Source organism: Psychrobacter sp. AOP22-C1-C5, from assembly GCF_052378885.1.
In the GTDB taxonomy this organism is placed as follows: Bacteria; Pseudomonadota; Gammaproteobacteria; order Pseudomonadales; family Moraxellaceae; genus Psychrobacter.
This window is the reverse complement of record NZ_JBQSYC010000009.1, coordinates 1-100,207: the sequence shown is the minus strand read 5'-3', so window position 1 is coordinate 100,207 and position 100,207 is coordinate 1. Positions and strand designations below refer to the sequence as shown.

Annotated in this window: 81 protein-coding genes and 3 tRNA genes; 43 read left to right on the top strand and 41 right to left on the bottom strand. The window is 43.2% G+C overall.

Going from position 1 to position 100,207, the window contains the following annotated elements:
- The first annotated feature begins 311 nt into the window (after positions 1–311).
- The 3 genes from ACT3TH_RS11570 (at position 312) to ACT3TH_RS11560 (ending at position 3,259) form a co-directional block, all read left to right on the top strand.
- Entirely contained in the window at positions 312–1,841 is a 1,530-nt protein-coding gene (locus tag ACT3TH_RS11570) for a M20/M25/M40 family metallo-hydrolase (RefSeq protein ID WP_444755984.1), read from the top strand.
- A 551-nt stretch (positions 1,842–2,392) separates the two neighbouring features.
- Positions 2,393–2,469: transfer RNA gene (locus tag ACT3TH_RS11565), tRNA-OTHER, on the top strand.
- A 61-nt stretch (positions 2,470–2,530) separates the two neighbouring features.
- Positions 2,531–3,259, top strand: a complete 729-nt coding sequence (locus tag ACT3TH_RS11560; RefSeq protein WP_444755983.1) for a hypothetical protein — start codon at positions 2,531–2,533, stop codon at positions 3,257–3,259.
- 212 nt (positions 3,260–3,471) lie between these two features.
- On the opposite strand, the gene ACT3TH_RS11555 is transcribed toward ACT3TH_RS11560, so the two are convergent.
- Positions 3,472–3,732, bottom strand: coding sequence for a DUF1289 domain-containing protein (locus tag ACT3TH_RS11555; RefSeq protein ID WP_444755982.1), 261 nt, complete (start codon positions 3,730–3,732; stop codon positions 3,472–3,474).
- Between the two features lie 177 nt (positions 3,733–3,909).
- Here ACT3TH_RS11555 and ACT3TH_RS11550 point away from each other — a divergent pair, with 177 nt between their 5' ends.
- The 3 genes from ACT3TH_RS11550 (at position 3,910) to ACT3TH_RS11540 (ending at position 7,324) form a co-directional block, all read left to right on the top strand.
- Positions 3,910–4,572: a YqiA/YcfP family alpha/beta fold hydrolase gene (locus ACT3TH_RS11550; protein ID WP_444755981.1), complete on the top strand. Its 663-nt coding sequence runs from the start codon at positions 3,910–3,912 to the stop codon at positions 4,570–4,572.
- 125 nt (positions 4,573–4,697) lie between these two features.
- Positions 4,698–6,584, top strand: coding sequence for a DNA topoisomerase IV subunit B (gene parE / locus ACT3TH_RS11545; RefSeq protein ID WP_444755980.1), 1,887 nt, complete (start codon positions 4,698–4,700; stop codon positions 6,582–6,584).
- Between the two features lie 74 nt (positions 6,585–6,658).
- Positions 6,659–7,324, top strand: coding sequence for a lysophospholipid acyltransferase family protein (locus ACT3TH_RS11540; protein WP_444755979.1), 666 nt, complete (start codon positions 6,659–6,661; stop codon positions 7,322–7,324).
- 123 nt (positions 7,325–7,447) lie between these two features.
- Here the strand turns inward: ACT3TH_RS11540 and ACT3TH_RS11535 are convergent, their stop codons facing one another.
- Entirely contained in the window at positions 7,448–8,230 is a 783-nt protein-coding gene (locus ACT3TH_RS11535; protein ID WP_444755978.1) for an SDR family NAD(P)-dependent oxidoreductase, read from the bottom strand.
- 368 nt (positions 8,231–8,598) lie between these two features.
- Between ACT3TH_RS11535 and ACT3TH_RS11530 the strand changes: the two genes are divergently transcribed.
- A complete protein-coding gene (locus tag ACT3TH_RS11530; RefSeq protein WP_444755977.1) occupies positions 8,599–9,936 on the top strand; it encodes a hypothetical protein in 1,338 nt (445 codons plus the stop codon).
- 83 nt (positions 9,937–10,019) lie between these two features.
- Here the strand turns inward: ACT3TH_RS11530 and ACT3TH_RS11525 are convergent, their stop codons facing one another.
- Positions 10,020–11,768, bottom strand: coding sequence for a mechanosensitive ion channel (locus ACT3TH_RS11525; RefSeq protein WP_444755976.1), 1,749 nt, complete (start codon positions 11,766–11,768; stop codon positions 10,020–10,022).
- Positions 11,769–12,229: 461 nt separating this feature from the next.
- On the opposite strand from ACT3TH_RS11525, the gene ACT3TH_RS11520 reads away from it, so the two are divergent.
- Positions 12,230–12,961, top strand: a complete 732-nt coding sequence (locus ACT3TH_RS11520; RefSeq protein WP_444755986.1) for an FKBP-type peptidyl-prolyl cis-trans isomerase — start codon at positions 12,230–12,232, stop codon at positions 12,959–12,961.
- Positions 12,962–13,192: 231 nt separating this feature from the next.
- Here the strand turns inward: ACT3TH_RS11520 and argA are convergent, their stop codons facing one another.
- Positions 13,193–14,515: an amino-acid N-acetyltransferase gene (gene argA, locus ACT3TH_RS11515; RefSeq protein ID WP_444755975.1), complete on the bottom strand. Its 1,323-nt coding sequence runs from the start codon at positions 14,513–14,515 to the stop codon at positions 13,193–13,195.
- Between the two features lie 341 nt (positions 14,516–14,856).
- On the opposite strand from argA, the gene ACT3TH_RS11510 reads away from it, so the two are divergent.
- Positions 14,857–15,444 carry a hypothetical protein gene (locus ACT3TH_RS11510; protein ID WP_444755974.1) on the top strand — a complete coding sequence of 196 codons (588 nt, stop codon included), beginning with the start codon at positions 14,857–14,859 and terminating at the stop codon, positions 15,442–15,444.
- 175 nt (positions 15,445–15,619) lie between these two features.
- On the opposite strand, the gene ACT3TH_RS11505 is transcribed toward ACT3TH_RS11510, so the two are convergent.
- Positions 15,620–16,615 carry a patatin-like phospholipase family protein gene (locus ACT3TH_RS11505; protein ID WP_444755973.1) on the bottom strand — a complete coding sequence of 332 codons (996 nt, stop codon included), beginning with the start codon at positions 16,613–16,615 and terminating at the stop codon, positions 15,620–15,622.
- A gap of 353 nt (positions 16,616–16,968) precedes the next feature.
- On the opposite strand from ACT3TH_RS11505, the gene recG reads away from it, so the two are divergent.
- The 4 genes from recG to ACT3TH_RS11485 all read left to right on the top strand — a co-directional run bounded on the left by recG (position 16,969) and on the right by ACT3TH_RS11485 (position 25,155).
- A complete protein-coding gene (recG, locus tag ACT3TH_RS11500) occupies positions 16,969–19,317 on the top strand; it encodes an ATP-dependent DNA helicase RecG (protein ID WP_444755972.1) in 2,349 nt (782 codons plus the stop codon).
- 471 nt (positions 19,318–19,788) lie between these two features.
- A complete protein-coding gene (locus ACT3TH_RS11495) occupies positions 19,789–21,132 on the top strand; it encodes an efflux RND transporter periplasmic adaptor subunit (protein WP_444755971.1) in 1,344 nt (447 codons plus the stop codon).
- A complete protein-coding gene (locus ACT3TH_RS11490; protein WP_444755970.1) occupies positions 21,129–24,227 on the top strand; it encodes an efflux RND transporter permease subunit in 3,099 nt (1,032 codons plus the stop codon). Before ACT3TH_RS11495 ends, ACT3TH_RS11490 begins: the two co-directional genes overlap by 4 nt.
- Before the next feature lie 313 nt (positions 24,228–24,540).
- Positions 24,541–25,155, top strand: a complete 615-nt coding sequence (locus ACT3TH_RS11485; protein WP_444755969.1) for a YceI family protein — start codon at positions 24,541–24,543, stop codon at positions 25,153–25,155.
- 135 nt (positions 25,156–25,290) lie between these two features.
- Here ACT3TH_RS11485 and ACT3TH_RS11480 read toward each other — a convergent pair whose 3' ends face one another.
- From ACT3TH_RS11480 to ACT3TH_RS11445, 8 genes are all read right to left on the bottom strand, one after another.
- Entirely contained in the window at positions 25,291–26,295 is a 1,005-nt protein-coding gene (locus ACT3TH_RS11480; RefSeq protein WP_444755968.1) for a Csu type fimbrial protein, read from the bottom strand.
- A complete protein-coding gene (locus tag ACT3TH_RS11475; protein ID WP_444755967.1) occupies positions 26,292–28,766 on the bottom strand; it encodes a fimbria/pilus outer membrane usher protein in 2,475 nt (824 codons plus the stop codon). Before ACT3TH_RS11475 ends, ACT3TH_RS11480 begins: the two co-directional genes overlap by 4 nt.
- A complete protein-coding gene (locus ACT3TH_RS11470; protein WP_444755966.1) occupies positions 28,717–29,391 on the bottom strand; it encodes a fimbrial biogenesis chaperone in 675 nt (224 codons plus the stop codon). The genes ACT3TH_RS11475 and ACT3TH_RS11470 overlap by 50 nt, the downstream gene beginning before the upstream one ends.
- A 92-nt stretch (positions 29,392–29,483) precedes the next feature.
- Positions 29,484–29,987, bottom strand: a complete 504-nt coding sequence (locus ACT3TH_RS11465) for a spore coat protein U domain-containing protein (protein WP_444755965.1) — start codon at positions 29,985–29,987, stop codon at positions 29,484–29,486.
- Positions 29,988–30,837: 850 nt separating this feature from the next.
- The gene (locus tag ACT3TH_RS11460; protein WP_444755964.1) at positions 30,838–32,343 is read right to left on the bottom strand and encodes a tripartite tricarboxylate transporter permease; all 1,506 of its coding nucleotides are present in this window, start codon (positions 32,341–32,343) and stop codon (positions 30,838–30,840) included.
- A gap of 5 nt (positions 32,344–32,348) precedes the next feature.
- On the bottom strand, positions 32,349–32,804 hold the full coding sequence (locus ACT3TH_RS11455) for a tripartite tricarboxylate transporter TctB family protein (protein ID WP_444755963.1): 456 nt from the start codon (positions 32,802–32,804) through the stop codon (positions 32,349–32,351).
- 116 nt (positions 32,805–32,920) lie between these two features.
- On the bottom strand, positions 32,921–33,940 hold the full coding sequence (locus ACT3TH_RS11450) for a Bug family tripartite tricarboxylate transporter substrate binding protein (RefSeq protein WP_444755962.1): 1,020 nt from the start codon (positions 33,938–33,940) through the stop codon (positions 32,921–32,923).
- 297 nt (positions 33,941–34,237) lie between these two features.
- Positions 34,238–35,527 carry an SLC13 family permease gene (locus ACT3TH_RS11445; RefSeq protein ID WP_444755961.1) on the bottom strand — a complete coding sequence of 430 codons (1,290 nt, stop codon included), beginning with the start codon at positions 35,525–35,527 and terminating at the stop codon, positions 34,238–34,240.
- Positions 35,528–35,862: 335 nt separating this feature from the next.
- On the opposite strand from ACT3TH_RS11445, the gene ACT3TH_RS11440 reads away from it, so the two are divergent.
- Positions 35,863–36,588 (top strand): GntR family transcriptional regulator, encoded by a 726-nt coding sequence (locus tag ACT3TH_RS11440; RefSeq protein WP_444755960.1) that lies wholly within the window; start codon positions 35,863–35,865, stop codon positions 36,586–36,588.
- Positions 36,589–36,867: 279 nt separating this feature from the next.
- Here the strand turns inward: ACT3TH_RS11440 and ACT3TH_RS11435 are convergent, their stop codons facing one another.
- The gene (locus ACT3TH_RS11435; RefSeq protein WP_444755959.1) at positions 36,868–38,199 is read right to left on the bottom strand and encodes a serpin family protein; all 1,332 of its coding nucleotides are present in this window, start codon (positions 38,197–38,199) and stop codon (positions 36,868–36,870) included.
- Between the two features lie 143 nt (positions 38,200–38,342).
- Here ACT3TH_RS11435 and ACT3TH_RS11430 point away from each other — a divergent pair, with 143 nt between their 5' ends.
- The 6 genes from ACT3TH_RS11430 (at position 38,343) to ACT3TH_RS11405 (ending at position 43,836) form a co-directional block, all read left to right on the top strand.
- Entirely contained in the window at positions 38,343–38,675 is a 333-nt protein-coding gene (locus tag ACT3TH_RS11430) for a hypothetical protein (protein WP_444755958.1), read from the top strand.
- A gap of 228 nt (positions 38,676–38,903) precedes the next feature.
- Positions 38,904–39,896: a DUF1852 domain-containing protein gene (locus tag ACT3TH_RS11425; RefSeq protein ID WP_444755957.1), complete on the top strand. Its 993-nt coding sequence runs from the start codon at positions 38,904–38,906 to the stop codon at positions 39,894–39,896.
- Between the two features lie 43 nt (positions 39,897–39,939).
- Positions 39,940–40,968 carry a methionine synthase gene (locus tag ACT3TH_RS11420; protein ID WP_444755956.1) on the top strand — a complete coding sequence of 343 codons (1,029 nt, stop codon included), beginning with the start codon at positions 39,940–39,942 and terminating at the stop codon, positions 40,966–40,968.
- Between the two features lie 34 nt (positions 40,969–41,002).
- On the top strand, positions 41,003–41,506 hold the full coding sequence (locus ACT3TH_RS11415; RefSeq protein WP_444755955.1) for a flavin reductase: 504 nt from the start codon (positions 41,003–41,005) through the stop codon (positions 41,504–41,506).
- Positions 41,507–41,697: 191 nt separating this feature from the next.
- A complete protein-coding gene (locus ACT3TH_RS11410) occupies positions 41,698–42,504 on the top strand; it encodes a sulfite exporter TauE/SafE family protein (protein ID WP_444755954.1) in 807 nt (268 codons plus the stop codon).
- Positions 42,505–42,825: 321 nt separating this feature from the next.
- A complete protein-coding gene (locus ACT3TH_RS11405; RefSeq protein WP_444755953.1) occupies positions 42,826–43,836 on the top strand; it encodes an AbrB family transcriptional regulator in 1,011 nt (336 codons plus the stop codon).
- A gap of 16 nt (positions 43,837–43,852) precedes the next feature.
- Here the strand turns inward: ACT3TH_RS11405 and ACT3TH_RS11400 are convergent, their stop codons facing one another.
- The 4 genes from ACT3TH_RS11400 to ACT3TH_RS11385 form a co-directional block, all read right to left on the bottom strand.
- Positions 43,853–44,749, bottom strand: coding sequence for an AraC family transcriptional regulator (locus ACT3TH_RS11400; RefSeq protein ID WP_444755952.1), 897 nt, complete (start codon positions 44,747–44,749; stop codon positions 43,853–43,855).
- A gap of 96 nt (positions 44,750–44,845) precedes the next feature.
- Positions 44,846–45,691, bottom strand: a complete 846-nt coding sequence (locus ACT3TH_RS11395) for an SDR family NAD(P)-dependent oxidoreductase (RefSeq protein ID WP_444755951.1) — start codon at positions 45,689–45,691, stop codon at positions 44,846–44,848.
- A gap of 138 nt (positions 45,692–45,829) precedes the next feature.
- Positions 45,830–46,423 (bottom strand): glutathione S-transferase family protein, encoded by a 594-nt coding sequence (locus ACT3TH_RS11390; RefSeq protein WP_444755950.1) that lies wholly within the window; start codon positions 46,421–46,423, stop codon positions 45,830–45,832.
- Complete coding sequence (locus ACT3TH_RS11385; protein ID WP_444755949.1) at positions 46,410–46,856, bottom strand: VOC family protein; 447 nt, start codon at positions 46,854–46,856, stop codon at positions 46,410–46,412. The genes ACT3TH_RS11390 and ACT3TH_RS11385 overlap by 14 nt, the downstream gene beginning before the upstream one ends.
- 104 nt (positions 46,857–46,960) lie before the next feature.
- On the opposite strand from ACT3TH_RS11385, the gene ACT3TH_RS11380 reads away from it, so the two are divergent.
- Positions 46,961–47,872 carry a LysR family transcriptional regulator gene (locus ACT3TH_RS11380; RefSeq protein ID WP_444755948.1) on the top strand — a complete coding sequence of 304 codons (912 nt, stop codon included), beginning with the start codon at positions 46,961–46,963 and terminating at the stop codon, positions 47,870–47,872.
- A gap of 215 nt (positions 47,873–48,087) precedes the next feature.
- Here the strand turns inward: ACT3TH_RS11380 and glmS are convergent, their stop codons facing one another.
- From glmS to hisF, 7 genes are all read right to left on the bottom strand, one after another.
- Positions 48,088–49,932: a glutamine--fructose-6-phosphate transaminase (isomerizing) gene (gene glmS / locus ACT3TH_RS11375; RefSeq protein WP_444755947.1), complete on the bottom strand. Its 1,845-nt coding sequence runs from the start codon at positions 49,930–49,932 to the stop codon at positions 48,088–48,090.
- 191 nt (positions 49,933–50,123) lie between these two features.
- Positions 50,124–51,500, bottom strand: coding sequence for a bifunctional UDP-N-acetylglucosamine diphosphorylase/glucosamine-1-phosphate N-acetyltransferase GlmU (glmU, locus tag ACT3TH_RS11370; RefSeq protein WP_444755946.1), 1,377 nt, complete (start codon positions 51,498–51,500; stop codon positions 50,124–50,126).
- 104 nt (positions 51,501–51,604) lie between these two features.
- The gene (locus ACT3TH_RS11365) at positions 51,605–52,234 is read right to left on the bottom strand and encodes a phosphatidylglycerophosphatase A family protein (protein ID WP_444755945.1); all 630 of its coding nucleotides are present in this window, start codon (positions 52,232–52,234) and stop codon (positions 51,605–51,607) included.
- Positions 52,235–52,237: 3 nt separating this feature from the next.
- Positions 52,238–53,269 (bottom strand): thiamine-phosphate kinase, encoded by a 1,032-nt coding sequence (gene thiL, locus ACT3TH_RS11360; protein WP_444755944.1) that lies wholly within the window; start codon positions 53,267–53,269, stop codon positions 52,238–52,240.
- Between the two features lie 2 nt (positions 53,270–53,271).
- A complete protein-coding gene (gene nusB, locus ACT3TH_RS11355; RefSeq protein WP_444755943.1) occupies positions 53,272–54,123 on the bottom strand; it encodes a transcription antitermination factor NusB in 852 nt (283 codons plus the stop codon).
- A 422-nt stretch (positions 54,124–54,545) separates the two neighbouring features.
- Positions 54,546–55,067 carry a 6,7-dimethyl-8-ribityllumazine synthase gene (gene ribH, locus ACT3TH_RS11350; protein WP_346718118.1) on the bottom strand — a complete coding sequence of 174 codons (522 nt, stop codon included), beginning with the start codon at positions 55,065–55,067 and terminating at the stop codon, positions 54,546–54,548.
- A 341-nt stretch (positions 55,068–55,408) separates the two neighbouring features.
- Entirely contained in the window at positions 55,409–56,191 is a 783-nt protein-coding gene (hisF, locus tag ACT3TH_RS11345; protein ID WP_444755942.1) for an imidazole glycerol phosphate synthase subunit HisF, read from the bottom strand.
- A gap of 97 nt (positions 56,192–56,288) precedes the next feature.
- Between hisF and ACT3TH_RS11340 the strand changes: the two genes are divergently transcribed.
- From ACT3TH_RS11340 to ACT3TH_RS11320, 5 genes are all read left to right on the top strand, one after another.
- Positions 56,289–57,152, top strand: coding sequence for a class II glutamine amidotransferase (locus ACT3TH_RS11340; protein WP_444755941.1), 864 nt, complete (start codon positions 56,289–56,291; stop codon positions 57,150–57,152).
- A gap of 224 nt (positions 57,153–57,376) precedes the next feature.
- Positions 57,377–58,633: a homoserine kinase gene (locus tag ACT3TH_RS11335; protein WP_444755940.1), complete on the top strand. Its 1,257-nt coding sequence runs from the start codon at positions 57,377–57,379 to the stop codon at positions 58,631–58,633.
- Positions 58,634–58,680: 47 nt separating this feature from the next.
- On the top strand, positions 58,681–58,995 hold the full coding sequence (locus ACT3TH_RS11330; protein ID WP_444755939.1) for a hypothetical protein: 315 nt from the start codon (positions 58,681–58,683) through the stop codon (positions 58,993–58,995).
- The gene (locus ACT3TH_RS11325; protein WP_444755938.1) at positions 58,996–59,901 is read left to right on the top strand and encodes a class II glutamine amidotransferase; all 906 of its coding nucleotides are present in this window, start codon (positions 58,996–58,998) and stop codon (positions 59,899–59,901) included.
- Between the two features lie 49 nt (positions 59,902–59,950).
- On the top strand, positions 59,951–61,249 hold the full coding sequence (locus ACT3TH_RS11320; protein ID WP_444755937.1) for a PDDEXK-like family protein: 1,299 nt from the start codon (positions 59,951–59,953) through the stop codon (positions 61,247–61,249).
- Here ACT3TH_RS11320 and ACT3TH_RS11315 read toward each other — a convergent pair.
- Both ACT3TH_RS11315 and ACT3TH_RS11310 read right to left on the bottom strand, forming a co-directional pair.
- Positions 61,221–61,784 (bottom strand): YchJ family protein, encoded by a 564-nt coding sequence (locus ACT3TH_RS11315; protein WP_444755936.1) that lies wholly within the window; start codon positions 61,782–61,784, stop codon positions 61,221–61,223. The two genes, ACT3TH_RS11320 and ACT3TH_RS11315, sit on opposite strands and share 29 nt — an antisense overlap.
- 224 nt (positions 61,785–62,008) lie before the next feature.
- On the bottom strand, positions 62,009–62,737 hold the full coding sequence (locus ACT3TH_RS11310; protein WP_444755935.1) for a metal-dependent hydrolase: 729 nt from the start codon (positions 62,735–62,737) through the stop codon (positions 62,009–62,011).
- A gap of 113 nt (positions 62,738–62,850) precedes the next feature.
- Between ACT3TH_RS11310 and ACT3TH_RS11305 the strand changes: the two genes are divergently transcribed.
- Both ACT3TH_RS11305 and acnA read left to right on the top strand, forming a co-directional pair.
- The gene (locus tag ACT3TH_RS11305) at positions 62,851–63,864 is read left to right on the top strand and encodes a DUF3025 domain-containing protein (protein ID WP_444755934.1); all 1,014 of its coding nucleotides are present in this window, start codon (positions 62,851–62,853) and stop codon (positions 63,862–63,864) included.
- Positions 63,865–64,366: 502 nt separating this feature from the next.
- On the top strand, positions 64,367–67,201 hold the full coding sequence (gene acnA, locus ACT3TH_RS11300) for an aconitate hydratase AcnA (RefSeq protein ID WP_444755933.1): 2,835 nt from the start codon (positions 64,367–64,369) through the stop codon (positions 67,199–67,201).
- A 38-nt stretch (positions 67,202–67,239) separates the two neighbouring features.
- Here acnA and ACT3TH_RS11295 read toward each other — a convergent pair whose 3' ends face one another.
- A complete protein-coding gene (locus tag ACT3TH_RS11295; protein WP_444755932.1) occupies positions 67,240–67,893 on the bottom strand; it encodes a LysE family translocator in 654 nt (217 codons plus the stop codon).
- 307 nt (positions 67,894–68,200) lie between these two features.
- On the bottom strand, positions 68,201–68,944 hold the full coding sequence (locus ACT3TH_RS11290) for an SDR family NAD(P)-dependent oxidoreductase (protein ID WP_444755931.1): 744 nt from the start codon (positions 68,942–68,944) through the stop codon (positions 68,201–68,203).
- An 84-nt stretch (positions 68,945–69,028) separates the two neighbouring features.
- Here ACT3TH_RS11290 and ACT3TH_RS11285 point away from each other — a divergent pair, with 84 nt between their 5' ends.
- The gene (locus ACT3TH_RS11285; protein ID WP_444755930.1) at positions 69,029–69,592 is read left to right on the top strand and encodes a TetR/AcrR family transcriptional regulator; all 564 of its coding nucleotides are present in this window, start codon (positions 69,029–69,031) and stop codon (positions 69,590–69,592) included.
- A gap of 337 nt (positions 69,593–69,929) precedes the next feature.
- Here ACT3TH_RS11285 and ACT3TH_RS11280 read toward each other — a convergent pair whose 3' ends face one another.
- The 5 genes from ACT3TH_RS11280 to gltX form a co-directional block, all read right to left on the bottom strand.
- On the bottom strand, positions 69,930–70,958 hold the full coding sequence (locus ACT3TH_RS11280; RefSeq protein WP_444755929.1) for a hypothetical protein: 1,029 nt from the start codon (positions 70,956–70,958) through the stop codon (positions 69,930–69,932).
- 663 nt (positions 70,959–71,621) lie between these two features.
- A tRNA-Glu gene (locus tag ACT3TH_RS11275) sits at positions 71,622–71,697 on the bottom strand.
- A 157-nt stretch (positions 71,698–71,854) separates the two neighbouring features.
- Positions 71,855–71,930 (bottom strand) — tRNA-Ala (locus ACT3TH_RS11270).
- Between the two features lie 122 nt (positions 71,931–72,052).
- Positions 72,053–72,418: a hypothetical protein gene (locus ACT3TH_RS11265; protein WP_444755928.1), complete on the bottom strand. Its 366-nt coding sequence runs from the start codon at positions 72,416–72,418 to the stop codon at positions 72,053–72,055.
- A gap of 119 nt (positions 72,419–72,537) precedes the next feature.
- On the bottom strand, positions 72,538–74,088 hold the full coding sequence (gene gltX, locus ACT3TH_RS11260; RefSeq protein ID WP_444755985.1) for a glutamate--tRNA ligase: 1,551 nt from the start codon (positions 74,086–74,088) through the stop codon (positions 72,538–72,540).
- Positions 74,089–74,374: 286 nt separating this feature from the next.
- Here gltX and rsmH point away from each other — a divergent pair, with 286 nt between their 5' ends.
- The 9 genes from rsmH to ACT3TH_RS11215 all read left to right on the top strand — a co-directional run bounded on the left by rsmH (position 74,375) and on the right by ACT3TH_RS11215 (position 86,944).
- Entirely contained in the window at positions 74,375–75,523 is a 1,149-nt protein-coding gene (gene rsmH, locus ACT3TH_RS11255) for a 16S rRNA (cytosine(1402)-N(4))-methyltransferase RsmH (RefSeq protein WP_444755927.1), read from the top strand.
- A gap of 236 nt (positions 75,524–75,759) precedes the next feature.
- Positions 75,760–76,284 carry a cell division protein FtsL gene (gene ftsL, locus ACT3TH_RS11250; RefSeq protein WP_444755926.1) on the top strand — a complete coding sequence of 175 codons (525 nt, stop codon included), beginning with the start codon at positions 75,760–75,762 and terminating at the stop codon, positions 76,282–76,284.
- On the top strand, positions 76,281–78,389 hold the full coding sequence (locus ACT3TH_RS11245) for a peptidoglycan D,D-transpeptidase FtsI family protein (protein WP_444755925.1): 2,109 nt from the start codon (positions 76,281–76,283) through the stop codon (positions 78,387–78,389). The genes ftsL and ACT3TH_RS11245 overlap by 4 nt, the downstream gene beginning before the upstream one ends.
- 106 nt (positions 78,390–78,495) lie before the next feature.
- Positions 78,496–80,232: a UDP-N-acetylmuramoyl-L-alanyl-D-glutamate--2,6-diaminopimelate ligase gene (locus ACT3TH_RS11240; RefSeq protein WP_444755924.1), complete on the top strand. Its 1,737-nt coding sequence runs from the start codon at positions 78,496–78,498 to the stop codon at positions 80,230–80,232.
- Between the two features lie 84 nt (positions 80,233–80,316).
- The gene (locus tag ACT3TH_RS11235; protein WP_444755923.1) at positions 80,317–81,771 is read left to right on the top strand and encodes a UDP-N-acetylmuramoyl-tripeptide--D-alanyl-D-alanine ligase; all 1,455 of its coding nucleotides are present in this window, start codon (positions 80,317–80,319) and stop codon (positions 81,769–81,771) included.
- A 3-nt stretch (positions 81,772–81,774) separates the two neighbouring features.
- Positions 81,775–82,893, top strand: a complete 1,119-nt coding sequence (gene mraY, locus ACT3TH_RS11230) for a phospho-N-acetylmuramoyl-pentapeptide-transferase (RefSeq protein ID WP_444755922.1) — start codon at positions 81,775–81,777, stop codon at positions 82,891–82,893.
- Between the two features lie 155 nt (positions 82,894–83,048).
- Entirely contained in the window at positions 83,049–83,999 is a 951-nt protein-coding gene (locus ACT3TH_RS11225; RefSeq protein ID WP_444755921.1) for a putative RNA methyltransferase, read from the top strand.
- Positions 84,000–84,268: 269 nt separating this feature from the next.
- The gene (locus ACT3TH_RS11220) at positions 84,269–84,847 is read left to right on the top strand and encodes a PepSY domain-containing protein (RefSeq protein ID WP_444755920.1); all 579 of its coding nucleotides are present in this window, start codon (positions 84,269–84,271) and stop codon (positions 84,845–84,847) included.
- 597 nt (positions 84,848–85,444) lie between these two features.
- On the top strand, positions 85,445–86,944 hold the full coding sequence (locus tag ACT3TH_RS11215; protein ID WP_444755919.1) for a SulP family inorganic anion transporter: 1,500 nt from the start codon (positions 85,445–85,447) through the stop codon (positions 86,942–86,944).
- An 84-nt stretch (positions 86,945–87,028) separates the two neighbouring features.
- Here the strand turns inward: ACT3TH_RS11215 and ACT3TH_RS11210 are convergent, their stop codons facing one another.
- From ACT3TH_RS11210 to ACT3TH_RS11185, 6 genes are all read right to left on the bottom strand, one after another.
- Positions 87,029–87,229: a hypothetical protein gene (locus ACT3TH_RS11210; protein WP_444755918.1), complete on the bottom strand. Its 201-nt coding sequence runs from the start codon at positions 87,227–87,229 to the stop codon at positions 87,029–87,031.
- A 430-nt stretch (positions 87,230–87,659) separates the two neighbouring features.
- Complete coding sequence (locus ACT3TH_RS11205) at positions 87,660–88,358, bottom strand: hypothetical protein (protein WP_444755917.1); 699 nt, start codon at positions 88,356–88,358, stop codon at positions 87,660–87,662.
- Between the two features lie 782 nt (positions 88,359–89,140).
- Positions 89,141–89,632, bottom strand: coding sequence for a hypothetical protein (locus ACT3TH_RS11200; RefSeq protein ID WP_444755916.1), 492 nt, complete (start codon positions 89,630–89,632; stop codon positions 89,141–89,143).
- A 464-nt stretch (positions 89,633–90,096) separates the two neighbouring features.
- Positions 90,097–91,671 carry an aldehyde dehydrogenase (NADP(+)) gene (locus tag ACT3TH_RS11195; RefSeq protein WP_444755915.1) on the bottom strand — a complete coding sequence of 525 codons (1,575 nt, stop codon included), beginning with the start codon at positions 91,669–91,671 and terminating at the stop codon, positions 90,097–90,099.
- A 10-nt stretch (positions 91,672–91,681) separates the two neighbouring features.
- Positions 91,682–92,680, bottom strand: coding sequence for an AraD1 family protein (gene araD1, locus ACT3TH_RS11190; protein ID WP_444755914.1), 999 nt, complete (start codon positions 92,678–92,680; stop codon positions 91,682–91,684).
- A gap of 11 nt (positions 92,681–92,691) precedes the next feature.
- A complete protein-coding gene (locus ACT3TH_RS11185; protein ID WP_444755913.1) occupies positions 92,692–93,999 on the bottom strand; it encodes an MFS transporter in 1,308 nt (435 codons plus the stop codon).
- A 215-nt stretch (positions 94,000–94,214) separates the two neighbouring features.
- Here ACT3TH_RS11185 and ACT3TH_RS11180 point away from each other — a divergent pair, with 215 nt between their 5' ends.
- Both ACT3TH_RS11180 and ACT3TH_RS11175 read left to right on the top strand, forming a co-directional pair.
- Positions 94,215–95,948, top strand: coding sequence for an IlvD/Edd family dehydratase (locus ACT3TH_RS11180; RefSeq protein ID WP_444755912.1), 1,734 nt, complete (start codon positions 94,215–94,217; stop codon positions 95,946–95,948).
- A 273-nt stretch (positions 95,949–96,221) separates the two neighbouring features.
- The gene (locus ACT3TH_RS11175) at positions 96,222–96,938 is read left to right on the top strand and encodes a FadR/GntR family transcriptional regulator (protein ID WP_444755911.1); all 717 of its coding nucleotides are present in this window, start codon (positions 96,222–96,224) and stop codon (positions 96,936–96,938) included.
- Positions 96,939–97,651: 713 nt separating this feature from the next.
- Here ACT3TH_RS11175 and ACT3TH_RS11170 read toward each other — a convergent pair.
- Positions 97,652–98,422, bottom strand: coding sequence for a hypothetical protein (locus tag ACT3TH_RS11170; protein ID WP_444755910.1), 771 nt, complete (start codon positions 98,420–98,422; stop codon positions 97,652–97,654).
- Positions 98,423–98,872: 450 nt separating this feature from the next.
- On the opposite strand from ACT3TH_RS11170, the gene ACT3TH_RS11165 reads away from it, so the two are divergent.
- The 3 genes from ACT3TH_RS11165 (at position 98,873) to ACT3TH_RS11155 (ending at position 99,958) form a co-directional block, all read left to right on the top strand.
- Positions 98,873–99,085 (top strand): hypothetical protein, encoded by a 213-nt coding sequence (locus ACT3TH_RS11165; protein ID WP_444755909.1) that lies wholly within the window; start codon positions 98,873–98,875, stop codon positions 99,083–99,085.
- Between the two features lie 50 nt (positions 99,086–99,135).
- Positions 99,136–99,630 carry a hypothetical protein gene (locus ACT3TH_RS11160; RefSeq protein WP_444755908.1) on the top strand — a complete coding sequence of 165 codons (495 nt, stop codon included), beginning with the start codon at positions 99,136–99,138 and terminating at the stop codon, positions 99,628–99,630.
- 130 nt (positions 99,631–99,760) lie between these two features.
- The gene (locus ACT3TH_RS11155) at positions 99,761–99,958 is read left to right on the top strand and encodes a hypothetical protein (protein ID WP_444755907.1); all 198 of its coding nucleotides are present in this window, start codon (positions 99,761–99,763) and stop codon (positions 99,956–99,958) included.
- The last annotated feature ends 249 nt before the right edge of the window (positions 99,959–100,207 follow it).

Below are 100,207 nucleotides of genomic sequence, written 5' to 3'. Positions count from 1 at the left end.
GATACTCCTGCCTCCCCAGAAAAAGACACCGCCAAATACAGCCTTGTTCTCACCCCCTCTTGACCCATTCTTACTCTCTATGCCTATAAGCGTTGGATGGTGGGGGCGATTTGGTTTGCTAACTAATTACAATAGACTGTATTCCTATATTTATATTGTTGGGCTGTGATATTAGTGCTAAATTCTTAGAACTTAAAGCAGTCAACTTGCTAAAACAATTTAGAATAAATAATTGAGTTACTATATAACGATAGTGCCTTAGTAAAATTACAATGGATTGCATTGGTCAACTTCATGGAGATTGGGAAGTTATGAACAAATTACGTGCGTTTTTCTTGATGGGTGCTGCATTAGCAGTGTGTAATAGCGCAAACGCCGCTGAGCTGTCAGCCGCTTCTGCTGTAAAGTATGCACAAGGTACTTACCCTGAGTATTTTGATCTTTTAGCACTACCAAACGATGCGATTGTGCCAGCGGACGTACGTAAAAACGTTGAGTTCCTTGAGGTGGCTTTCCGTAAGCGTGGATTTGTCACAAAGCAATTGCAAAACGATGGTAAGCCAATGTTGTTTGCAGAGCTGCCAGATGCTGACCCTAAGCGTAAGACCGTACTCTTCTATATGCATCTTGATGGTCAGCCAGTGGTAGCTGAACAATGGGATCAGAAGGACCCTTGGACGCCAGTACTTAATAAACGTACAGCAGCAGGTAAGTGGGAAGAGATGGATTCTGCGAAGTTGTTCAATGGTTCGGTTGACCGCGAGTGGCGAGTTTTTGGGCGTTCAGCTGCGGATGCTAAGGCACCAATAATGATGTTCCTCGCTGCTATCGATGCTCTAAAATCCAGCGGTGCTGCTCAGGGTATCAATGTGAAAGTGATACTCGATAGTGAGGAAGAAAAGGGATCGCCTTCGATTAAAAAGGTAATGTCAGCCAATAAGGATCTACTGCGCTCAGACGTGATTGTTATTAATGATGGACCTATGCATGCGACTAACCAGCCTACATTGATTTTTGGTAATAGGGGTGCAGCTCAGGCGCGCATTACGGTTTATGGTCCCAAAACACCATTACATAGTGGCCACTATGGCAACTACTCACCTAACCCTGCTCAGCGCTTAGCGACGCTTCTTGCCTCTATGAAGGATGATGATGGGCGTGTCACTGTACCGGGCTATTATGATCGCGTGAAACTCAATGCCGCTGATCGCAAGATCATGGCAGCAGTCCCAGATGATGAAGCTGCTATTCAGAAACGCCTTGGTATTGCAAAGCCTGACAAGGTGGGGAATAACTATCAAGAGGCGATGCAGTATCCATCGCTCAATGTCCGCGGTATGGCATCGGCCGCCGTAGGGGACAAGGTTGCTACCATTGTGCCTGATATGGCCGTTGCCGAATTGGATCTACGTACAACCCCAGAGTCGGATGCTAAGTACCTGACAAAGCTCGTTGAGACGCATATTCAAAAACAAGGCTATCACTTGGTCACAGGTACACCTACTGATGACGACAGAGCGCGCTTTGATAAGTTAGCAAGCTTTTCTTATCAGACCGAAGGTGGGAACGCTGCGGCTACGCCTGTCGATTCACCCGTAGGTAAGTGGGCGCTTAAATCGATGGTAGATACTTTTGGCACGACGCCTCCGCCAGTCCGTATTCGCATGATGGGCGGCACTGTGCCAACGGCACAGATTGTGGAAACCTTACAAGTACCGTTCGTTATTGTGCCCTTGGTGAACGCCGATAATAATCAGCACGCTGCTAATGAAAACATGCGCGTGGGTAACTATATTGATGGCGTACGTACTCTTTATAGTCTAGTGACCAGTCCTTTATAAACAGAGATGGAGTAGGGCAGTAAAGCTTATGCTTGATTGCTAGTGGTATTAATGTGATGGCATAATCTGATAACTTTCCTAAACTTATAAGAGAAATATCGTTGCGCCAATGGTAGTGTGGTTCGCCCATGTGAGAGTAGGTCATCGTCAGCTTCTCATACTTAAAAAGAGTCATCCTCAACGAGATGGCTCTTTTTTTATCTTTCATTCCTAATGGCCTGCGCACCAAATTCTGTTAAAAGAATTTGCTCTTACGCTTTCTTGAGGACGAATAAGCGAAACATTGTTTCGCCCAACGTAAGAAAAGAGCTATGCTCGCAGTTAACAATGCTTTGCCTTAACGGCGCTCTTTTCGTTCGTCAGCTCTTTATTCTAAAGCTAAATTCCCTTTTCTCGATGCTAAAAAAGACTTTTATTTGCGATAGCTTATTGATGTAAGCCATCCAATAGCACGTATTAAATTGATGGTGTCTTAAAGAATAAACCTTGAACCTATAAGATAATGAACTTTTGCTTACATTAGTTTGAAAGAAGTGATAGAATATTTTCGGGCCTATAGCTCAGAAGGGTGAGAGCACAAATCGGCTGTTTTGCGATTTGAGGACGCTGGTTCGAGTCCAGCTAGGCAAAATGCATTTACTACTATTATAAAGTGTATTTTGCCCAGCTTATTCGGAGAATTTAAGTTAATGCCCCATTCAAACATCAATCACTCAGCAAACCTTCAGAGTATTTTCTTAATTCAAACTGAGAATGTTAGGGAACTTGAAAAATCTTGGAAGCAAGGTAATCGCCTTGTAAATGAGTCTCTTAGAAATCGTGACCAAGCCGCTACGGCTATTCAAACTAAGCTAATGGCTCTATTATTTTCTGCTTATACAGAGGCAATTTTCTCTAAACTTATACATACACCCCAAGCTCTAACAAAAGAAGAGATTAATAAACTGAAATCAGAGTTTAAAATAAACTCATATAAGGGCTGGATTATTTGTCTTAATCTTATTGTAGGAAAGATAACCACTAAAAATCAGGCTTATAAAGACCAAGTTATTATTGATGTTGAAAGCCTCCTTGAAAATTATATAAAGCAGCCGAGTGAAGTAAGAAATCGTATGGCTCATGGACAATGGGTTATTGCTCTGAATTCTAAAAATACTCGAGAAAGCAGCTTAATAACTTCTAAAATTAGAAATCTCGATATAATAACTCTTACCAAATATAAAAAATCCTTTTCTTTGATCTCACTTATAATTGAAGATTTAATTGAATCTCCAGATAAAGCGCATGTTAATACCTATCGAGAAAAAATTAATGAATTCAATAAAGAGCAACAACGAATGGCATCTTGGACTTTACAAGGTCGTATTCAAAAACTTAGACAGAAACCGACATTTTGCGAGAACTGTATAGCAAAATAAAGTATCTGATATGATTTTGTTATCTGAAAGTAATGAATTAAAGTTACTAGGTGTTATATATTCTATTACTGAAAAAACATTTTTTAAATTATTCTTAACTAAGCATGAAAAAGGACTAATGTATAGTCAGTAAAAATTTGGTTCTACATATGCAATCTAATATTGTAACTAGATAGTCTAAAGCATATGTGTCCTAAGAGTATTCTTACCTTTCAAAACAACTCACCCACCTCAACATCTTCCTCAAAATCAAATCCTAACTGCTCGTTTTTACGCTGTCTCATCTGCTCGATACGCTGTTTACGTCCTACGATAAGCCGTAATACCTCTCGACGCTGCTCTGTCGTCATCTCATGCCAAAACTGACGCTCAGGACGACTGCGCAGGCAACCAAAGCAATAGCCTTTTTTATTGCTTTGACAGACACCAATACAAGGGTTGTCTATGTCAAACAGCTCAAACTGTGGATTCATGGCGGCTCCATCGCTACTACGGTCATTCCTTTGGTTGGCGCAAAACTGGGATAATAGCCTATTATGTCGCAAATACTGAATAATAGTGTGCCGTTTTATTGTTACTATGTTTACTGAGCGGGTGTTATGCTGGGCGTCACAGTTTTTATAAAACAATCATAATAAGCGAGATAATACATGAACCTTATTTATATTCATGGATTGGACAGCGATACCAATTCTACCAAAGGGGTGTTGTTAGAAAAATATTGTCAGCAATACCATCCACATATTACCGTACTGCGCCCCGATTTGAATCAATCGCCTGAGCACGTTTTTAACCACATCGTCTCATTGATAGAAAACGCCAATAATGATAAAAACAAAAATACGGAAAATGCTCAGTCGCACTCATCGGACACAATATTGGTAGGCAGCTCGTTAGGCGGGTATTTTTCTACCTTAGTCAGCAATCATACCGGTTGCCCCGCGCTATTATTAAACCCTAGTACGCAGCCACACATCACGCTACAGCGATTTGCCGATAAGTCTGTGTCAAATGATAGTGGTAAAGCGGCATTGTCAAAAGATTACATTTTGCATTCGACAGCAGGTGGCTGGAATATTACTAACGCTGATTTACAGTGGTTTGCCAGTCATCAGCTATCAGTCGTGAATCATCCAAATAGAGTCGCGGTACTGATCAAAGAAGGCGATGAGTTATTAAGTCCTAAGCTGGCCAAAACCTTTTACCAAGAGCAAGGGGCAATTGTCACAGTGCAAGCTGGGGGCGACCATAGATTTAGTGATTTTGAGGTGCAATTACCAATGGTGATCAAGCTATTACAGCAACTGGTATAAAGTTATATCAAATAAATAGACGACATTATATGACGCAAGCGACTGACTATTACCATTAATGTCGCTATTTTTCGTTATAATGGTTCAATAGAATTAATCGCACATGAACAGTTAAGGATGCATTTGTGAGTCAGTATAATGCGCAATCGTTAGAAGTTTTAGAAGGGTTAGAGCCAGTCCGTCGTCGCCCCGGTATGTATACCGATACCACGCGTCCCAACCATTTGGCGCAAGAGGTCATTGATAACTCAGTAGATGAAGCACTGGCAGGTTATGCCAAAACCATTAAAGTTCAATTGCATAGTGATGGCTCGTTGTCAGTCGAAGATGATGGACGCGGTATGCCGACCGATATTCATCCTGAATTTGGTCAATCGGGGATTGAGCTGATTTTGACCCGCTTGCATGCGGGCGGTAAGTTTTCGACCTCCAATTATGAAGTGTCAGGTGGTTTGCATGGCGTAGGTATTTCTGTCGTCAATGCACTATCTACCCGCGTTGAAGTCACCGTATGGCGCGACAGTACCCAGTTTGATATGGCGTTTGAGAACGGCGCACCTGTGACATCTTTGACCGAAGCGGTCAGCTCAAACAAGCGTAAACGCGGTACGAGAGTACAGTTTTGGGCGGATGGCAGTTTTTTCGATACGCCCAAGTTCAATGTAAAACAGCTCAAGCACAACTTAAAAGCCAAAGCAGTCTTGTCAGCAGGACTGACGATTGAGTTTGTCGATGACATCAATAATGAAAAGGTGGTTTGGCAATTTACCGATGGGGTTGTTGAATATCTAAACGAGCAATTAGACGGTCTTGAGACGTTGCCGCAAGCCCCATTTTATTATAATCATGAAGCAAAAGATGGCGCGCGCGCAGGTATCACTTTTGCCTTATCTTGGTTGCCTGAGGGCGGTACACCAATCCAAGAAAGCTATGTGAATTTGATTCCGACGGCTCAAGGTGGTACGCACGTCAATGGTCTGCGTACTGGTATTTTAGAAGCATTGCGCGAGTTTTGTGATATTCATAATTTGCTACCACGCAGTGTGAAATTGACAGCAGAAGATGTATGGGATGGGGTCAACTATATCCTGTCGCTTAAATTCTCTGAGCCGCAGTTTTCTGGTCAAACCAAAGAGCGCCTATCGAGCCGTGAAGCGGCTGGCGCAGTACAGACACTGGCAAAAGATGCGTTTAGCTTATGGTTAAATCAGCATGCTGATATGGGCACGCAAATTGCCGAGCTAGCCATTAATAAAGCGGGCCGCCGTCTTAAATCTGCCAAAAAAGTCGCTCGTAAAAAAATCACCCAAGGGCCAGCTTTGCCCGGTAAACTGGCGGATTGTCGCGGTGACCTGCGGGACGGTGCTGAGCTGTTCTTAGTAGAGGGTGACTCTGCTGGTGGTAGTGCCAAACAAGCACGCGATCGTCATTATCAAGCCATACTACCACTGCGCGGTAAGATTCTGAATACGTGGGAAGTGTCGTCGGATACCGTCCTATCCAGCCAAGAGATTCACGATATTGCAATTGCAATCGGTGTTGATCCTGCCTCCGACGACTTATCTGAACTACGCTATGACAAAGTCTGTATCTTAGCGGATGCCGACTCGGATGGGTTGCATATTGCCACACTGATTTGCGCGTTATTCGTTAAGCATTTCCCCGCTCTGGTTGATGCCGGTCACTTGTTTGTCGCTATGCCGCCATTGTACCGAGTAGATGTGGGCAAAGAAGTGCACTATGCGTTGGATGAGCCAGAGCTGGCGCACATCTTAGAGAATGTACCCGGCAATAAAAAAGCGCAAATCACGCGCTTTAAAGGTTTGGGTGAGATGAGTGCTGAGCAGCTACGGGAGACGACCATGAACCGTGATACTCGGCGCTTGGTGCAGTTAGATATGGATGACATGGTGCTCACCAATAGTGTTATGGACATGCTACTGGCAAAAAAACGCGCGTCTGATCGCAAATCATGGCTTGAGAATAAAGGCAACTTAGCAGATATTCCGTAAAATTGTATAAAATTCAACTCAGTAGCATAAGCTTGATGGTATTATATAGATATCTTTTATCATATGGTGCCGTCATGACATCGAAGGTTTTAAAACGTTCTAAAATATTGCCCAAGCTTAGCAAAGAACAGCTGGGTCATTTGGTTCCAAGACGGGGTAGCAAAATTGCACCAGTGATCGCATCTTCGCTATTGAAGGTTGCGGGTTGGCGCAATGTTGGCGAGATTCCAAATATTTCGCAAGCAGTGGTGCTAGCGCTTCCACATACTTCTAATGTTGATGGAATTTATGCTATTCCAAGCTTGTTTGCGCTGGATCTGAAAGTCAGTATTATGGCTAAGCATACTTTATTTAAAGTGCCTGTGTTTGCCCAGCTATTAAGTTGGGTAGGGGTCATTCCCATTAATCGAGAAAATAAAGGCTCCGTGCTGCAAGCAAGTATTGATAAATTCAAAACAGGTGAGCCATTGTTTTTAGGGTTGGCGCCAGAGGGTACTCGCCAATATACGGAAAGCTGGAAAACAGGCTTTTACTATTTAGCAGTGGGTGCTGGCGTGCCAATCTTACCAGTGGCCATGGACTACAATACTAAAGAAGTCCGTTTTTTGTCGCTGGTCTATCCAAGTGGTGATATCGAAGCTGACTTGCCAAAGATTTATTCGCAGTATAAAGGGGTGATTCCAAGACATCCTGAGCGTATGTCGCAGCCACTACAGGACATTAATAACTCACCCGATTAAATTGCTTATGAAGTTTTTTTTATTGAATTCTTATAGTAAAAAAGCCCCTGATACTTTGAGATCAGGGGCTTCCTTTTTATTGGAAAAATTTCAAATTTAACAGCTGTACTCTATGTAAGTTTTTTAAAATTGCGGTTGACCGTTAGATGCGTTGACACCGCCGTCAACGGGCAGGTTCACGCCCGTAATCATCGCAGCGTCATCACTCGCTAGGAATGTAATAGCCGCGGCAATATCTTCAGGTGTTGCAAGACGACCGAGGGCAGAACGGGCAAGGAATTTATCTGTCTTAGCCGTATTATCTTGAATCGCAGTCGTCATATTGGTCTTGGTCACACTTGGGTTAACAGCATTGACCCGAACGCCGTCAGGTCCATGATCTAACGCCAAAGTACGCGTTAGATTGGTCACACCCGCTTTAGCCGCATTATATGCTGCCATATTCCAGTCACCGCCCATGCCTGAAAGTGAGGACACATTGACGATATTGCCTTTGGTGGCGATTAGATACGGCATCACAGCTTTTGAGACATAAAAGTTGCCATTCAAATTGGTATTGATGGCGGTATTCCAATCCTCAGTAGACAAATCGGTGATTTTGCCTTGTATGGCTTTACCTGCGTTGTTGACTAAAACATCAACTTTGCCAAACGTGTCTATCGCCGTCTGGACCATCTCTTCTACTTGGCTTTGTACACCAATATCACAAATCACGGTCAAATAATTGTCAGTATGAATCCAAGTATTGTCTTGTGGAAACTCTTTTGCGGTCTCATTAAGTGTATCAGCGGTGCGTCCTACCAAAACAACGTTAGCCCCTTCTTGAGCAAAGCGGATGGCGGTTGCACGCCCAATACCTGATCCTGCTCCTGTTACGATAACTGTTTTTTCTTTAAAGCGCTTCATAGTAGTCAATCCTTGTTATTATATAATGATTTTTAAATAAACATGATAAATGTACCTGACAAAAGAGATAGTAAGCAATTTATGATCTGTAAGTCTGCGTACTGGCTCTATTGCTTCAATATCATCATATCAACTCATTGTTATAAAAGCGACTTAGTCTCATAGGTCTTATGTAGCTTGGTTTTCTAGAGTCTATGATATGAAAAGCACATAGCACATAGAAGGGATGACTATCAGCATAACGCTATTGCAAAAGTGTCACTTTTATCTTGAAGCAACTATAGTAGTAATACAACAATCATAAGTTTACGCTTATAAATATCGCTATACCGTAGAGTGTAACCATTCGCCAATAAAGGGTTGAAATCGTGTCTCATTCGACTACTACCACTACCACTACCACGTCCGAGCAGAGTGATCTTGCTAATGAATTAGCCTGCTATTTGCAGTCAGGTGCTGGCGAGATTGATTTCGCTACTATGTCTGCCATTGAATGCAAATACGATGCTCACTACAATGCTCGACAATACCTGTACCAATTACCATCAGGCCAGCTATCGCTGCTCGAAATGGTGCTGTACTTACCCTCCGATACTAGTTCAGCAGATATTGAAACCATACGTTTGACCACCTTAAAGACTGCTATGACATGGCACAAAACGTATGCGTCTCAAAAAAAAGCCAATGACATTGCTAGCCATGATGTTTTAGTGGTTGATATCCACTTTACTGAAGAGGCTCAAACGAGCACCAAACACATTAAGGGCAATAAAAACATAAGCGCTCAACGCGTCAAACATGGTTTTGGCGCTCGCTATTTTATGGAGCGTTTGGTCGTAGACATAGAGGATAGCGTACAGCAGTTACAAGTATTCAGCTGGCACGATTGGCATACTATACTGGATGAAGTACAGACACCCGGTGAGCTATGGCGGTTTTTGTGTCACCACCTAGTGCAGCTGGACAATTCTGCCAACAGTCAGGTACCAAGCTTTGATACAGAAGAAGCACTGGTTTCTCAGTTCTTGCGCAGCCCCTCTCTACTTACACCTGCAATTGCGGTAGACAATGCACTCGTCAAATACAGTATCCAAGATGAGCCTAATCCAGCATTGGTCGCCATGACGCTTGCTTACAGGAATAAAAGTACGACAGCGCAAATGTATCGTCAGCATCTGCAGCAAGCCGCAGCTTTATGGTCGCAGCTTAGTGTGCAAATGATAGAGACGTTCGGTGAAAAGCAGCTAGGCAATGATGACAAAGTCTCATTGGGTATGGAGCCTGTTTATTGGCAACGACAGTTATTAGATGAATCCTTGTTTTCGCGCCATGAGTTGATTCGTACCTTGTATAGACACCCTAAACAGGGACAAAAATTACAACAATCGGGTTATGTGGTGCATCAGCATTCTTACGAGAGCTTGGGTCGACACTATGTACTGATTTTTTATGGACAAGACCCAGAAGGGCAACATAGTAAAAGAGCAATTCAGCCGAATTTGGCAAAAATTGCACAGGATGTTGCTGTGCGTCTACCGATAGCTGAGCTTCATCATGTTATCGTCATGGGTATCGATTTTATCACTGAAGTTGATGAGACCTTTATTGATATTGATCTGTGGATTCAACCAGTCGAGGCAATGACCCAACGCGAGCGTCAGTTAACCAAACAATTACAGCAACTTAAACGACAAGCTCAAAAATAACAAAAACCTAAATAATAAAATCCTATAAAAAAAGACAGCCTAGGCTGTCTTTTTTTAAATGTTAGATAAAAAGTTATTACTGCTTATTTATTATTAAGGTCGTCGTTAAAACCGTTACCAGGCAATAAATGGTCATCACTAACAATGTTGTTATTACCGATGTTAGCGTTATCAAGGCTGCTATTACCAAAGCCATTAGTACCAATATTATCGTTAGCAATATCATCGGTATTAACACGTGTGGTCGTGGTGTCAACAACATCAGTACGCAAGTCAGTTACAGGCGTGCTTGGCTTTGATAGTGTGTTTTCACGAATAGAGTCAGCAAATTTTTCTTGAGTTGAGGTGCTTGGCTGAAGCGTTGATTTTGCTTTTGCCTCATCCGTTTCTCTATCCATTTTGTCTTGCATTTTACGTAAGAAGCGTGCAGCGGCTTCTTGACCACCAAGACCGAATGATAGAGCAAAAGCGACTGCGACAGCACCTAAAGTTAGACCAAACGCTAGGTTCACGATAGAGTCAGCGATACCCATAGCTTTTAGACCCATAGCAAGTACTAAGCCCATGATCAAAACACGTACGATGTTTGCTAAGAACTGTGAGCCTTGCTCAGAGCGCTCAACAACACCTGCGATGACGTTAGCAAGCCAAAAGCCAATAAACAGAACGATCGCGCCTAAGATGATATTGGCACCGAAAGCGATGAACATAGTTATGATGCCAGAGATAGCGACAAAGCCTAATAGGTCAGCCGCGGCAATGGCAGCAAACAACATAGCAAAGAAGATAATCGCATAACCAACGAGGTCAGAGATTTTCTGATCGCCCATGGTTTGTTGTAGACCAACTTTCGCAGGTAGTTGATTGATTTGTGTATTTTCAATCAAGCCTTTGATGATGTTGGCAACCATACGTATAACGTAGAAGGTAACGACTAAGATAGCCACTGCCATAAAGATGTTTGGCAATGCTTCCATGATTTTGTTTAGCATGTTTGTGGCAGGACGAGCAATCACTTCAACTTTTAGTGCATTTAAAGCTGCAATAATAGTTGGGATGATGATGACTAAAAATGCCAATGTACCAGCGATATTAGGAAGACTGTTTTGTTCATTCAAACCAGCTCTGGTAGCCAATGCTTGTACGTCAAAAGTAGAAACAAGGTTGGTCACGATACCGCGTACGATCTTGGCGATGATATAACCAACGACGAAGACCACACCCGCGAGAAGAATATTAGGAATAAAGTTGAAGATTTTATCAATCATGTTGGTAAGGGGAGCAAAGAGACCGTTTAACTCTAGTTTCCCAAGTACCATGGTCAAAACAACCAATAAGATGAACCAGTAAACCATGTCAGCAATCGTGCTGCTCATTGGTTTTACGCCAGCTTTTTCGCTCAAACGCTCGTCCATTGAGGTTTTGGCCAATGCAGCATTGATTGCTGTGCGGGCAACAGTCGCCACGACCCAACCAATAACACCAACTGCAATAGCGACGATAAGATTAGGGATAAACGCCAATACTTGGTTAACCATGTTTGCAAATGGTGCCGAGATAGAGTTTAGATTCAACTGGCTAAGTGCGCCTGAAATAGCAATGATAAAGATGAACCAAAAAACGATCTTAGAGATAATTCCCTCAAGATCGTAAGTTTTACCAGTTGAAGAATTCATACGTTGGTTTAAATTAACCTTGGATAATACACCACGTACAAGTGCTGCAACGCCAAGTGCTACTAGCCAACCAATAATAAAAATTAAAATAGCGCCAATAATAGAACCGATAGGCCCGCCAAGATAACCATTGAACGATGTATACATTGGATTCATCTTATCCTCCTTTAATCATCATATAAAAGCTGCTAAATAATATGGCATTTACCTTTATTACTAAGCGAATCTATTAAGTAGATGGTTATGATAAATAGTAATTTTTGAGTTAAATTATGCGATGATATTATAATTTTTGAGGACGTAGCCCTATCGAAAAATATCGGTTCGCATGGCATTAACTGCTTTACCACCAATATTTCAATAAACAGGATAAAAGCTTACACTCGGTTACTTATCACTTTAACTAATTCAGCTTATCTGATGTATTAGTGGATTTAAAGATAGAAAGCTTAACGTGTTGCTGTATTTGTGTGATAACTTGTTATCGTAGTGGGAAATATTAACATAGACTGTACATTAGCCCGAGAATTTCATTTGAAATATGGCTCATAAAACCCAGATTTGTTATGATGACACACGAATCAATCGATACCATTTTTATCACTCGAGAAAATCCTATGAAGAAAATCACTACCTTAAGCATTAGTGCACTTGCCAGTGCGATGTTGTTGATTACTGGTTGCAGTACCAATAACGGCAATCAAGAAACTGCCGCAAAAAGCGTTTCAATCACTGAACAAAGCCCAGCCAACGAAAAAGTTGGTTATAGCTTGGGCTATATGATGGCAGAGGGCAATAAAGAAGCGGTGCAAGATTTGGATCTTGATACGTTTGAGAAGGGCTTTCGTGATGGCTACGAGGGTAAAGACTCAGCGTTGACTCAAGAGCAAATGCAAGAAGTATTGATGGCGTATCAAAAAGAGCAAGAAGAGAAGCTTGTCAAAGATATGGAAACAAAAGCTGCTGAAAACAAAACCAAAGGCGCTGCGTTCTTAGCAGAGAATGCTAAAAAAGAAGGCGTGAAAACCACTGCTTCAGGCTTGCAATACAAAGTCATCACTCCAGGTACTGGTAAATCACCAAAAGCGACCGATGTGGTTGAAGTAAACTACGAAGGTAAATTGATCGACGGTACGGTATTTGATAGCTCTTATGAGCGCGGTGAGCCAATTGAGTTCCCATTAAATCAAGTAATCGCTGGCTGGACCGAAGGTCTACAGTTGATGAAAGAGGGCGGCAAATACGAATTTTATATCCCAGCAGACATCGCATATGGCGAAGCCGGCAATGCAGGCATTGAGCCTAACAGCACGCTTATATTCACTGTAGAGCTGTTAAAAGTAAAATAAGACGTCAAGCAGTATGTAGTAAACACGAAAAAGCCTTCATAACGATGAAGGCTTTTTTGTGGCTATAGTCAGTTCAAAATAAAATCGATACTTAATAGCAACGTGCGACTGGGTGAATTTTTCTTGCTTGCTGTTCGCGGGCGTGACAGAGGCTGCAAAAAATTTACCTTAGCAGCACTGCATCGGTTTTAGAGTAACTCGGCTATAAAATGTTTTATACACTGGCCTCAATTATAGGTTCTTTTGAAACACTTTGGAGTTGCGGCCATTGTGATACTTCTCTAAACGTGCAGCTGGTAGAGCGCTGGCTTCAACTTCAGCAAAGCCTTGCTCAACGAACCAGTGTGCTGTACGAGTCGTCAATACAAACAATTTATGCAGACCGTGACTGCGTGCTTGTTGCTCCAAAAATGCCAATAAATCAGCACCGCGACTGCCGCTTCGATAATCAGGATGTACTGCAACGCATGCCACTTCTGCTGAAGACGCATCTAGCGGATGCAGGGCTGCACACCCTAAAATCATACCGTCGCGTTCGATGACACTATATTGATCAATTTCTTGCTCTAAGCGCTCGCGTGAGCGACTGACCAAGATACCTTGCTCTTCTAGTGGCGATAGTAGTTCAATAAGTCCTACCACATCGTCGATATCGGCGCGGCGAATCTCTTCATAAGGATCGTGACTAATCAAAGTGCCAGAACCATCACGAGTGAATAATTCTTCTAATAATGCACCATCTTTGGCATAAGAGATAATGTGCGTGCGATGAACACCTTGACGACAAGCCAGACTTGCACAGTTCAAGAAGTAATTAATTTCGCAGTTCAAATCGCGGTCACGTAAAAAGCGATCGACTTCGTTTGGAATCATCTCGCGTAGCAGACGATCATTATCGTTGATACCCGTCTCTTCACCTAAGAAGATAAGCTTATCTGCACCCAGTGCTACAGCAGCGCTAAGCGCAACGTCTTCAGCCAGTAAGTTAAAGACTTCACCAGTCGCCGAGTAGCCCATCGAACCTAAAATCACGATATGGTCGTGTAATAGGTTGTTTTTAATCGCTTCAACGTCGATAGAGCGCACTTCACCCGTCATTTGGTAATCGACACCATCACGGATACCATAAGGACGGGCAGTGACAAAATTACCCGAGATAGCATCGATACGCGAGCCATACATAGGTGAGTTGGCCAGTCCCATCGATAGCTGTGCTTCAATCTGCAAACGAATCGCGCCAACTGCTTGTAAGATAGCAGGCATTGCTACCCTTGGCGTAATGCGAATATCTTGATGCAACGGAGAAGCGATACCAGTGCCATTTAGGTTGTTTTCAATCTGCGGGCGAGCACCATGTACCAATACCAGCTTGATACCCAAACTATGCAATAAAGCAAAGTCATGAATGAGGGTACTAAAATTGGGATGATTGACCGCTTCCCCACCAAACATAATCACGAACGTTTTGCCGCGATGTGTATTGATGTATGGGGCAGAGTTACGGAACCAATGAACGTATTCAGGGTTAATTTGTGGCATAGCACTAGTAGTCATAATAGAGGCAGTAATGGTTAGAATAAAAAAGGGGCGCCGCAAAAAAAATGCCGATCGCTAAAGATTTACCATAGCAAAAAACGCCGTTATGAGCTATCTTTTATTTCAGTCGTATTCATCAATTTTGCTCGCTGATGGACTATATACACAACCGCTACACGGGGTTAGTGTACGCACAAACGCTTTTTGTTATGCTAAACGCTATTGCTTAACGAGCAGTGACCAAACTACCGTGCTTCGCGTCAAGCGTGAGGTCTCGACAGGATTCAAAGTATATTAAAAGCGAGTTAGGTTATACCAGCTGCGTTTTACCGATATATTAACTAGGGATAATGAAAACCATGAAAAAAAGTAACCAATTTGCCAGTCCATTTAGTGCTTGGAGCGGGCATCGCTTGTTTCACGTTGTGGCTGGTACGCTCATCGGTGCAATGGTCGTGACACAAGCGTCGGCTATATTGCCAACACCAGAACAAGCTGTTGATGGTTCTGTTGCGCTTCAAGCAAATGCCAACAATAACACTCGTTCAAGCGCACAAGCCGTCAATAGTAAAATTACCGCTTCATTGATTAGCGCTGATGCGAATGGTCAAGAGGTTTTGGTTCCAGTTAATGCCAGCACACGTTTGCAGTCAGGTAATGTCTTAGAGTATCAAGGGTATTTTACCAATACCAATGCAGACCGTGTCCGTAAAATGACGGTTACCATGAGTATCCCTGAGCAAGTAGAGTTACTGAAAACGGTTTCACCTGACTTTCCTTATGGCAGTGCAGATGGCAATACATTCGCTCGTATGCCTTTGCGCGGAAAAGTAGACAACCAGTTGCAAGAAATTCCATTAAAGTACTACAAAGCTGTGCGTTGGGATCTTGAAGGTGTTGGTCTTAATGACACAGTAGTCGTTAAATACCGTGCGCGTGTTAAGTAAGTTAGGCCTTTGATATGCATGGCGCTATACATAGTCGATTCAAGATAAAAGAGTGACGCATTTTTTATATTAAATAGACTATAAAAAAGCACCACAGTTTATGGCTGTGGTGCTTTTTTTGTTAAACAATATACCGTTTATAGTGTCATTCTTTGATGTGCTATTCATTAATACACTAAAGCATGGCGTATTTGCTCTCAGATTTTTGTTTGATCAGCTGTTTGATGGCAGCAATCTGTGGCGTCGTGGCTTGCGCTCCAGCAGTAATGAATGCGCGGCGCTGGCGAGTATCGATTGAGCTTATGTGTCCGACATCAGGAGTAATAACGATATCGGCGCGATCACGCTCATAACGTATGGATGCGGTGCGATTGGTACTTGGCTGAGCAGCAATGCTATTTTCCAAAAATCCCCAAAAGCTGCTCAATGAGTTTAAGGTTGGTATTTTATTGGCAGCAGGCGTGCTACCTTTGATATTGGTAGCGGTCACATCGACAGCAATGACAATATCAGCGCCCAAATCACGTGCGCTATCAACTGGTACCAAGCTGACCACACCGCCATCGATGTATTTTTTACCGACTTTTTCAGGGATACGAGGGGCGATAAAAATATTGGGAATGCTACAAGATGCTTGTACGGCAAGACCCGCATCGCCTGTAGTAATGACGGCTTTGGTTAAGGTATGCTTTTCGGCCGCGACCGCCGCAAAGCGGATTGGAAAATCTTCTATTGCTCGCCCGCCCACTTTATTATTGATGAAATTTTTGAGCTTGATGCCTTCAATAAAGCCTTGATTGGATAAGACAAAGTCGGTCAATTCGACGTCAGTCGTGGTCAATGCCAACTGCTCAAGCTGCGTTGGTGTATAGCCACTAGCATATAAACTGCCTACCAAACTGCCAACGCTGGTGCCTACGATTAATGTAGGCGTGATGCCTTGTTCCTCCAATGCTTTAATGACGCCCACATGAGCAAAGCCTTTGGCACCGCCACCGCCCAATACTAAAGCAACAGTCGGCCGCTCGATCTCAGGTGCTAAGGACGCTGTGCTGGTCGTTGAAGTCAATGTACTACAAGCACTAATAGGCAAGCCCAATGCAGCCAGCATACTCACACGCATAAATACGGAATGATGGCGGTATTGGTGATGGTTAGCCTGAGCAGACATAAAAAAGACCTTATATAATTGCCATAATGTAGAAAAGACGCTGTCAGTTGTTGGTATGATATAACTGACGGATGTATCTTTAAATCTTTATTAAGCAGTATCACTAAATAGCGAAATATAAGCAACTGTAGTCGATTCATCTTAAAGAGAGTACGGTTCTACTGGTGTGAATTTTGCGAAGCCTTTGTCACGCTTGTGAACAGCCAGCGAGGAAGATCTATACCAGTAGAACATGATGACCGTATGTACCACTTTTATTTAGACCTGACTATATACCAAACCCAAAAATATGGCTGGTGGCGTCAAACCCGCTTGGTCCACTAAATTTAATCATCACATCGTTGGAATTTTTGATGTCATTATCCGCTAGCCACTCGTCCATTCATTCATCAGATCATGTCAGATCTGATCGGCCAGTCTCGGCGCTCGATATGCCGGTGACGGCGCTGGCAGGCGTTGGATTGAAAGTCGCAGAGCAGTTGGCACAATTGAACATCAAGCGGATATTTGATTTGCTGCTGCATTTGCCGCGTGATTATGAGGATCGGAGTCGATCGTTGTCCATCGCGGAGGTGGGTCATGGGCAATCTGCGCTCATCACGGGGCGTGTGGTACATGTTGATAATAAACGCAGCGGTATGACGGTCGTGATAGATGATGATACAGCTACGGTGTCTTTGCGGTTTTTTAAGGTCTATCCTGGTCTTGCCCAAACGATGAGCTTGGGTACGCGGTTGCAATTGTTTGGCGAAGTCAAAGTGAGTCGTTACGGCAAGCAGATGAGTCATCCCGAATACCAAATCATAACGGATAATGCGCCCATCACTAATACGGGTTTACAGCCCATTTATCCCAGTGTCAAAGGCTTGCACCAAAATAAGCTGCGCACCTTGATTAAACTGGCTTTGCAGACGGTTCGTAGCCAAGGTCTGCCTATGACGCTATTGACGACGGCTGATTTTGACGTAGTGGCTGATTTGCCTTTGGCGCCTTTTGAGCCAACGAAAGTAGTTGCGGTAGAGACGTATCCAGAAGATATATTTTCTACGTTGGCGCGTAGTGTGCCGGATAATAGTGTCCATAAAACCAATCCCAATGCTAATGTCACCAGCCATGATGTCAATGGTAGTGGCAGTCCCGAAGCTGCTAAAACAGCCAACAGTAATGTCTACAACTTGACGATATTTGAAGCGTTGGTATTGCTTCATACGCCGCCCACTTATACGGACGCCCGTCAGCAGTATAAACTGTTAACTCAGCTGAGCGCCCGTACTCATGCCGCCTGCCAGCGTTTGATTATTGAAGAGTTGGCTGCTCATCAGCTCAGCTTATTATATCGTCGCCAGCAGTTGCATCAGCATAAAGCGCCCAAGTGCGCTACCAAAAGTCCGCTGGCCGATGCGTTGTTTGGCGCACTGCCTTTTGATTTAACAGGCGCACAAAAACGAGTCATGAAAGACATCACTGCGGATATGGCACTTTCAATTCCGATGCTTCGATTGGTACAAGGTGATGTAGGCGCTGGCAAGACGCTGGTCGCAGCAGGGGCAGCAGGCTATGCACTCGATAGTGGTTGGCAAGTGGCGGTCATGGCACCGACAGAAATCTTGGCCGAGCAGCATTTACTCAATTTTAAAAACTGGTTTGAGCCATTGGGCATCGGTGTTGGTTGGCTGGCGGGTAAGCAAACCGCGAAGCAGCGCCGCGAAGCGTTGGAAGCAGTGAGCGAGAATACCGTACAAGTCGTCGTCGGAACGCATGCCCTGTTTCAAGAGCAGGTACAATTTGCCAAATTGGGGTTGGTCATTATCGACGAGCAGCATCGGTTTGGCGTCGAGCAACGTATGGCACTGACCAATAAAGGCGTGGCTAATAGTACGCCGCATCAGCTGATTATGACGGCAACCCCGATTCCGCGTACGCTTGCGATGAGTGTTTATGGTGATATGGATACGTCAATCATCGATGAGCTACCGCCTGGACGTACACCTATTACGACTGTCACCATTGACCGCAACCGCCGCGATGAGGTGATAGAGCGCATTGCGATTAATTGCGCAGCAGGTAGGCAAGCATATTGGGTTTGCTCACTGGTAGAAGAATCTAGTGTACTGGATGCGCAAGCGGCTGAAGCGACGTATGAAGACTTGAATGAGCGCTTGGATATCCGTATTGGACTCGTACACGGCAAAATGAAGTCCGTTGAAAAACAAGCCATCATGCAAGCATTTAAATCGGGCAATCTGGATTTATTGATTGCCACAACGGTCATCGAAGTGGGGGTTGATGTCCCCAATGCGTCACTGATGGTTATTGAAAATGCGGAGCGCTTAGGTCTGTCACAATTACATCAGCTGCGCGGGCGAGTGGGGCGCGGCTCGACCAAGAGCTTTTGTGTCCTGCTTTATCAAAAGCCTTTGTCTGAAACAGGCACTGAGCGTTTAAATGTCCTGCGTGACAGCACAGATGGCTTTGTCATCGCGCAAAAAGACTTAGAGCTACGCGGACCGGGTGAGCTTTTGGGCAAACGTCAAACGGGTAATGTGGGTTATTACTTGGCCGATCTCATTCGTGATGAGCAATTATTTGCAATTGCCCAGCGCTTGGCCAAGCATTTAATTGCCGACCCTACGCGCAAAGCAGATGTCAGCCAGCTTATTCATCGCTGGATGCCAGAGGCCAGTCGTTATACCAATGCGTGATATAAGTAGTAGGTTTGAAGGGTCTATTAAAAAAGTAAAACATTCTTCAAATACAACGTTCTTCAAATATTTTGACCCCTACAATTACTTGACCGAGTGTATTGATGTCCTATTTTTATAAACCATCAGTTGTTTTAAGAAGTTTTTCGTATTAGCGTCTTTTGAGTAACTGCCAAGTTTAGAAACATAAAACACTAAATATCAAATGAGGTCTAAGTATGTGCTATTCTCAATAGCTTTACAGACTATTGTAATAATAAACAGCAAGTTAGCACGCTATATACCTTTACGATAAATGTGCTTCATTATAAAGCCACTTAAAATTTTGTTAATTAGCATCACGTCAACATTGCCTGATTTTTGAGCGTTCCCTGAGTTCTGATGGTCATTGTGACTTATCAATCTCAATTTTTCAGATTTAAACTCCGAACATTTCAGTTTTATTATTGCCTGTACTTATAGAGAGTGATCATGAGCGATCTTAAAGAAACCAATCCCAAGCCGTCCGCTGATCCTGAGCTACCACCGTATCGTCAGTCTAATTCGGTGGCAAACAAATCACCTTCAAAGCTGCCATTGTGGTTGTTACCCGTATTGGTAGCGGTATTGATCATTGGAGTGCTGCTTGGAAAGTATTGGGGCGGTGATGATAAAACCGTGACAGAGGAGTCGCCAACTTCTAGCGAGGCGCTAAGTGATCGCAAAAACGTTGGTGATGCGAGTACTGAGCCCGCTGTTCTCTCCGTCGAAACGATCATGCCAAACCAAGATGATATTGGTGCCACTTTAAGTGCTGATGGGACAATCAATGCCAAAGATACAGCGAATGTGAGTGCCAGAGTGAGTGGTGTCGCTATTGAGCAGATATTGGTTGAAGAGGGCGATCGCGTCAAAGCCGGTCAAGTATTGGCAGTGTTTGATACCGATGCCATGCAGCAGCAAGTTTTGCAAGCAGAAGCCGATGTGGCGGAAGCAGAAGCGACGCTCGCCAATGCCAGTGCGGATGCCGCGCGAGTCCTACCATTGATAGATATTGATGCTATCAGTAAGCAAGAAGCTGATCGTTATCGTACCTCCGAGGTTAGAGCTAGAGCGGCCTTACAAGCATCAAGGGCGCGCCTAAGCAATCAGCGTTTGACGCTAAAAAATGCCAGTGTCATTGCACCAGTCAGTGGCGTTATTAGCGAAAAAATGGTAGAAGTTGGTATGGTTGCTGGTGGTGATCCTTTATTTACGATTATCAAAGGCGGCGTTTTGGAATGGCGGGCTGAGATTGATCCTAAGCTAGTTAGCGACATCACGGTTGGTACACCCGTACGCGTCAGCTTGCCAGATGGCGATTCGGTCACAGGGCAGGTGAGCCGTATTGCACCAACTGCGGATAACAACCGTCAGATTACTATTTATGCCAGCCTAGCTGCCAATCCAAAAGTACGTGCAGGTATGTTTCAAACGGGTGAATTCTTATTGGGCAGTGCCAGTATGCAAACGGTTCCTAATAGCGCAATCGTGAGCAACGATGGTTACGATTACGTGATGTTGGTCACCAACATCACGACTCAAAATGGTACGAGCGTCGGCCGTATTAAGCAGCAGCGGGTGACGCTTGGTGAGCGACTGGGTGACAACGTAGCGATCACCGAGCCACTACCTAGCGACAGTCAAATTGTAAAGCAGGGCGGTAGCTTTTTAAATGATGGCGATTTGGTGCGGATTGTGAATCGTACGAACCCAGCTGGCAATCAAGCGACCGTTGAATCAGAGGTTAATAACGGTAGATCAACCACTGGCACAGCCACGCAGGCGCGCGCATGAGTGTAAATGTCTCAGCTTATTCGATTAGAAACCCGCTGGTTGCTATCTTGTTGTTTGTACTGCTGACGCTCGGCGGTATCTACGGCTTTATGCAGATGAAGGTACAGCAATTTCCAGACATTGACTTGCCAGCAGTTGTGGTCACCGTGACATTGCCAGGTGCCGCTCCTGCACAGCTCGAAAATGATATTGCAAAAAAGGTAGAAAATAAGCTTACCAGTATTGAAGGCGTCAAGCACATTAGGACGACGTTACAAACTGGGGCGGCTACGATGGTCACTGAATTTGTCTTAGAAAAAGACATTCAAGAAGCTGTCGACGATGTACGCTCGGCTGTTGGTGAGGTACGTGGTGATCTGCCTGCCGCTGCCAATGACCCAATCATCACCAAAGTTTCAACAGCAGGGTTTCCGGTCGTAACTTATTCTGTTTCTGCTGAAAACATGAGTGTAGAGGACCTATCATGGTTTGTGGATGACACTGTCACCAAACGTCTCTCTGATATACCGGGTGTCAGTACGGTCGGCCGTATTGGCGGGCTTCAGCGTGAGATTACTGTCGCCGCTGACCCTATTGCACTGAGCGGTCTAAAATTTTCTATAGCGCAGTTGTCAGATCAAATAGCGGGTATTCAGCAAGACAGCTCAGGTGGTGAAGCAGAAGTAGGTAAAGCCACGCAGACTATTCGTGTACTTGGGGCTGTTGAGCGCGCCAGTGAGTTAAATGATTTACAAATTGCTGTCCCTACAGGTGGTACGCAAGCCCTCGGGCGCATGGCACAAATCACAGATGGCCCAGCTGATCCAAGCTCCATCGCCAAGCTCGATGGTCAAACAGTTGTGGCATTTAACATCACTCGATCGCGGGGAGCCAGTGAAGTTGATGTGATGGCACTGGTCGATGCAGAGCTGGCAGAGTTGACCGCAGATACGGGCAATATCAGTATCGAAAAAGTCTATGATCGAGCAACGCCCATCGCTGAGGATTATCAAGCGTCATTACGCATGTTGATTGAAGGTGGTCTATTAGCAGTCGTGGTGGTCTTCTTATTCTTACGCAATATTCGCGCGACCATCGTGGCGGCCGTTGCATTACCCCTGTCCGTCATTCCGACCTTTTTGGGTATGTACTTATTTGGCTTTAGTCTCAATATCATCTCCTTGCTCGCCTTGTCATTGGTGATTGGTGTATTAGTCGATGATGCTATCGTCGAAGTCGAAAATATCATCCGGCACTTGCGTATGGGTAAGACGCCTTATGAGGCCGCGATGGAAGCGGCAGATGAGATTGGTTTGGCTGTGGTTGCAACGACCTTTACCTTGATTGCAGTATTTTTGCCCACCGCTTTTATGGGCGGTATTGTTGGGCAGTTTTTCCGTCAGTTTGGTTGGACAGCCGCTTTATCGATATTTGCGTCATTGATGGTCGCGCGTCTTATCACTCCAATGATGGCGGCATATATATTACGACCAGAAAAAAAGCATGTCGAAAAACAAAGCGCGACGATGGATTGGTATCTCAAGATAGTCGCGTGGACCCTGCGACATCGCTGGCTGACGATGGGCGCAACCTTGGTACTGTTCATGGCGTCATTGACACTCGTGAAGTTACTGCCAACGTCTTTTATTCCGGACAATGATATTGATCAAACTCGTGTGGAGATTGAGCTGACGCCTGACGTGGCATTAGAAGACACGGAGCGAGTTGCGGCGCTGGCAAGCGAGCGGATTTTAGCCATGCCTGAAGTGACAAATATCTTTACGTCAGTAGGCGAAGCTCAGGCAACGATGGACTCAAACTCTAGTGGCAGCGGCAAGGCAGAGAATATTGCTGGTTTAGATGTTGTGCTTGCACCAAGAGCTGAGCGTGGTTCTAAACAAGAGATTGAACAGAAAATAAGCAGAGTATTGGCAGAAGTGCCGGGTGCACGCTTTACGGTCGGTCTATCGAGTGGCGGTGAAAGCGGTTATAACTTCTCGATGACCAGTACCAATCCACAACTGCTTGAGCAGACTGCTCAACAAATCATGTCAGAGATTCGGGGTTTGCCGAGTGCAGGTTCAGTGACCAGCGACCGCAGCCTACCGCGTCAAGAACTGACAGTCACACCAAACAGACTGGCAATGGCGGACAAAGGCGTCACCACGCAAGATATTGCGACGACGCTACGTGTGGCGACTGTAGGCGATTATGAACAGCGTTTATCCAAACTCAATCTAGACACGCGGCAGATTCCTATTGTGATTCGTCTACCAGATGTAGCCAAGCAAAATGTCAGTCAGCTAGAAGGCCTATATGTACCAAGTTCACAACCATCGGATCAAGGCGTGCGTGTGGGTGAGGTCGCTGCTCTAGATTTTGGTACAGGGCCTGCACAAATTAGCCGGCTTGATCGAGAGCGTGCCATCAGTATTACAATCCAACCAGCAGGTGGCGAGCTTGGGGATTTGGTACAAGCAGTCAAAGCTGTCCCTACTATGCAAAACTTACCACCTTCGATTACGATTATTGATCAAGGTCAAGCGGAGAATATGGCCGAGCTATTTAGTGGCTTTGTGATCGCGATGTCGGTCGGGGTAGTCTGTATTTTAGGTGTGCTTATTTTATTGTTTGGCCGTATATTACAACCGTTCACCATCTTGATGGCTTTACCACTCTCTATTGGTGGGGCTTTTGTGGGCTTGGTTATTACCAATAGTAGTCTCTCCATGCCATCCATGATCGGTTTTATTATGCTCATGGGCATTGCGACCAAAAACTCTATCTTGCTGGTCGATTATGCTTTGATTGCGCAGCGTCGCGGCCTCGAGCGTTTTGAAGCGATTATTGATGCGTGTCGTAAGCGGGCGCGTCCCATTATTATGACTACCATTGCCATGGGTGCCGGTATGTTGCCATTGGTGTTTGGTTGGGGAGATGCTGACCCTACATTTAGGCGTCCGATGGCAGCGGCGGTACTAGGTGGTCTGGTGACGTCTACGTTATTGAGCTTAGTGGTTATTCCGGTTGTTTATACATTGATGGACGATTTGTCAGGTTGGTTTGCTAAATGGCTTAAACCAAGTAATGAAAAAAGCACCGCTATTGAGAAATAACTTTGGTTTATGATTTTAATATAATCAATCCTAGATAAAGTGGATACACGACATCCTGACGCAGGACTGGTACAAATTTTTCTTGCTTGCTGTGCCTTCGCAGCTCGATGCTGCAAAAAATTCATTCTAGTCCTGCTGTATCCTTTTTATATTGACCTGACTATAGGCTATGGCAATGAGTTTGATGATGATTCAGATGATATTGATCAATCAGTATGATCTTATCGATTATATATAAAATGAATATAAGAACAGTGGTCAATCACAGAGGATGCGATTGACCAAACATCAACTGCCACAAAGGAATGTCATTATGCGTCGATTATTATTTTCAAAGAACGCCCAATTTTATTGTAAACCGCTAGCAGGTATAGTTCTGAGTGCATTGATGGTTGCTAGCAGTCATGCTGCTACCTATCATATAGATCCTACCCATACCAATGTACGCTTCGCTATTGATCACTTTAAGACGTCGACCAATACTGGCGGCTTTTACAATTTAACGGGTCAGCTTGAGTATGATCCAGCGGCCAAGATAGGTAATATCTTACTTACCATTCCGTTAAATAGCTTAATGACAGGTGATAAAGCTTTTGATATAGCGCTTAAAAGCCCAGATTTTTTTGATATTGAAAAGTTTCCATTGGCGCATTTTGAATCTACCAAATGGTATTTTCAGACAGATAAAAATCGCTCAGCAGTCACCAAAGTAGACGGTACGCTCACGTTGCATGGCAAGACCAATCCAGTCACTTTAACGGCCACAAAATTCAACTGCTATTTGAGTTATGTATTGAAAAAATCAGTGTGTGGTGGTGACTTTACGACGACCATTGACCGAACGAAGTGGGGCATTAGTAAGTATACTTTGTTGGGTATCACAGAAAAGGTTGATCTAACCATTCAGATTGAAGCGGCAAAGCAGTAATGGTAAAAATTATTTATATTTATTAATGTATAAGGCATCTAAAAAGGCCGAGACTTAATCCTATGTCTCGGCCTTTTTGTGTGAGCAATAGCGCTTCATCTTACTAGCGAGTTTCCAACTAAAACAGTAAATCTACTAATAATTTACGTTAATGGTTACTGTGTCAGAATAGCTGGCAGGCTTAACATCGGAGTTCGGAACGTTAACGTAGACGGTGTGTGTTTGTGCGCCACCATTGCCTTGGCCAGTAACGCCATTGGTTAAAGTCGCGTAGGTGTTACCGTTATTGCCCCATATCGTACCCGTTGGGTTTGAAAGTAGTTGGTAAGGTAGCTTATAAGTTTTACTTACTGTATCGGTCATAACACCTTGACCATTAATATCACCATTTGATGGCGCTAATCCAATGTTGTACAGAGCACCATTGGTGCAAGTCATATTGATAGCCTCATTGTTGCTACCTGTAAAATTAGTCGTACTTGCTGGATGACTGCCAAGGAGGACATTAGAGGTGGTGTTTATTTTACAGGTATTGACGACGGTGGCTTGTACTTTAAACGGGAACTGATTTTGCTCATAGACTCCTGTTTCGCACCCAAACGGTGTTGGCTCAACATTGGATTGATACGTGAGTATCTTGTGATTAACACTAAAATCACTGCTGTAGATTCCTTGGGTAGCCAAAGTATTGCCAAAGCCTGGCAGTAAAGAGAATTTAATCACTACACTGTCAGTAACCGTTGTATTGGAAGGAATGAGGAATGAGGGCGTTTGGTATACAGAGTCGCGACTATCTCCCCAAGGCTGGCCATTCGGTAATGTCATGGTAAATGCCAATCTAGAGGAATTAGGTCCAGTCATATAACGCGGATTTAACGAATTACTGTTGTCGCTATCGCTAACGCCAAGGCAGACCGATGCATATCTATCTGATGGCTCACTATTGGTGCAACGATAAGTCAATGTGCCCGTAATGCTTTCATCGTTGGCGTTAGCAGGTGTAATAGTATTGCTAATGTTTACCGTATTGGTATTCATACTTGTTGTACAAGTCACGTCCGCTTGCGCACTATCAATAGACAACCACAACGTGACTGGCAACACTAATAAGCCGTAACGCCATTGCAGTAATTTCATCATGGTTGTTCCTTTTGGCAAATGAAAGGACCAATGAGTGGAATCTCATCACCCTGCTTAGTATACTCAAAATGCACCGTGCAAACGCCATCCTCAGGGGTCGTCACCTCAAGTATATTATGCTCATCGAGTGTGTCCAAATATACCTCTCCATCAAAACCAACGACGGTCGAAGGCACTTCTGTGTTCGTGACTAATCGTACTTGACTGCCAAGAGGAAGCGGCTGATTATCTCTATCGACTAAGATAACAGAGGCAGAGCGCACGGGCGTGATGCCAAAAGCGACAAGGACGCCCGCACGATCAGTAGGTGTCGCTTCAATACTCACCTTATCGATACGCAAATCTGCAGGCAACTGTAATGAATCAATACCGATCTTGTTGTCTTGATAAGCGTTTAACGGTGACACTAACAACAGACCGCGGCTATTGGTCGTACCAATAGGACTGTTTTGTAATAATACGGGCACATTAGCGATGCCGCCTGTGGAGACTACGGCAAAACCATTATTGATTTGACGCGCAGCAAAGAGTCCGCCGCCCATACGTACCAAGGCACCTGAAGCACTAACGTAGCTGGCGTAATTTTCGCCGTTGCTACTGATACCTGCTTGCGCTTGACCGTAGCGTCCAAGGTAATTTAACTCAGCGAGACCATTCGTACTGCCGCCTCTATCCGTGTTGTTATCTTCTAAGTTGTGCCGCGCTTGTGTTCGCCAGCCGATACCACCTGCACTTGGCGCTGAGCGCGATGCTTCAGCTGCAAAAAAGGTATTATTATTGTTGTGTTGTAAGCTATTGCTTAACGATATATTGCGATCTAATGATAAGGAGGCGCTAACAAAGGCGCTGTTATTATCGGTGTTATTGATATCGTGATTATAGTTGGCATTCAAGCTTAACCTGCGTCCAAAAGACTTAGACCAATAAGCACTGGCAAATTGGGTGGTTCCGAGCTGGGCCTGTGCTACCTGATTATAACTCACACCAAAACGGCCAAAAGACTGGGTACTATAACCAGTTGAGATCTGCTCACTTCGGCGCACAGGGGCAGAGCCATATTGCGTGCCTACATCGCGGTAGTCACCATTAGTACCCGTGGCACCTAAACCAATATTGAAGCGATTGTTATTCCATGAGTAGTTGGCACTATACTGCGTGCCACTTCGATTTTGACTCTTGCTGCCCGCTAAAGAGACAAACAATATACCGCCTGTGCTACCAAGCAGCCACGTGCCACCAACACCTGCATTACTGAGACCGCTGGTGACCTCAGCATGAGTCTCTGCGGTAAAGTGGTCGTTCACCCCGTAACGCCATGTTGCACTGGCGGCAATATCGCTACCGTAATCGAAAGAATCAAAACCGTAATTTTCACGCACAACGCCAAGCTCTATTGACCAATCAGCAAGTCCAGGTTGTAATAAACGATGCACATCATATAAAGAAAAGTTAAGTGTGGAGCTTTGCCCTAGTGCATCAGTGACAACCAGCTGAGCCGTACCCGCACCACTGAAGCTAGGTGCTGTATTGAGCTCAAACGGTCCAGCAGGTACTTCACCACTATACTGTTTGAGACCGTTTACATAGAGCTCTACTGCTGAAGGCAGTGTGGCTTCACCAAAAAATGAAGGCAATGGTGTGGTCGACCGATATGGTTGGAGATCAAAATTAGTACCAATTTGTAGACCACCCAAACGCGTGGATCGTGTCCATGACAGAGAGCCTGTGAGGATATCGCCTGCACGAAATGTCAGGAGTTTGTCTGGAAATGATTCACTCCAACTGGTATCCAAGCGCACTGTACGGCTGTCCCAGTCTTTGCGGTTATCGTTACTATTAGCCGAGTGATTGGCAGTGGTTAAAGCAGTGGAACTAAGCACACCAAGCTCGTTAAACGCGCGCAGCTCTGTGTAAGCGCTAAGGCTTTTGGCGCTATTTTGAGTTTGCGTGCCATAAATATTATAGTTAATCAACATACCGGGCGATGCTTTGGGCTGCGGACGCTTATCGGTACGTGTGCTACGAACAGTAGTGTCCAAATTGAGCATGGCTAAAGGTGCAATAAGGTTAAGCGTTTGCTGGCGAGCATCATAATTAATTTTGAGGTCAGGCAAGCTATTTAACGATACGATGTCGGTAGTATTGGAAGGAATTACAAAGCCAAGCTTTTGTAAAATTTGGGTACTTGCCCAAAGCTCGTTTTCACGGAAGTAAAAATGCGTCAAGCCTGCACTGGCGCCATTTAGCGTGACATCTAGATATAGATCTAGCCCAGCCTCATTATCAGGGCTGTAATTGTCTAAATTGAGTTGGGAGAGTTTGGTGTCGTCAATGTCTGTAGGAGTAACATTTTTGGAAGCAATGCCATTCAGTTCTACAGCGTGGCTGACAGATACCACCACGCACTGTAGAAAAACTGCTTTAACGAATGGACGGGTCCATCGTGACGTCTGGTGTCGTCTGAGTGCCATTCATCATAACCTTGAATTTACCGCCTGCCGTCAGTGCAGAGGGCGGCATTTTCAGCGTCCAGTTCATAGTCGCACCGGGTAACACATACCCTAGCAGCCCTGGATTGATCACTGTACTATTGCCTGCCGTATCCACAAAGCTAAGCCCTGATAATTTAGCATAGCCATTGCCACTGTTACTGACGCGGAGTTTTACCGCTTTGCCATCCGGTTGCAGATGGGTACTCCACTGCAACTTAGGGCTGGTCTTAGTCACCCCAACCGGCTGTACAAAGACGGGCAAAGAGTAGCTCAGCGCAAATTGTAAGCCTGTCGTTTGATTGGCAGACTTAATCGGTATTTCATTGACCAAAATACGATAAGCGTCCTCTACTGCGCCCGTGCCTTGCGGCGGTGCCTTGGCGCGGATGATGCGGATGAGTTGTTTTTCACCCGGTTTTAGCTCAATCATGGGTGGACTGGCCAACAGTCCTCGCGAAGGGGTGAGCTGATCGCCCTGTTCATCCTGCAACCACTGATACACACGCACTTGCGCATGTACCATATCTTTACCAGAATTACTGAGCGTCAGACCACTGGCTGTCTCCCGAGCTTGTAAGCTTAAGGAGATCGGAGAGACCTGCAAGCCGCTTGCCATTGTCAAACTAGATGACAGGAGCAAGCTTGATATAAATAAAGGTTTCGCGATATAGCGTGACCAAAGATTTCGCATAAAGATTAATAAGTTACAGTAACGGCAACAGTATCTGTATAGCTGCCAGCTGTAAGGTTATTTGTGCTACCAGGGGCTAAAGACGCAAATACTTTATGTAGTTTGGCTTCGTTAGCTGCCATACCTGTACCTGTACCTCCAACTTCTGTACCAGTGTTGCCCCAAACAGCGCCACCTGCAGATTTTAGAAGAGTGTATTCAACACTATCACCCGATACGATGTCAGTCAGAACACCCGTACCAAGTAGGCCAATATTATAAGCAGTGGTGTTAGAGCAGTTTACTGAGATATCAGTGGTAGAAGATGCCTCTGCAACATTTACGCCCGCGGCGTGACTACCTAAATTAATATCTTGAGTACCTGATGCAGAAGTTACTTCACAAATTTCTGTGACATCAAGGTTGACATCGAAGCTACCATTATCAGTAGCAGCATTTGCACTAGAGATAGCGGCGAATCCACCAGCGGTAAGTAGGGTAGCGGCAAGTAGTTTTTTGGTAAATGTCATGGTAATTCTCCAGTGAGTATAGATAAATATCATAGTGTTTGTTTGATATGTAGGACAACATTAAAGTGATAACGTGTCTATATCTTGTTAAATAGTGGAAATTGCATATTTTGGTAGTCCACTAATATCAAGGTGCTTACCTAAGATCACCCAACCTTTAGCATTACAAACTATAAACCGTTTATCTCTGATACAGACCGTTTATCTTTTTTGTTTATTTATTGTATTATATATTTTAGAGAACTGCACGCTAAATGTTTGATTATTAAAATATATTTGTAATTTTTGTTGTGAATGAGAAACAATATCAGTTACAATATATATACTTACTTTTAAAGGTAATATAGTATATATATTATTGAATAAGATCTTCGATATATGAGACACTTGAAGACAATTGTGCAATCAATAAGAGCATTACTATTTTCGGTATGCGCCATACTTTCTCATCAGAAGGCATTCGCCAGTCATACTAATACATGCTTAATAGCGTTAGCGTCTCAATTCTTTCAAGTATATTTTAAGATGACTTCTATTGGTTCATTATCCTAGAGCATTTAAAATAGAGAGTTGAATACATTTTAAATATTAAAAAAGCCAATATTGCTAGCGTTAAAAATGCTAGCAATATTGGCTTTTTTATTTAGTGTTTGCAGACTAGGGGTATACAGATGGTAGCTGCTTAGTTATCTAATAACTCCCTCTACCTTTTAATAAAACTTTTAACTATCAAATCTGGTTAGTGTTAATTAAAGGATCGCACAGTTGCTTGCCATAGAATAATAAACGGTGGTCATACACAGAATATAACCACCGTCAAAAAAGATGTTGAGAACAAAGTATCTAGACGTTAAACAACAGTCTTCTTAAAGCGTTTACGATATTGTTTACGAATGATTGGCATGAATACCATCAATAACACAAGTACCCATAACGACATAGTAATTGGGCTGCCCCACAAGATAGACATTTCACCTTGAGAAATAGACAGCGCACGGCGTAGGTTAGACTCCATCAACTCTCCTAGTACATAACCTAGAATAAGCGCTGATAATGGGAAATTCAACTTACGTAAAAAATAACCAAATATTCCAAGTCCTACCATTAATACCATATCAAAAGTCGTACTGTTGATAGAGTAAACACCAACGAAACTAACAGCAGCGATTGAAGGTATTAAGATGTAATTTGGTACATCAAGTAGTTTGGCAAACAGACCAACTAAAGGAATGTTCATTACTAGCAAAATCACGTTACAGATGAACAAAGAGGCGATAAGACCCCAAACGATGTCAGGCTGTTCAGTAAATAGCTGTGGACCTGGTGTAATGTTATACAAGGTCAGCGCGCCCATCATGACAGCCGTTGTACCAGAACCAGGTACACCCAAGGTCAACATTGGTACAAATGAGCCACATGCTGAAGCATTATTTGCTGCTTCTGGTGATGCCAAACCACGAAGATCGCCTTCACCAAATTTGCCACTATCTCCAGCAATTTTACGTTCGCTAGTGTATGTCATCGCACTAGCAATCGTTGCACCTGCACCTGGAAGAATACCAACGACAAAACCCATTAGACCACTACGTATCATGGCTCCGAAAGTAAAGGTCAGCTCTTTGAGGTTAAATAAGCTACGTTTACCTTGCTCGATTACTTTATGACCAGTACTGGTTCTTTCAAGTAGTATTAAGATTTCACTAACACTAAAGAAACCAATAACGATAGTAGTGAACTGGATACCATCGGATAGGTTGACTGAATCAAACGTAAAGCGATAAATACCAGTAACCGCATCGACACCGACGGTCGCAAGACCTAAGCCTATCATAGCTGCAACTGCTGTCTTGATAGGCTGATCACCGACCAAACCGCTTAGACAGGTAATGGCAAATACCATCAATACAAAGTATTCAGCAGGTCCAAAAGACACCGCCCATTTAGCCAATAGTGGTGCAAACAGTACCACACCAAGGGTAGCAATAGTAGAACCAACGAATGAGGCCACCGCAGATATGGACAAAGCGATACCTGCTTTGCCTTGCAGCGCTAGAGGATTACCATCCAGTGAGGTCATAACCGCAGCAGCAGATCCTGGCACGTTGATTAAGATGGCAGAAATACGTCCACCATATTCACAACCAAGATACACAGCCGCCAGTAAGATGAGCGCACTCTCTGGTGGCAGACCGAGAGCAAAGGCAAAAGGTAATAGTATCGCCACACCATTGATAGGACCAAGGCCCGGTAACATACCCACGACAGTACCAATAAAGGCACCAATGAGGGCGATCAGTAAGTTTTTGGGCAAAGTGGCTACGGAAAAACCGTGCATTAAAAAGTCAAAAGTTTCCATAATAGCTATCCCATTATTCCTGATAATATTCCAAGTGGCAGAATGACATCCAAGGCCATGTCAAACAAAGCATACAAGGCGATACTAATCACAACTGAAAAGATAAGGCTTTTAATAGGATTGCCAGCGAACAATAAACCAAGAGCAAAACACATCAGTATGGTAGCAACAACAAAACCTAAAGGCTCAAAAATCAAACTATAGATCAACAGTGCACTGACACATAACACAAGATTTCTAATAACTACCTTGTTGTAGCCTAAATCAATAACTTTGGTAAATCGCGCGGGACGAAAAGCAATAACTAAGGTCAAAAGCGCCATAATTGAAAAAATCAGAATAGGATAGGGTCGAGGGCCGATAGGGTCATAGGCAATAGGGGCGACGTAACCAATGGCTAAGTATATTAGAAATAAACTAAATAGCCCCATCAGCCCCGAGAACAGACGTTCCATTGTCATAGCAGTAATCCTTAAATTTTAAAATAAAAAGGTTGATAGATGTTTCATCTGTCAACCTTTGACAAATACTATAAAATTTAGTATTTAATCATTAAGGGAGGATGGTCTTGATAAGGCTATTTGGCTTCAGCACCAAGAAGGTTATATTCAGCTGATAGCTCACGTAGCTCGCCAGTACGCTTGTAAACATAGGCTTCAAGCTCTTCACCCGTCATAGAGAAAGGTAGTAGCTCTTGCTGTTCGCGCAATTCAGCAAACTTTGGATCAGCAAGCATCTTATCAAACGACGCTTTCCACCAAGCGTAAGCAGCAGGACTGACATCTGGACCCATGTAATAACCACGCATGACTGGCCACGTGACATCATAGCCTTGCTCTTTTGCAGTAGGAATATCAGCCATACTGCCGTCCAGTCTTTCATCCGCAAATACGGCCAATACTTTTAGCTTGCCAGCAGTGGCTTGTGGCATGATTTCAGCCAAACCTGCGCTTACAACAGTGACGTGGTTGCCCATGACCGCTGTAATCGCCTCTCCGCCGCCTTCCATCGCTACATAAGTCATGTCGCTAGGGTCAACGCCAACCGCTTTGGCCAAAATAGCTGTTTGCATCCAATCCTGACCACCGACACTACCACCAGCCGCAAAACTAACTGCTTTTGGATTTGACTTTAGTTCTGCAACAAGATCTGCGAGGGTTTCGATTTCTGAATCGGCATTCACAGCGATAGCGCCATAATCAGTACCGACGCCTGCTAACCATTTCACATCTTTTTCAGTGAATTTACCAAATTTACCTTGCGACAAGTTCAAAATAGAGCCGGTAGAGAAGGCAATAATTGCATCATTGTTTGCACGGTCATTGGCAACGACTTTGTTGTAAGCGACCGCACCGACGCCGCCTGGCATATAAGTGACTCGCATAGGATCTGTTAAGATGCCAGTATCTCTTAAACCAGCTTGTGCAAGCTTACAAGTCAAGTCAAAGCCACCACCTGGTTTTGCAGGGGCGATACATTCTGGACGTGAAGGACCTGAAAACTCATCTGAGCCTGCGCTAGCAGTTTCGTTAGCGTTATTACATGCGGTGAGGGTTAGTGCAGAAAGGCCAAGAGCCAGATAGGATAGTTTGTTCACACGACGCTCCTTGTGTGTTTTGTTTTACTAAAAAGCCAATAAAATTTTAACTAAAATCATAGAGCTATTACATGAAATGCTCATGTTCAATTAACTCAGATGAGTAAACTCTATAACGATAGAATGCTAAATGTTGTACAAAAGTAACAGAATATTTTAAAAATGACAAGAAACATATGTATGTATGTATGAATTTTATTTTTATAAAACAAAACTTTATATTCATAGTTTGAATATTTATTTACTTAAAAAACGGTATGTTAGCTTAAGCATTTGAGGCGCAACTTACCATAGTTTTCAAAATATGAGCTGGATAACCAAGATTGCAAATATCCCAATAATGATATCTAGGGGCAGTGCCTTAAACAGCAAAATATTTAAAAGCCGACCTTTATCGATATGCACTTGAGCGGCGCCTAACGTTAGACTGCCTCCTGATGAGAAAGGGGAAATGGATGAGCTTTGAGCACCAACCACAATACAGACAAACAATAGTAAAGGGTTTAAACCAGAGGCAACGGCTAACGCTGGTACCATAGGAAATAAAGTAGGCGCTACTACCCCAAGTGTACTCGCAAATATCGACATAATTGCACTAATAACAAACACTAAAGTCGGTATCATCCAGATAGGTACATTCGTACTTAGCCATTCTGTCAGCTCGTAAATAACCCCTATTTCTACCCCAAGGCTGATCAACATGCTGACGCCACAAATCATAATGAGCGTATTCCAAGGTATCAAAGCAATCACAGTTCTTTCATCACCCAGCTTCAAAAACAAGCTGACCAAAACAAAAAAAATGGCGATAAAACCAATATCAATCCGAGCATTCAAAAACTGAATCGCTTGTACTTGTGGCATCAGCAAATTCAGAATGGGTACAATAAGTACAATGGCCATCATAATAAAAATCAGCATAATAGACTGCTTTTGCTTACGGTCTAAAGGCTCTGGCAATATGCTTTGGATCACTATTTTACTATTTTTGGCATTAATAAAGCTGTAAGCGCTCAATACAATGACCGGCATTAAAAAGGTAACGGCAAAGATTCCTAAAGCATATGTAAAGGTATTATCATTGGCCACACCAGCGGATCGCATGAGCTCTCTAAAGATAACGCCACTTTGTGAAGTGATAAAATTGGCACCGGCTAGTGCGCCGTAGTTCACTGACAAAATAGCCATAACGACATTTAAGTTGGTTCTTTTGGACAACAATAAAATCATAGGAGCCATAGTGGCTAATACCGTGTAATAACCGGCTCCTAAGCCTGCGACAATTGTGGCTGTAAAAAAAATAGCAAGGGGCAAGAATGCTGGAAAGTGCCGACACTTGTAAATCAAATGACTGCATAACTTTTCTAAAGCACCATTAGCCAGAGGAAAATTGTAGAAGAGAGTAACCGCAAAAATAACAAAGAAAATTTTGAGAGGCCATAGTTTAATAACCTCAGAAGCACTAAGACCCATACCAAAACATCCAATAAGGTATGAAAATACAATCGCAAACAGGCCGATATTGATTTTAGTGGTGTAGCCAAGCAGAATGGACAGCACAATGGCGGCTAGAATATAAAGAGTCATGGCTGCTCCTTGACCTCACTTGTATGATTCTATAAAAACCTGTATCAATTCTTATAGATTAAAGAGAATTAGGATAATATCGATCAGTGATCTGCTGGCTTAAAAAACCGTACAAACTTTAAAAGCATGCTTAAGAATGAAATAATAGCAAAAAAGAAAATATTAAATGGATAAGATTGGCAATAAAAATTAAGATAAGCTTCAACATTAAATTAATACATATAAAACTTGCTTAACGCTTAAGATAAGGATTGTCGGATGTATTGTACTTTCTAGAGCTGTAACAGCGCTTAATAAGACTATAAATACAGGCTCTTCCATGGTGGTGAGAAAAAATGATAAAGAATTTTAAAAAATTTAAAATGCCGCGTTATGAGCAAGTACGCTGGCACATTCAGACGTTACTAACAGAAAGTAATTGGAATGAAAGCACACCTTTGCCGACGGAACAGGAATTTGCAGACAAGTATAATGTATCTGTAGGAACGGTCCGTAAAGCTGTCGAAAAATTGGTAGAAGATGGCGTTTTAGTAAAGCAGCAAGGCAGAGGAACTTTTTTAAAAAAACCAAATTTTGAGAGTTCATTATTAAGATTTTTTAAGTTCCGTGACAAAGATGCTTCCTATGTCATACCGACTGGCGTGATCAAAAAGATCATGCTAATAGAGGCGGTTGATACGATCAATAAAAAATTAGATATGAATGAAAACGAAGCGTTACTTTATATAGAACGTGTGCGTATCGTCGAAGATAAGGTGCTTTTGAGTGAAAAGATTTGGTTGCCTAAAAGCCGTTATCAAGCTTTTGTAGGTCTAGAGCCAGAAGATTTTGAGAATCTTCTTTATCCTTTCTATTATAAAAAATGCGGACAATTTGTTTCATCTGCTGTAGAGACACTGTTTTTTATAACCGATCACGTAGATCCTTATTTAGACAATACGCAACACGAAAACTTGGTTAAGGTATGCCGCATTGCTAAGAATTTAGAAGGTGATCCTGTTGAGTATAGAGAATCATACGGACAGGCCGAGAAGTTCAGTTATGAGATTAATATTAATTAATAATGGTATCGTCTGCATCTTTATGAGGGATTTTAGAAAAACTGTTCCTTTCCCTACCTGTATTTACGCTACTGTTCAAAATCAGCCATTCGTCAAAAAAGGGACAGCGTCAGGACAGTCTGGGATATGTGGGTTGGACGATAGATAGATAGAGTGTAGCACTTGGTATGAAGCCGTCACCTAATTCAATATGATCGCCACCTTTATATTGTTTGCCTATATGGTTTAAGATGTTGTTCGCTTCATTCCAGACTATGTTATACGATGGGAAAATAGGTTTTACGATGGCTTATTCACTTGCCCCAAGAATAATATCGCATCGGTTTTATTATCTTTAATCATAAATATAAATGGATGATCGGCTGTAAACTCAATAGGATAAGACATCCCTACGTACATCCCTACAATAGCCGTCGCTGCTGCTGCTTCCGTTCCTTTTTCATCGACAGTGACTACCGCTTGATGATAAACCTCATCAATATTTATCGGCAGGGTTTCATTGAACAAATCAAATTCAGCCGCTTTATGGAATGCTTTTGGCATTCCCATATCAGCTAGCAATGTTTCCATTTGGTAGCGTTCTTCAAGCTTAAACTTCGGTAGATATAAAGAAACCTCTTTATTTTCTAATTGCTCAGTCCATTCACTAACTTGGGAGGAATTTAATTCCTCAACGAGTTGCTGCATAGCTGTTTTGTCTTTTGATTTGGGTAATACCAATAGCATAGACAAGTCGTCTCCCTTATAAGGCAATTGCACGACCTGCACCTGTTGATCTTCTGTATAGCCAAAATAAGACTGTTGATACATCATTCTAACGTTAGAAGCGCTACCCATATGGTGGTGAAAAGGTTGAGCGCTGGTCTTTTGTGCTGTAAAAGGCAGTTTCCAATCCCCCTTAAAATAGATCGCATTGGTTAATACCACAGCAGTATCAGATTGAATACTATTTGCTGGTAATAATTCAGAGATCATCTGCTGAGTTTTCTTAGCAATTTTTTTATTAATGATTTGACGTGAGGGTTCAGAGCTATTTTTAAAATCAAGATTGGTAACTTGACCGCCATAGTAACGTTGTACCGTGTTGACATATGCTTTAGTTGGCGTTAACCCATCCTGCATCCATAAGTCATTAACAGTGCTTAACTCATACTTTGAGTTGGGTTTATTAAATTGATTGTATAGGGCCGCGCTATTGGGATTAAGGATAGCGGATGGAGGATAATGAAAGGTCTTTTGAATTTGTGATTTGGTTTCTCCCTCCGCTGCGTTATAGAGCATAGCCGTGGCCGTAGACAAGCTGTAGGGTGAAAAAAAGACGTTGTCGTCTGACTGATTTGGATTCTTACTTAGTTGCTGATACAACTCAATGGCAAACTGGTTGTTGGCATCAACCACTTGAGAGATACCTTCTGCTGTTGAGCTAGAATCGTCAGCCGCAGTAAAATTGTCCTTATCGTCTATTTTAGATCTGACGCTGACGTCGTTCTTACTCTCATCTATCAGACTATGACAACCTGTAAGCGCCAAAAATAGACTGCTAACGACTATGGTATTTATAAAATAATGATAGCGTTTATTCTTGGACGAAAGATATCGGTTATTTTTCATATTGTTTTCACTACCATTTCACAATGAGTATCCTGTCATTCTAATATCCTATCTATACAATTGTTTAGCTTATTTGAGTAAGCATATAGTAGAGAATCAAAGCTTGTCATTCGCAACCGCCATTTAGTAAGGACGAAAGGAATATGACATCTAATAAAAAAGCTTTGGTAGGTGTGATGAGCATCTTTCTAGCGTCTTGCTCATTTTTTGACAGAGATAGAGGCAAGATTATCGTAAACAACATAAGCCCTCATACTGTCTCTGACGTAAGCTTCAAATATACAAGCTCTAAAAGGGTCGATGTTATAGGTGATTTGCCCGCCAATTCCTCCTACCGATACACCCTCAATTACGCCGATCATGAAGATTCCGTTTATATCAGTTACATTGATAAAAATAAAAAGAAACACACTGAGAACGTAGTGCCATACGGCGGGAAATACGATAAGAAAAAATATGTATTTACTATCAAGTAAAGCTGAAATAAATATAGGATTCAGACATAGAAACAGTCGATGTAACAGCCCTTCAAAATATCCGCTATTTAACCCTCTTTTCTGTCATAAATCTGTAAAAATGAATTATATTCATCTTTAGTTCAATTTAAGTCGTTTTTATTCATGTATTGATTCAGGCATAATTCTCTCATACAAAAAATTTGAGTTATCTCAGAGCATGAGATTAGATTAAGGTAGCGAATCGATATGAGTAAACAATTTACGTGTTCAATTAAAAGCATCCGTTTTGATGAAAACTATCTTCCTGCAGACAGTACGCGTCTGACGACTAACTTTGCTAATTTGGCTCGCGGCGAGCAGCGTCAAGACAACTTACGCAAAACGCTCAGAATGATCAACAATCGCTTTAACGCCCTAGCGCATTGGGATAACCCAACCGCAGACCGTTATTCCGTTGAAGTTGATATCGTGTCAGCAGACATGGACATTGAAGACAACGGTGATGCCTTTCCAGTGATTGAGATGTTAAAAACAACCATCGTTGATCATAAAGACGGTAAACGTATCGATGGCATGATTGGTAATAGCTTCTCATCTTATGTGCGCGATTACGATTTTAGCGTCGTTTTGTTGGACCATTTCAATAAAAATCCAGCCACTGCGCCACCAGAAGATTTTGGGGATTTACACGGCAAGCTGTTTCAGCACTTATTGAATTCTGAGGCATACAAAGCCAATTTCGATAAAAAACCTGTGATTTGCCTGAGTGTTTCGACCAGCAAAACCTATCATCGCACTACCAATCAGCATCCTGTATTGGGGGTTGAATACAAACAAGATGAGTATTCATTAACCGATGAGTATTTTCATAAAATGGGCTTAACTGTACGCTATTTTATGCCAGCTAATAGTGCCGCGCCGTTAGCGTTTTATTTTGCAGGCGATTTGCTGAGAGATTACACCGATCTTGAGCTAATCAGCGCGATCAGCACCATGGAAACTTTCCAAAAGATTTATCGACCTGAAATTTACAATGCCAATTCTACGGCCGGTCAAGTGTATCAACCAAGCTTGAAGTATCAAGATTACTCGCTCACTCAAATCGTGTATGACCGCGAAGAACGTAGCCAGTTAGCAGTCAAGCAAGGCAAATTTACAGAAGAGCAGTTTATTAAACCTTATCAAGACATTCTTGAGGAATGGGCGGCAAGCCATGATACTGAAACAAATGCTGCTTAATTGATTTGACTATAAAAAACCAAAATATAAAAGACGAGATAACATGAATACATTATTACCGACATCAACTGCTGGCAGTTTACCAAAACCTTCTTGGCTAGCAGAACCTGAAAAAATCTGGTCACCTTGGGCATTAGAAGGGGAGCAACTGATTGAAGCCAAACAAGATGCGCTAAGTCTGTCCCTACACGAACAAGTGCACGCAGGAATTGATATTGTCAGTGATGGCGAGCAGACCCGTCAGCATTTTGTGACTACTTTTATTGAGCACCTTGATGGCGTTGATTTTGAGAAGCGAGAGACCGTGCGCATTCGCAATCGTTACGATGCAAGTGTACCGTCAGTGGTGGGTGATGTGAGCCGTCAAAAACCTGTGTTTGTTGAAGATGCCAAGTTCTTACGTCAACAAACCAATCAACCAATCAAATGGGCGCTACCAGGGCCGATGACGATGATTGATACGCTTTACGATGGTCACTATAAAAGCCGTGAAAAATTGGCGTGGGAATTTGCTAAAATCTTAAATCAAGAAGCAAGAGAGTTAGAGGCCGCTGGCGTTGATATTATCCAATTCGATGAACCGGCATTCAATGTATTCTTTGATGAAGTGAACGACTGGGGCGTGGCGACTTTGGAGCGTGCCCTTGAAGGTCTAAAATGTGAAACAGCAGTACATATTTGCTACGGCTATGGTATCAAAGCCAATACGGATTGGAAAAAAACGCTTGGTTCAGAATGGCGTCAATATGAAAAAGCATTTCCTAAGCTGCAACAGTCTAAAATTGATATCATCTCATTAGAATGCCAGAACTCACACGTGCCCATGGATTTGATTGAATTGATTCGCGGCAAAAAAGTGATGGTCGGTGCCATTGATGTGGCAACCAATACGATTGAGACGCCTGAGGAAGTGGCCAACACGCTGCGCAAAGCCCTACAGTTTGTCGATGCCGACAAGCTCTATCCTTCGACCAACTGCGGTATGGCACCCTTGTCTCGCCAAGTGGCACAGGGTAAACTGAGCGCGTTGAGTGCAGGCGCGGCCATCGTTCGTCGAGAGCTGACGACCTAATCTAAAGACAAGCACAGTAACTAGGATTGAAGCGATGAGTGAAGCAACTGACTTTAGAAATGCCATGTCTCTTTTGACAACCGCGGTCAATGTGGTCACCACAGAGGGTACCGCTGGTATGCATGGATTTACGGCCTCTGCGGTGTGTAGCGTCACGGATACGCCGCCAACCTTGTTGGTCTGCATGAATCAGACGTCTCGCTCGCATGCTCATTTCGTTGAAAATAAAGTGCTGAGTGTCAATGTATTGAGCGCACAGCATGAACAGATATCCAATGCCTTCGCTTCTAGGTTGTGTTCAGAAGAGCGTTTTAAACAAGGCGCTTGGACTCAGTTAACAACAGGCGCGCCTATATTAGAAGAAGCGCTCGTCAGTTTTGACTGTGAGATTGAGCAAATTCAGACCGTCGGCACGCACAGTGTCTTTATGTGCCGAGTCGTCGCCATCAAACATTCTGAACAAGAAGGCGGGCAAGAGGAGAGTTTGGTGTACTTTAACCGAGCATATCATCAAGTAGGGCAAGTAGAAATTGTTTAAGTCAATGCTTAAATCAGTTGTCTTATACTTTAACCAATTTCAAAAATATGAGTAGTAAGAAAATAGTAAAAAGACGACATGCCGTTAGCGCGCGCAAGTTTGACATTGCTATTTATCGCTGTTCATATTTTTTCGACTGGTTTCATTATCATCAAATTATGAAGTAACTATCTTGTGGAACTAAATATCTTGTGGAATTAATTACTTTTTTAATAATAGGGGCGGTAGCAGGGTTTGCTGCGGGGCTTTTTGGCGTGGGCGGTGGCACGATCATGGTGCCATTGTTATATATCGTCTTTACCCAAATGGGTTATAGCGCGGACACGACAATGCATTTGGCTTTGGGCACTTCACTTGCGACCATTATTATAACGTCGATAAGCTCGCTTATGGCGCATAATAAAAATGGCGCGGTTATGTGGCCTGTATTTAAAAATCTAGCACCAGGCATGGCGCTTGGCTGCTTCTTTGGCGCAGGGATTGCAGGATGGCTGTCTGGTACGCATCTTCAGATCATTGTTGGCCTGTTTTTGCTATGGGTCGCATTTACTATGCTGACTGGTGGGCAAAAGCGAGTAGAGGCAAATGCCAGCCGGTCACTTCCTTCAACGCCTAAGCAGCTAGGGGCGGGCGCAGCGATAGGGGTGGCTTCTGCCATTTTTGGTATTGGCGGGGGCAGCTTAACGGTGCCTTATCTCAACCGCTATGGTGTGATCATGCAAAAGGCAGTTGGTACATCAGCGGCATGTGGTTTACCGATTGCCATTGCAGGTGCGTTAGGCTTCATGCTTTTTGGGATGAATGACCAAGTAGATGTGCCCAATGCGATTGGCTATGTCCATATTTATGCGTTTTTAGGAATTGGTATTATGAGTTTTTTCACCGCCAAACTGGGTGCAAAAGCAGCTCATACCTTATCACCGCAACTATTAAAAAAATGCTTTGCATGGTTGTTGGTCGTTGTGAGCGTTTTCTTTCTATTTAAAGCGCTGGTTTAAGTTTACTGAAGTAGCTGCAACTGAACCGAACGACACTCGTTTGGTTCACTCTTATTTATATCTCGCTCTTATTTATATCTCGATTCATTTATGCCGTGGCTCATGTATGCCATGGTATAGTCTATCGTCCCAAGTTGACGTCCCATTTAATGATACCACCCTACAAAGATTCTCCTTATTTAAACCTTTGTCATACTTATGCTACTATCCAACAAAGGTAAGGATAAAGTATGCTGAAGCAAAGGTTTTTAGCGTTCAATGACAGGGTAGACCGAGAGTTTGATTGGTCATAGTGCTTTTCGAGCTGTAGGGATTGTGTGAATGTATCCATTTATAAGTATAGTGGCAACGACTCTACTGGGGTTTTTCTTCAATGTCATAGGCGTAAAATACGGTTTTTTGTTAGCTGGGATTTTGGTGTCACTTTTTTTTGTGATTTATATTAAAAAAGAGGTAACACATCGCTTTTATCTGCCGTCTGTTCAAATCGTTCTTGGTATATCAACTGGGTTATATTTCAAAGACTGGTCGATAGACGTACTGTATGTAACTGCTACAAGCATTATCGTCATGATACTGTGCCTTATGCTGCAATCCTTTCTATCTTTTATGTGGCTTCACAAAAAAGCAAATTGGTCCAAAGTGGATTCAATTCTCGCCGTGTATCCAGGGTCTCTTGCGGTTGTTATTGATATGTTCAATATCACTAAAGTGAGTCCAAAGGTTATGATTACCCACATAGTGCGATTGTTTTTATTGACGATCATTTTGACGCTCTTTGGACCCGCGCAGTATATAGGCGTAGAGGCAGTAAACCATATCTTTACTATGGAATCGCTAATAATATTAGTGACGTTGTTAATTTTGTATACGCTCTTAGGCAGGTTATTAGTCAGTTATCGTATACCGGCTCCCTACTTATTGGTGTCGATGTTGACAACCATCGCCTTAGTTAAGTTTGGGTTACTCGCCAGTTTTGCGGTGCCGTCTTTAATGATTGATAGTGCGACCATTGTATTGGGTATCTTGATAGGCTCTTTGTTCGCGGGCGTCTCATTGCAAGGGTTTAAAAGTAGCCTCAAAGACAGCGTCGTTGTTTTTGGTCTGGGTATGATTTGCACAGTAATTTTTGCTATGACCTTTTCAAAAATTCTAGGCATAACATTCTCGCAACTTTTCCTTTCATACGCTCCAGGCGGCATCGAGACAGTCACTGTCATCTCAGTTGCTTCAGGGCTCAATGTTATGTTTATTCTTTCCCATCATTTGATAAGAATACTCATTTTGCAGTTGTTACCAGTACTGTTTGTCTCAAAATTCCAAAAGCTATAAGTTGAGGTTAGGTTCTCTAATCCATTTTTATTACTTTTTTCAGCACCGACACATCTGATTTAGGTGGTGCGCCATAAGTTCTTCTGTACTCTCGATTAAACTGTGAAGGACTTTCATAACCTACCATATTACTTACTGTCGCTGCATCAAGTCCTTCAAATGCCATCAAGCGCCGCGCTTCTTGCAACCGTAGATGCTTTTGGAACTGAAGAGGACTCATTAAGGTTATAAGTTTAAAATGTTTATAGAGTGCAGACGAACTTAAATGTGCTTCTCTTGCAACGACCTCAGCACTAAATGGTTTATTAGCGTTTTCTTTTATCCAAGCAATGGCTTTTGCTATTTGTTTACTTTTACCAACTCCCAAAGTCTGAGCGATTAAATGATGACCAACAGGCCCTGAAAGTAGTCGATAGAAAATTTCTCGTTTAATTAACGGTGCTAAAACTTCAATGTCTTCAGGCTGATTCAATAATGAAGTCAATCTCATTATAGGGTCGAGAATCTCATGCGTTGCTTGCTCTATCTGGAGTCCTGGCAAAAGGGTATTTCCAACCTCTTTACCGTCAGTAGTAGTCATCACTAACTCTGCTAATGCAGACGAGTCTATATTAAGCTTTATACAAAGATAAGGCTTTTGTTTTGAAGCTTCTATTACCTGTCCAGTCAGAGGTAATTCAAAAGAGACTGACAAATATTTTGACTGGTCATAATCAAATATTTGCTGTCCCAATATCACACGTTTTTTCCCTTGTAAGACGATGCAAACTGCAGGCTTATGGAGCGTCCATAACTCTTGGGTGAGACAGTCGCTTCTAATAATCTCTAGGTCAGGGATTTGAGTGGTAAAGACCCCATTATTTATCACATAGGGAGTGATATTTTCAATAATTTTAGTGATAATACTATGCATGATTTTTCCTTATCATTCACTTTGAGATGTACTATCTGTCCGTAACTAGTCTCTTGCAAATTCGTCCCTCCATATGTAAGCGTCTAAAGCTGCGATTCATTCATTGATATCAGTTCGATGGGAGTAGCTAGCCCACTTTTCTAAATCATTTTGACGCTTTTTGATTGCAGTAGTTAAATATTCAACCGCATCAGACCCAGCTGCTAATCGAATTGGTCGTTCAGGTTTCTGTGCTATTTCAACGAGCATTTGTCCTAATTTTTTGGGGTCGCCAGGTTGCTTTTGATTTTTGGAGTGATATACATCATTTAGTGCTTTTCCATATTGCGCGTAATCATCAATTTCTATTGTGCCAAATTGAACTGAGGACTGGTCAAGAAAATCTGTTCGGAAGAAACCTGGTTGAACGATAGTTATATCTATTCCAAACTGCTTTACTTCCATAGCCAAGCTCTCTGAAAAACCTTCAACCGCAAATTTGGCCGCACAGTAAATTGACGCATTTTCAAAACCTAGACTACCGCCTATTGAAGATATATTGTAAATTAAGCCTGACTTTTGCTCTCGCATGACAGGTAAGACAGTTCGACACATAGACATTAAGCCAAAAACATTGGTTTCAAATTGTACTTTTACGTTTGTCTGCTCAACCTCTTCGAATAAGCCAAGTTGGCCAAAACCTGCATTATTGACCAAGACATCAATACTACCAAATTTTTGAAAAGCTGCCTCTGCGGTAACTTTAGCTTGTGCTTCGTTGCATACGTCTAATTCTAGCAGTAACATGTTTTTGGTATCACCAAACGCCTGCTCTAATTTCTGCAAATTTCTGCCAGTGGCTACTACATTGGCTCCTGCTTGTTGGGCTGCCATCGCTACCTGAAAACCCAAACCTCTAGTAGCTCCAGTGATTAACCAAGTTTGCTTGTTTAAATTATTCATTGCTTACTCCTTATGATTTATGAGTACATTGTGCAAGAATAATTCGATAAGGTGATAGACAGATACTGCGCAATGGTTGCCTAATCCTACTTTTGACTCTTGGGCAATCGAAGTTAGTTTTTAGGCATAGATATGAAGTTAGTTCCCAGGCATAGATATATAACCTGGCAGTTCCTCCAAACGATTCATCCATGCCTTAATATTACTATACTTGTCTATGACAACATCTCCTTCATACGCAATTGAAATGTAAGGATAAACTGCACAGTCTGCAATAGTGGGACGGTTAGCCGCCAACCAATTGTGAGTGCTAAGATGACTGTCTATTAATGCTAATATTTTGTATGAGCGCTCTAAAGATTGAGCTCGATCGCCTTCCGAGCCGAACTTTTTAATCAAACGTGCTGCGCCTGGGCCATGTTTTATCTCATTAGCAGCGACAGACAACCATTGCATTACATCAGCTTGCAGATGTGCTTCGCTAGGCCACCATGCTTCACCACCATACTTATTGGCTAAATATACTAATATAGCTTGTGAGTCTCTTAGGACAATATTCCCATCCTCTAAAATAGGTATTTCTCCCCAAGGGTTTAACTGAAGCAAAGTTTCTTTTTTATGTTCGCCGTGCATAAAATCAACAGGCACAATATTTAAAGGAATATCGATAAACGATGCAAATAGCCTGACTTTATAACAGTTCCCTGACACATCTAAATCATATAGTTTCATGGTTTGTTTCCTCAGATAGTAGTTGATTGAATTCGAGTACATTGCCGTCTGGATCACGAATGAATAGAGCAATTCTTCTTGGACCTAGTTTTTTAGGCCCTTCTGTGACTTTAATCCCCGCTTTAAGAAGCCAATTTTGAAATTCATTTATGTCATGAATAATAAACGCAGGATGGGTGATACCGGGTCTTTTAATCGTTTCATCGAGCAGCAGGTTCTTTCGATCTTTTACCTTTGCAGCATTGAAAATCAGATTAATGCGCACGCCAGCCGAGGTGATCATTTCATTAGCCTCACCCTCAGGTATGCGGTAAGTTTCTGTGAATCCAAGACGCTCATAAAACGTCATCGCTTCTTGTCTATTACTTACTCTAATGCCAACGTGATCGTAGGCAAGCGCAATCTGCGTATTTACATCAGATGAAGGGTTCATAAGGTATTTCCCATATTGATTTTGACATAATCAGTATGGCACTTTGTTATTTAAAAGATAATACTGTAAATTTGATAATGATATTTTCAATAAATGAGATAATTATGGATCGATTACAAGCAATGTCTATGTTAATCAAAGTCGTTGAGGCTGGCAGTTTTTCTGCGGCAAGCAAAATTTTGAACGTACCATTACCAACCTTAAGTAGAAAGATATCTGAGCTTGAAAACCAACTTGGCGTGCGTCTATTGCATAGAACCACTAGAAAGTTGTCTCTGACAGATTCTGGATATGACTACATAGAAGCTTGTAAGAGAATACTAGAACAGGTTGAAGAGGCTGAAAGTAAGGCAAAAGGTGAGTATTTAGAGCCAAGAGGAGATTTGGTGATTACAGCGCCTGTTATGTTTGGCAGGTTATACGTGCTGCCAATTATTATTGAATTTTTGTCTTTGTATTCAAATATAAACGTTCAGCTCTTATTATCGGATAAAAATATCAATCTTTTCGAAGATGACGTAGATATGGCGATTAGAATAGGAAGGTTACCGGATAGTACAATGATAGCAACTCAAGTAGGCAATATGCGCATCGTGACTTGCGCAAGCCAACCGTTTTTATCTGACCATCCTAAAATTGAATCACCTTATGACTTAACTCAACTCTCTTGCATATCATTAGATACGGCAATGACGACTCCATACTGGAGCTACCATCTTCCTGACTCTGGATTAACAGCTCATATAGACATTTTGCCAAGACTAACGGTTGATGATAGTGATTCTGCAGTTAAGGCTGCAATAAATGGTGTGGGTATAACCCAGCAACTACATTACCAGGTTAAAGATGCTATAGATAAAGGGGATCTACAAATCATATTAAACAAGTTTGAGCCTAATAAAATCCCAGTACATCTGCTTCATAAGACTCGAAAATACTTACCACAAAAAATGAAAAGTTTTCTAGAATTCACATCACCAAAACTGAAAAGTAGAATTTATGATCTATCTCTTTAACTGATTATTATCTGTTAGTGATTTTAGGAGGAGGGTTATGTTTATAGTTGGACAGCTAACCTTTATCTTTTTTTCTTTAAGCCATTTTTCTTACTTTTTAAGGGTCATAAAAAACCCTTGCTATTGCTGTATTAAACAGTAGCAAGGGCCAACAGTTGAGCGAACAGGATGATACTTTATTACTCGCTCATACCTTTAAATATTAAACGATAAAATTATTCGACTGTGACCGATTTTGCCAAATTGCGTGGCTGATCGACGTCTGTACCGCGCATAACGGCAACATGGTAAGACAATAGTTGTACTGGTATGCTATAGACGATAGGTGCTAAAACCTCACAGACATCGGGTACATTCACCACGTGCATACGATCTTCAGCCACCATTTGACTGGCTTCACTGGCAAAGACAAACAACTCGCCGTGACGTGCATGTACTTCTTGCATGTTGGCTTTGAGCTTATCAAACATACTGTCTTTGGGTGCAAGGACGACGATAGGCATATCTCTATCAACCAACGCCAATGGCCCGTGTTTTAGCTCACCTGCCGCATAGCCTTCTGCGTGGATATAAGAGATTTCTTTAAGCTTTAATGCACCTTCTAGAGCAATCGGAAATTGTAAGCCACGACCTAAAAACAAGCAGCTTCTCTTATCTTCAAAGCTCTCACTCATTGCTTTAATAGGCGCATCAAGATGTAAGCTTGCATATAGCTGACCAGGCAGGCGTTGTAGTTCACCGACTAGGGTAGTTAATTGCTCACCATTCATACGCTCTTGAATAGCGCCTACTTTCAATACCAATAGCATCAAAGCGACAAGTTGAGTGGTAAAGGCTTTGGTAGAGGCGACCCCAATCTCAGGGCCTGCAAGCGTTGGTAAGAAAATATCTGTCTCACGTACGAGTGACGAGGTAGGAACGTTACATAACGCTAAGCTAACTAAGCCAGCTGGTGCCTGCTTTTGAGTGTCGCGTAATGCGGATAAAGTATCGGCCGTCTCACCAGATTGAGAAATACAAATCACTAGCGAATTATCGACCACGACTGGATTGCGATAACGGAACTCACTTGCCACTTCAACTGAACAGGGCACACGGATAAGACTCTCAAACCAATATTTTGCGACCAAACCAGCATGATAGCTGGTACCGCAAGCAATAATTTGTACGTTACGAATGCCAGACAGCTGCGCTTCATGACGCTGCAAAAAATCATTGCGCAGTTTGGTCTTTTCGCCATTGTCTATGGCCATCTCAATCGTACGAGCGACTGCATCTGGCTGCTCGTAGATTTCTTTGAGCATATAATGCTTAAATTCGCCTTTATCGGCGTTGTGCTGTGTGGCATCGATTTCATGTATTTGACGTTTTACTTCTACGCCATCTGCGTAGATTTTAATGCTATTGCGCGTCAGTTTGGCAATATCACCTTCTTCTAGATATATAAAGCGGTTCGTCACAGGCAATAGTGCCAATTGATCTGAAGCAATAAAATTCTCGCCAATGCCTACGCCAATCACTAATGGCGAACCCAAACGCACAGTGATGAGCTCATCTGGGCAGTCGACATGCACGATACCCAAGGCAAAAGCGCCATGTAGTAGCGGAATAATAGTGCGAACCGCTTCTAGCAAGTCAGGAGTTTGCTTATAGATGTCATGAATCAGATGCGCAACAACTTCGGTATCTGTCTGTGACGTGAACTCATAGCCTTTGGCCACTAAGTCTTTTTTGAGCTCAGCATAGTTTTCCACAATGCCGTTATGAACGACAGCAATCTTGCCTGAAACGTGCGGATGAGCGTTACGCTGAGCAGGTTCTCCATGAGTTGCCCAGCGCGTGTGAGCGATGCCAGTATGACCATCAAACAATTCGGGATTGATGGCAACGGCATCGACCAATGCCTGAACTTTACCCACTTGACGTTCGCGATGTAGCTCGCCATCTCGAATAACGGTCAAGCCCGCAGAATCGTAGCCTCTGTACTCAAGACGTTTGAGACCTTCAAGTAAAATACTGGCGATATTACGTTCAGCAACTGCCCCTACAATTCCGCACATGGCTATTCCTTAAATTTAGTTTTATATATATGGTGATGGTTTAGTCAACAAGTCGTATGAGTAACTATTAGACATTGGATATGACCAGAATCATAGACTTATAAAAACGATGAAGCAGCACCACAAAGATTGTCGCACTGCTTAACGCTGCTCACGTATAGCTGTTACTGTTTCAGCTACTACGGATGCCATTATTTTTTAATAGGTCTTTGATAATCGTCTTTTTGGGTTTGCCGAGCACGGCCAAATGCCAAGGCTTTATCATCGACATTTTTGGTAATCACAGAACCTGCGGCTACCGTTGCCGTATCACCAATGGTCACTGGGGCGACCAAACTGGAATTAGAGCCGATGAACGCGTTGTCTTGGATGATAGTATTCGATTTGTTGATACCATCATAATTGCAGGTAATCACACCTGCTCCAATATTGACGCCTGCACCAATCGTGGCATCACCAATGTAGCTAAGATGGTTCACTTTACTGCCGTGACCAATAGTCGATTTTTTTATTTCAACAAAGTTACCGATTCTACTATTATCAGACAACACCGTCTCAGGACGCAAATGGGCAAAAGGTCCGATATCGACGCCAGCACCCACTTCGGCGTTATCAATCACGCAATAAGGTTTGAGATGACACGCATTGCCAATTTTGGCGTTTTTGATAATGCAGCCCGCTTCGATATAGACGTTGTCCCCTAATATGCAGTCACCTTCGAACACCACACCGACATCGACAAACACATCTTGACCAGCGCTCAAAGTCCCACGGATATCAACGCGAGTAGGGTCAGCAAACTGGACGCCGGCTTCTTGTAAGTCAGCGACAAGTTTACTTTGCCATGTGCGTTCTAAGCTGGCAAGCTGTTGGCGGTTATTGACCCCTTCAATCTCAAACGTATGCTCAGGTTCGATGGCGGCAATCGTAATTCCATCCGCGACAGCCATCTTGACGATGTCGGTCAGATAGTATTCTTGTTGCGCATTGTCATTGGACAACTTGGGCAAGTATTTATGTAATAACGCATTATCGACACAGTAAATACCGCTGTTGATCTCTTTAATAGCCTGCTCATCAGTATCCGCATCTTTCTGCTCGATGATGGCCGTAATGTTACCTGCTTGATCACGCTTAATACGGCCCAGCCCAAATGGGTTATCAACGGTCAATGTCAGCATAGACATACCGTTCGTATTTGCTGTTTTTAAAGCAGTTAGCGTGTGGCAGCTTACCAGTGGTACATCGCCATAAAGAATCAGGCTTTGTCCCTCAGTTGGTAAATCGGACAGCGTTACCTTGACTGCATGGCCAGTTCCTAGCTGTTCCGTCTGTGCTACCCATGTGATCGAGGAGTGCGCATACTGATTAGTGATTTCTGACTTTACTTGCTCACCGCCAAAGCCATGAACAATAATAGTTTCATCAACTGTTAGTCGATGACAAGTATCTAATACGTGGCCTAACAGTGATTTACCAGCCAGCGTTTGCAGCACCTTTGGCTTGGCTGATTGCATGCGTGTGCCTTTACCAGCCGCCAGGATAATTACAGAAAGAGGAGAAGTCATAATAGCTCTTATAAATGTAACAAAATTTAAAATATGATTATAACGTAAATGTTTGTTTGTAATAATTTTATGACGTTCAAGCTTTGTAACTTAATCATTGTATGTCATTGAGGCATTAACAAGGGTAGCCTTTCAGGAATAAACATCATCACACTCATAAAAATCACCAGCCAAATAGCTGCTGCCATGACGCCTGCGATAATATCGTCTAACATCACGCCAAGGCCGCCCGCTACTTTCTTATCTGCCCAGCCGATCGGTGGCGGCTTTAAGATATCAAACACGCGGAATAGGATAAATGCCGTTGGTAACCACCCCCAAAACATCGGCTGCAATAGCATTGGCAAAGTGTCCTCAGGAGTAGGAAGCACATAAGAAAAAATGTAAGACAAAGGTAATAAAGTAATCCACATGCCTGCCCACTCATCCCACACAATGTGCGGATCATCGTGTACCTGCATCAAATCAGACGTCCGTCCGCAGATCCAAACACCTACCAAGCAAGATAAAATGGTCAGCGCTAAAAAGGGAATAAATCCCAAGCTCATGAGCGGCACGCCCACAATCAGACCTCCAACCGTACCCCAAGTACCGGGTGCGCGGCGAGATAGACCACTTCCTAAACCAATCGCCAACCAATAAACCACACCATCCAGCATGCTGGCGTTAGCAGGTAGAGGAGGGCAGTCGTTGGCATTACGTATGTCAGGTTTAGAGAGGTTGTGATCGGTCATGGGTTAGCCTGTAAAATGTTGGTAACCCGTTAGCGTGGGCCATGTAAAAAATGGAGCGGGATGAGTTGGTGTGACTGGATAGCCTTGATAATAAAGCTCAGGAGTTAAATGCATCGCGCTATCTATATTGTTGTCTGGTTTATCCGCTATCGCGATGACTTCACCGATGCAGGCAACGGGTACGTTGCTAACAGGCAGCGCAATGTGAGCAGGCAACGTAAAAGCCAGTTCATAATCATCGCCGCCTGCCAACTGACACAATAAGCGCTCAGATAAATCAACGGTTGCTAACGGTGTACTAGTTGGCAATTGCTCAAGATTAATACGCATGCTAACAGCGCTTTGCTGACAGATATGTCCAAGATCTTGATAAAGACCGTCAGAGATATCAATCATTGCTGTGGCACCAACTTTTGCCAAGGCGGCACCCAACGCAATACGAGGGGTAGGCATATGTAGCCGATGTGCCAGTTCTACACCTTGAATGCTCTCAGGATGTTGCAAGGCATAACTGGCATCGCCAAGCGTACCTGATACATATACTTTGTCGCCAACTTGCGCACCTGAGCGGTAAATGGCTGGAATATTTGCGGCTAATAGCCCTTGCGCACTCACACTGAGGACTAGGTTATCACTACGCGTGGTATCCCCGCCAATGAGGGTAACACCGAATAACTGGCAAGCATGAAACAGACCTTTGGCAAATTCGCTAAGCCAATGTTCATTTGCAAGACGTTCAGGCAATGCTAGCGCCAATAAAATACTATGCGGTGCTGCGCCCATAGCAGCAATGTCTGAGACATTAACCGCCACTGCTTTATAACCGATGGCAAACGCCAATTTATCAACTTGTTTCCAATCAGCGCTAAAGTGTCGACCTTGAACAAGCGTGTCAATGCAGCTGACCAAACGCGAACCCGTAGGCAATGCCATTACCGCAGCATCATCACCAATGCCTTTTTCGATATTATTTGATAGAGGCTGCGCTGCTTGCATTTGTGAAAATATGCGCTCAATCAGCTCAAATTCATTCATGGTTAGTCTTGATTTTTGGCGTCAGCGTCTTTTTTACTCGCCTTAAACTCACTGATATTGGCACTGGCTTTGCTAGCGCTATTACGTTTGACGCTGGCATTGTTGGCACTAATACGCGGTTTGTTTGAGGCAGCTGGTTGATTGTTGCTATTGGTTTCAGTCGTTTCTACAATCACTGCTTCAGTACTATCGACTGATTTGGCGTCAGGCTGTTTAGCGGCTGTTTTTTGTGATGTACGTAGATTGGCTTTGGTATCCGCTTCTATTTCAATGACGCGCAGTTCAACGGCCATTTTATCGAGTACCGCATTAATCAATTTGTGCGCATCAGTCGCACCAAAATGATTGTTCAGCTTCATCGCCTCATCAAGTACGACTTTGTACGGAATCTCAAAGCGGTTTTGTAATTCATAAGCGCCGATAAGCAAAATAGCATGTTCAACAGTATCTAATTTATCGATTTCACGATCAAGATGCTGGCTAATAAGGGCATCGAGCGCTTCAATCTGATCTGGGATGTCACGCATCATCTCATGATAATAACCGATATGGACGGTATGCATGGCATTGGTGGCGCGTGTACGGGCGGCAATATCATGTGGGGCATTGGCTTTCCAACCAAGTTTGCCATCTATATCAAAGCGGCGATCAGTGACGAGCCATTCGTATAGACCTTGCAAGGCAAAGCGACGCGCCTTGCGAATAGCCGTATGACTGGTCTTATAAGAAGACTCACTCATATCGAAGGTTTGATCTCCCGCACTGCTGCTCGCTATACGGGTAGCTTCAGCTTGTTGATCGTTGGTTTGTGCGGTTTTCGCAGCGCTAATCGCGCGCTTGAGTTGGTCAGTCATAAGGGGTCTGTACCTAAATTTTTGAGATAATACTTATCCAAACGATAAATCAGTAACGTACACCATGAAGTTAATAAGCGTACTGCTTATACTGTAGTTAGTTCAAAATAAAATGGATAACGTTAACAGCTACGCGCGACTGGTATAAATTTTCCTTGCTTGCTGCTATCACAGAGGCTACAGAAAATTCATTTCAGTCGCGCTGTATCGACTTTAAAGTGAATTCACTACGTTTTTCTGGCTTAATTTCCTGCTTTATATTTGGAAAAAGGGATAAAAATATAATAAATAACCAGTTTTTTAACGCTGACTAAAGCTATTTAGGTGTGGTTATTATTAAAAAACCGCACCAATCTAACGGAGATCAGACAATATAAATCATTTAACCTCAGTTTAAATAAAGGCTGCTTTATTTATAAAACTTAAACAGCATCGCTATCATCATCAATGTCTAGCTGTGATAGTACCGCAATCATCTCAAGCACGACCATAGCGGCTTCAGAACCTTTATTACCTGCTTTGGTGCCAGAGCGCTCAATAGCTTGCTCGATGCTGTCGGTCGTCAGTACGCCATTTGCGACTGGGATATTATAATCAATGGCTACACTGCTTAAGCCTTTTGCAGACTCGCTAGCAACAAAGTCAAAATGTGGCGTGCTACCACGAATGATTGCGCCTAGAGCAATAATGGCATCAAAGCGATCAGATTCAGCGGCGCGCTGAGCAACCAATGGTAATTCAAAAGCGCCAGGTACACGGATAACAGTAATATTGCTGCCCAAAACCCCATGACGTAATAGCGCATCTATTGCACCATCTACCAACGACTCAACGACAAAACCATTAAAACGACCGACCACGATACCAATACGGGCATCGGCGTTTTGATGCAAATTACCATCGATATGGGTCACGTCATTGCGTTGCTGTTGTAAATTTGACATAAAAATCCTTTGCCTAATTGGCTTTTAATGAAAGTATAGGGATAAGCGAGTTGCTAAATATAGTCGATAATAAATAAAGTGGACACATAACATTATAGTGCGCAGCTGGTACAAATTTTTCTTACTTGATGCGGCGCTGCCGATAGAGGCATCGAAAAATTTATCCCAGTCACGCGGACTCTCTTTGATATTGAGCTCACTATTATAGTGATAGGTTCAAATAGCCTGCCTAATTGTCTGCCCATTCTTAAGTAAGTAAAAAACGGCAGTTAAATGAACGAAAATAAGTGGTTAGCGCTATGATAACATTTTTTCCAATTTATTGGCATTTTACCAACGTCTTATAAGCGCATCTGTATGCCTTGTGATGCCATATATTGTTTGGCTTCCAAGACGGTATACTCACCGAAGTGAAAAATACTGGCAGCCAGTACCGCATCGACGCCGCCCTCAAGTACCCCTTCCGCCAAATGCTGTAAGTTGCCGACCCCACCTGAAGCGATCACGGGCACATTGACTCGGCTGGTAATCTGTTGCATCAAGGCCAAATCATAGCCTTTTTTGGTGCCATCGCCATCCATCGAGGTGACCAATAACTCGCCTGCGCCCAATTCTGCCATTTTGCTTGCCCAAGCAACCGCATCAATACCTGTGGGTTTGCGTCCACCATGAGTGAAAATCTCCCAACGTGGCACGATAATGCCGTCGACAGTCACATCAGCGACGCGCTTAGCATCGATTGCAACCACGATACATTGATTGCCAAATTTTTGCGCCGCATCAAAAACAAATTCAGGCGTAAAAACGGCCGCCGAATTGATCGCCACTTTATCAGCGCCTGCATTTAGTAAGTTGCGAATATCACCAATTTTACGCACGCCGCCGCCAACGGTTAAGGGTACAAACACCGTTTCTGCCATACGCTCAACGGTATGATAGGTGGTATCGCGCTCATCATTGGTGGCCGTAATGTCCAAAAAAGTAATCTCATCCGCGCCTTGTTCGTTATAACGTTTGGCGACTTCAACAGGGTCGCCTGCGTCTTTGATATCGACAAATTGCACGCCTTTGACCACGCGGCCGTTGTCTACATCAAGACAGGGAATGATACGTTTTGCTAGCATAAAACCGCCTATTAATTCGCGCAAGAATACAAAGATAGATCACTTAAAATGCTATGATACGCGTAACTATTTTACAAAACAAATGCAAAGGTTGCTTATGTGTCAATTGCTCGCCATGAACAGCAAAAACCCTGCTGATATTGGTTTTTCCTTTGCTGGTTTTCGGGCTCGTGGTGGACTGACAGACGATCACATTGACGGCTTTGGAATAGCTTATTTTGAGCCGACAGGATTGCGCCTTTACTATGATAATCGCGCGGCGATGGACTCTCCTCTTGCTGAATTGGTCAGTCAAACTCGAGTAAAAGCGGCCAATACCATTGTCCATATTCGTAAGTCAGATGACCAATTGTTAAGTAATGCCCATCCCTTTACCCGCGAGATTTGGGGCGAGGCTTGGGTATTTTCTCACAATGGTAAAATGACCATTAAGGATGTCTCCGATAGCGACCCCATTAATCAAGCAACAGGCAAACAAGGCAAATCGCGTCATTATATCCCAGTCGGCGACACCGATTCAGAATTTGCGTTTTGCTATTTACTCAATCAGCTCAAAGACCGTTTTGAGCACAAGCCCGATACGCAAACACTTTATAAGTTTTTAACGGAGCAGTGTCGTTTTTTGGCAAATTATGGATTGTTTAATTGTACGATGTCTAATGGCGAGTGGCTGCTTGCCTATGCCAACACTTTATTGTTTTACGTCACCCGCCAAGCGCCCTTTGGTTCAGCAGCCCTTATCGATGTTGATTTGATGATGAATTTTGAGACAGTCAATGAAGCAAGCGATGTCATGACAATCCTTGCCACCACACCGCTTACCGTTGATGAGGACTGGCAACAGCTTGCCGTTGATGAGTGCATCATTTTTGCAGATGGTCAGATGGTTTATCAAGATGTCCCTAAAGCGCCTGTTTATTTATCGATTGCAAAGGGCTTAGAAATTGCAAAAAGTGCCTAGTCCATGTGCCATCCAAGTTAATAGTACGTGGTAGCCATTTTATTTAATATCTATTAAATTATAGTGTGCAGGTGGTTGTCCAAGCATCATATCGGTATTTAGAGTTTGCTTATTAGTAGCGTAATAGTCACTATTATCACCTGCCGCCACGTTTATTATTGCCCAAATTGAATGTATTATTTCACCCTCTATTTCTACCGTTTAATTATCATAAGTGAGATGTCATGTCCGTCTATACCCAGTTAACCGATGACCAGTTTGCCGCCTTTTGCCAAAGCTTTGGCGTGTCATTTGCGCGTGCCATTCCGATTACGCAAGGCATCAAAAATTCTAACTGGTTTATTGAGACGACTGATGACGTAGCAGGCGCACCTTCTTACGTGTTTACTCTGTTTGAAGAGCGTCCGCCCGCTGACATCGAAAAAATGGCCGTTATCCTCAATCAGTTAGATGGTAAGTTGCCCGTTGCCGCGCCGCTCGCTGTGATTGAATCGGACATCGCTCAAACGGACAATGCTCAAACGGACAACGATAAAAGTTACGTGATTCACTATGAAAATAAAGCGATTACGCTGGTTCCTTGTTTGGCAGGCTCGCACCCAGAGCAAACCACGCAAGCAATGTGCCACGAGATTGGCGCGGCGCTAGCGATGCTGCATGAGACATTGCAAGCGCTGCAACCGAGCGAGCAATATGGCGTACCCTTGTATCCGTGGAGCGATGTGCGCGATCGCGAAAGCCAGTTTATGCCAAGTGACGAAGCCAAATTGATGAGCGATATTTGGCGCGCTTATACAGATTTACCGCTTGCAAGCTTGCCAAAAGGCTTGTGTCATTTGGATATGTTTGCGGACAACACGCTTTGGCATCTACAAAAAGGGGGGGCTCGTCTAACGGGTCTACTGGACTTCACTGAGGTCAGTGTCGAGCACTACGTGATGGATATCGCCATTACTATTAATGATTTTTGTACTACGTGGGGTGATGCCGAGCAGGGCGAGTCGGTGAACTTTGATCGCAGTAAGATGGCCGCGTTTTTACAAGGGTATGAGTCTAAACGCCCGCTTAGCGAGGATGAAAAGCGTGCCTTACCAGTGATGCTTGCCAAAGCGGCGGTGATTTTTTGGCTACTACGCCTAAACGTCATTCACTATAACCGTACCGAAGGGCGCACAGGTGATAACATCATGGTCAAAAACCCTGACTTGATGAAGCGCCTATCTGCTTATCATTGGTCGCACGTTGAAAAAGCACAAAATACGGTTTTTGTCCTTGAACATGCGCGTTATAAAGATGATGATAGAAACAAAGATGTTGAAGATTATAAATTAATAGGTGTATTTGCCACTGAGCAACAAGCGGCATCTGCTATTGAGCAATTGAAGACTAAGCCTGGTTTTAAAGATTATCCCAATGGCTTTCATATTGATGCTTATCCATTGGGTCAAATTAATTGGTCATCAGGATTCGGTTGCAACTAGAATCATAGCCACAAGTCACATCTATAAGCATTTAAAAGGATCTCATTATGACCGATCAAGTTGACAACTGGCACAAACTGGCGCGTTACGACACCAACATGCAAGGCGAGCTGCATGCCAATCTACTGCGCAATAATGGCATTACCGTGTCTCTACAACCGCTGAGTGCGATGCCCGGTATGAATTCAGGCGTTGTGCTGTGGATACAAGATACTGAGCTAGCACAGGCTCAACGTATTTTAAATAGTATCGATACAGACGCGGCTACCGCGCCTTACGAGATGTTTGATGAATCGGTAGAGGCCACGCCAAACGATACTTTAAATGCGAAAACAGATGACTATAACGGTGGTAATTTATAAATGTGCCAACTCTTAGGAATGAACTGTAATACGCCAACCGATATTGGCTTTAGCTTCGCAGGTTTTCGCAAGCGTGGCGGCATGACCGACAGTCATGAAGATGGTTTTGGCATTGCGTTTTTTGAGCGTAGTGAATGCTCCAATAGTGAATCGGCAAATGCCTCAACGGGACTGCGCTTGTTTCATGACAATCGCCCAAGCCATATGTCACCTGTCGCTGATCTGGTCAATAACTATCCCATCAAAGCCATGAATGTCATTGCCCACATTCGTAAAGCGACTCAGGGGCAAAATTGCTTGGCAAATACGCATCCGTTCGTCCGCGAAGTGTGGGGCGAGCAGTGGGTATTTGCACATAATGGGCAGATGAACAGTGAATTTATTAAGCGCTGCCAGCGTCTGCAAGACAACGGCAATGCCACGCATTGTCAGCCAGTTGGCAATACGGATTCTGAAATGGCGTTTTGTTATCTGGTCAATCGACTGAAAAGCAGCTTTAAAACTCGCCCTGATGACCAAACGCTGTTTAACTTTTTGACCACGCAATGTCGCTATCTATCCGCCAATGGCTTGTTTAATTGCTTGATATCAAATGGCAAGTGGCAGCTGGCTTATGCTGGTAGCTTATTGTTTTACCTCACGCGTCAAGCGCCATTTGGTGAGGCAAAATTGGCTGATGATGATTTGGCGATTAACTTTGGCGATGTCACCACTGATAAAGACAAAGTGACGATTCTAGTGACCGTTCCACTCACCGAAAATGAAAAATGGCAGCAGCTGGCTGTTAACGAATGTCTGATATTTCAAGATGGGGATATAATCTATAAAGACAGTCCAAGTCAGCGTAAGTTTTTGACGATTGATGAAGGCCGTGCGATTGCGCGAGCGGTTGGGGCGAGTGTTTAGGGGTAAGAGTAGTCTTTAATGTAGCACATACTAAAAATAACGAGCGACTATGATCTACGATGACTTTTTTAAAGAACTAGAAAAAATAGAGCAGGCGGCGGCAGTAGAAGCGTCCGATACAAGGTATGCTTTTAATATATTCTCCCTTCTAAGAAGGGACGATGAAGAAGTGGGACTACATTCTAAATTCTTAGCAGAGTTATTAAAATCAACAGGTAGCCACGGCATTGATACTTTCCAAAAGCTATTTATCGACCAAGTGTTGAACGCAGCAGTTGAAACTCAAGTGTGGGAGCGTCTGCCGCTTTGCCCAAATCAGCCCTACACTTGTCAAACTGAAATAGATATAAAAGGCTCTGGTCGAATAGATATTGTTTTAAAAAACAACGACAGTATCATTGTAATTGAGAATAAAATTAACGCCTATGACCAGAAAAATCAGCTTCAGCGCTATTTTGAAGCCTGTACTAATATGGGCTATGCACCAGAAAATATTTATATCTTATATTTAAATAAATACGGTGAGGCAGTTAGTGATTACGGCAAAGGAAACTTATTGCACAGTCAGTTTGCTCAAATTACGTATAAAGATGATATCACCAGCTGGCTGGATGCTTGTATTATCGAGGCCGTCAGCTATCCGCATATTGAGCAAACACTATTACAATATAGACGTCTGGTCGGCAAATTGACTGGCGATACAAGGTCAGCAAAAATGAAAGAAGCGCATATTGAGTTACTTTACCAGCAAGACAATTTTAAGCTGGCGTATGAGTTGAGTAAATCTTTTACGGGATTTCAAATTGATTTACAAAAGAAAATTTGGGAAGAGCTAAAAATTACGCTTGAAAGCAAAGGCTACAAATTTAGTTTCTGCGATAAAAATTTACAGGTATGTGATTTTAGTAGGGCAGTAAACAATTACTACAAAGCTAAAAATGCATCAAAATTGTATGGTATACACTGTAAAATTGGCAGTTCAAAGCAGCATGATATTTACTGCTTTATACAGATTAATCAAAATATCTATTACGGCATGACCGTCTCTCAGGATGCAATGCGTCTTCAATATCCAGATGCTCTTATCGATTTAGCGAGTGGAATAAGTAATTTATATCCAAACGGTCGTATGAGTGAAAGTAAATGGTTTCTAGGCGTAAATATATTGCCAAACAGAATGGTAGACTTTAAAAAACCAAGCCATTTGTATCGGCTGGTTGATAGAGACAGTAGGAAACAATGGATTGAACAAACAACTAATGAAGTTGTTTCATTTATTGAAAAGGTGAAAAGCCTAGAGCTTATTGACGTTCAGTCAGTTACAAATACTCCCCGCAACACCGCTTAAACTTCTCACCCGACCCACAAATACACGGCTGCTTTTGCGTGACCGTCATTGCCACCGTTGGATCTAAAAAGTACCAACGTGCGTCATTATTGGTTTTGTCTGCTACTTTTACGAAAGCAGACAATTCATGATGCGCCTGTATGCGGTCTGCGATATTGAAGAACGCTTTAAACTCAACCTGTGCGTGACGCTTACCGAGCTTTGGCGTGTGCCGCACGATTTCTAGTCCTGCCCAATCCGTCTCTTTTGCCCAGCTCTCAATCGCGTCAACATCAAGCAAACTTTGCTGAGCAGGCAGCGTGGTCTTGACGATATAATCTGGTTTAATCAAGACAAACGCACTATAACGCGTGCGCATGAGACGCTCGGCAGTCTCTGCTTTTGCGCCAACTGCTTTATCACTATTTTCATCACAAAGACCGTCATGATACGGCTGACAGCACACTTGATATGTGAGTTGTGAGCCTAATTTTTCTAATGACGGATTGACTTGGCAAGGGCAAGTTTGGGTAGAAGATGGTGTAAGAAGTGACATAGCGTACTCTAATTATTCGTATTGGTATGGTCGATTTATTCTATAGCAGCCACGGTGCAACTATAGTCAAAATATCTCAAAAGCGCTACGGTACTGCTGGTATCAATTTTTGCAGCCTCTGTCTGCGCAGGCACAGTAAGCAAGAAAACTGATATTAGCAGTGCCTGATGTATCGACATTAGTTTTCGCCGATTATAGTAGAGAATTTTGATCGTCAAGCACCATCATCTTGTTCTTTCGCGCAGCATGTCTTCTATAATATCAGGCAATATACCTACTTTTAATTGCGCCCATGGTGCTGGATCTCGAAGCTGCTGCCAAAACGGTTCAAAGGGTGGGGCGAGATATAACAGCATCGCAAGTACGACATAGATTAATAAATACCACCATTTGTCTTTATGCTGATAAAACTTCATTGCCGTGCCAGATGAGCGCTTCATCTTCATGTTTGATAAATTGACACTGTATATCTCATCTAATAGCAAATGTACCAATGCGCCGCCAAATAAGAACAAACCATAAAACCAACTGGCAGTCAGCGAAATCTGCAATACATAATAGCTGAGGCAAGTCAGTCCCAGTCCAAGTATCGCCATATAAGGCACAGAATGAATCACGCCGCGGTGCACTGTCATATTGGTAAAGACAGAAAAAACGGTGTAACGCATAAAGCAGTAGCCTGCCAGCCACAAAACGATTAGCGACAGCAAACTCAAATCATCGCGCCAATGCATGACCAGACCAAAGGCAAACACAAACGAGGTAATATTAAAACCCAGCTTAATCGGTGTTGAGTTGTCAGAGTCCAAGTCAGGCAAAAGCCCGCCTATGGTACCGAGCGCCACGCACATCAAAAACCCTGGATCATCAACCAATCCCGCTTTATAAACCGTTAAACTCAGCGTACCACTCACCATAAATGCGGTGTTTAAGTGGGTATTAAAATTTGCCATAGAAACTCATCAATAAATAGCGCTGAAATTGTCATTTCAGATCGCTTGTCTCGCTGTAAAAAAGCGCACCATGATACCATAGACCAGCCATACATCTAACAGAGATAGCTTATATGACCGCGACTCATTCACGCTCCACTACGTACTCTCATGTCCCTGCTAATATGCCTACTGAAGCTCCTTTTGATAGTTTGCCTGTGCTTGATGACAGCTTTGCCGATATTAACTGGCAAGCGCCATGGTTAACTCATTTGAGCCAATTAAATTATCTGAGTAAAACCGTTAGCGATTTAAGCTGTGCAAACGAGAAAAAACCTTATGTAACGCATGACGACTGGCCAATCGATATCATCGCTGATGTGTTAAACACAGCTTTCACTTGCCAATATAAAGACTCACAATCTGCCTTACCAAGCACTAAGCCTATCCAAAGTAATCTGGCGCATCCGCTAACATTCGTCTCACAAAATGCTCTACCTGAAGGCGAAGCTTATGAGCACTTTATCGCGATAACGGGCAATATACCTACGCGTGATAATTTGCATGATTTGTTTAACGGCAGTATTTGGCTAACGTTTCCCAAGACCAAAGCCTTATTCAATTACTATCATATGAAGGAAATTGAAGCACAGGGCATCGGTGAGAGTCGCGGACGCGTGCGCGATACTATCACCATATTTGATGAAAACGGAGCGGTGCTAGTCACTGCTGAGCCAAGTATTGGTGACGCCTTGATTGATTTTAATTGGCAGGAAAGTTTGGTCACGCCGCGTGGGCAGTGGGATGATCCAAGACAGGCAAATATTGGAGCGAAGGTGGCGGTATATATTTTTGGTCATGCACTGCTTGAGCAATTGGTGCAACCGCGCAAGCCGTTATGCGCACACAGTATCGTTATCCATGTCACGCAGGATTTTTTTGCTCTGCCGCTGTCTGAGCGTATGAGCTATTTGGACAATCAAGTGGCTGATTATATGGATAAATTATTGTCACAGGATAATGTGACTCCACGTCAACTTGCTCCATTGCCTATCTTGGGCGTACCACATTTCTGGTCTGACAATGAACATCCCTCTTTTTACGAGGATCGCCACGTTTTCCGTTCAGGTCGCCGGAAGAGAACATAATATTTAAAAAGAGTTTAGTTGTGCGTAAAATTATGCCTTAATCGCTGTATGCAACTAGGATAAATTTTTCGTGGCCTCTGCTTGGCAGCAAGTAAGGAAAATTGATACCAGTTGCAGGCTATGGATTTGAAAGTAACTCCACTCTAACCCATTGTTCTAACCCACTATAATGTTTACGATTGTGCCACGATTTGACAACGTCTAAGCGTTAACAAAATTCCATATATTTGTTATGGTAAAGGTAGTGACAGTTAAGCAATAAGTACTCTTAGCTGTTTTGTGCAACCAAACCTTTCTCACTATTTATAGTCTTGATATTCAAGGTCTTGATGTTAGATTTTTGATAGTAAAATCTTGATATAAAAAATTAACATTGAAGTCCTAATGATTTTGAATAAAAAGTGAATGCATCATCTATTTAGCCACCAGTCATCTGTTAAACATAAAGCAGTTTATGTGCAGATTCGATAATTCTGATAAAAACGACGATAAGGAAGCTACCATGAGCGATATTTTTAATGTAAAAGATACGATCTCGGTCGATGGCAAGGAACATGCCTATTACAGTCTGCCAAAGCTGACTACCACCTATGAAAACATCAGTACGCTACCGTTTTGCATGAAAATCGTATTAGAGAACCTATTGCGTAATGAAGATGGTGGTCAATCTGTCGGTGAAAATCATATTGAAGCCGTGGCCAATTGGGATGCGGGTGCTGAGGCGTCAAAAGAGATTGCCTTTATGCCAGCGCGTGTGGTCTTGCAAGACTTCACGGGTGTGCCATCGGTTGTCGATTTGGCAGCCATGCGTGATGCAGTGGTCGAGCTTGGCGGTAAAGCGGAGCAAATTAACCCCTTTATCCCTAGTGAGTTGGTTGTCGATCATTCTGTACAAGTGGATGCTTATGGACGTGAGGACGCGCTCGATCTGAACGAAAAGATTGAGTTCAAGCGTAACAATGAGCGTTATGAGTTTTTGCATTGGGGTCGTAATGCCTTTGAGAACTTCGTGGTTGTACCACCAGCGACTGGCATTGTGCATCAGGTCAACCTTGAATATTTGGCGCGTGTGGTCATGGCAGCAGAAGTAGAAGGCGAGCTGACGGCGTATCCTGACACGGTGTTTGGTACAGACAGTCACACCACTATGATTAATGGTATCGGCGTACTTGGTTGGGGCGTAGGCGGTATTGAAGCAGAAGCAGCAATGCTCGGTCAACCCTCTTCCATGCTCATTCCACAAGTCGTAGGGTTTGAACTCACAGGTAAATTAACAGAAGGCGTCACTGCTACCGATTTGGTACTACGTGTGGTTGAGATGTTGCGTGCGCACGGTGTGGTTGGTAAATTCGTAGAGTTTTATGGTGAAGGGCTACATAGTATGCCGCTTGCTGACCGTGCAACCATTGCCAATATGGCACCAGAGTATGGCGCGACTTGCGGTATTTTCCCGATTGACCAAATGGCGATTGATTATCTGCGTCTGTCTGGACGCGATGAAGCACAAATTGAGCTGGTTGAAAAGTACGCGAAAGCACAAGGTTTGTGGCACGATGCCGATACGCCAGCGGCCACGTATTCAAGTAAGCTAGAGCTGGACTTATCTTGTGTACAGCCAGCACTTGCAGGTCCCAACTTACCGCAGCAGCGCATCAACTTGTCTGACATGCACGAAAAGTTCGGCGAAACGTTAGAAAAAATGACCAAAGACCGTAAGTCAGAAGTTGAAGGAAAAATTCGCTTTGACCAAGAAGGCGGTGAGCAAGAGCAAGCGGACACCTTAGCCGCTGAGCCTAAGATCGATGAGGCGCAAGCAGATACTGATGTTTATAAGCCTGCAAATAATGTGTTCTCTACCATCAATATCAATGATAAAGAACACAAGCTACGAGATGGCTCAGTGGTCATCGCCGCTATTACTTCTTGTACCAACACGTCGAACCCAGCAGTCATGATTGGTGCTGGGTTGGTTGCGAAAAAAGCAGCCGCAAAAGGTCTAAAAGCCAAGCCTTGGGTAAAGACATCATTGGCACCTGGTTCTAAAGTAGTAACAGATTATTTAGAAAAAACCAAGTTGATGGACGAGCTAGAAAAGACTGGCTTTTATCTTGTTGGTTATGGCTGCACAACTTGTATTGGTAACTCAGGACCCTTGCTTGAAAGTATTGAGCAAGGCATTGAAGAGAATGATTTGGTCGCGGCGGCTGTGTTGTCTGGTAACCGTAACTTTGAAGGTCGCATTCACTCACACGTTAAAGCCAGTTATTTGGCATCGCCGCCCTTGGTAGTTGCCTATGCGCTGGCAGGTACAGTCGATATCGACATGACAACGCACCCAATTGGACAAGACCAAGACGGTAATGATGTCTATTTAAAAGACATTTGGCCGACGTCGGATGAAATCAATGAGCTGATTGCCAATAATATCGATGCCGATATGTTCCGCAAAAACTATGGCGAAGTGTTCGAAGGTAGTCACGCATGGAATGCTATCAGTTCAGCTGATAGTCAGCTGTATCCGTGGAGTGAAGAGTCGACCTATATTAAGAACCCGCCGTTCTTTGAAGGCATGACGATGGAGCCAGAAGGTATCCCAGATATTGACGGCGCGCGTATTTTAGGATTGTTCGGTGATTCAATTACGACCGATCATATCTCACCTGCTGGCAATATCGATCCAGACTCACCAGCAGGTAAATACTTGCAAGAGCGCGGTGTATTACAAGCTGATTTTAATAGCTATGGCTCACGCCGTGGTAACGATGCAGTCATGACCCGTGGTACCTTTGCCAATATTCGTATCAAAAACACCATGATGCAGGGTAAAGAGGGTGGCTATACTTATTACTTCAATGGCAATAGCGCAACACTACAAGACGGCGAAGAAATGGCTATCTATGACGCAGCCATGAAGTACAAAGAAGATAAGCGTCCGCTCGTAGTACTGGGCGGTGCAGAGTATGGCTCTGGCTCTAGCCGCGATTGGGCTGCCAAAGGTACGATTTTGCTCGGCGTAAAAGCGGTATTGACCAGCTCGTTTGAGCGTATTCATCGCTCAAACCTTGTCGGTATGGGCGTACTACCATTGACCTTTAAAGACGGTGAAAACGCTGATACTTATAAGCTTGATGGCTCAGAAGTGCTTAGCATCACAGGCCTCGAAAATGGTGAGAGCAAGACAGCGACAGTTACTGCTACGCGCGCTGATGGCTCGGCAGAGACCTTTGAAGTCAACGTCATGCTACAGACGCCAAAAGAGCGCGAATACGTGCGTCATGGCGGTGTGTTGCATTATGTGCTACGTCAATTGGCGGCTGAGAGCAAAGAGACAGTTTAGGCGTCTATTCGTCTTAGTATGATTTAGGGTTTTACTAGTTAAGCCTTTTCAGTCAACAGCTTAATTCCTAAGCCAATAAATACCACACCACTGATTTTATTTAATATCGTTTCAACAGAAGGGTTTTCTCGCAATTTTTTGCTGAACCGAGCGGCCAATAATGCCAAACATGAACACCATATAAAGCCAGTGCTGGCAAAGGTTAGTCCCAATACTAAAAATGATACCATCCCATAAGCATAATTAGCGTCAATAAACTGAGGGAAGAATGCGATAAAGAACAAGGCAACCTTTGGATTAAAGACGTTGGTCAACACGCCTTGTTTATATATTTGCCAATTGTCGACCTTGTATTGATTGCCAATAATTTTATCCTTGGACAAGCTATTTGCTATAGAATTTGATGGTTTGTTCAGTAGCATTTTTAGACCCAAGTAGCATAAATAAGCGGCACCAATGTATTTTACGATCATAAATGCCACAGGGGAGCTGGCTAGCAATACGGATAGCCCTAGTGAAGCCAATAAAGTATGTATCAGACTGCCTGAGGTAATACCTAGCACAGAGTAAAGCCCAGCTTTCTGTCCTTGTGAGATACTGCGAGTAATAATATATACGCTATCCGTGCCAGGCGTCAGGTTTAATAAAATGGCCGCTAAAATAAATCCTAGATAGTTTTCGATACCGAACATAGCAAACCACTTCCTTCAATACTTCATACTGTAAACGTAGCGAATGGGGAATCCCTGTACTATCGATATTAACGAGTATTAAATGGGTTAGCAATGACATCAATGGTGATAAAGCAGTAAGAGCTAAATTAAGACAAATTTAGAATGGCAAATGTAAAAAAACCCAGTCACCATTCATATGATCACTGGGCTTCTCTTTACTTAAAATAAGTGTCTTATTAATTCAATTTATACTGTTCTAGCGAATATATTAGCGAACTTATTATCTAACATTGTCACCTAGCGTAATGATAGGCTTGTCTAAGTCCTAAACCGCGGCGACACCGCCATCGACAAAAAGTTCATGGCCAGCGACAAAGCTACTTTCGCTTGATGCTAGGAAAAGGACTGCTCGTGCTACCTCGTTCGGTTCTCCCAACCGACCAAGCGGAACGCTTTTATTTAGCGCTTCTTCGACTTCCGGTTGTGAGTCGAGGTAGCTGCGTATCAGACGTGTTTCTGTGCCACCAGGCGAGACCACGTTCACGCGAATGCGTCGCTCTTTAAGGTCGTTGGTCCAGCTTCGGGCGAACGAGCGTACTGCTGCTTTGCTGGCGTTATAAAGAGATTGGCCTGGCAGGCCTTTACTGCCAGCGATGGAGCCATTGAGGACGACAGCACTTCCTGCTGTCATCAGCGGTAGTGCTTTTTGCACAGTGAATACCATGCCTTTTACATTGGCGTTGAAGGTCGCGTCGAAATGTGAATCTTCGATCGCATCGAGTGGAACAACCTCGTAGATACCCGCATTGGCGAACACGACATCGACCCTTTGGTGGTCGCGTTGGATCTGCTCGTAAAGCTGAGCAACGTCGGCGGAATTGGTGACGTCACCTTGCACGCCGACCGCCCCATGGCCAATCTCTTTCACGGCCTCGGTCAGTAGTTCTTGCCGGCGTCCTGTGATGTACACGTGCGCACCTTCGATGGCGAAAAGTTTTGCTGTTGCGAGGCCGATGCCGTCGCTGCCACCTGTTATTACGACAACTTTGTTTTCAAAACGTTTAGTCATTTTTAGTACCTTTCTATAAGTGGAGAGTTGATCCACTTATAATATGGAGGTAAACTCCATTTTACAAGTAAAAGAGGAAAAAAATTGAATAATGAACCTGCCCTCCGGGCTGACGCGAAGAAAAACCGTGAACTTATACTTTCTGCTGCTGAAGCGCTTTTCTTGGAAAAAGGAGCGAAGGTTCCGCTGGAGGAGGTCGCCAAGCGCGCAGGCGTCGGTATCGGTACGCTTTATCGTCGCTTTCCCACGCGTGAGGCACTTTTGGCCGCTACTAGTGATAAGCGTTTCTTGTCGCTGGCAGAGACCAGCCGTGCGCGTGACCTAGATTTTACTCCAAGCGACGCGGTACGAGCTTATCTTGAAGAGCTTGCTAGGAACACGATTATTTATCAAGGTTTCGCTGCTTCGATTGGTACTGTTATCCAATGCGGGACACCTGGATGTAATGCCATTACCGCGGAAGGGCATCGACTGCTTCAGCGTGGACAAGAAGCAGGCACCATTCGCCGAGATATCACTTACGAGGATTTCATTTATGTGGTAACGGCCATTTCTATCACAATTGAAAATGACTGTTCATCAGAATCGCGTATTGGACATCTGGTAGACTTGTTCTTGAATGGTATAAGCATAAAAGTTTCGGATTAGCCGCCAGTATACTTCGTTATCTTCGCCAGCCAATTAGGAAGCAGCTCAACGGCCTGATTGCCGAACTTAATGTGGAGTGATTGGCATTCCATCATAATCTGGAACAGGCCACGAGAGAATTGGCTTTCTGCTGTAAGGGCTAATATGGTAGTTTGTCATATTTAGAGAAGAGGCAAATAGTATGTAAAAGCGTTTTAATCTTTGCTATGTTTTTCCCTTCTAACTAGTTCATAGTGAAGGCACAATAAAAAAGCCCAGTCACCATATGATGACTGGGCTTTTCTTTACTTAAAATAAGTGTATTACTAATTCAATTTATACTGTCTTAGCGAACTTATTATCTAACATTGTCACCTAGCGTAACGATAGGCTTGTCTAAGCGGTATTTTGTAGCAGCACTTCTTGCACCCATAGTTGCGGCGATGAAGGTTAATAGTGTGCTGATTAACCAGAATAGACCACTGTATAGGGCAGCTTTACGAGCAACGTCTTCAGCTTGCTGTAATTTTTGTTCAGCAGTTTGTTTTGCTTCAGCAATTGTCTGCTCAGTTTTCATTTTGTATTCATTAAATGACTGTTGAACTTCTGTACGAACCTGAATAGCTTGTGGCTCTGTTAAGCCTTCTTGTTGCAAGCGATTGATAAACTCAGGACCTTCTAGTGTCTGTTCAATAGATGCCATGCGCTGTTTTGCATAGTCATCAATGTTGCGCCACGTATCAATATCAGTGAAGTCCATATTAGCGACTTCGCCCTTAGTACCATTTACTAAGTCTTTCACTACACTACCAGTTGCTGCAACTTGTTGTTCACTTAAATTCTGCGTGTTTTTTGCAACCATGGCTTGGATATCTTCTTCACTGATATCACCTGACACGCGCTGATAGATTTCTTGTGCTGTTTGTTGTACGCCATCATTTTGAGTTGCTTGACCAACGGCAGTTGAGCCAACTGTAGCTGTCTTAGCAACTGTGCTCACAGTAGAGCCTACAGCATTACCTGCTGTCGACAAAATACCAGTGGCGCTGCTTAATGTAAAAAAGGTCGTTAATAGTACGATTAAAGCAGCAGTCAACATACCTGTTAAAGTAGCGTCTTTCGGATCGATGTCAGTACCGTCACCAAAAAGTGCTTCAGGCGCTGAAAACTTTATTGCAAAATAACCAGCAACAAAGGCGCTTACTAAAGCAGTAATAGCAGCATAAATACCACCAGCGATACTAGTGCCTTTTAAATCAAACGGTAAAAATGAGCTAAGTACCAAAGCGAGGGCAATCATCGCCATGACTACGATCATTCCCATGACAAGACCGGCGATCGCACCGCGCCACGATGGACGACGTTGAGGGGTATAAGTAGATATCATAATCATTCCTTCTAAAAAATTGCTTATCTTTATTATATGTTTGAACTGCCAACTATCTTGATAACAGGGCTCACCCATAAACTCGAATTCACCAAATATTATCGATAGTGAATATAGTGCAAGCATAAGGAAAACAGTGCAGCATTGATAATGCTATTGAGTAGAGAAATACAAGCATTTTGTAGAGGAGTGTTAAACTAAGTGACTAATTCAAGACTATGTAAGAACGTGTAAATTAAGTGAGATAAATTATCAATATTGTTGTTTGTTTTTCTGATAAAAATCGATTTAATTCGTGTTTAATTACCTTTATTAGAATGAAGTAAGTAAAAACTAAGATATTATGATATTTTTAATAATTAAATATCTCATATGAATCAAAGATATACTTATAAAAACTTTTAATAACACGATAGAGCAATTGTTCATTTTGAGAGTTTGAGATAAAAAGATGGATCTCTAAGTTTTTTGTCTATTTTTGCCATCGTTATTGGGATAAAGACGGCTCATGTCGATGCAATATTGATTTTTAGGAAATGAAAGATTTAACAAATAATAGACGTAAAAAAGCCCAGTCACCGTATGATGATTGGGCTTTTTTATTGTTCGCTTACTAGTCTTATCTGATGCTAAGCAAAAGGGCTAATAAGTGACGCCAAATAGTGGCGTCCCCAGGGGGATTCGAACCCCCGTTACCGCCGTGAAAGGGCAGTGTCCTAGGCCTCTAGACGATGGGGACGCATAGAGTGTTATAACCAAGGTTACAACGGTACTTCACAATATCAGATAGCTTATCTATTAAGAATAGAGCAAGCGTTGCCTAGGTGCTGATATCGTCCTACTAGCGAGTATTTATTGTCAATGTTCAGTCATACTGAGCGTTGCTATAAATAAGATGGTGGAGCTAAACGGAGTCGAACCGTTGACCCCTTGCATGCCATGCAAGTGCTCTACCAACTGAGCTATAGCCCCTCGCTAAGAGTGAGCACATTTTAGGGAAGTGAGGGGGGTATGTCAACATCTATTTTAAAAAAATCGATAAATCTGCAAAAAAATAAATTTCAAAGCAGTTTTAGAGGCATTATTTATTCGATTTAACGAGGATTTTGCTGAATAGCAATGGCTTTAATGGCTTTATCAGTAAGGAACGTTTCTTCAGCCCCATCAGAAAATAGCACTGCACAACATTCAGTGGGAACGTATTGACCACCGTTCTGCTGTATCGCTTTTACGCCCTTAAAACCGACGATGTCAGTCCCGTTTAACGAATTAGAAATTTGTTTGTTATGACGACAATAAGTAGTATATATCCACTTTAAATCTTCAAAATCTTGCCCAGTGGTAAGCGTGAGTTTTGCGTCATAAAGCTCTTTGGCGATGTCATCATAATATCTCTGTGCTTCTTTTAGCGTGTTAAAGACATAGTCTTTGCTTTCTATCATGACAGTTTTGGCAGCCATATTTATATCCGGCGGAGAGGTTTAGTGAAAGGGTGGTAAAAGTATAAAGAGGGGCCAGCAATAGTGTGGCCCCTCTTTACATCATAAACTTTTAACCAATGTATTGTTCAGCTGCCAAACTATTTATCAGCTAAAAAATCTGGCAACTCAGCGGCTTGTTTTTCAAGCTTCTTCAGTTTCTTTTTACCCAAACCGCCCAGTACATCAACGGCATGACGCAAGCGTGTCAGCGTCATATCAGCACCAATAATTGCCATAGAGTTCATGACCGGCGTTGATGAGGTGCTACCAGCAATAGCGATAAAGAAGGGTGCCATAAAGTCACGCATTTTGATATCAAGATGCGCTGCAAGCCCTTTTAACGTGGCGTAGATATTTTCTTCTGACCATGTCGGTAAGGTTTCAAGCTGCCAAAGCGTCAACTGTAGCATATCGATAATTTGCTCAGGCGTTAGCGTTTTGTGAGTGAAGCTTTCAGCGGTAATCTCAGGTAGGTTTTGGAAATAAAATCTGCCCCAGTTGACGGCATCAGACAGTAACTCAATACGTGGCTGAATAGCAGCTGCGATAGCGGTTAATTTATCGCTGTCATTGGCCCAAGCAAGGATTTTATTTTTTAACTCTTCAGGCGTGAGGGCGCGTAGCCACTCTGCATTTAGCCAGTTAAGCTTTTCGATATCGAAAATCGGGCCGCCAAGCGACACGCGCTGGATATCAAAGCTGGCAATCATTTCATCTAAGGTGAATTTCTCAGCATCATTGGGCATGGAGTAACCCATACGGCCAAGATAGTTGAGCAATGCTTCAGGTAATACGCCTGCATCACGGTAGTAGGTTATTGAGGTCGGATTTTTACGCTTAGACAGTTTTGATTTGTCAGGGTTGCGCAGTAATGGCATGTGGCATAGGACTGGCATCTCCCAACCAAAGTAATCATAAAGCAGCTGATGCTTGGGCGCAGAGTTGAGCCATTCTTCACCGCGCATGACGTGACTGATGTCCATTAAATGGTCATCGACGACGTTGGCTAAATGATAAGTCGGCATACCGTCAGTTTTTAGCAACACTTGCATATCAACTTGTGTCCAAGGAATCTCAACGGTGCCGCGTAGCATGTCGTGTACTTGGCAAACGCCTTCGGTTGGCACGCGCATACGAATCACATGCGGTTTGCCCTCGTTGACCAATTGCTCAGTTTTATCGGTTGGCAAGTGCGCACAGCGACCATCATAGCGCGGCGTCTCGCCATTGGCCATTTGCTCAGCGCGCATGGCGTCAAGCTCTTCGCTGGTACAAAAACAGCGAAACGCATGGTCTGCATCGATTAATTGCTCAGCGTGCTTTTTATAAATGTCACTGCGTTCGCTTTGACGATAAGGAGCATGTGGACCACCAACATCTGGGCCCTCGCTCCAGTCCAAACCGACCCAGCGTAGGGCGTCTAAAATCATCTGTTCAGATTGCTCAGTAGAACGCGTTTGATCCGTGTCTTCGATACGTAAAATAAACTCGCCGCCATGGGCTTTTGCAAAAGCCAAGTTAAACAGTGCAATATAGGCTGTCCCAACATGAGGGAAGCCTGTAGGCGATGGGGCAATACGAGTGCGGACAGGACGCTTGTTGCTAGTAGCTGTCGTGGGGTTCGTCGATGATAGAGTCGATGTTTGCATCATAGGAATCTCAGAATGTTGTTATTAAAAAAAGGGCAATAAAAAATACGAATCGTAAGATATGACTAAAAATACGGATGAAAGAATAGAAGTCAACGTAGAAAAATAGCGTAAAATATCGCGTTAGTATAACAGAGAGATGGGATATTTTTAATGAAAAGCCCGTCTAGAGCTTGACTCGCTGTGTATCCTTGCGATAATAATGCTAAGCAAGTCATAACTTGTTTATTTTCATCCGATTTTTTACTATTACTGACCAATATGGTCGTCATCTACTGAGTTGTTTGTGTCCCTATCAAAGTCTAAGCCAAATGCTAACGCCAATTCTTCTTTAGTCACTGACCACTCCAAAGCAGTGGCCAATTCGTCTTCCGTCGAAAATGATTCTGCTCAAAACCTACAAGAGGCAGGTAAAGACTCGGTCACGTCTGATGAATTAAGTTTTGTCCACGATGCCGTGCTCTTGCCAGAAACCGTCGCAGCGGTGTTGTGTGTCAAGTCCTTGCCGACGCAAAAAGATGAGTCAAAAGCCCAAAATGGCTTACAACTAAGCGGCATCTATGTAGATGCAACCTTTGGGCGCGGCGGTCACAGCCGATTGTTATTAAGTCAGCTTGCCGATGATGCGCAGCTGATTGTCTTTGATAAGGATCCGACTGCCATCAGCGTGGCTAGGGATCTGGCTAGCAAGGACAGCCGCGTGCATGTAGTTCATGACAGTTTTGCGACGTTAACGACCAGTCTGGCGGCGCTTGGTATTACTCAGGTTGATGGATTGATGGCAGATTTGGGAATCTCATCTCCGCAAATTGATGATGGTAGCCGTGGTTTTAGTTTTATGCGGGATGGTGCGGTTGATATGCGTATGGACACCAGCCGTGGTCAGTCGGTCGCCGAATGGCTTGAGCGTGTTGATGAAGAAACCTTGGCTAACGTGCTGTACGAGTTTGGGGAAGAGCGTCACAGTCGCCGCATTGCCCGTGCCATTAAGCAAATGGACAGTTATGAATCAACGCTTGAGCTGGCGGAAGTGATTAAGGTCGCTCATCCCAATTGGCAGCGCGGTAAGCATCCAGCGACGCAGAGTTTTCAGGCCATGCGCATTTTTATTAACAATGAGCTTGGCGACGTCGATGACTTTTTAGCGCAGAGCATAGCGATTTTAAAGGCTGGTGGACAGTTGGCTGTGATTAGCTTTCACTCGCTAGAGGATCGCCGTATCAAACAGTTTTTACAGCGTCATAGCAAAGGCCAATATCCAGAAGATGAGAATTTACCGATGCCGCCCAAACGCCCGCGTTACTTTAGTAAGCCTAAACGCGTAGGCCCAAGCAATGCTGAAACAAAGCAAAATCCGCGCGCTCGTAGTGCATGGCTGCGGATGGCAACCCGTACGGACACTGATTATTTGCCTGACACTACGCATACCCAGTAAATCGCCTCTTAGTCTATTAACGTAATAGATGGTTGGTTTTTTATTGGGTAGATACGACCAAATGTTTCAATGATTACGCTGCTGTTAAAAAGCTGTAAACATTATCTGCTAGGCTCGGCAGTTGCTCTTTTATTTGGTTTTATTTTTATTGATGGTGCGAATGGTTTATAGCATTTTTATAACTCACAGACAACTGTCGCTTTTTATATTTTGAAGTTCACTTTTTTGAGATCGTCATGGCAATATCTGGCAAACCTGCAAACCGTCGTAGCACACTGCCTCCCAATACCGATGTAGGCGAATTATTTGTGCGCCGATTCAATGTGGGTAGTATTTATGTAGCCGTATTGCTGTTGCTCGCGGCGGCTATTATTTGGAGCGGGATCAAAACAGCTGAAGGCGTTCAGCAATATCATCAGGATTATAAAACCTTGCAAGACATGAAGAAACAAGAGCGAAAATTACAAATTGAACATCAGCGTTTGCTCATTGAACAGCAGACTTTTAGTGCGACACCGCAAATTGCTAGCCGTGCGGTCGCTGAACTTGGTATGTTTTCTCCCACACTCGAAGACAAGCTGATTATCCAGCCTGGAGCAGCAGTAGCTGTAGCACCAGCCAGTCCTGATAGCTCGACTGCCGTTGTTGCCAATGACTCAGATGTTGTTGAAACAGGGGTAATAAGTGAGGTACCTCCTGAGCCTCAGGTCGCTGATGAGGTTGCTGTGACCGATTCCGATACAGCGGAGGCAGGACAATGAGTGATAAAAAACCCAATGCCAACAATGACAAGGCCTCAGCAAAAAATACCAGCAAAAAGCCAGCCAGTGGTAAAGTTACTAAGCCTTTGCGCCGTGCCAGTGCTGCCAAATCTGGACAAACGGGCAGTAAGTCTGATACCAATTCAACCGATAGCCGCAAAGCCAAACTGTTTGGTCGCCTCAAAAAGAATGAGGATCAAGGCGCCTATACCAGCGTCAAAAACCTAAAAAACAAAAGAGCATTTTTGGGTAAAGCGTCTGGTGCTTCGTCTCGTGGCGGTTTTGAGCAGGATAAAAACCGCTTTCGTACTATTTGGGGCATTGCACTGGTTATATTCGTGTTGCTAGTAGGCCGTGCCTATTATTTACAGGTTGCCAATGCCCAGTTCTATCAAGCCAAAGGCAATGAGCTCATTACCAGTGTTCGTACGCAAAAATCTTATCGCGGTATGATCACAGATCGCAATAATTTACCATTGGCCGTCAGTGCACCGCTTGCGACAGTCACGTTTAGCCCGCATGATTACGCGCGCGAATATTACGAGCTTAAGCGCATTATCATTACCAATCCTGACAGCCCGCAATTGGTCGCGCGTATGCAGAAGCGCTTGGACAATATGGATTTGACCACGCTGGCAGCAGCGGCCAATATCTCGGTCGATGAGCTAAAAAAAGTAACGGCTATCGATGATAGTGTCGATGTGACAAACGAAGATGCCGTCAAAGCTGCTCTACCCAAGGGTGCAGGCTCGCATTATCTACCACTTTTGAATAAAGTCACGCCAGAGATTGCTCAAAGTGTCAGCTCGCTTGATTTCCCTGGTGTCTATGAGAAGAACTTCTTTCAACGCTATTACCCGCAGCCGCAACCAAACTCTCAACTTTTAGGTTTTATGGGTCAAAACTCCAGCGATCCTGAAGGCGGTTATGAGGGGCGAGCCGGTATCGAACGTCAATTCGAAACTGACCTGGCAGGCGCAGACGGCAAAGTTTTGGTACTCAAAGATGCCAAACAAAACAGTCTCAAAGAAATTAAGCAAATTGAACCGGAAGTGGCTGGCAAAGATGTGGCATTGACCATTGATTCGCGTTTACAGTATTTGCTGTACAAAGAGTTAGAAAAGGCAGGACGTTTGCAAAAAGCGCGTTGGTCTACGGGCATGATCGTCGATGTACAAACGGGTGAAGTGCTTGCTTTATCTACATGGCCGTCATTTAACTCCAACAATCTTAATGAGATGACGGGTGAAAACCAGCGTAACCGAGCACTGCTTGATGTGTTCGAGCCCGGTTCGGTAATGAAACCATTTACCGTTGCCACAGCCTTAGATTCAGGCAAATATACGCCGACCTCTTTAATTGATACCAATCCTGGCTCCATCCGGGTCCGTGGTTATACCATTCGTGATCATAACAATTTGGGCCGGATTAACTTGGCGACATTGCTACAGAAATCTAGTAACGTGGCGTCAACTAAGATTGCGCTATCGCTACCACCTGAAGCCATTACTAACATGCAAAGACAGTTTGGTTTTGGCAAAAAAACACCGTTACAGTTTCCGGGTGAAGGTAGCGGAATGATCGTCACGCCAAAAGAAAAAGAGACAGCAAGACGTGCGACAGTCAGTTATGGTTATGGTCTACAAGTCACGCTAGCACAGGTAGCGCAAGCATATTCAGCGTTGGCAGCAGGTGGCGTTATGCATCCATTAACCTTTATCAAAGACGACAAATCGCAGCCAAGCAAGCGCATCATGGCCCATGAGCAGGCAATGTCTATCGTACAGATGATGGAAAGTGTCACAGAAGACGGTGGTACTGCCAAAGCCGCTGCGATTGATGGCTATCGCGTCGCTGGTAAAACAGGGACGTCGCGCCGTATCAACCCAGAAGGTGGCTACTATTCTGACCAGTATCGTAACGTCTTTGCTGGTATGGCGCCTGCGTCAAATCCAAGACTGGTCGGTGTGATGCTGATTGAAGATCCACGTGGTCAAATGTATGCAGGTTTAACAGTAGCACCCATTTTTCATAATGTGATGAAAGAGGCGCTGCGTTTATACAATGTGCCTTTGGACAAACCCTTGAAAACTGAAGCCCAGTAAGCGCTCATGCGTAGATTGTTAAATGTAATGTTTTAAGTGCAATAGTAGGTTGTCAAGTGTTCAGCCATTCACTCTTTGATTTGTTTTAACTGTTTAGGATTTGCCAATGACTGTGTCTACCTCATCGCCAAGCAACGTGACTGTCACCTTACAACAACTGATGGACGCTAGTATTACTAGGTACAGTTTGCAGCAAGCATTAACAGCGATGATCGCGGCATTCATGCAACCCTCATCGTCCCAAGCTCAACCAAGTCAAAGAGACTCGATTGCCACTATCCCATTTTACCAATTTCGTTTGGACAGCCGTCAACTAGAGACAAGCGATGTGTTTGTCTTATTAAAAAGCCAAAACCCGAACTGTCAAAAAAGTCGCGACTACCTACGTCAAGCTGCTAAAAATGCTGCGTTTGTCCTATCGGAAGTCGATCCTGTTGCTTTGCTGACAACGGCTAATGTGCCGCCTCATGCCAATATTGATTTGATAGAAAACCAGCCAAAATCCGTTGCAGCGCAGCAATTAGCAGCTTTGTCTTGTCCAGTCGTTTATGTTCCTAATATTCGGGATTTCTTAGGTGATTTGATTCAAACGCGTTTGCAGTATCAGGAGCCAGTAAGTTTACCCACGGTCGTAGCAGTGACGGGCACCAACGGCAAAACCACTATCAGTCAGCTAGTGGCCCAGTTGACGCAACTGACTGGTAAGAGCAGTGCCGTGATGGGCACGGCAGGCAATGGTAAGCTTGGGGCTTTGATTCAAGCCAGTCATACCACGGGTGATGCGCTAGCCGTACAGCAATTTTTATATCAGATGGGCTGCGATGGCGCCGAGCTGCTAGCATTGGAAGCAAGCTCACACGGTTTGGATCAGCAGCGCTTGCAAGGCATGCCTGTGTCAGTGGCAATTTATACCAACTTGAGCCGTGATCATCTGGACTATCATGCTGATATGGCAGAATACGCAGCAGCCAAAGCCAAGCTGTTTGATAAAGCTCACTTTCCGGACTTGACCCATGCCATTATCAATCTTGATGATGAGTTTGCACAAGTGATGCTAGACACCGCGCGTGTCAGCGATTTGACCGTGTGGACATACAGTTTAGATGCGTCCAAAAAGGCTACCTTTGTTGCGGCTAGTATCGAACCTAGCTTGCAAGGGGTCGAGATTGCCTTGCGTTGTGATTCTGGCAGCACCAATTTTGTTGAGCATCAAAATGATTATATAAATATTGTCAGCCCACTATTGGGTCGCTTTAACGTGGCCAATTTGCTCGCGGCGATAGCAGCGACCCTAGCACTTGGCGACAATGTAGATAGCGATATTGAGCGTATTGCTGCTGCGATACCGCAGTTACAAGGCGCCATTGGACGTATGCAACGCGTGCCATCTGCTGAGGGCTGTTTTATTGTCGATTACGCTCATACGCCCGATGCCTTACAACAAGTGCTGGCCAGTCTCAAAACCCATTGTAAAGGTCAGCTGTGGGCGGTGTTTGGTTGCGGCGGTGACCGCGATGCAGGCAAGCGCCCATTGATGGCCCAAGCTGGACTAGCGGGTGCAGACCAAGTCATACTCACAGCAGACAATCCTCGTACCGAAGATCCCAATGTGATTTTGCAAGACATGCAAGCGGGAATGAGTGCTGAGCAATATCAACGCACTCATATTGAGCCTGCGCGCCAAACTGCCATTGAGTACGCTGTCAGTCAAGCGGCAGCCGATGACATTGTGGTTATCGCTGGCAAGGGGCATGAAACCTATCAAGAAATCAACAACTTGCGTCATGATTTTGACGACAGTGTTGTCTTACAAAACGCTCTCAAGCAAGCTGGGCGAGTATAAGTAGTAGCGGTTGCAATCGGTTTTTAATTTTTCCTAATACATTCAAATATAAGCAACAAGTAGTCATCATATAAGGTAATCACTATGACAGCCGACAACGATAACACCATTCAGTCGCAAGGGCTGTATGTCTGGCAAGCAGAAAATTTGCTTGCAGCGACACAGTCACTTGCCGGACATTGGCAGCTACCAGAGACGCAAACAAGCGCCGAGCAGTCAGAGTCAACAGACAACGGGGTGATTAGTAATCGTATCGCCACCGACACGCGTACCATAAAAACCGGTGATATCTTTTTGGCGTTAAATGGTGACAATTTTGATGGTCATCATTACATCAACATGGCGGCATCGAAAGGGGCAATCGCCGCTATCGTCTCTCGTCCCATTTCTACCAGCATTCCACAGCTGGTTGTCAAAGACACGCGTTTGGCGCTTGGACAATTGGCTGCTTATCGTCGCCAGCAGCACAAAGACTTGACTGTGATTGCGATCACAGGCTCGAGCGGTAAGACCACCTGTAAAGAGATGCTTGGTAGTATCTTTGGTCGATTGGCACCGACATTGATTACTCGTGGTAATTTAAACAATGATTTGGGCGTGCCAATGATGCTCTTGGAGCTTTCAGACCATCATCGGTATGCTATCTTAGAATTGGGTGCCAATCATATTGGCGAGATTGCGTATACCACTGAAATTGTCCAGCCTGATGTGGCCTGTATCTTAAATATTGGCACCGCTCATTTGGGTGAGTTTGGTAGCCGTGAGGGTATTTGTCAGACGAAGGCAGAGATTTATCATACCTTGACAGATGCGCAGTTCGCCATTGTTCCAGACAAGGACGATTTTACCAATCAGTTACGTCGCATCGCTGAACAATACACGTCACACGTCATTGGTTTTGGTAATACGGACGTGAGTGCCAGTCACTTAGACGTAGAACCTGAGCGCAGTGAGTTTAAATTGCATCTCGGCAATCAATTGCATGATATCAAGTTGCCATTAGCGGGCGAGCACAATGTCAATAATGCATTGGCCGCCGCAGCTTGTGCGCATGCGTTAAATATCGATGCAAGTGACATCGTCATTGGGCTTGAAAACTCACGTCCGGCTAAAGGCCGTTTGAACACGCAATTGCTCGGTATGCATCGTTTGATCGACGATACTTATAACGCCAACCCGCATTCGGTACGTGCTGCAGCAAAAGTGTTGGCGGCGCAAACTGGGATTCAAATTATGGTGTTGGGCGATATCGGTGAGCTGGGTGATGCGGCAGTGAGCGAGCACCAAAGCTTGGGTCGTACTATCGCAACCACGGGTATCGATGTATTGCTTTGCGTTGGGGAATACGCGCCTTATACCGTTGCTGGTGCACAAGAGGTGGCTAAGCTCAATGCCCATGCATTCGCTGATAAAGACCATTTATTGCATTATTTACAGCCGTATCTGCAAGCGCAACAGGCTCAGCCTTGTACTGTACTGTTCAAAGGCTCTCGTTCCATGAAGATGGAAACACTTATTAATGCGCTAGTCGAGGAGTAAGCGGTGTTAGTTTGGTTGTTTGGCTGGCTTGGTCAGTATTATACGCCGTTTTCTGCGGTTTCTTCATTGACGCTACGGGCGTTACTCGCGGTTATTACCGCTCTTGCTTTTAGCATGATTTTTGGTGGGCGTGTCATTAAGCATCTACGCTCGCTCAAATACGGTCAGGCTATTCGTGATGATGGCCCGCAATCGCATTTGGTCAAAACGGGTACTCCGACCATGGGCGGCGTTTTAATTTTAAGCGCAATTGGCATATCGACCTTACTTTGGGCGCGTTTAAACAATCCTTATGTGTGGATTTTGCTCGTCGTGATGATCATCTTCGGCGCGGTCGGCTGGGCGGATGATTGGCTCAAAATTAAATACAAAGACCCCAAAGGATTGATTGCTCGTAAAAAGTACTTTTGGCTGTCGATAGGGGCGTTATTCGTCGGCATCTCTTTATATTATATTGCTACGTTACAACCTGACATCAATACGACCCGTGAGATGCAGGATTTGTTATTGCCCATTTTTAAAGATTGGATGATTCCCTTTTCGGTAGTGCCTTTCGGTATTGGTTTTATTATCTTTACTTATTTTGTGATTAATGGGGCATCCAATGCCGTCAACTTAACAGACGGCTTAGATGGTCTAGCCATCTTGCCAGTCGTGTTAGTGGCAGCAGGTTTGGGGGCCATGGCTTATGTGTCGGGCGATGTGCGTTTCGCCGATTATTTACATGTGCCTTATATAGCATATAACTCAGAGGTCATCATTGTCTGCGGTGCGATGATTGGCGCAGGACTTGGTTTCTTATGGTTCAACGCCCATCCCGCGCAAGTGTTTATGGGTGATGTGGGTGCGCTGGCACTTGGTGCGATGCTGGGTACGATTGCGGTTATGACACGGCAAGAGATTGCTTTTGCGATTATGGGCGGTTTGTTCGTCGCCGAAGCGTTGTCGGTAATGCTGCAAGTGGGTTCATATAAGCTGCGCAAAAAACGCGTTTTTCGTATGGCGCCACTGCATCATCACTTCGAAGAAATAGGCTGGAAAGAGACGCAAGTGGTGGCAAGGTTTTGGATTATTGCCATTATATTGGTCATCTTAGGTCTGATGACACTGAAGTTACGCTAGGGCTAAGTTAACAAAACTGCTCTAGTTGGTAGATATTGATATCGTTCATTAAAAAGCCGTCTTAAACGTTTGAGACGGCTTTTTTTATGCGCGCTTTTATCACTTAGACCGCGTGAATTTTGCTAAAATGCCAGCCATATTGCTATGATTTTGAGATGCTTGTGTCCTTATTTATTTGTCCCCTCTGCCAATCTCCTATGCAACCCGCGCCAGACACGTGGCGCTGTGACGGCAGTTTACACCCGAAGCAAACCTCCCATCCTTTTGATGTAGCGCGGCAAGGCTATGTCAATTTGTTGCCAGTACAACAAAAGAAGTCTAAATCGCCGGGCGACAGTCAAGCGTCGATAGAAGCACGAAAACGGTTTTTGAATGCAGGACATTATGAAAAACTACAAACCCTAATTGTTCAGCAAATGCAGCAGTTACTGGCACAAGATAAGCCAGTCGCTAAAAAAAACAATCAATCTACCAATTGGTTAGACATCGGTTGCGGTGAAGGCTACTACACGCAAGCAATGGCACAAATGGGATCAGATATTATAGATACGTTGATTGCAGCTGACATTAGTAAGCCTGCATTGGTAGAATTGGCCAAAGTGAGCAAAACGGCAGGTAAGCTTTGGTATCAACAAAGTAAAGAGGCGTCTACCAAGACAACAATCATTTATCCGCTGGTCACGAGCGCCGCGCACCTGCCGTTACGTGCTCGTAGTGTAAAGGGCATCAGCAGTATTTTTAGTCCTATCTTGCCACAAGCCTTTGCGGAAGTATTGACCGATAATGGCTATTTAATCATCGCCAAACCAGACGCAGGGCATTTGGCATCAATGCGTGAAGCATTGTTTGATGACGTCCGCGAACATGATTCTGATAAATTCTTACAGGAATTATCTCCTAAGTTTACGCTGATAGAGACGCATCGTGTCAGTGCTGCTATGAGCTTGTCAGCCAGTGAGTTAGCAGATCTGATGACCATGACCCCTTATGCGTATCGCGCCAAAAGTGAGAAGAGACAAGTGCTATTAGAAGCTGTGGAAAAAGAGGCGTTTAATACCGAGGCCAGATTTATTGTCTATGTTTTACAAAAGGCATCTGATTCGTAAGACGCTTCAAAGAATTTGTCTTAAGAGCATCGCAATTTTCTTTTAAAGTAGGTTCATTTTGGTTGTTACGGTAATTGACTGTAGTGACGATTGACTGTGGTAAGCGACACATTGGTTACGCTTTATCAGCACAATTCACTTAGACATCACGATAGACTCTATGTCATCATTCAAGTTTACATTAATAGATTGTTAAGTTTGTCAGACTTTATGACATTATTTAAATAAATAATCGATTTCAAATTATTTGGAACATTTAGGACACTATCATGAAAAAAATATCAACGTTACGTAAACCTCTTTTAATCGCGGTTGGTGCTATCAGTATCAGTGTGGCCACTGTTGCGGTCGGTCAAGCAGCTACTGCTACCGCACCTATTAATGAAGTAAAAGCAGCCGCACAGAGCAAAATTACCTTAGAACAAGCATTGGCAATCGCGACCAAAGCAGTAAAAGGGGATGTCATTAGTGCGGACTACGACCAAGAAGATCGTACGGCCAATGGATATTATGATATTAAGATCATCACCAATAATAGCGAACATGAAGTCAAAGTTAACGCTAATACGGGTAAAGTTATTAAAGGCGACGTAGAGCGTTTGGACAAAGAAGATTTAGCAGAATACAATACCATGAAGCAAGCTAAGGTGAGCTTGAATCAAGCCATAAAAAAGGCCAATCAAACGCTAAAAGGGACAGTGCTCGAAGCTGATTTTGATATGGACTTTGGCAAACCTGTCTATAAAATTGAAATTGGTAAAAGCAATCAGATTCATAAGGTAGTCGTTGATAGCATGAACGGTAATATCACTCGCAGCCAAGTCAGTGCTGCCGATATCGATGATTAATCACTGACGCACTCTCGCTTACCCTAAACCCTAAGCCGTCATTGAAGATGGTTTAGGGTTTTTTATAATAAAGCAATAAACGTGTGATGCTTACGTTTAGTCCTACAAAACAGCGAAATTTTTTAAGATTTACTTTAACTTTGTTAGTGTGCTAACATTGGAGCCGTTAATTAAAAGGCTTCATGATGATTCTTAACAGCACAGTCGCCTGAATAAGACAGTCACGTAGCCAATCGATTTAAACTTTACTATAAAGATGAATATGCCAATCTAATTGTACGACCCCCTCCTCAGTAAATAATTGCTCCCAATAGCAATGACTCTATCATAAAGCGTCTTACGCTTATCCCTGTACGCACGCACTGCTTTCATGTTTGTATCTGTAATCGATTTATCTATTAAATCATCCACAGTAGACAGCTAAAAGTCAGTTATGATAATAACTTGCTAAATATGACAGTTCACATTTTTGCATCTATTATTTGATGGGCATCTTGCCTAGCTAAAAATGTGTCAGACTTTTCATTTTAGAGACATCTCACTTTAGATATCGAGATTATTGGCAGACTAAAGCAGTTCCTAAGAACTGAGTGAAACATGTTAAATACTATTAAAGAACATTGGTTGTCCAATGTCAGAGGCGATGTCTTGGCTGGCATGGTCGTCGCGTTAGCCCTTATTCCCGAAGCCATTGCTTTTTCTATCATTGCAGGTGTCGATCCCCAAGTTGGACTCTATGCATCCTTTTGTATTGCCGTCGTGATTAGCTTCGTCGGTGGTCGTCCAGCGATGATTTCGGCCGCAACAGGTGCGATGGCTTTACTCATGGTCACGCTGGTTAAAGACCATGGTTTGCAGTATTTGCTGGCAGCCAGTGTCTTGACAGGCGTCATACAGATTATCTTTGGTTATTTAAAGCTGGGTAATTTGATGAAGTACGTGTCTCAATCTGTCGTCCTTGGCTTTATCAATGCCTTGGCGATTTTGATCTTTATGTCTCAGATTCCGGAGCTGATGCCGCAAGCAGGCTCGAACCTAGTTCATGTCTATGCGCTTGTTGCTCTCGGTCTAGTGATTATCTATGGCTATCCCTACCTTCCAAAAATCGGCAAGATGATTCCATCACCACTGGTCAGTATTGTGCTGGTGACGGCGATAGCCATCCTGTTAGGCGCAGAGGCGCGGACCATCAATGATATGGGTCAGCTGCCGGATACGTTGCCGATATTTTTATTGCCTGATATCCCTTTGAATCTAGAAACCTTACTGATTATTTTGCCATATTCCATCAGTCTTGCGATCGTCGGTTTGCTTGAGTCTATGATGACCATGACCATCGTGGATGATTTAACCGATACCAAAGGTGATCGTACCCAAGAGTGTAAAGGTCAAGGCATTGCCAACGTGGTAAGCGGTTTCTTTGGTGGTATGGCAGGCTGTGCGATGATTGGTCAATCTATTATCAATGTAAAATCTGGCGGTTATACGCGTCTCTCTACTTTGGTGGCTGGGGTGTTTTTACTATTAATGGTGGTGTTCTTAAGCGACTGGTTAAAGATTATCCCAATGGCAGCGCTGGTCGCTGTGATGATTATGGTATCGATTGGTACCTTTAACTGGGGCTCTTTTAAAGAGTTAAAAACCAAGCCGCTGCAAAGCAATATTGTCATGATTACGACCGTTGCTGTGGTGGTGGCGACGCATAACTTGGCGTATGGAGTGCTCATTGGTGTGTTGCTGTCAGCGCTATTCTTTGCCAATAAGATCGAACGTTATATGAGTGTGCACACGCAATTGGATGAAGCAGAACGAACGCGTTATTATCGAGTGGATGGGCAAGTGTTTTTCTCGTCCTCAGAGCGCTTGATTGAGTCGTTTGATATTAAAGAATCCGTATCCAAAGTAATTATCGATGTATCGCGTGCACATTTTTGGGACGTGACTGCCGTTGCCGCGATAGACAAAGTCATGATTAAGTTTCGCCGTGAAGGGACTGAGGTTGAGCTAATAGGGCTGAATGAAGCGAGCCAAGCAATGATAGAAAAGTTTGGCGTTCATGACAAACCTGACGCTGAGCAAAGCTTAGGCGCTCATTAATAGTGTCAGCGTTAAGAAAACACAATGAAATCGCTGCTAAACGGATATAGACGCGCGGCAGCGATAAAGTGTAAAACATGCAGTTTATGCTTCTGGATGAATCGCTGTCTTGAGTTGACGAATGATTGCGCTCAGCAGCATCTCATCGATGTCAGTCATGGCATTTAATCCATAATCGTAAGTTTTTAATATCATCGCTTGTTGGTCTTGCGTTAGGTGGACAGTAATGTCTTTACTGGCGACCAGATGTCTATAATCCTCTATGGTTTTTTTATCCTTACTCATATTCAGCTCCTATTTTCATTTTGTGTCCTGCTTATTTGTGATCGCTTTCATGAATCTTATATCGATATACTAAAGGTATGCTAGTGAAATTCTGATGACAAGGACCAGTATTTTTGTTCAAATGCAAAACATATTCTTGCTAAAGCTATCTCATCAACAATCAGATTATTATGAAGTAGTTTTGCTAATATAGTCAGGTCAATCAAAAGAAATTTATACCAGCCACGCGGTATAGTGTCGTGTATCCATTTTATTCGGTATCGACCATAGTAATAGCGAAGCTTAGCGGCATACTGTACTTTATTCTTATTGAGACCAAAAAGCATTGGTTTGCCATGATGACAAGCCAATGCTTTTCGCGTTTAGGACTGATAATAAGATAGCCTCAGTTGCTATCTAACTGAGAAGCCTTCGAACATATGCGTAGAGCTTATCTAGTAAATATCACTGTATTGGTGCCGTTGTTGGTCGGCTGACTAATCGTCACCTTACTGTCTAAAATATCGCCACGGGCATTTATCTTATAGCACTCTGATGAAGTACCTTCAGGATCATAATTTAGCATCAGATTGCCTGAGGTTTCTATACAGAACCACGCCGTGTTATTGCTGTCGCGCGTTAACGACCAGTCTTGGTTATACGTTCCGATTTTTTTACGCATGCTACTGTCGGCGTATACATTTTCAGTGATCAATTTACTAGAGGCACCAACCGTTGCCATCTTAGGAATAGTCGTGGTTTGGTTTGATAATGAATACTTACCAGTGCTGTCCGTAAAGCCATGGAATACCAAGGGATTCAAGGTAAAGTAGTTGATAGCGACCGATTGATTGGTGACTTGGTTGTTTACTTTATTGACCGTGTTGATTTCGGTCCCTTGTACTTGCTTATTATTGAACATCATACGGCCTTTGGGTGTGACCTTGATGTCTGCTGAGGCACTTTGATTGCCAACGACAGCGACCAATTTCTCACTGCGCGCTTTGGTATAAATGTTCAGCATGGCGGTCTCGATAGGATACTGCGTCACCACGTTATTTTGGTTATTGCCCGTCGCTACGCCGTTCATACCAGTCGCACAGGCGCTCAAACCCAATCCTGCTAAAACATATAATCCTAGTGTTTTCATGGTTGAATCCTTTGGTTTGTTTAAATGAATCCTATACCCATCTACTATAATTGAATTTTTAGCGAATGGCATCTGTCAAGCGCATGAGACCTTGCTATCCTTACATCACTATAACAACCAGTAATTATCTAGCGCCTTAAAGCATAATGAATGCTCATCAGCCATATCAATCGAGATGATATTAATAAACAGTATTAATAAGCTATATAAAACACTTGTCACATATTAGGCAAGGCGATCAGGACAAGGTTAATGATATTGACTTTAAACGTATCAAAAATTTGCATTTAAGTTGGCTGTTGTTGTAACAGAAGGTTTTGAGTCACTTGATACAAACCTATGCTCATCAATGTTCCCGTTTAATGAGTACGTCTTAGAAGAAATCGTTAAACTTGGTGTCTTACAGTTATTGACGCTGGCACTTTCTTAGGATCGGCTATCGTGGCGCAAATCATGCTGTAAAGGTTTGATTGAACGGCAAATGAACGCGTATTCTTAAGTAAAGACACTCATAATGTGATGTACTTTCATTGAACTATAGTCAATTCGACTTAAAATCGATAGGTTAAGGGCTACGTGCTACTGGTATAAATTTTACTTGCGTGCTGCTAATACAAAGGCGGCGAAACATTCATTCCAGTAGCACTGTCTTGGTTCTAAAGTAAATCGACTATAAAAAAAGGAAAAGACATGAATATCTTCTCCTTTTTAATAAATATGATGTAAAACGTTTTGCGCTGTGAGAAGCCTAACAAGATATTGAGAGGAGGCTATCGCTCAAATTAATGACCCGCTTCACAAGTAATGGTTTTTTGTTTCTGATCAAACATTAAGTTAAGATATCCTTCGGTTCTTATCTCATAACCCTCTTTATCATTCTTTACTACCTTCGTATACTCGGCCTCATCTACATCAATTTTCGGTAACTTAAACTGCGAACGCAATGTTTTAAATTTAGCATCTTTAAAATACAGTTTTAGATGATACCACTCATGGCCTTGTAGATATTCAACTTTCACTAATGGCTGACCGAAGGCAATCGAATTTTTTAAAGTATAAGTCGTATACAGTCCATCATCTTCAAAACCTGAATCGCCCTTTATGTTTTTACTCGTAATTGAAGCTTTATAACGCGCCGGTAGTTCTTTAGTAGGATTGACATAGCCACACCCAGATAACATTGGTTTTAAATAGGGCGTCCAATCCGTTGCTGTACTGGCACTTGCAGTATGACCTAGTAAAAGCACACCCAAAGCTATCACTACTTTTTTCATATGTCTTTACTCTTATATGCTGTCCATTGTCAGTATACTACTGTAGACGAGCATACTCCGATACTCAGTCCAACGTTGATTTTATTGATTTTTTCTATACTTTACAACGTGATTTTTTAATGAATAGTGTCTTCGCTATCTTCCTACTTTCTATACAACACGTGGGATTTATAGGGTTGAACAAGAAATTTCGGACAGCATTGGATAATAAATATAGACGATAAATCTTACTGTTCAAGGTTTTACAGAGTATTGAGAGGGGATAAAACAAGATAGGCAAACTAGGGTTTTATTAACAGGCAACATTATTTTATGCGATCGAAGCCCATGCTATAGACTGTGGGTTGTAAGAAGTTGCACGCGGTTTGGGAAAGGTTCAGGTTTCAGCATAGGTTATTAGTATAAATACCTCTTATCTAGTAAAACAAAAAAAGAGACCAGTTAACGGTCTCTTTTTGTCTACATTAAATTTTATTTCGAGTCATCTCGCTGTTAACCAGTCTCAGAATGTTGAATGGATTCTCATCCTTTAGTGCTTCTGGCAACAGGCTTTGAGGATAGTTTTGATAACACACAGGGCGCAGATAACGGTCAATCGCCAGTGTCCCAACCGAGGTACCGCGTGGATCTGAAGTTGCAGGGTAAGGCCCACCATGGACCATCGCTTCGCAGACCTCTACGCCTGTGGGATAACCGTTTAATAGTAGGCGTCCAGCTTTTTCCTCTAATATAGGTACAACGTCTGCGAATTCCGAAAAATCGGCTTCATCTCCAATTAAAGATGCTGTCAGTTGGCCGTTCATGCTACTGAGTGCTTGAATCAGCTGTGCCTTATCTGTGACTTCAATGACTATCGTAGCGGGACCAAAGACTTCTTCTTGTAGCAATTGATCACCGTTAAGCAGCAATTCAACGTCTGCTTTAAACAGTTGAGGTTGAGCCTGATTCCCTTGTTGAGTTTTCCCCGCTAAATGCTGGATTCCTTGATGCGCCATTAGATGTTCCAGCCCCGATTCATAGCTTTTTAATGTACCTACGTTCAACATGGTTTGCGCAGGTTTGACATTGATAATGTCGGTTAGTTCCTCAAGCAATTGGCTGTAATCCGGTGATTTAATCCCAATGATTAAACCAGGGTTGGTACAAAATTGCCCGCAGCCCATCACAACAGAATCCGCTAAGTCTTGAGCAATTTGAGCACCACGGTTTTTTAATGCTGCTGGAAGCATAAGCATTGGATTGATACTGCTCATTTCGGCAAATACCGGAATGGGGTTTGGGCGCGCTGCTGCCATATCGCTCAAGGCACGGCCACCTTTCAAAGAGCCTGTAAATCCTACTGCTTGAATTAATGGGTGTTTTACTAGCGTTTCACCAACACGATTGCCGTAGACCATACTAAACACGCCTTTAGGCATATTGGTGCTCGCAACAGCCCTATCGATCGCTTGTGCTACTCGATCGGCCGTCACCATATGACCACTGTGAGCTTTAACAACGACTGGACAGCCAGCAGCTAAAGCAGAAGCCGTATCACCGCCTGCTGTTGAAAAGGCCAAAGGAAAATTACTTGCCCCGAAGACAGCAACTGGACCCACACCTATTTTAACCTGACGTAAATCTACACGTGGTATAGGCTGACGTTCAGGTAATGCAGTATCGATACGAGCACCTAAATAGTCACCGCGGCGTAGTACTTTAGCAAATAAACGCATTTGACCACTAGTACGACCGCGCTCACCTTGTAAGCGTGCAAGTGGTAAAGCAGTTTCTTGTGAGGCTTCTTCAAGAAAGTCTTGTCCTAGAGCGTCTAGTTCATCGGCAATGGCTTCAAGAAACAAAGCACGCTTTTCAGGTGTCGTATTGCGATAGCTTTTAAATGCTTCACTGGCTGCTACACAAGCCTGATTGACCTCTTCTTCGGTGGCTTGATAGAACTCATAAGCCAAAGCCTCTGCTGTGGTCGCATTAAAGCTTTGTAAGACTTTACTGCCCAGCGCACTGCGTTGACCTGCAATAAAATTATGTCCAATAACCATAGTATTCTCCTTAGAGTGTTATAACTGAACCAATGGATAGTTCAGGTTGAGTATGTGCAATCTTATTTTTTAGAGGATGACCAAATTCTTTTATTTCAATTTCGAATTCATCACCCACTTGTGTTTGTATACCGTCTGCAAATGAGAGAGTAGCCGTACCGAAGTAGTGAATATGTACATCACCTGGTTTTAAAAATTGCTGATATTTAAAATGGTGATACTCGAGATTCTCTAGGCTATGACACATATTGTCTTCACCTGATAAAAACTCTTTTTCCCAGATCACGTCACCATCACGTCGCAGGCGACTGGTACCGACCAAATGTTTTGGAAGCTCACCCGTGCGTAGCTCTGGCCCATAACTACAGAAACGTAATTTAGAATGCGCAAGATATAAGTAGTTTCGACGCTCCATGATGTGATCAGAAAACTCATTACCCATGGCAAAGCCAATTCGATACGGTTTTGAATCTGGACCGATCACATACAAACCTGCAATTTCAGGCTCCTCACCACCATCTTCTGCAAAAGCAGGTAGGGGTAAGTCTGCACCAGGGCGAACCACAATAGAGCCGTCTCCTTTATAGAACCATTCAGGTTGCGCGCCCACATCACCTTCAGCGGGTTTACCATTTTCAATACCTAATTGGAATATGCGCATGGTATCCGTTATTGAAGCAGCATCAGCTGAGTCTTGTTGGTGCATTTTGTCACGGGTAGCGGCAGAGCCTAAATGAGTCAAACCTGTACCGGATACGAAACAATGAGCGGTATCTGGATGATCCAAAGGAGCCAGTACTTTTAGTTCAGATAGTAGCGTTAAATAGTCATAACTTTCGTTGGTGTAACCCAGCTGCTCGATTTGTTGATCTAGGCTCATCTTATTTTCGATAGCCATTAACGCCAAGTCTCGAACCGTTTCAACCTGATTGACTGGTTTGACGGTATTATTTTCGACAATGCCAACAGCGCGCTGCTGATGCTTGTTTTCAAACTGAATGATGTTCATAGTCAATGTCCTTAGTACGCTTGTTCGCTAACGTTTATTTTTTGAGATTTCTTTTTTTCGAGCTTTGCATAGACGAGATACGTTAGCAGTAAACCGAAAACCATAACAATAGAAAGGAAGTACAGGCCAGCTGCCATATTGCCTGTGTACTCTTTTAACAAGCCAATGCCATAAGGTCCCAAATAACCGCCCAAGTTACCCACAGAGTTGATCAAGGCAATACCAGCTGCCGCACTGGTACCTGTCAAGAATCGGCCTGGTAGTGTCCAGAAAACTGCCGTCGTTGAGAATAAGCAAAAAGCGACAGTAGATAGGGCAACCAATTGCAAAACAGGCGAACTTAGCCAAGCACTTAAGAACATAGCAAACGCACCTACTGCATAAAGAAAACCTAGATGGCCATAACGGTCATTTAAACGGTCACTACTGCGTGGAATAATCAGTAGTCCAATAACCCCAAAAATATAAGGAATACTCGATAAGAAGCCAACTCGTAGATCGCTGCCACCACCGAACTGTTTGATAATGGTTGGTAGCCACAAATTTAAACCGTAAATACTCAATGTGACAGGCAGGTAATAAAGTGCCAAGATCAATACACGCTTATCTTTTAGCGCATGTAAAGGGTTTGCATGTCGCGTCTGCTCATATTCAGATTCATCTTTAATCAATTCATTCTGTAACCAGCTTTTTTGCGCATCTGTCAACCACTTGGCCGTTTTAATGTCATCTGGTAGATATAGATAAGTAGGTAAAGCAAGGATAACAGCGGGTAAACCGACCGCTATGAACAGCCACTGCCAGCCATGTAGGTTTGCCATACCATCCATTCCCAATAGGGCACCAGATAATGGGCCTGCGATCACCATCGCAATTGGCTGAGAAAGCACAAACATCCCCATGATTTTTCCGCGGTGACGCACTGGAAACCATTGAGTAATCAAATATAAAACACCAGGGAAAAAACCTGCCTCAGCAACGCCGAGTAAGAACCTGAGCGCATAAAAGCTCTTAGGGCCTTGTATTAGCGCCATTGCCATGGTGATAAGTCCCCATGTCAATAAAATTCGGGTAAACCACTTACGAGCACCAAACTTGGCCAGCAGTAAGTTGCTTGGCACTTCAAAAATGAAATAACCAATAAAGAATAAACCGGCGCCAAATCCGTAAGCCGCATCGCCAATACCAACATCTGCGCCCATATGAAGATGAGCAAAGCCAACGGCACCGCGGTCAATATACGCGACAATATAAAGAATGATTAATGCAGGGATGAGTTTATAGGTCACTGTTCGTATAACGTTCTTTTCGAAATCCATATCCGGCTCCACGTTCCATGTGGTAATTCTCAAGCGTCATGCCAAAGAGAAACTTTCCATAGTTAAAGGGATTATCCTAGATAATTAAAATTATTTAAGACAGCTCTAATTAAAATATAGTATTACTATTTAAATATCAACCCTTTTAAATAGATTGTTTTTAGTGTATTTTGATAGATAAATATTAAATAGTAATACTATATAAGGATATAGAGATGTCGAAAAAGAAACCTTTACGTTCAACGGCTTGGTTTGGAACGGCTGACAAAAATGGATTTATGTACCGCAGTTGGATGAAGAATCAGGGCATTCCAGATCATGAGTTTGATGGCAGACCCATTATTGGTATTTGTAATACTTGGTCAGAATTGACCCCTTGTAATGCACATTTCCGCAAAATTGCTGAGCATGTCAAAAAGGGCATATTAGAGGCGGGTGGCTATCCTGTCGAATTTCCTGTTTTCTCCAATGGGGAATCTAACCTACGTCCAACAGCTATGCTGACGCGTAATTTAGCGAGTATGGATGTAGAAGAAGCCATTCGCGGTAACCCGATGGATGGTGTCGTACTGTTAACAGGCTGTGATAAAACCACACCCGCCTTGTTAATGGGGGCTGCCAGTTGTGATGTTCCTGCCATTGTGGTCACAGGTGGACCGATGCTAAACGGCAAACACAAAGGCAAAGACATTGGCGCGGGAACCATCGTCTGGCAAATGCACGAAGAGCTAAAAGCTGGCAAGATTGATCTTAACGAATTTTTATCTGCTGAGTCGGGGATGTCTCGTTCAGCGGGTACGTGTAATACGATGGGTACTGCCTCTACCATGGCGTGTATGGCTGAAGCATTAGGCACTTCTTTACCCCATAATGCCGCCATTCCTGCAGTGGATTCACGGCGTTATGTTTTGGCACATTTATCAGGTATGCGCATTGTTGATATGGTCAAAGAAGATCTCACCTTATCTAAAATTCTGACTAAAGAAGCGTTTGAGAACGCAATTAGGGTCAATGCCGCGATTGGCGGTTCAACCAACGCGGTGATTCATTTGAAAGCCATCGCTGGGCGGATTGGGGTCGATTTGGAAATGGATGACTGGAATCGTGTGGGACGAGGGATGCCTACCATTGTTGATTTGCAGCCATCAGGGCGTTTTTTGATGGAAGAGTTTTATTACAGCGGCGGTCTACCAGCTGTATTGCGTCGTATGGGCGAGCACAATTTGTTGCCACACCCACAAGCGTTGACGGCCAATGGACAAAGTATCTGGGAGAACTGCCAAAATTCGCCTATTTATGACGATGAGGTCATTCGCCAAATTGATAATCCTTTGAGTAAGGATGGCGGCATGTGTATCTTGCATGGAAATTTGGCACCAAAAGGCGCTGTGCTCAAACCTTCTGCTGCATCACAAAAATTGATGAAACATCGTGGTCGGGCCGTGGTATTTGAAGACCTTGATGATTATAAAGCACGTATTGTAGATCCAGATTTGGATGTCGATGAAACCTGTGTTTTAGTATTAAAAAATGCAGGGCCTAAGGGATACCCAGGCATGGCGGAAGTTGGAAATATGGGCTTACCACCCAAAATCCTCGCAAAAGGAATTACAGATATGCTACGGATTTCTGATGCTCGTATGAGTGGTACGGCGTACGGTACCGTGGTGTTACATGTGGCACCAGAAGCAAGGGCAGGCGGGCCGTTAGCTGCTGTGCAAAATGGTGACTTTATTGAGCTTGATGCGTATGCTGGTAGATTACATTTAGATGTTAGCGATGAAGAGCTACAGCAGCGCCTGGCGAATTTACCAGAACCACCAAAACCCAACTTTATCGGCGGCTATCGTGAACTTTATGTCAAGCATGTGCTGCAAGCCGATGAAGGCTGCGATTTCGACTTTTTGGTTGGTTGTCGCGGCTCCGAGGTTCCCCGTCATTCGCACTAGGGCGTGTCCTCATTTCAAAAATGGTGATAAAAATGAGATAAATCGCCGTCAAACAAGGAAAATAGCACAGATAATATCGAGATATTACCTAGCTATTTGACGCAGTTTGGCAAAATTTAGCCATTTTTAGTCCATTTAGATGATTATCGATTGAATTGAGGATATGCCTTAATTTACTCAAATATTTGCACTCGTTTATGCAAAATAGAAGAACTTGTTTATTGATAAGGTCTTCTATAACATACTAGTGTCAAATATGAGTAACGATAAGATATGAGCGCTGCCGACTACAAAAATCCTGTTCCAAGCAAAAGTCAACATGCATTGATTGTTCAACAATTGGGTCTAAAAATCGTTTCTGGTCATTTTCCTGAAAACGAAAAACTACCTTCCTCAGATGAATTGTGTGAAGAGTTTCAGGTCAGTCGGCCCGTCTCTCGTGAAGCTATACGGGTACTAAACTCTAAGGGTTTGACGTACTCACGTCCAAAAGTCGGTACGGTTGTGCGTCCCAAGGATGAATGGCATATGCTTGATCCAGACGTGCTATTTTGGTTGATTGAATCCACACCAGAGAACGATTTTTTTAAAACCCTATCAACCGTGCGACGTGTATTAGAGCCTGAAATGGCCTATATCGCTGCTAGCACCGCAACTGATGACGATATTGCACAGATCAAAAAAGCGTACGATGGTATGGAGAGAGCAACCAGTGCGGAAGAATTTATGCAACCTGACATAGAGTTTCATCTTGCTATTGCAAAGGCCACACATAACGACCTACTCGCTTATATGTCAAAAATGCTGGTATTACCTCTACAACAATCTATTCAGCTGACCAGCCTAAGACCTAACTTACAAACTCATTCATTACCAAGACACAAAGCGATCTTAACGGCAATCGAGAATAGAGATCCTTTATCAGCCAGACTTGCTTCTTTAGTGCAATTGGATGATACCAATGTGGCCTATACCTTAATCAAAAAGTAATAAGCAAGATGACTAAAAAACAATTCTGGTGGTCAAGGTTTTTTTTGGTTGTTTAAAGCCTTTACTTCTGTACAGCTGTCTATGAAAGCTAATAATGTACATCATTCTAAGACTTTTATAGAGACCACTGTTAGTGTCTTGCTTGTCTTTATCTGATGAACAATAATTGGTCAACGGATACGACTCTGGGCAGGTGCATCATCTGCTTCAATGATCTGGATATCGACATGATCGTCATAGACATCAACGCTCAGCAACGGATTGTCATTAATGATGGCTTTTTTGCGTAAGTGAGAATACTGCCCGCCGAAATAAAGCGCTGCATTGTGGCACGCTCAGCGCTGCCGTTAAATATACAGTCGCTTTCATCTTCGCTGTCTGCTTTTAAAGGATAGATATAAAAGTTGGCGCGGTCTTGACACAAGATATTGGCAACCGATGTATTGGTATAACCTGCCGCTAAAAATGCGCCTTTAGAATTGTATTTGTCTTCTTCATATATGCGTGCAGTATAGTTGCACAGATAACTACTGGCGAAAGCGCCTGCCGTTACGGCGAGTAGGAAGGAGGTAAGTATAAACTTGCTAAAGAAGGACGAAGGACGTCATAATAATTACCTATATCATAAATTTTAGTAAACAATATTAAGGTTTTTTAGTGAAAAACCAAACTAAAGATAGCTAGATAATACCTATTTAATCTGTCGTCTTTGCTTATTCAATGTGTTGAATCTTATAATAGATTACATCGTTGGAGTTATAGTCTGTAAGCTTCATTTCATCATCTTTAAGGTGGGTGCTACCAAACTGATAACCCAATAGATTGCCCCGTCCGTCAATGCTATAGCAGTAGTAGAAAGTTTTTTCGTTACTTGATAATAGTGGCTCTTCGAAGTGGTTGATACATAGCCATGCTGTTTTATTATCTATACGAGTCAGTGTCCAATACTTCTTTATCTTATACAACAGTTGTTTTTTATCACTACTGTCGTATGTCTCATCAAGATCCCAATAACTTGAAGCGTCCGGACTAGCCATTTTAGGTAGCGTATTCGTGTCTGTACTGATGACATAAGCGCCATCATCTGCTGTAAAACCATATATTTTAAAATGATCTAACGTAAAGTAGTGTTGAGTGGTGAATTCAAAAGGTGCTGCTAATTCTGAGGAAATATACTGCTGCATCGTTGCATTGTGAAGATGAAGACCCTCAAACAAAGTATCTTTACCTCTCGTAGTTTTTGTAAAAAAATGCATTGGCTTAGAATCGCCTGCGACTACCGTAGAAATACGTTCTATACGCGGTTGAGTAAAAATGTTTACCATTGCTGCTTCAACAGGAAACTCAGGAACAAATCCTGTATCAGTATTGAGTGTATTTCCTGTACTTGATTCGGCGCTTGCTGTGGCAACCGTACTTAATGACATCATCAACCCAATAATACAAAGTCCTCTTGTAGTTTTTAGCAGCATCAAATCCTTCATTAAACAAAAGTCATATTCTATAGAATCATAGCACGAAGTGTTTATGATTTTCGGATATTCCCCATAGATCCTGCTATTATTACCTCATTATAACTATTCGCAATTTCCCAAAATATTTATTTATCTAAAACCTCTAGGACACCGCAATACCCACCACCCAAATCAACCAATATTGAGCTAGAGCATTTAGATCAAGAGTCAGGTCGGATAAGTGGAGGCACGAATGCTAGAAAATTAGTAAGTATAAAAAATCATTTTAGAGCTGGAAGTGTATTGTTTGGAAAACTACGCCCATATTTAAGAAAATATGTTAGGCCAGATTTTGAGGGCGTTTGCCTCATTGAAATAGGGGTATTTAAACCTGCTTTTAAGCTACTTGATGAATATTTATTTCACTTCGTACAAACAGATAAGTTCGTATCTAAAGTAAACAAGTCATCAGGACCAAAAATGCGTAGAGCCGATCGGGGTGTCGGGTCTGAGATGGTGTTTAAAATTCTAAATCTTAATGAACAACAAAAAATCGCCACCGTATTAACCAATGCCGATCAAGAAATCGAATTACTTGAGCAGCAACTGGCGGATTTACAGCAAGAGAAAAAGGCGCTAATGCAAGTGTTGTTGACAGGGAAGAAGCGGGTAGTGGTTGATGGGGAGGTTTGATTTTGGCGTAAGATGCAGGGAACGCATCTCATTAAAAGGGTTATCTAAGCATGAGTAAATTTATCGTCTTAATCCTGATTGTCTTATCTCTATATAAAGGCTATCCCTATTACAATGACTATATGAGTGAGAGAGCAGCAGATTCTGCAAGGCAGACACTACAAGCAGAAGGTGTTCCGCAACCAGATCATAAAGACTTCATTGACTCAATACCTTACAAAGAAGTCGTAGTGGATAATGGTTATCCCATTAGCGCCACGACTATAACGTTCCTTGGACATACTAAAGAAGATTTTAGATCCTCCGCCCTTAAAGATTTATTTAGAATTCAAGAGCAGGAAGCTTGTCATTCAGCAAATACATATTATGAGAATAAACAACTGAGTGATAACTCTCTAAAAGGGTACGGTAGAGCTTTTTCTGAAGATAAGGCTGCCATACGTATTATATTAAAAGATGAAGACGGAGCAGAGGTATTTTCTAAAACTACAACGTTAGCTACTGATTGTATAACCCTACGGTTTACACTCAAAATAGTGGAGTAGAAGCTGAACGGATTGAAGCGTAGGTTTAACTTTTTACTCACCATTTAAGCTCAGCAAACGGTGCTTAGGAAGCACACTACCGCATCTATATAGTTCAGAATAAATTAAAAGCTAAATTGGAGTACAAAACATGATTGAAGTCACCCAAGCCGTAAAGCTCGCTCGCCAGTTCTTTAATGAATTATATCAAGAGGAAGATACTCAAAATCTGATGCTAGAAGAAGTTGTCGTAGACGACGATAGCAACGAATGGCACAGCACTTTAGGTTATGACTCGCATATTACTCAAGAAACCGATCATGTTTTTTCTGACAAAATTATAAGCTGATCTTCAAGAGTGTATAAAAGAATACAGATAGGTGCTGACGAAGGTTATTTTAAAGGTATGTTTATGCGTGAAGTGGGTTAGCAATGATTTTAATATTATAACAATATTAATTTTAAACAGTTGGGGAATTATCTTTTGGAAAAGACGTAACATAACCGTCACGCTTAGTGCCCTCTAGGTAACGCGCAACCGTAGCGGTTTTTTATTATCTTCTGTGCCCTCGTATCCGCTACCATTGATAAGACCAAA

What these genes read in the sequence shown, in the direction of transcription:
- ACT3TH_RS11570 (WP_444755984.1), top strand. Translation starts at nt 312, where the DNA reads ATGAACAAATTACGTGCGTTTTTCTTGATGGGTGCTGCATTAGCAGTG.
- ACT3TH_RS11560 (WP_444755983.1), top strand. Translation starts at nt 2,531, where the DNA reads ATGCCCCATTCAAACATCAATCACTCAGCAAACCTTCAGAGTATTTTC.
- ACT3TH_RS11555 (WP_444755982.1), bottom strand. Translation starts at nt 3,732, where the DNA reads ATGAATCCACAGTTTGAGCTGTTTGACATAGACAACCCTTGTATTGGT.
- ACT3TH_RS11550 (WP_444755981.1), top strand. Translation starts at nt 3,910, where the DNA reads ATGAACCTTATTTATATTCATGGATTGGACAGCGATACCAATTCTACC.
- ACT3TH_RS11540 (WP_444755979.1), top strand. Translation starts at nt 6,659, where the DNA reads ATGACATCGAAGGTTTTAAAACGTTCTAAAATATTGCCCAAGCTTAGC.
- ACT3TH_RS11535 (WP_444755978.1), bottom strand. Translation starts at nt 8,230, where the DNA reads ATGAAGCGCTTTAAAGAAAAAACAGTTATCGTAACAGGAGCAGGATCA.
- ACT3TH_RS11525 (WP_444755976.1), bottom strand. Translation starts at nt 11,768, where the DNA reads ATGAATCCAATGTATACATCGTTCAATGGTTATCTTGGCGGGCCTATC.
- ACT3TH_RS11520 (WP_444755986.1), top strand. Translation starts at nt 12,230, where the DNA reads ATGAAGAAAATCACTACCTTAAGCATTAGTGCACTTGCCAGTGCGATG.
- argA (WP_444755975.1), bottom strand. Translation starts at nt 14,515, where the DNA reads ATGACTACTAGTGCTATGCCACAAATTAACCCTGAATACGTTCATTGG.
- ACT3TH_RS11510 (WP_444755974.1), top strand. Translation starts at nt 14,857, where the DNA reads ATGAAAAAAAGTAACCAATTTGCCAGTCCATTTAGTGCTTGGAGCGGG.
- ACT3TH_RS11505 (WP_444755973.1), bottom strand. Translation starts at nt 16,615, where the DNA reads ATGTCTGCTCAGGCTAACCATCACCAATACCGCCATCATTCCGTATTT.
- recG (WP_444755972.1), top strand. Translation starts at nt 16,969, where the DNA reads ATGTCATTATCCGCTAGCCACTCGTCCATTCATTCATCAGATCATGTC.
- ACT3TH_RS11495 (WP_444755971.1), top strand. Translation starts at nt 19,789, where the DNA reads ATGAGCGATCTTAAAGAAACCAATCCCAAGCCGTCCGCTGATCCTGAG.
- ACT3TH_RS11490 (WP_444755970.1), top strand. Translation starts at nt 21,129, where the DNA reads ATGAGTGTAAATGTCTCAGCTTATTCGATTAGAAACCCGCTGGTTGCT.
- ACT3TH_RS11485 (WP_444755969.1), top strand. Translation starts at nt 24,541, where the DNA reads ATGCGTCGATTATTATTTTCAAAGAACGCCCAATTTTATTGTAAACCG.
- ACT3TH_RS11480 (WP_444755968.1), bottom strand. Translation starts at nt 26,295, where the DNA reads ATGATGAAATTACTGCAATGGCGTTACGGCTTATTAGTGTTGCCAGTC.
- ACT3TH_RS11475 (WP_444755967.1), bottom strand. Translation starts at nt 28,766, where the DNA reads ATGGCACTCAGACGACACCAGACGTCACGATGGACCCGTCCATTCGTT.
- ACT3TH_RS11465 (WP_444755965.1), bottom strand. Translation starts at nt 29,987, where the DNA reads ATGACATTTACCAAAAAACTACTTGCCGCTACCCTACTTACCGCTGGT.
- ACT3TH_RS11460 (WP_444755964.1), bottom strand. Translation starts at nt 32,343, where the DNA reads ATGGAAACTTTTGACTTTTTAATGCACGGTTTTTCCGTAGCCACTTTG.
- ACT3TH_RS11455 (WP_444755963.1), bottom strand. Translation starts at nt 32,804, where the DNA reads ATGACAATGGAACGTCTGTTCTCGGGGCTGATGGGGCTATTTAGTTTA.
- ACT3TH_RS11445 (WP_444755961.1), bottom strand. Translation starts at nt 35,527, where the DNA reads ATGACTCTTTATATTCTAGCCGCCATTGTGCTGTCCATTCTGCTTGGC.
- ACT3TH_RS11440 (WP_444755960.1), top strand. Translation starts at nt 35,863, where the DNA reads ATGATAAAGAATTTTAAAAAATTTAAAATGCCGCGTTATGAGCAAGTA.
- ACT3TH_RS11435 (WP_444755959.1), bottom strand. Translation starts at nt 38,199, where the DNA reads ATGAAAAATAACCGATATCTTTCGTCCAAGAATAAACGCTATCATTAT.
- ACT3TH_RS11430 (WP_444755958.1), top strand. Translation starts at nt 38,343, where the DNA reads ATGACATCTAATAAAAAAGCTTTGGTAGGTGTGATGAGCATCTTTCTA.
- ACT3TH_RS11425 (WP_444755957.1), top strand. Translation starts at nt 38,904, where the DNA reads ATGAGTAAACAATTTACGTGTTCAATTAAAAGCATCCGTTTTGATGAA.
- ACT3TH_RS11420 (WP_444755956.1), top strand. Translation starts at nt 39,940, where the DNA reads ATGAATACATTATTACCGACATCAACTGCTGGCAGTTTACCAAAACCT.
- ACT3TH_RS11415 (WP_444755955.1), top strand. Translation starts at nt 41,003, where the DNA reads ATGAGTGAAGCAACTGACTTTAGAAATGCCATGTCTCTTTTGACAACC.
- ACT3TH_RS11405 (WP_444755953.1), top strand. Translation starts at nt 42,826, where the DNA reads ATGTATCCATTTATAAGTATAGTGGCAACGACTCTACTGGGGTTTTTC.
- ACT3TH_RS11400 (WP_444755952.1), bottom strand. Translation starts at nt 44,749, where the DNA reads ATGCATAGTATTATCACTAAAATTATTGAAAATATCACTCCCTATGTG.
- ACT3TH_RS11395 (WP_444755951.1), bottom strand. Translation starts at nt 45,691, where the DNA reads ATGAATAATTTAAACAAGCAAACTTGGTTAATCACTGGAGCTACTAGA.
- ACT3TH_RS11390 (WP_444755950.1), bottom strand. Translation starts at nt 46,423, where the DNA reads ATGAAACTATATGATTTAGATGTGTCAGGGAACTGTTATAAAGTCAGG.
- ACT3TH_RS11385 (WP_444755949.1), bottom strand. Translation starts at nt 46,856, where the DNA reads ATGAACCCTTCATCTGATGTAAATACGCAGATTGCGCTTGCCTACGAT.
- ACT3TH_RS11380 (WP_444755948.1), top strand. Translation starts at nt 46,961, where the DNA reads ATGGATCGATTACAAGCAATGTCTATGTTAATCAAAGTCGTTGAGGCT.
- glmS (WP_444755947.1), bottom strand. Translation starts at nt 49,932, where the DNA reads ATGTGCGGAATTGTAGGGGCAGTTGCTGAACGTAATATCGCCAGTATT.
- glmU (WP_444755946.1), bottom strand. Translation starts at nt 51,500, where the DNA reads ATGACTTCTCCTCTTTCTGTAATTATCCTGGCGGCTGGTAAAGGCACA.
- ACT3TH_RS11365 (WP_444755945.1), bottom strand. Translation starts at nt 52,234, where the DNA reads ATGACCGATCACAACCTCTCTAAACCTGACATACGTAATGCCAACGAC.
- thiL (WP_444755944.1), bottom strand. Translation starts at nt 53,269, where the DNA reads ATGAATGAATTTGAGCTGATTGAGCGCATATTTTCACAAATGCAAGCA.
- nusB (WP_444755943.1), bottom strand. Translation starts at nt 54,123, where the DNA reads ATGACTGACCAACTCAAGCGCGCGATTAGCGCTGCGAAAACCGCACAA.
- ribH (WP_346718118.1), bottom strand. Translation starts at nt 55,067, where the DNA reads ATGTCAAATTTACAACAGCAACGCAATGACGTGACCCATATCGATGGT.
- hisF (WP_444755942.1), bottom strand. Translation starts at nt 56,191, where the DNA reads ATGCTAGCAAAACGTATCATTCCCTGTCTTGATGTAGACAACGGCCGC.
- ACT3TH_RS11340 (WP_444755941.1), top strand. Translation starts at nt 56,289, where the DNA reads ATGTGTCAATTGCTCGCCATGAACAGCAAAAACCCTGCTGATATTGGT.
- ACT3TH_RS11335 (WP_444755940.1), top strand. Translation starts at nt 57,377, where the DNA reads ATGTCCGTCTATACCCAGTTAACCGATGACCAGTTTGCCGCCTTTTGC.
- ACT3TH_RS11330 (WP_444755939.1), top strand. Translation starts at nt 58,681, where the DNA reads ATGACCGATCAAGTTGACAACTGGCACAAACTGGCGCGTTACGACACC.
- ACT3TH_RS11325 (WP_444755938.1), top strand. Translation starts at nt 58,996, where the DNA reads ATGTGCCAACTCTTAGGAATGAACTGTAATACGCCAACCGATATTGGC.
- ACT3TH_RS11320 (WP_444755937.1), top strand. Translation starts at nt 59,951, where the DNA reads ATGATCTACGATGACTTTTTTAAAGAACTAGAAAAAATAGAGCAGGCG.
- ACT3TH_RS11315 (WP_444755936.1), bottom strand. Translation starts at nt 61,784, where the DNA reads ATGTCACTTCTTACACCATCTTCTACCCAAACTTGCCCTTGCCAAGTC.
- ACT3TH_RS11310 (WP_444755935.1), bottom strand. Translation starts at nt 62,737, where the DNA reads ATGGCAAATTTTAATACCCACTTAAACACCGCATTTATGGTGAGTGGT.
- ACT3TH_RS11305 (WP_444755934.1), top strand. Translation starts at nt 62,851, where the DNA reads ATGACCGCGACTCATTCACGCTCCACTACGTACTCTCATGTCCCTGCT.
- acnA (WP_444755933.1), top strand. Translation starts at nt 64,367, where the DNA reads ATGAGCGATATTTTTAATGTAAAAGATACGATCTCGGTCGATGGCAAG.
- ACT3TH_RS11295 (WP_444755932.1), bottom strand. Translation starts at nt 67,893, where the DNA reads ATGTTCGGTATCGAAAACTATCTAGGATTTATTTTAGCGGCCATTTTA.
- ACT3TH_RS11290 (WP_444755931.1), bottom strand. Translation starts at nt 68,944, where the DNA reads ATGACTAAACGTTTTGAAAACAAAGTTGTCGTAATAACAGGTGGCAGC.
- ACT3TH_RS11280 (WP_444755929.1), bottom strand. Translation starts at nt 70,958, where the DNA reads ATGATATCTACTTATACCCCTCAACGTCGTCCATCGTGGCGCGGTGCG.
- ACT3TH_RS11265 (WP_444755928.1), bottom strand. Translation starts at nt 72,418, where the DNA reads ATGGCTGCCAAAACTGTCATGATAGAAAGCAAAGACTATGTCTTTAAC.
- gltX (WP_444755985.1), bottom strand. Translation starts at nt 74,088, where the DNA reads ATGCAAACATCGACTCTATCATCGACGAACCCCACGACAGCTACTAGC.
- ftsL (WP_444755926.1), top strand. Translation starts at nt 75,760, where the DNA reads ATGGCAATATCTGGCAAACCTGCAAACCGTCGTAGCACACTGCCTCCC.
- ACT3TH_RS11245 (WP_444755925.1), top strand. Translation starts at nt 76,281, where the DNA reads ATGAGTGATAAAAAACCCAATGCCAACAATGACAAGGCCTCAGCAAAA.
- ACT3TH_RS11240 (WP_444755924.1), top strand. Translation starts at nt 78,496, where the DNA reads ATGACTGTGTCTACCTCATCGCCAAGCAACGTGACTGTCACCTTACAA.
- ACT3TH_RS11235 (WP_444755923.1), top strand. Translation starts at nt 80,317, where the DNA reads ATGACAGCCGACAACGATAACACCATTCAGTCGCAAGGGCTGTATGTC.
- ACT3TH_RS11225 (WP_444755921.1), top strand. Translation starts at nt 83,049, where the DNA reads ATGCTTGTGTCCTTATTTATTTGTCCCCTCTGCCAATCTCCTATGCAA.
- ACT3TH_RS11220 (WP_444755920.1), top strand. Translation starts at nt 84,269, where the DNA reads ATGAAAAAAATATCAACGTTACGTAAACCTCTTTTAATCGCGGTTGGT.
- ACT3TH_RS11215 (WP_444755919.1), top strand. Translation starts at nt 85,445, where the DNA reads ATGTTAAATACTATTAAAGAACATTGGTTGTCCAATGTCAGAGGCGAT.
- ACT3TH_RS11210 (WP_444755918.1), bottom strand. Translation starts at nt 87,229, where the DNA reads ATGAGTAAGGATAAAAAAACCATAGAGGATTATAGACATCTGGTCGCC.
- ACT3TH_RS11205 (WP_444755917.1), bottom strand. Translation starts at nt 88,358, where the DNA reads ATGAAAACACTAGGATTATATGTTTTAGCAGGATTGGGTTTGAGCGCC.
- ACT3TH_RS11200 (WP_444755916.1), bottom strand. Translation starts at nt 89,632, where the DNA reads ATGAAAAAAGTAGTGATAGCTTTGGGTGTGCTTTTACTAGGTCATACT.
- ACT3TH_RS11195 (WP_444755915.1), bottom strand. Translation starts at nt 91,671, where the DNA reads ATGGTTATTGGACATAATTTTATTGCAGGTCAACGCAGTGCGCTGGGC.
- araD1 (WP_444755914.1), bottom strand. Translation starts at nt 92,680, where the DNA reads ATGAACATCATTCAGTTTGAAAACAAGCATCAGCAGCGCGCTGTTGGC.
- ACT3TH_RS11185 (WP_444755913.1), bottom strand. Translation starts at nt 93,999, where the DNA reads ATGGATTTCGAAAAGAACGTTATACGAACAGTGACCTATAAACTCATC.
- ACT3TH_RS11180 (WP_444755912.1), top strand. Translation starts at nt 94,215, where the DNA reads ATGTCGAAAAAGAAACCTTTACGTTCAACGGCTTGGTTTGGAACGGCT.
- ACT3TH_RS11175 (WP_444755911.1), top strand. Translation starts at nt 96,222, where the DNA reads ATGAGCGCTGCCGACTACAAAAATCCTGTTCCAAGCAAAAGTCAACAT.
- ACT3TH_RS11170 (WP_444755910.1), bottom strand. Translation starts at nt 98,422, where the DNA reads ATGAAGGATTTGATGCTGCTAAAAACTACAAGAGGACTTTGTATTATT.
- ACT3TH_RS11165 (WP_444755909.1), top strand. Translation starts at nt 98,873, where the DNA reads ATGCGTAGAGCCGATCGGGGTGTCGGGTCTGAGATGGTGTTTAAAATT.
- ACT3TH_RS11160 (WP_444755908.1), top strand. Translation starts at nt 99,136, where the DNA reads ATGAGTAAATTTATCGTCTTAATCCTGATTGTCTTATCTCTATATAAA.
- ACT3TH_RS11155 (WP_444755907.1), top strand. Translation starts at nt 99,761, where the DNA reads ATGATTGAAGTCACCCAAGCCGTAAAGCTCGCTCGCCAGTTCTTTAAT.